We start from the raw sequence: 113,309 nt of genomic DNA, 5'->3' as shown, positions 1-113,309 counted from the left end.
GCACGTCGCCACTTGGTAAGGTCTCCTCAACCACAGCTGGCAAAATTGCGGTGCATTCCGCAACCTCGCCCGAATCAAACCCAAATTTTTCCCGATTCGCCCCAATCGCCGTCGCTTTTTGGACTGATTCAAACTGCGATTTACCGGTTCCAGTTTGCTGGGCGCTCCTGGACAACAACAAAAAAACTGAAACCGGTATGCCCCGCGTCGTGTCAGTCTTGGGGAGCATCACCATGGAGACGACGGCCTTCCGTGCGTCCAGGGAATCGAGGGCAGTCGATTCCGATCAAGCCGCATCACATCCGTCCACCGCATCCTATATCCGTGCGCGCGCCGCACGGCTCGATCTGTCGCCGGACGATCCAATACCACTGTTCCTGTCCGATCCGCTCGGTGCCCCGGACCCGGACGAATATACCCCGCTGGAATTGCGTCCCCGGGTCAGAATTGTCCCGCGTGTTCTTGCGGGCGTTCTGGCAGCCGTTCTCGTCGCATCCACCCTGGCAGTTCTGGCCGCGCTGTTTCAGTCCGACCTTCGCGGCATCTTCGATGCCGGTGGCTCGGTGGGTGCCGCGCTGGAGCAGGTGGTGGCCTCGGCCAACGCGCTGGCCGTACCGCAGAGCCCGCGCAAGGATCCGGCGCACGTGACCGACGCAAGGCTGGCGAGCGCTGACGCGCAGGATCTCCCTGCACCGTCAACGCCGAGCCGCGAAGCGATCGCGACCGCCTATCAGACCGCGCTGCAAGCCCAGACGCCTGCGCCTCTGCCCGCGCCCGTCGCGCCGCCGCCTGCGCCCTCTCAGCCCGCCAAGACGCTCGACGCCGACACCCTGGCCGGGCTGATGACGCGCGCGAAGAGCCTGTTGGGGGTTGGCGACATTTCTGCAGCCCGCCTGCTGCTCGAACGCGCGGCCAATGCACAGGATGCCACGGCGGCGTTCCTGCTGGCTCAAACCTATGACCCGGCCGTGCTGGGCACCAGCGACGCGCGGCGCATCGCCGCCGACGCGACCGCCGCGCGCGAGTGGTACCAGAAGGCCGCGGCACTCGGATCGACGGAGGCGCGGCAGCGCCTTGTCCAGCTTCAGAACTAGTAATTTAATTTTTAGAGGACATCATGCGTAACGCTTTGGGAATGGCGCTTGCCGCCATCATGACGATCTGTGCCTTTGCGGCACGCGCTGACCAGACCGAGTACGATCCGGCCAAGGTCTCGGACGGCCTGAAGGCCATCTTCCAGTTCGGCTCGAGCTCGACCAAGCAGGCGTTGAACGCCAACACGGTGACGCTGATCACCGGCACGATCGGCGGCACCTATGTGCAATTCGGCGCCGACCTCGCTTCCGTGCTCGACGACGGCAACAAGATCCGCGTGCTGCCGATCGTCGGCCGCGGCTCGGTGCAGAGCGTCGCCGACATCTTGTTCCTGCAAGGTGTCGATCTCGGCATCGTGCGCGCCGACACGCTCGACTATCTCGAGCGCAAGGGTTTTGCCAAGGACATCAAGAAGCAGTTCACCTATGTCACGAAGCTCTACAATGAGGAGATGCAGGTGATCGCGCCGAGATCGGTCGCGACACTCAAAGACCTCGAAGGCAAGACGGTGAGCGTGGACCTGCCGAACGGCGGTACCTTCGTCACGGCGCTCACCGTGTTCGAGCGGCTCGGCATCAAAGCGAAATTCGTCTATGTCGAGCAGCGCATCGCGATGGAGAAGCTGAAGGCCGGCGAGATCGACGCCGTCATCGTGGTCGGCGGCAAGCCGTACAAGTCGGTCTCGACCTTCGGCAATGACGGCCGCTTCCATCTCGCAAAGGTCGACTATGCAAAGCCGCTCCAGAGCGACTATCTGCCGGCAACGCTGACCGCCAAGGACTATCCGAACCTGATCAAGGAAGGCGAGAGCGTGGACACCATTGCAGTCCCTGCGGTGCTTGCGGCTTACAATTGGGCACCCAACACCGAGCGCTATCGCAAGCTTGCGTTGTTCGTGGACGCGTTCTTCACGAAATTTCCGTCGCTGCAGAACCCGCCGTTCCATCCCAAGTGGAAGGAGGTCTCGCTCGCGGCGCCGCTGTCGGGCTGGAACAGATTGCCGGTGGCGCAGCAATGGCTCGACAAGCACGGCGTCGAGCCGGTGACGCGCCAGCGCTTCGAAGCGTTCCTGAAGCAGAGCCCGGCGGCCGCGCAGGTATCCGATGCGGACAAGGAAGCGCTGTTCAAGCAATTCCAGGCTTGGGACGCAGCGAACGCGCGGGCGGGGGAAAAGAAGTAGTGGCGCCGTCACTCCTCTCGGTGTCGCCGGAGGATATGGCGGCGGCGCGCTGTCAACAACGCTTACTCCTCCGCCTCTTCCACACCGCGCTTCAGTGCGGCACGGGCAGCCTCGCGGTGCTCGTTCGTGATGTGGCCGGCGACCATGCGGATGGCGGTGGCGAGCACGGCGGCATCATCGGCGAAACCGAGGACCGGCATCACATCAGCGACGAAGTCGAATGGCAGGATGAAATAGGCGATCGCGCCGAGCAGCGAGGCCTGAACATGGCGCGGCGTCTGCCGGTCGAAGGCGCAGTAATAGGCGGCGAGCAGGTCTTCGGCGAACGGCAGTTGCGCGGCGACGCGCTTCAGCTTGCGCCAGAAGCGGCGGCGAACGCCCTCCCGGTCTTGCGCGAGCCGATCGGCGGGCTCAAAGCCGACGCTGTGTTCGGCAGCCATGCTCGAAAACTCCCCGTTCAGGCGGAGCGGCGGATCGCCGCGTTGCCTGCTGATCACAAGATGGGGATGAGCTCGCGGCCTGCAAGACGTCAGCCAAGTGTCAGTCAAGTGTCAGCCAGCTGTCAGCCGGCGATGGCGTTCATCGCCTTGGCCAGCTCGATGTCGCGCGCGGTGACGCCGCCGGCGTCATGGGTCGACAGCACCACCTCCACCGTCTTGTAGACGTTGCGCCATTCGGGATGGTGATCCATCTTCTCCGCGACCAGCGCCGCGCGGGTCATGAAGCCGAAGGCCTGGTTGAAATCCTTGAAGACAAAGGTCTTCCCGATGGCGTCGCGGCCGGAAATCTCGCCCCAGCCCGGTATGCCGCCCAGCGCCTGCTTGCGCGCCTCCGCCGATAGCCGCTCTGCCATGATCGCCTCCGTCATTCAGGGGAACTTTACCCTAACACCGTGCCGGCGGCTCGGTTCATGCGGGATTTCGTCCATCCGCTAACCATGACGGAGATGTAACCCCTCCGGACAAGAAATTTGCTACAATTGCCGGCGTAAATCGCCGGCCAAGATGAAACTGAGCCTCAAGCGCCTGTTTGGGAGATCGATGACCGGGGGATTGAACCTGGCCGAAACGCCCTCTCCGCCTTCGCCGCGATCCGCGGCGCGGAAGACCGCGCTCGTGTCTCTGGCGCTCGTGCTTGCGATCGTCGGTGCGCTCGCCGGCGGTTACTACTTCGCGATGCGGCCGGTGACGCTGAAGATCGCGGTTGGTCCCGCCAACAGCGATGACGTCAAGGTCGTGCAGGCGCTGACTCAGGCTTTCACCCAGAACAAGAGCCAGGTGCGGCTGCGCCCGATCCAGACCGACGGCGCCACCGCCAGCGCCAATGCCCTCGCGGAAGGCAAGGTCGATCTTGCCATCGTGCGCGGCGACCTCGATGTGCCGAAGAACGCACAGGCGGTCGCGACGCTGCGCAAGAACGTCGTGGTGCTGTGGTCCGTCCCGGGCAAGGGCAAGAAGAAGGGCGCCAAGATCACCAAGATCGCACAGCTCGCCGGCCATCGCATCGGCGTCATCGGCCGCACCCAGGCCAATGTCAATCTGCTCAAGGTGATTCTCCAGCAATACGGCGTCGATCCCGCCAAGGTCGAGATCGTGCAATTCCCGGCCAACGAGGTTGCCGAGGCGATCAAGGCGCAGAAAGCCGACATCTACCTCGCGGCCGGTCCCGTCAACAGCAAGATCACGGGGGACGCGATCGCGGCATCGGTCAGGGAGGGCGGCACGCCGACCTTCCTCGCCATCGATTCCGCCGACGCGATCGCGCAGAACCATCCGGTCTACGAATCCTCGGAGATTCCCGCAGGCACTTACGGCGGCTCACCCGATCGTCCGGACGAAGAGGTCAAGACGATCAGCTTCGCGCACCACATCGTGGCGCGCAAAGGTGTGTCCGAAACCACCATCGCGGCATTCACGCGCCAGCTTTTCGCCGTGCGCCAGCAACTGGTGGCGGAATTCCCGCTGGCAGCGAAGATCGAGACACCCGACACCGACAAGGATGCAGTGATCCCCGTGCATCCCGGCGCCGCCGCCTTCGTCGACGGCGAGGAAAAGACCTTTCTCGACAAATACAGCGATTACATCTGGTGGAGCCTGATGGCGCTCTCCGCCATGGGCTCGATCGGCGCCTGGTTTGCGGGCTATCTGAAGAAGGACGAGCGCGACAACAACAGCCATCTGCGCGACCGCGTGCTCGACATGATCGCAGCAGCACGCAAGAGCGAGACCACCGAGGAGCTCGATCAGATGCAAACCGAGGCCGACGAGATTTTGCGCGATACGCTGCGCTGCTTCGATCACGGCGCGGTCGAGGAAGCTGCGCTCACCGCCTTCAACATCGCACTCGACCAGTTCCACGCCGCCGTTGCCGACCGCAAGGCCGTGCTGTTCAGCTTGCCACAGAACCTGCAACGCGCGGGCGCGCAGTTCAGAGCCGCCGGCAACGCGTAGCGCCTGCACGTTATTGCTGCGTCACATTGTCTCAATATAGGTTCACATCATTCAGGGGCGCGCAACGCGCGAGCCCGGAATCCATCGCACCGCATCCGCGACGGGAAATGGATTCCGGACTCGCGCCTGATGGCGCGCTCCGGAATGACGAGTCTTCCCGTGACCCCAGTTCGAAATCATCCTCCATGAACATCAAATTCTCCCGCCGCCGTTTCCTCACCACCAGCGCCGGCGCGCTTGGCGCGGTCGCGATGCCTTACCTGTCGCGCGCGGCCGACCGACCTGCAGTCACCCACGGCGTGCAATCGGGCGACGTCACCGTCGACGGCGGCGTGGTCTGGGCGCGCACCGACCGGCCGGCGCAGATGCTGATCGAGGTGGCGACGACGGAATCGTTCAGGGATGCCCGCGCGCTGCCGCCGATCGCGGCGCTGCCCGAGAGCGACTTCACCGCAAAAATGCTGATCGAGAACCTGCCGGGCGGACAGGACATCTTTTATCGCGTCCGCTTCCGCGATCTCTCGCACAGCGCGGTCGAGGGCGAGCCGGTGACCGGCCGCTTCCGCACCGCGCCGGCCGACCGCCGCGACGTCAGCTTCGTCTGGGGTGGCGATGTCGCCGGCCAGGGCTGGGGCATCAACCCCGACGACGGCGGCATGTTCACCTTCGCCGCGATGCGCAAGCACCGCCCGGATTTCTTCCTGCACTCGGGCGATACGATCTACGCCGATAGTCCGATCCAATCCGAGGTGAAGCTCACCGACGGCAAGATCTGGAAGAACGTCACGATCCCAGAAAAGGCCAAGGTCGCCGAAACGCTGGACGAGTTCCGCGCCGCGCACAAATACAATCTGACCGACGACAATCTCCGTGCCTTCAATGCGGAAGTGCCGATCTTCGTGCAGTGGGACGACCACGAAGTGACCAACAACTGGTCGCTCTCGAAGGAGCTGCCGGCGACCTACAAGGAGCGCAACATCGCGCTGCTCGCCGCGCGCGCGGCTCGCGCCTTCCACGAAATGTATCCGATGCGCGAGAGCATCATTGAGCCGGGCCGGGTCTATCGCCAGATCGCTTACGGTCCGCATCTCGACGTGTTCGTGCTCGACGAGCGCAGCTATCGCGGCCCGAACGGCGCCAATCTCGATACCGCTTACGGACCGGCCAGCTACTTCCTCGGACCCGACCAGATCGCCTGGCTCAAGCGCAGTCTTTTGAATTCGCGTGCGACCTGGAAGGTGATCGCCTCCGACATGCCGATCAGCCTGATCGTATCGGACACACCGAAGGGTGGCTCGGAGGCAGTCGCGCAAGGCGACGGCCCGGTGCGCGGCCGCGAGCTCGAGATCGCGGACATCCTGCGCTTCATCAAGATGGCGCCGATCAGCAACACGGTATGGCTGACCGCGGACGTGCACTACGCCGCCGCGCATTATTACGATCCGAACAAGGCGCAATTCCAGGATTTCGAGCCGTTCTGGGAATTCGTCTCGGGTCCGCTGCATGCGGGCACGTTCGGTCCGAACGCGCTCGACAACACCTTTGGACCCGAGGTCCGCTTCGTCAAGGCACCGGGCAAGGACAACCAGAATCTGCCGCCGTCAGCCGGCATGCAGTTCTTCGGTCACGTTAAGATCGACGGCGCTTCCGGCCAGATGACGGTGACACTGCGCGACCGCGCCGACGTCGCGCTGTGGTCGACCACGCTCGATCCGAAACAGGCCTAATGGCTAGAGCAGGATGAATTTGGTGGAATCGATGTTCACCTCTCCCGTAAGGAGAGGACACAAGAATGCACGGCGCACTATTTTGAACGTGATCGTGCTATGCTCTCCCCTGCATGAGCGGGGCTTTCCTTCACACCGTCTTTGACATCGCGGCGTGGCTGGCGGCGGCAGCTGCCGTCTACTGGCTGTCGCGACGACGCCTGGAATTTCCCGCGCAATCTTTCGCGCTGCCCTATGTCGCCGCCCTGGTGTTCGGTGCGGGCCTCGGTGCTTATTTGTTCGGGTCGGTCAATCTGTGGCTGTCGGGCCAGAGCGGCATTGCGCGCTCGGTCGAGGGTGCGCTCGCCGGCGGCATCGTGGCGATCGAGCTCTACAAATGGTCCGCGGGCATCGCTGTACGAACCGGCGCCCGTTTTGCCTTGCCGCTGGCGCTCGGGATCGCGGTCGGGCGGCTCGGCTGCTACTTCGCAGGCCTCGACGATTTCACTTACGGCACGCCGACGGGGCTGCCCTTCGGGCATGATTTCGGCGATGGCATCCTTCGCCATCCGGTGCAGCTCTACGAGAGCGCCGCCATGGGCGTGTTCGCGCTTCTCTATGCGCTGGCGGTCTTGAACCGAAACGGGTTTGTGGTCACCAATGGTTTCTATCTTGTCCTCGTCTATTATGGAGCACAGCGCTTCCTGTGGGAATTCCTCAAGCCCTATGGCACGCTGATCGGCCCCTTCACGCTGTTTCACCTGCTGTCGCTGTCCATCCTGCTCTACGCCGCCTTCATGCTGGCGACGGCGCCCAAAGCGAGATCCCTGCATGAACGCGCCGTTGCGTAAGTCGCGTCCCTATATCTTCTGGGGCCAGACCCAGTCTCTCTGCGAGACCTGCCTGGAGCTGGTGCCGACCAAGATCCAGATTCTCGGCAACGAGGTCTGGTACGAAAAACGCTGCAAGCAACATGGCGTCCAATCGACGCTGGTGTCGACGGACGCTGCCTATTGGCGTCTGTGCAAGGATTTCATCAAGCCCGGCGATCGGCCGCTGCAATTCCAGCAGCGCACGGAATTCGGCTGCCCCTATGATTGCGGCCTGTGCGCCGACCACGAGCAGCATTCCTGCCTGGCGCTGATCGAGATCACAGAGCACTGCAATCTCACCTGCCCGGTCTGCTTCGCCGACTCCTCGCCCGCGCGGACGAAATTCACGCCGCTCGCAAAGGTCGAGAGGATGCTGGACGCGCTGGTCGCCAGCGAAGGCGAACCCGACCTGGTGCAGATCTCCGGCGGCGAGCCGACGCTGCACCCGGATTTCTTCGAGATCCTGGAGGCCGTCCGCGCCCGCCCGATCCGCCACGTCATGATCAACACCAACGGCCTGCGCATCGCCCGCGAGAAGGATTTCGTGGCGCGGCTCGCCGAGAGCAAGCGCGGGCTGGAGGTCTATCTCCAGTTCGATTCACTGCAGCGCGATGCGCTGATCAATCTGCGCGGCGCGGACCTGCGAAAAATCCGCCAACAGGCGCTGGAGAATCTCGAGCATTACGGCATCTCGACCACGCTGGTCGCGACCATCAAGCGTAGCGTCAACGATGCCGAGATCGGCGACATCGTTCGTCACGCGCTCACCTGGACATGCGTGCGCGGCGTCACGCTGCAACCGGTGCAGGACGCTGGCCGCAATGAGGATTTCGACAAGAATACCGATCGCATCATGCTGTCGGATATCCGCAAGCGCGTGATTGCGACCGGCGTGTTCGGCGACAAGGACATGATCCCACTGCCCTGCAACCCTGAGAGCATCTCGATCGGCTATGGCCTGCGCAACGGCGAGAAGGTGCTGCCGCTGACCTCGCTGTTACAGCAGGAGCAGCTCGTCGCCGTGATGCCGAACACGATCAGCCCGGAGAAATATCCGGTGCTGCGGGAGAAATTCGTCGATCTGTTCTCGCTGTCCTCGGGGCCGCTGAACACCAGCGAGCGGGTCTGCGAACTCTTGTGCTGCCTGCCGAGCTTCGAGGTGCCGCAAGGCCTCACCTACGAGAACGTCTTCCGCGTCACCATCGTGCAGTTTCTCGATCGCTTCAATTTCTGCGTCGGCAACGTCAAGCGCAGCTGCATCCATTTCGTGACGGAGCAGGGGGCGATCATTCCGTTCGACACCTACAATCTGTTCTACCGCAACGGCGCAATCGGTCGTATCCGCGCCGGGCTCGAAGGGCAGACTTATCGCGAGGCAAGGCAGGGCGAGGAGGCATCACGATGAGCGATACGCCACCACCGGTTCTGCCGCCCGTCCCGACGCCCGTTGAGCCACGCAGCGGCTGCCTCACCGCGTTCATGGTGATTTCAGGGGTGATCCTGCTGCTTCCGGGTCTCTGCGCCTTGCTCTTCGGCGGAGCTTCAGTGATCGACGGGGGCAAGATCGACTCGGACATCGCGCCGCTGGTCTTCCTGGGACTGGTCGTCGGCATCGGAGGCGTCGTCCTGATCTGGGCGGCCATCAGGGGGCGAAAGGCCCCCCCCCACCCCCGGGCCCAGCCCTAACCCCGGAGATTCCCGGACAAAATTCAGTCAACCAACGGCCAAAGAACACATTGTTTTTTGGCGTTTTTTGCATATATTGCGCCGCAACGCGTAGGGCGCCCGGTCTGATATGGCCGGGCTTCCTTTTTGGGCGGCGAGCGCCCGTTTCCAGTCTTCCAGCGTTGTTTCGAGAAGAGGTCCCGGTCCGACCGGCGAGATCGCGCTTAACCCATTGTTCGAACGCAAAGAAGCTCACTCATGAACCTCCGCAACGTCGCCATCATCGCCCACGTCGACCACGGCAAGACGACCCTGGTCGACCGCCTCCTGCAGCAGTCCGGCACGTTCCGCGAGAACCAGAAGGTGACCGAACGCGCCATGGACTCCAACGATCTGGAGCGCGAGCGCGGCATCACCATCCTGGCCAAGGCGGCCTCGGTGCAGTGGAAGGACACCCGCGTCAACATCGTCGACACCCCCGGCCACGCCGATTTCGGCGGTGAGGTCGAACGCATCCTGAACATGGTGGACGGCGCGCTGGTGCTGGTGGACGCCGCCGAAGGCCCGCTGCCGCAGACCAAGTTCGTGGTCTCCAAGGCGCTCAAGGTCGGCCTGAAGCCGATCGTCGTCATCAACAAGGTCGACCGTCCCGACGCGCGCCCGACCGAGGTCATCAACGAGGTGTTCGACCTGTTCGCGGCGCTCGATGCCAGCGAGGAGCAGCTCGACTTCCCGATCCTCTACGGCTCGGCCAAGCAGGGCTGGATGGCCGAGAGCCCCGAGGGTCCGAAGGACAAGGGCATGGAGCCGCTGTTCGACCTGATACTGCGCCACGTCGCGCCGCCGAAGGTCGAGGAAGGTCCGTTCAAGATGATCGGCACCATCCTGGAGGCCAACCCCTATCTCGGCCGCATCATCACCGGCCGCATTTCTTCCGGCGTGCTGAAGCCGAACCAGCAGGTCAAGGTGCTCAACGCCGACGGCAAGCTGGTCGAATCCGGGCGCATCACCAAGATCCTGGCGTTCCGCGGCCTGGAGCGCACGCCGCTCGATGAAGCCGAAGCCGGCGACATCGTCGCGATTGCGGGTCTGACCAAGGGCACCGTTGCCGACACCTTCTGCGATCCGACCGTGGAAGTGCCGCTGCCGGCGCAGCCGATCGATCCGCCGACCGTGTCGATGTCCTTCATCGTCAACAACTCTCCGCTCGCCGGCACCGAAGGCGACAAGGTGACGAGCCGCATGATCCGCGACCGTCTCTTGCGCGAAGCCGAGGGCAATGTCGCGCTGCGCGTCGTCGAATCCGCCGACAAGGACGCCATGGAAGTGTCGGGCCGCGGCGAATTGCAGCTTGCGATCCTGATCGAGACCATGCGCCGCGAGGGCTTTGAGCTCTCGGTGTCGCGCCCGCGCGTCGTGTTCCAGAAGGACGAAGCCACCGGCGCCACCATGGAGCCGATCGAGGAGGTCGTGATCGACGTCGATGAGGAGCATTCCGGCGTCGTCGTGCAGAAGATGAGCGAGCGCAAGGCCGAGCTGATCGAGATGAAGCCGTCCGGCGGCAACCGCCAGCGCCTGGTGTTCTACGCGCCGACCCGCGGCCTGATCGGCTATCAGGGTGAGCTGCTCACCGACACCCGCGGTACCGCGATCATGAACCGCCTGTTCCACGGCTATGCCCCGTACAAGGGCGAGATCCAGGGCCGCCGCAATGGTGTCCTGATCTCCAACGATCAGGGCGATGCCGTGGCCTACGCCATGTTCAAGCTGGAAGACCGCGGCCCGATGATGATCGAGCCGGGCTGGAAGGTCTATCGCGGCATGATCGTCGGCGAGCACACCCGCGACAACGATCTCGAGATCAACGTGCTCAAGGGCAAGCAGCTCACCAACATCCGCACGACATCCAAGGACGAAGCCGTGCGCCTGACCCCGCCGATCCGCATGACCCTGGAAAAGGCGCTCGCCTATATCGAGGACGACGAGCTCGTCGAGGTCACGCCGAAATCGATCCGCCTGCGCAAGAAGCACCTCGACCCGAACGAGCGCAAGCGCGCGGAGAAGGCCAAGGAAGCGGTGGCGTAAGGCCGCCGGTCTCCGCAGTGCCGTAGGGTGGGCAAAGCGAAGCGTGCCCACCACTTGAAATCGCGGTCGACAATGGTGGGCACGGCGCAAGAGCGCCTTTGCCCACCCTACGAAACTATCTCTAGAATGCTGAATCACCCGCTCCAGTACGCAATTGCGCAACAAGGCGGGTGATGACGGCCATGCTTGCGGCGGCTTCAGCACACCCGGCGAACGTGCTAGAGCCCGCGCATGACCTCCCTCTCCTCCTCCGTCGACGTCGCGATCATCGGCGCCGGTGCCGCCGGCCTCGGCGCCGCGCACGCACTGGCGGGCTCCGGCCTCTCCGTGATCGTGCTGGAGGCGCGTAACCGGCTCGGCGGCCGCGCCTGGACGGTGCAGGCCGCGCCCGAGGTCATCTTCGACGTCGGCTGCGGCTGGCTGCACTCGGCCGATAAGAACTCGTTCGCTCCAATCGCGAAACAGCTCGGTTTCGAGCTCAACACCGCCCTGCCGCCCTGGCGCGAGCGCGCCTTCGGCAACACCTTTCCGCAAACCGAGCGCGACGATTTCATGCGCGCGATGGAGGCGTTCTACGAGCGCCTCTGGCAGGCCGCGCAAAAGAGCAAGGACGAACCCGCGAGCCTGAGCCTCGAGCCGGGCAACCGTTGGAATCCGATGATCGACGCGGTCTCGACCTACGTCAATGGCTGCGAATTGGAGGACATGTCGACGCTGGACTGGGACGCCTATGAGGACAGTGACCTCAACTGGCGCGTCCGCCGCGGCTATGGCGCGCTGATCGCCGCCTATGGCGCGCCGGTCACGGTTGCCCTGAGCTGCAACGTTACATTGGTCGATCATTCCGGTCAGCGCATCCGGCTCGAAACATCGCGGGGCACGCTGACCGCGGACAAGGTGATCGTCACCGTCCCGACCAATCTGATCGCCGACGAGACGATCCGTTTTTCACCACCGTTGCCGGCCAAGATCGATGCAGCCGCCGGCCTGCCGCTCGGCGTCGACGACAAGGTGACGCTGGCGCTCGATGGCGCCGAAGCCTTCCCGACCGAAGGTAATCTGCGCGGCGCCACCATGCGCACCGAGATGGGCACCTACCACATCCGCCCGTTCGGCCAGCCTTGCATTGAAGGCTTTTTCGGCGGCAGCTTTGCGCGCGAGCTGGAAGACGCGGGCGAAGGCGCCATTGCCGCGCAGAGCATCGACGAGATCGCGGGCCTTCTCGGCAACGACATCAGGCGCAAGCTGAGGCCGCTGTATGAATCGCGCTGGGCGCGCGATCCCTTCGCCAGAGGCGCCTATTCGCATGCGCTGCCGGGGCACGCCGGGGATCGTGCTGTGCTGGCTGCGCCGGTGGAAGGGCGACTGTTCTTCGCGGGAGAAGCGACGTCGCCGAATTTCTTCACGACGGCGCATGGGGCGCGGGACAGCGGGGAACGTGCGGCTAACGAGGCGCTCGCGGCCCTTCGCAAGCCCTAGCTACGACCTCCGTCATTGCGAGCGCAGCGAAGCAATCCAGACTGCCGCCGCGGCAAAATCCTGGATTGCTTCGCTACGCTCGCAATGACGCGTCACTCGATCACCCGCGTCCGCAAATCGGCATCGGGCACGAAGCAGGTGTCATACTTGCCGAAGATGCGATAGCGGTTGCGTGCGACGAGGCTGTAGACGGGGTCTCTTAAGAGTCTCGGCACGGCGAACAACGCGCGCACCCAGCCCCAGCCGGGGAGCAACGACAACACGGTCAGCGCGGCGTCCGACTTCATGAACACCTCGCCGCCATGGACTAGGGCGTTGGTATCGGGATCATCGGGGTCGATACCAAACGTTCGCGCGAGCCGGGTCCCGTAGTCCGACTGGATCGGCGTGAAGCGAAACCGCTTCGCCGTATCGCGGGTCGCCACGAAGCGAACCCAGCGCGAGCAGAAGATGCAGACGCCGTCATACAGGATCACGTTGTCGTCGGGCCATTTGCTCATCAGCGATTATCCAGCGTCAAGAGAGCCACAAGCATCAGCACGATCGCCGGCCCGGTCTTCACCAGTGCGCCGAGCGGCTCTATCCAAAGATCGGGCGTGAGGATGGCTGCACCCACCATGTAGCCCAGCGAGGCGACGATGCCTGCAACGAGCCCGATCGCCGCGGTGCGGCGGAAGGCGATCAGCACGCCGATGCTCATATCCATCAGGCTGGTGCCGATGGTGATGGGATCGACCAGCGCAGGCGAGAAGTTATGCGCGGTCAGGATGCCGGCGGCGGCACGATAGGACACAAACAGTGCGATGAAGCCCGAGACGAGCCAGAATGCGACCAGGCTTGCGAAGATCAGCGCCTTGGCCAGGAACAGCCGCGCGAACCATTTGTCCTGGATACTTGCCGGATGGCGACCGATCGTCTCAGCCAATGTCTTCGGCGCGATGCCCGTGGCTGCGATCCACGCCGAGGGATCGCCGGTCACGCCATGGCGCAGCTCGGCGATGGCCGTGGAACGCAGCGGTGGCATCCAGCCAAGATGATTGGCAAAATCGCCGATTTTGGCGCCGAGATCGAGCAGGAAGGCCGGCATCACGAGACGCCGCCAGGTGGCCGTGCCGAACGCGTGGCGAAACTGCTTGATGACTCCGGCCATCGTGATCGGCTCGGCCTGCATCAGGTCCCAGCTCACGGCTTTCAAGGAGGCGTCGTCGATGTCCCGCGCGGCGAGCCAGGCGATGGTGGCGGCGATGTCCTCGACCGCGACGGGCTGGAAGAGCGTCGCCATTTCCTTGTCCGGCAGGTCGAGCGGAAAAGCGGCCAGCGCACGCAGCATGGCGCTGCCGCCATAGGCTGACGGCGCAACCACGAAGCCCGGCCGCAGGATGGCATGGGGAATGCCGGACGCCGCGATCAAACGTTCGGCGTCGCGTTTGGTCGTTGCGAAGGCGGTCCGATCCGCCTCCACCATCCCGGGGATCGAGATGTGCACCAGACGGATCGCACGGCCGCTATCGCCAATTGCCTGAAGCAGGCGCGCGACGAAATCACGATGCACGGCATTTGTGTCACTGCCGGGCCCGTCCTGGAGCACGCCGAGGCAGTTCACGACGACATCGACGGCATGCTCGCTGAGCACTCGCGCCAGTGCAGCCGCATCCAGGATGAGGATCGGCAGCTCGATGTCCAGCGCGCTCATCTGCTGCGCCGGCGACAGCCTACGTGCCACGCCGACAACGCGAAAGCCACGCGCACGCAGATCGTCGGTGACGAAGCGGCCGATCAGGCCGGAGGCGCTGAACAGCAAGATGGTTCGCTTACTCATTGCGCCCCTCAAAACGGTTTTGCGATCATCAGCCAGAGGATCAGCATCGTCGCGCCGAAGCCGGGGAAGCCGAATATGAACCAGCGGCGGAACAGAACGAAATAGCGCTCCGGAAGCGCGTTGCACTGTTCGGCCGCCTTGCGCGCGAGGTCGCGCATCTCGATCTGCATGAAGACGACGGGGACCCAGAACAGGCCTGCGACGGCATACAGCCCGAGCGAGGCCAGCAGCCAGCGCTCGGTGAGCGACGTCGCCGAGAGCATCATCAGCAGGCCACCCGTGACCGGCTGCAGGATCACGGCCGACAGCGTGAAGATCGCATCCGCGATCACGACCACAGCGGCAGTGCGCGCAATGAACTCCGCGTCGTTCGTGCGATGCGCCATCAGCATGAAGAAGGCGATGCCGGTTCCGGTGCCGAGGATGACGATCGCGCCGAGCACATGCAGGAATTTGACCAGGAAATACAGCGTCATGGCTTCTTGGTCGCCATTGGCTTGGGCTGGTTCAGCACACGCGCGAGATCACCGCTTGCGGCTTTGACGCCGGCCTCGGTTTCGATCATCCAATGACCCTCGCTGCCGACGGCCGGCAGGGTGTGGAAGTCGGCTTTGCCGCCAGCGCCGCGAAATGTCTCGACCAGCTTTTGCGAAAACGCCGGCGCGAAGTAACTGTCATTGGCCGCAACGAGCCATGTGACGGGAATGCGCGCGGCCTTGCCGAATTCGGCTGCGGCCGCAAGCAGCGCGTGCGGCGCGCAGATCCTGTTCGGCTCATCATTGGCATGGCCGCCGCGCCCCGGTGCGAAGGCAATGATGGCGGAGACCGCCTTCGGATCGGCGTTGGCGAGCGCCAGCGCGCCCCAGCCGCCGGCGGAATGGCCGAGCACGATCGCGGCGTCTTTGCGGATAAATTCCTGCTTTCGCAAATAGTCCAGCGCGACCGAGATTTGGTCGGCCGTTGCGCGGGCCGATCGCGCGTAGTCCGCCTCGTCGCAGCCGCCCTGGTCCTCGACATAGCGGCCACCGGTGGCGCCATGGCCGAGCCGTTCCGGCACCAGCACGGCAAAGCCGCGCGCGACGAGATACGCCGTGAGCGCGCGATATTCCGGCCGCGGCATTTGCGCGCGACGGAAGCCATTCTGCGTCGAGGCGTGGGCGATGACCGCGAGCCGGAACGGGCCGGCACCGAGGGGGCGAAACAGCAGCGCATGCGCGGCCATGCCGGTCTCCGGCGATGGCACGCGCCACTCTTGCCGGCGAAACGGTTCGCCCACCTCTCCCAATGGGCCAAACGTGACCTGAGCGCACAGAGGCGACGCAGCCAGCACGGCCAGCAAAGACAGCAAAGACAGAAGCGCGGGAGTGACGAGGAGCCGCATGAATTGTCAGGGGAGGCGGACACGAACAGCAATGGCCACACTAATAGGAACGAATCACTCCGGGCAGACTTTCTGCGCTGCCATTGCCATTCATTCGTTGCCGCAACGAGTTTTGCACCAACACATGGCAGGCCACTGCCATTCAGAACGCCGGCTTGTCCTCTTTCGGGACAACAAGGCCGAAATACTGATGCAGAAAGTCCACACGTTAACCGATAATTAACGATAGGTCTTGCCGCCGGCGCGGCGACTTGATTTGATCGCGTCCATGAGCACAACCCTGATCGAGGTCCGGCCGGCCAAAGCCGCAGATGCAACTGCGGTGGCGTCGACCCATGACGAAGCTTGGCGCTCGGCCTATCAGGGCATCATCCCCGGCGCGGAGCTGGAAAAGCTGATCAACCGCCGCGGTCCACAGTGGTGGGACAGTGCAATCCGCAAGGGCAGCCGCGTCAGCGTGCTCGTGTTCGGCGACAAGATCGCGGGCTACGCCAATTACGGCCGCAACCGCGCCCGCAGCCTGCATTTCGACGGCGAGATCTACGAGCTCTATCTGCGCCCGGAATTCCAGGGCCTCGGTTTCGGCCGCCGTCTGTTCGCCGCCGCCCGCCGCGACCTGATGCAGAGCGGCCTGAAGAGCATGCTGGTGTGGGCGCTCTCGGACAACGATCCGGCCACCGAGTTCTACCGTGCCCTGGGCGGCCGGATGGTGGCGCGCTCCTCGGAGCGGTTCGGGCCGAAGTCGCTCGACAAGGTTGCCTTCGCTTGGACCAATTGAGCTGCTGAAACCTGAATCGGCAGCGTTTTCCATCCGTCGATACCGCCCGCCTTTTGCGCCGGTGATCGCCGGATTCATTATTTCACAAAAACGCGATGGATCAGCGGGCCAAGCCCGCGTATGACAGCGCCAAAATCGCTGCCGGGCGCGATTTCACCTCGGCAAAAACGGAGCCTTGAATGCGTATCGATGCGGTCTCGATCGGGAAGAACGTACCCCACGACGTCAATGTCATCATCGAAGTCCCCGTGGGCGGCGAACCGATCAAATACGAGATGGATAAGGAGGCTGGCACGCTCGTCGTCGATCGCTTCCTCTACACGCCGATGCGTTACCCCGGGAACTACGGCTTCATCCCGCACACGCTGTCGGATGACGGCGACCCCTGCGACGTGCTGATCATCAACACCCGCGCCATCATTCCCGGTGCCGTCATGAGCGTGCGGCCGGTCGGCGTGCTGTTCATGGAAGACGAAGCCGGCGGCGACGAGAAGATTCTGGCGGTGCCGTCGTCAAAGCTGACGCAGCGCTACGACAAGGTGAAGAGCTATTCCGACCTGCCGGATATCACGCTCCAGCAGATCCAGCACTTCTTCGAGCACTACAAGGATCTCGAGAAGGGCAAGTGGGTGAAGATTTTGCGCTGGGGCGGCCCGGAGGAAGCGCACAAGCTGATCCTCGAAGGCATGGATCGCGAGAAGAAAAAGGCCTGAGCCTTCGGTATCCCGGACAAAAGGTGTGCTCCCTCGCCCCGTTCTTACGGGGAGAGGGTTGGGGTGAGGAGCTACCTCCACAAAGACGGCAGAGTTGGACTCGCGGAAAGTCCCGCTCACCCGGAATCCGCGCTTCGCGCGAATTCCGACCTCTCCCCGCAAACGGGGAGAGGTGAAGAAAAGCTACACCGCCGGCTTCGGCAGCCCTGCGATCGCGCAGGCGGCGCGCAGCGTGTTCACCAGCAGGCAGGCGACCGTCATCTGGCCGACGCCGCCCGGCACCGGCGTGACCGCACCGGCAACCCCAAGCGCCTCCTGATAGGCGACGTCGCCGACGAGGCGCGTCTTGCCGTCTGCTTTGGGGATGCGGTTGATGCCGACGTCGATCACGGTCGCGCCCGGCTTCAGCCAGTCGCCGCGCACCATCTCCGGCTTGCCGACCGCGGCGTAAACGAGGTCGGCGCGCTTCACGAGGCCGGGCAGGTCGCGCGAGCGCGAATGCGCGATCGTGACCGTGGCGTTCTCGTTCAGCAGCAATTGCACCAGCGGACGGCCGACCAGGTTGGAGCGGCCGATGACGATGGCGTTCATGCCTTCGAGCGAAGCGTGCACGCTTTTGGTCAGGATGATGCAGCCGAGCGGCGTGCAGGGCGACAGCGCCTCAAAACCACCGGCGAGCCGGCCGGCATTGCTCGGATGCAGGCCATCGACATCCTTGGCGGGATCGATGGCGTTGATGACGGCCTCGGTGTTCAGCCCCTTCGGCAGCGGCAGTTGCACCAGAATGCCGTGCACGGCCGGATCGCGGTTGAGCTTTGCGACGAGAGCCAGGAGTTCTGCTTGCGAGACGTCGGCCGGCAGCTTGTGCTCGAACGAGGCCATGCCGGCGCCTTGCGTCTGGGTGTGCTTGGAGCGGACATAGACCTCGCTGGCAGGGTCGTTGCCGACCAGCACCACCGCGAGACCGGGGACCAGGTTATGCTCGCGTTTGACGCGGGCGACCTCCTCGGCGACGCGGCCGCGAAGCTCCGCGGCAATGACTTTTCCATCGATGATTTTGGCGGTCATGTCAGTTCCTTCAGTCCTTCGATTTAGCCGACACGAGCTGGCGCAGGGCTTCTCCGAGCCGCGCCGGATCGCCGTCGACCGCGATCTGCTTCAGCCGCGAAGTAGCTCCCGATAGCAATTTTACGCTGGCCTTGGGCACGCCAAGCGATTTCGCCAGCAGGACCAAGACAGCCTTGTTGGCCTCGCCACCATCGGCAATCGCGCGTACCCGCACCTTGAGCACGCTGCGGCCGTCGGAGAGCTGCTCGATCCCGTCGATGTCGTCGCGGCCGCCGCGCGGCGTCACCCGCAGCGCGATGCTGACGCCTGCGGCAGAGATGCGCCAGGGATCTTTGGCAACCAAGGCGCTCCAGCCCGCTTAGATCACGTTCGGGTAGATGTAATACAGGATCACCCGCTCGATGAACATGATCAGCAGAATCAGGATAATCGGCGAGATGTCGAGGCCGCCGAGACTGGGCAGGAAATTGCGAATCGGTGCCAGCAGGGGCTCGGTGATCCGGTACAGGAACTCCGCCACCGCCGAGACGAACTGGTTGCGGGTATTCACCACGTTGAAGGCGATCAGCCAGGACAGGATCGCGGCGGCGATCAGCAGCCAGACGTACAGATCGAGCACGATGATGACGATGTCGAGAACGGCACGCATGGCTTTTGAAAACTCTGGCTTCGGTCGGGATTGACGGCTGTTGCTAGATATCGGTTCCCTCCGACCCAAACAAGGGAAGTCGGCGCCCGGATGGCCAAAACGGGGCTACACCTGTCCTTGACTTGACCTTGGCGGGGACTTAAATGGCGCCCGGTTGTCGGCCGCGTTCACCAGAGCGGCCTGCAAAGGGGCCATAGCTCAGCTGGGAGAGCGCGTCGTTCGCAATGACGAGGTCGGCGGTTCGATCCCGCCTGGCTCCACCAGCCTTCGCAGGCTGCGCCTGCTTCGGCTCGGCAAGCCCTCGCGTAGCGAAGGCTGTCCCGCCATAGCCCGAAGGGCGACGGCGGACCTCTTTCCAAAGTCCCCTACCTCCCCGTAAACCTCGGCGGCCGCTTCTCCATAAAACTCGCCACGCCCTCCCGGAAATCGCTGCCGTTCAGCGCCACCATCATCTCGCGGTTGGCCTCGATCGTCGCTTCCGCCAGGGTCTGGAACGGCACCTCGTAAAGCTGCCGCTTGATTACGGCCATCGCGCTCGGTGAGACGAAATCGGCGAGATCGCGCGCGTAAGCATAGGTCTCCTCGCGGAGTTTTTCCGGCGAGCAGAGCCGGTTCACCAGCCCGATCCGCAGCGCTTCGTCGCTCGACACGCGCCTCGCCGAGAGCAACAGATCCAGCGCATGGGCATGGCCGACGATGCGCGGCAACATCCAGCTGATGCCGTGCTCGGCGATGAGGCCGCGCCGCGCGAAGGCGGTCGTGAACACCGTATTGTCGGCGGCAAAGCGCAGGTCGCAATAGAGCGCGTGGACCAGGCCGATTCCGGCGGTCGCGCCGTTGAGCATGGCGATGACGGGCTTTGCGATCGACGGATAGAAGCCGTAGCGCGTCTGCCAGTCCGGGCGGCGGTTCATGTCGAACGGCGGCAGATTCGAGGCGCGCCCGACGTCGTTAGGATCGAGCCCTTTGAGCGCATCCATGTCGGCACCGGCGCAGAAGGCGCGGCCCGCGCCGGTGAGCACGATGACGCGGACATTGTCGTCGGCGCTTGAGGCTTCCATCGCGTGACGCACGTCGCGCTCCATCGTCGGCGTCCACGCATTCATGCGGTCCGGGCGATTGAGCGTGATGGTCGCGATCCTGTCGCTCACCTCATAGAGAATGTGTTCATAGGGCATGACGCTCTCCCTTTGCTTGCCGGCGCAATCTCGCGTGCGCGCGTTGCGAACGAGCCTAGCATATAAAGGGATGAGGCAAGGGCTTGCGCGGAGGCGCGATTCACTCGGCGGCTTGCGCCAGCACCGGCCGGCGCGCCAGCCAGCCATTGATGAAGTGATCGAGCCAGGCGCGCTCCGCGAGGTCGTAGACGGCACGATCCGCGAAATGGTGATGCCGCTGCCGCGCTCCGGGCGCGCTGAAGCCGTCATAGCCGCGCGTGGTCCAGCAATGCATCATGGCGTAGGTCACGTCTGGATGAAACTGCACACCGAAGGCGTTGCCGGCACGGAACGCCTGCACCGGAAAATCATCACCTTCCGCGAGCTGCTCGGCACCAACCGGCAGCTCAAATCCCTCGCGATGCCAATGATAGACCTGCGCAGGCCAATCCGGGCAGAGCGCGTGGCCCGCAGCGGTCGGCCTGATCGGGTAATAGCCGATCTGGGTCAGCGCATCCGCATGCGGCGCGACGCGGGCCCCTAGCTGCATCGCGAGCATCTGCGCGCCGAGGCAGATGCCAAGGAACGGACGCTGCTCACGGAGCGGAATTTCGATCCAGTCGATCTCGCGGCGGATGTAGTCGTCGGAATCATTGGCGCTCATCGGGCCGCCGAAGAACACGGCGCCGGCATGCTGATCGAGCGTCTCGGGCAGGGGATCGCCGAAGCGGGGACGGCGAATGTCGAGGCGATGGCCGAGCGCGCGCAGCGCATTGCCGACCCGGCCGGGCGTCGAGGATTCCTGGTGCAGGACGATCAGAACCGGTAACCTGGCTTCGGAAGCGGAGGCGGCCGCGCCCGGCGTCCTTCTGGGAAAGGGCACCACTTCCGCGCCACCAAATCTGTCCGTCCGGAACGACATGGCCTCTGCGAGTGCTATCGGTTCAGACCGCCAGCATAGCTAAGCGATGGTTAACATCGTGTGAGTTCGCGCACACATACCGATTGAAGCAAGCTCCGGGCCACTACGGGTGCTTCAAAGTTTTCTCTAGTGCCTGCGCCTCTGAAACCGGCTGGTAGCGGCCAGGATGAAGCCGCGCGGGAAGAAACGCAGCGCCAACGGCACAATCTTGATGCCCAGACCGGGCAGCACTGCCCGTTTGTTGGCCATCAGGCCACGATATGCATCGCGTGCAACTTCGGCGGCGGAGACGTTGAGAACGGCGGTATCATGTTGGGAGCCGACGCCGGCGCGCGCCTGGAATTCGGTGGGCACCGGACCCGGGCAAAGCACGGTGACGCGAACGCCGCGCGGCGCGAGCTCCGCCCGCAAGGCTTCGGTGAACGAAATCACATAGGCCTTGGAGGCGTAGTAGACGGCCATGCCGGGGCCAGGCAGGAAGCCGGCGACCGATCCGACATTGAGAAGTCCGCCCTTGTTCTTGATGAGCTGATCGGCAAAGCGCAGCGACAGATCCGTCAGGGCCCTGATGTTGACATCGACGATGCCGAGCTGCTCGACGCGATCGCGCTCAATCGCATCGCCGAACACGCCGAAGCCCGCATTGTTGATGAGATGATCGAGCTCGACGCCTTCGGCGGCAAGTGCTGCCGCGATGGTCTTGCCGGCATCCGCTTGCTCGAGATCGCAGGCGATCACGATCGGCTTCTTGCCGCCGTTGGCGGCGAGCTCGTTCGCGAGCGCCTCCAGCCGATCCGTCCGGCGCGCCGTCAACGCGAGGCGATGCCCGTTGGCAGCAAACACACGCGCCAGCTCCGTGCCGATGCCCGCCGAGGCACCAGTGATCAGCGTCACCCGCTCAGTCACGATCGAAGACTCTTGAATTCAAGTTTTTCGCCCCGCAATGGCGGAACGAGAGCACAGGCCGCGCGCGACATGCAAGCCGCGCCGCCAGCATGGCCGCTTGAGCAGAACGACAGGCCGCACTGAAAAACCGTTGATTTGCAGGCGGATTCAGCGCAGCCGGCGGATAAATTAAAGTTTCGTCATGTGTCCGGGCAGGCCGCGATCAGTCGTGTCTTAGAGCCGTCAGCCGCCGACAGCGCTGTCCTTGACTTGGCCGCCGACACGGTCCGCGACCGCGTGCTTCAGGTCGATCCGGTCACGCTGCGAAATCCCGAGCAGGTCGGAGGCGCGCCAGACGACGTTGTCCTCGAATTCGCTGACCTGACCGTCGGCATAGACCAACTCCCACATCATCTGCACGATGCGTTTGCGACCCTCTTCGTCGAGCGAGCGCATGATGACGCTGGTGAAATGATAGAGATCGACCGCCTCGCCCTCGACCTGGGTGGCGTCGGCGATCAACCGATCCGCGGTGCCGCGATCGAGCCCAAAATGGCTCTCGATCAGGCTGTGCAGCTTGCGCTGCTCGGCCGCGCTCGGCTGTCCGTCCAGCGAGACCACGTGAATCAGCAGCGCCGTGGCCGCCAGCCGATAGTCGCTGTCGCCAAATGCGCGGTCCTGATCATGGGGAGCAACAATGTCGGCAATGAATTGGCGCAGGCCGTCGAGCATAAAGTCCTACCGAGATCGATGACGCCGCGAGGGGTGCGGCCGTTACCAGCATTATATGAGCGGGAAACTCAACCGGCGCAACGTGCTTCAGTTCCGCGCGCTGCATTACGTTTCGGCAATCTGTTGTCGCCTCGGTGCCAGAGTGAGGCAGGCGGGCCACATCCTTCGACGTCGTCCTGGCGAAAGCCAGGACCCATTACCCCAAGACGTTGTTTCGCGAAGGCTAGCCGTCCGGTACTACGACCTATCGCACTCGATAGATTCCGCGGTATGGGTCCTGGCTTTCGCCAGGACGACGTTGGAGAGGCATAGTGCCACGCTCGCAACGACGGGGATTGCAGCAGCAGGACCGCATCCCTCACGGTATCTCATACACCACCATCTTGTCGGCGATGCCGCGCAGCGCGGCGTGCTTCTGGATCGGCTTGATCTCGCGCCGCTGAAGGATTTCAGCAACCGCGGGTGCATCGAGCACCGGGCCGGTGATGTGAATTTCCTGCGCGGTCGACAGGCTCTGCACGCGCGAGGCGATGTTGACTGTCTGGCCGAAATAATCCTGGCGCTCATTCAGCATCACCGCAAGACATGGACCTTCATGGATGCCGATCTTGAGAATGAGATCGTTGGCGCCGCGTTCCTTGTTCAATTCATCCATGGCTGCACGCATGCGCAGTCCCGCCGTAATCGCGTGCTCAGGTCTCACGAAGGTCGCCATGACAGCATCGCCGATCGTCTTTACAACCGCCCCCTTCTCGGCGGCAATGATCTCCAGCAGCGCACGGAAATGCGCGCGCACGAGATCGAAGGCGGCGAGATCGCCGACGCGCTCATAAAGCGCGGTCGATCCCTTCAGGTCGGTGAACAGGAACGTCAGCGAGGTGATCTGGAGCCGCTGGTCGAGACCGAGATTGTCCGCCTTGAAGACGTCGCGAAAAGTCTGGTTCGACAGCATCCGCTTGGCGGTGAGGAACGGCTTACGCTTGCCGATGAGATGATGAAGCGCCTCGGCCGCGATAAACACCGACGGCAGCACGCGCACACCGGCCTGGTTTTCCAGCGATAGCCGCAGCGGACCCGGCCGCATGGTCGTCGTCCCCGTCGGGGCCTGCACCTTGTTGTACATGATGGCGAGCTGCTGACGGTCCTTGGTCGGCTCGCCCTGGACATCGATGAAATGAGCGGCGTGCGTCACCGGCTCGAAGATGATGACGAAATCACTCGGCAATTGCAGCGACATCGTCGCCTTCTCGCCGGCCGGCAGCTCCATCGTATCCAGCGTCACCTCGTTGGCCAGCGTCGCAAACGATTCCTTGTTGAAGTCGACCCCGGAGCTCCAGAACACCTGCTTGAAATATTCCCACACCGGAAGCGTATCGGGATCGTGCGCCGCGATGCGCCGGACGCGCGGATTCACGGTGAAAGAGACCTCGACCTGGTCGTCGACGGACGCCTTGTACCCGCAGGCGCAGAGCGCGCAGTGATAGTCGTCCGGCTTGAGCGCCTTGAGCGTCGAGTGAGCGCCCAGCACGCCGCCGCAGCCCGGACACAGCACGTTCCAGCCGAGATCGAACAGACCGAGCCTGGCCGAATGCAGGAAAGCCGAGATGACGCGCTCTTCGTCGAGGCCGTGATGCCGGGAGAAATCGAGGACATTGACGCGGTTGAGCTCGTGGTCCTCGCCATCCTGGATGAGGCGCGCAATCGCATCGACCACCTTTGCATCGGCGGTCTGCTTCAGAACGGAAAACTGGGCCTGGATGTCGCTCATGGCGGGGCTCTGTCTAAGCTGGATCACGCCATCGGCCAGACGAGGGTCCGTTACCGACGGGTGATGCGGAACATGGGTGAGTGGTCCGGCTGGGTCGTGACGACGCCATGCGGGATCACGGGAACGGTATCGGCAAGCTCGACGCGGAACGCACCGATCAGTCGGGCCAGCGCCAGCACCGATTCGGCTTGCGCAAACGGCGCGCCGATGCAGACGCGTGGCCCCGCGCCGAACGGCAGATATGCGAAGCGATCGGGCTCCGCCGACATGAAGCGCTTTGGAATGAACGCGTTCGGCTGATCCCACAGTTTCTCGTGCCGGTGCAAAAGCCACGGCGCGATCATGATGATATCGCCCTTGCCGATCTCGATACCGGCCGCGTTGTCCCTATCGCGCGCGGCACGCGCGACCAGGAAGGCGGGCGGATAGAGTCGCATCGTCTCCTCGATCACGGCACGAGTGAACTTCTGGCGATCGATGTCGGCGATGCTGTCGAGATGTTCGCCGCGGGTCTCAGTGGCGACCTCCTCCTGCGTGTCAGGATCGAGCGACAGCAGATAGAGCGCCCAGAACAGCGCCGTCGCCGTGGTCTCGTGACCCGCGAGAATCATGGTCGCGACCTCGTCGACGAGCTGTTCGTCGGAAAAGCCCTTGCCCGTTTCAGGATCCCGCGCCTCGTCCATGAGATCGAACAGGTCGCGTGGCGGCGCGCCGTCCTTCTTGCCGGCCGCGCGGCGTTCGGCGATCAGCATGGCAACGAATTCGGTCCAGCGCTTGCGAAACCGCGCCCGTGCGAAATCCATCGGGCTCGGCCAGGACACGGGCAGCACCATGTCGAGGAAATAAGCCCGTCCCAGCCGTGCGGCATATTCCATGATGAAGTTGCGCAAGGTCGCGCCATGCCGGTCCATGCCGAACGAGAACATCGTGCGTCCGGCGATCTCGAGCGTCATGCGCTGCATGACCTCGCGCAGATCGACCGGCTCGCCGGTTCGCGTATCGAGCTTTGTGATGGTCTCGTCGAGCACCGCCGTCATATGCGGGACGAGATTTGCGGTGGCGCGCGGCGTGAAGGCCGGCGCGAGCGTGCGGCGCTGAAACGTCCAGGAATGACCTTCCGCAATCAGGAGGCCGTCGCCGAGCACGGGACGCAGCATGCGGATTCCCGCCGGCGTGCGCGTATAATTCTCGTAATTGCTGAGCAGGACGTGCCGGATCGCGTCCGGCTGGTTCAGGATGAAACTGTTGCGGAGAAAGAAGCGACCCGGGATGACGTCTTCCTCATAGGCACGCTGTCCCCAGGTCGCGATCATGTTCTGGCGGATCACCGCGAGCTTGCCAAAGAACGACATGTCATCCGGCGCACGCGGCGGCGTCGGAGGGATGAGGGGCCGACGCAGGCTGGCGATGTTCATGGCTCGCTCCCGCAGAAGTGACGCAGATCAATAGCTAGTAAGTCAGTTCGGCGATCGCAATCCTGTTTTCGGCGGCGGGCCAGGCGCGTGCCACAATCCGTTCTTCGCCAAATTGGGCCACGATGTTACGTCCGACCTCGCTGGCCGGAAGCCGCAGGGTTGCTGCCGCATCCGTGGGCACGCCCGGTTTGACGTCGGCGGGCTCCTTGCCGTCGAGCAGCACCACGTCCCGCGGCAGGCCGAAATAGCCGCGCGGCCGCGACATGATCACGACAGCTCCTGCGTCCTTGTCAGCCGGCCCGAGCGGGCGCGCGGGCCGCAGGTGCACGACGTCGGACGAGCGTGGGAATGGCGAGCGGTAGATGTGCGTCGTCGGCGCGTCGGGCGATGCCAGGACGAATTCGAGCGACCAGGCCGGATTGACCTGCGCCGGTCCCCAGCGGCCGTCGGCACCGGTCTTTGAGCTGTGCAGCGCCCCGCCCTTGCGCTCTCCGGTTTCAGGATCGACGCGGAAGACGTCGACGGTTGCGCCCGCCACCGGACGGTTGGTCGACACGCCGCCCGGCGTGCCCGTGACCAAACCGCTCAGCTTCACGCTTGGCTCCGGCACGATCGCGATGCGCGTGGGCTCGCGGCCGGCGATGAACTTGTAGATCTCGCGAAAAGCGCGCGGATGAAACGCCACTTCGCGATGATCGAGCGCACCAAGCACAAGGTTGGTGGCGCCCTTCAGCTCCGGACCTTCGGCGGTGACACCGGTCGGAACGCCGGGCTTTCCGATGAACCGGCCGTCGGCTTGGGCATATTTGTCCAGGCCGTCACTGCGCAGAGTGAGAAAAGCTGTGCCCGGCGTCACCTCGCTCTCGCCCTCGTTCAGGCCGCGCAGGAATGCGCCGCGGCCGTTGAACTCGTTGTTGGACTGGTCGTCGGTCGCAAACACGCCGTGATTGGGCGTGCCGCACAAGATGGCGTGACTGACATCGCCGGCACCGCCGTTCTTGATGACGTTGCGGATGGCATAGCCGCCGCGGGAGCTGCCAACCAGCGCCACGCGGGACGCGCCGGTACGGCGCTTCAGGTCCGCGATGGCCGCAGTGAGCTCGCTGCGCTGGTCCTCGGTCGAGGACCGGTTCGCCTGCTCGACCTTGTCGTCGCTCCGCGCCAGCGGATCGGTGAAATTGATCGCCGCCATGCGATCGCGCGCGATGCCGTTGGACTCCATCCGCCACAAGGTCGTCATCCAGAGCGCGTCGTAGTCGCCATTGCCGTGGACGAACAGGATCGGCGGCACCTCAGTGCTTGGCGTCACGGTAGATGCGGTTTGGGCCATCGCGCCGGCCCGCAAGCTCGCAACTGCGAAAGGCAAGCTGCCTACTGCTTGCAGGATCGTCCGTCGCGACAGCTTCATCTGTTCCTCCCCCGGCAAACGCCTCTTTGCACCGCTTATAGCGACCTAACCACTGGACAGCGAAGGACTTTCGCAGGCATCACTGAATTTGCCGGAATCGCCAAGACCACTTCTGACACCCGATATGGAAGGGGACATGACCGAGCAGACGAACCGCCAGAGAATTGCCGCCGAGGGCATCACCGCACCTCTGCGGTACACCGTGTTCCGGCGCATCTGGCTCGCTAGCCTGCTCTCCAATCTCGGCCTCCTGATCCAGGGCGTCGGTGCCGCCTGGGCGATGACACAGATGGCGGCCTCGGCCGACAAGGTGGCGCTGGTGCAGACCGCGCTGATGTTACCGATCATGCTGATTTCGATGCCGGCCGGCGCCATCGCCGATATGTATGACCGCCGCATCGTCACCCTGGTCTCGCTGTCGATCGCGCTGACCGGCGCTACCGCGCTCACCATCCTGGCCGGGCTCAAGCTGATCACGCCGGAAACGCTGCTGGCGTTCTGCTTCGTCGTCGGCAGCGGCAATGCATTGTTTGGACCTGCCTGGCAGTCCTCGGTCAGCGAGCAGGTGCCGCCCGATGCGCTGCCGTCCGCGGTGGCGCTGAACGGCATCAGCTACAACATCGCGCGCAGCTTCGGTCCTGCGATCGGCGGCGTCATCGTCGCCGCGGCCGGCGCAGTCGCCGCGTTTGCCTGCAACGCGGTCCTCTATCTGCCATTGCTGGTGGTGCTGCTGCTATGGCGACGCAGTACCGAGCCCTCGCGCCTGCCGCGGGAAAAGCTCAACCGCGCCATGGTCTCCGGCTTCCGCTACATCACCAACTCGCCGCCGATCAAGATCGTGCTGCTGCGCACGCTGGTGATGGGCCTGATCGGCGGCGCCGTGATGGCGCTGATGCCGCTGGTGGCGCGCGACCTCTTGCATGGCGGCGCGCAGACCTACGGCATCATGCTCGGCGCGTTCGGCATGGGCGCGGTGGTCGGCGCGCTCAACATCCATGAACTGCGCAAGCGCATGAGCGGCGAGGCGGCGATCCGCGCCTGCACCATCTCGATGGCGTTTGCGATGGCCGCGCTCGCCTTGAGCACGGAGCCGGTGCTGACGGCAACCGCGCTGGTGCTGGCCGGCGCGGTCTGGATGGCCGCGGTGGCGCTGTTCAACATCGGCGTGCAGCTCTCGGCGCCGCGCTGGGTCGCGGGTCGCTCGCTTGCGGCGTTCCAGGCCTCAATTTCGGGCGGCATCGCGATTGGCGCCTGGGGCTGGGGCCATCTCACCGACTATGCCGGGGTCGAGGTCGCGCTCCTGGTCGCGGCCGGACTGATGCTGATCTCGCCGCTGATCGGCATCTGGCTGGCGATGCCACGCGTCGGCGCGCGCAACGAGGATGCCGAGGTGCTGGCCGATCCCGAGGTGAAGCTGTCGCTGACCGGCCGCAGCGGGCCCTTGGTGGTCGAGATCGAATACCGGGTGAGCCAGGAGAATGCCCGCGCCTTCCACAATGTGATGCAGGACGTGCAGCTCTCCCGGCAGCGCAACGGCGCCTATGGCTGGTCGATCGCGCGCGACATCGCCGATCCGGAATTATGGACCGAGCGCTATCATTGTCCGACCTGGCTCGACTATCTACGCCAGCGCAACCGCTCGACCCAATCCGAACGCGCGCTGCATCAGCAAGCGATCGATTTCCACATCGGCCCCGAACCGGTACGGATCCGGCGCATGCTGGAACGTCCGTTCGGCTCGGTGCGCTGGAAGGAGGAGACGCCGGACCGCGCCAATAGCGAGGTGCTGCCGGTGGTCGCGACTGCGGCGGGGAGCAGCACGTAAGTCTGTCAACCTGTAGCCCGGATGGAGCGAAGCGCAATCCGGGACGGTCTCACCGCGGAAACAGAACCCCGGATTACGAAAACCACTACTGCCCGTGATCCGTCAGCACCTTGTCGCAGCCTTTGCTCAGCCGGGTGCGGTTCTGCTTCAGGCAGGCGAGCACGGCGCCATCGCCATTGTTCATCACGGCGCGGCAGAAGCGGCTGACATCACGCGCGCAGGCATCGTGGCCGGGCTGCTGCTGCGCGAACGCGCTCGATGCGCACAGGAGCAAAGGAATAATGAAAAGAAATCTGGCCATCGCGTAATGCCTCTTACCCGGAAGAAATGTGCGGGCGAAGCTAGTGCGCTGATCCCGTGGCCGCAACGGCTTTGTTGACTGGCTGCAACGTGCCGCCGCATGGCCCCGGCTTGACGCAGGAGCACATCGCGAGGGGAGCTAACCGACGCAACGATCATCGTGTTGCTTACTGCTTGTCCTGCGCGTCAGCGACCTTGCGCGAGGCGCCCTTGGCGAGGTCCTTGTCCATCACCGCGCGGCAGCCGGCGCTTAAGTCAGAACGATGCTTGATCATGCACGCCGTGATCTTCGGGATGTTGGGGATGTCCGCCGAGCAGAGGCGAAATGCATCGCCGGTGCACATCTGCTGCGCCTCCGCAGTGAAGGCGAAGCTCGAGGTCGCCGAGACGATCGACGCGATGGCGGCAAAGCCCAAGGCCAGGCTGGTATCGCGGATCTTGGTGGTCAGGGACTTGCCAGAAAGAGACTTGGCAGAAAAAGACTTGGCCATTTGAAGCTCCCATTGGGGGCCGTCGGAACGGCGCCCGTTGTTGATGGGAACTACGATGCTCCGGCAAAACGGTTTCCACTGTGATGACAGTCACGGCAGGCACAGCCTCTGTGACCTCCGTCACTTTGGCGCACCTCGCTGAAATTCCTCCGCATCCGCTGTCGCGTTGGTGTCACGTTAACTGTTCCTTCGCATTAATGGCTCGTCGCGCGGGAAATTCCGCCGGTTTGGTTGCGTAATTGGAAAGAATAGCGATGCGTAATGCGTTGGGCCTGATGCTGGCCAGTGTAGTTGCGGCGGTCGTGATTGCCGCCGGCGGTTGGTTTTATTATTCCGCGCGCGCCGATCAGGGCGCCCCCAAGACAGTTGCCGCCCGTGCCGCCGATCCATTGCCGGCACCGGCGAAGCTCGCCACCAAGGATGACGTCGAGACCACCGCGACGATCGCGGCCAAGCCAGCGGCACCTGCCCCGACGCCCGCCCCGGCCATGCCGGTGCAGCAGAAACAGGCCTGCGCCAATCCGAACGCGCTGGGCGTTGCCCGGGTGGTCGAGATCGACACCACAGGCGGTCCCGGCTTCGGCTTCGAGCACTTCAAGCAGTTCGACTTCCTCACCGAGAAGGAGGTCGTGCTGACCTTCGACGACGGTCCGTGGCCGGTCAACACGCCCGCCGTGCTGAAGGCGCTTGCGGATGAATGCACCAAGGGCCTGTTCTTCTCGGTCGGCAAGCACGCGACCTATCATCCGGAGATCCTGCGCCAGGTGCTGGCCCAGGGCCACACGGTCGGCACGCACACCTGGTCGCATGTCAACCTGAACAGCAAGAAGATGACCGAGCAACAGGTCAAGGACGAGGTCGAGAAGGGCTTCAGCGCAGTGAGATTCGCGCTCGGCACCAATCCGGCGCCGTTCTTCCGCTTCCCGCACCTTCAGCACAATCCGGCGATGGTGACCTATTTCGGCACCCGCAACGTCGCGATGTTCTCGACCGACATCGACTCCTTCGACTTCAGGAAGGGCGCCACGCCGGAGAAGATCGTCGAGACCGTGATGACCAGGCTGGACAAGCTCGGCAAGGGCATCATCCTGATGCACGACTTCCAGAAGCACACCGGCGAAGCCCTGCCGGCCCTGCTCGCGCGGCTCAAGGCCGGCGGTTACAAGGTGGTGCAGATGAAGGCCAAGACGACCTTCCAGACGCTGCCGGAATATGACGAGGCGTTGCTGAAGGACCTGAAGGTGCCGACCTCGAGCGCGCGTCCGATCGGAAGCGTGGTGCAGACGGTTTCGCAATAACCGCGATCACCGCTTCAATATGCGCATGGCCGGGCCTTCGCCCGGCCATTTGCTTTGGGCGAGCGGCTTACCAGTAGATACCGTGACGGTGCAGCTCGCTGATGATGCGGCGCTCGGTCCAGCTGCGCTTGTGCTTCGGCTTGTCCGCTCTTGCCGTGGTCTTGGTGGCAGGCTTGGTCGTCGTGACCGGCACGGAGCTCGTCGTGGGCGTCGTCACGGCCGGAGCGGTCGCCGCAACCGGCGCAGAAAGCGACACGGCCGGCGGACGATCGGAATATTTCGGAGCCTCCGTGGCTGGCGCGACTTCGCTCACCTGCGTCGTTGCGGCGGCGGTCGCCGACGTCGTGATTTGCGGCGCGGAGGTCTGCTCGCCCGCCGCGGCCAGCGACAGACTGCGGGACCCGCCTGCCTGGGCAGACGCGGAGGCCAGGAGCATGGCGGCAACCAGAATGATCTTGCGCATGTGAAATCTCCCCGTGTTGGCGTGGCTGGACGTTACGGGAAGCGCGCCTGAGGTTACGTGATCATGATCACGCAGGCTGCCGTGCCCTTGCACCGTGTGCTCAAGCAGGCTGGATGTGCTGGTCAAAACGCCGGGCTTGCGGAGATCGGATGAACCGTGAGCGGCCCGAGACATAGGTGACAGAACGTACCGGACACATGGGTTACACTTTCCGCTTTTGTTCTGCGGGAGGTGTGGATGCCGTGGAAAGTGAGTTCGGTAATGGAAGAGCGCCTGCGCTTTGTCGCCCGGCTTCTGGATGGGGAAGCCATGACCGAGGTCTGCCGCGAGTTCGGCATCTCCCGCAAGACCGGCTATAAGATTTTCGACCGCTACAAGGAGCAAGGGCTTGGGGCGTTGAGCGACCGCTCCAGGCGGCCCATACGCTACGCCAATCAGCTCCCGCAACAGGTCGAGACCCTGATTGTCCAGCTCAAGGCCGAGAAGCCGCACTGGGGCGCCCGCAAGATCCGAGAACTGCTGGTACGCCGGCTCGATGGCGACATCAGGGTTCCCGCCAAAAGCACCATTCATGCGGTGCTCGACCGCCACGGTCTGGTCAAGCGCAGCAGCGGGCCGCGCCACCATGCGCACGGCACGCCGCTGTCGCCGGGCACGCTCCCCAATGATCTGTGGTGCGCCGACTTCAAGGGCGAGTTCAAGCTCGGCAATGGCCGATACTGCTATCCACTGACCGTTACCGACCATGCCTCGCGCTTTCTGCTGCTCTGCGAAGCGCTGGACTCAACGCGCGAAGACGCTGCCCTCACAGCCTTTGAGCAGCTGTTCCGCGAGCGCGGCCTGCCGTTTGCCATCCGCTCCGACAATGGCGTCCCCTTTGCCAGTCCCAATGCTTTGTTCAATCTCTCGAAGCTGTCAGTGTGGTGGCTCCGGCTCGGCATTGCGATCGAGCGCATTAAGCCAGGCCATCCGCAGCAGAACGGCCGTCATGAGCGCATGCATCTCACGCTCAAAAGGGAAGCCACCAGACCGCCGGGGTTCAACAGCCTCCAGCAGCAGGATCGCTTTGATAGCTTCCGGCACGAGTTCAATGAGGAACGCCCTCACGAAGCTCTCGATATGAAGCGTCCCGCAGACCTCTACACAGCTTCAGCACGCCGCTACGATGGCCTGCCCGAACTGACCTATCCCTTCCACGATCGCGACGTCGTCATCACATCCTGTGGGCGCCTTTGCCTGCACCGCAAGAAAATCAATATCTCCGTCGTGCTGGCCGGCCAAAAGCTCGGCATCAAGGAGGTCGACGACGGCATTTGGCTCGTCAGCTTCATGCACTACGATCTGGGCTACTTCGACCTGGAGCAAAAGACCTTGCAGCCCCTCGACAACCCATTCGGCCCAAAGCCCGTCACCGATGTCTCCGGTACGACATCCTCGCTTTGACCGAGAGGCAGTCTTGCTCATTCTTGGCACGGCAGCCCTTGGCTCGGCCGCGCTGAGCGGTCAACCCCCGCAGCCCGCAGGGGCGCGCCTTTGGCGCGCGGGGTTGACGGCGAACGCGCGTGCCGAGCAACAATGCGGCTGTGCCATGAATGCTTGGAGTGAGTGACCCTGCAACCCCTCGACAACCCGTTCGGCACGAGGTTGTCACCCATGTCTTAGGTACGACCTGTTACCTATGTGTCCGGGCTGGACACCGAGGCGCTGGTGCCGCAAGAGGGATTCGAACCCCCGACCCCGTCATTACGAATGACGTGCTCTACCGACTGAGCTATTGCGGCGAACCCTGCCGGAGCCAGGACAATGCCGGCCCCGATACGCGCGCCCCTGATATCGGGCATGGCCCGAATTGGCAAGGACAAGCGGGGTGCGAAATGCGCCTCACGCGCCCCAGCGGGACCAGAATCCGCGCCAACCGCCGGCCTGGGCCTTGGGCGTGCCGATTTGTTCCGTAAATTCATCGCTCGGGCCCTCGTCGTCGATCCCGGGATCGTCAGGCGCGCGGACGATCGGGATCACGGCAGGGATGGGGGCCGATCCGGGTTTGCCGAGGTCGGCCCGGCTCCGGAACACCGGCGTTGCCGCGGGCGGCGATGATTCGACGGGCGCGGGGGCCGGATCAGCCGGCTCCGAATGCGTGATCGTCGGCTCTTCCTTGACAGCTTCCTTGACAGCTTCCTTGGCAGGTTCCTTGGCCGGAGGGGGCGAATTGTCCTGGGCGGCCGGCGCCGGCACTGGGGCCGCCACCGGCGGTTCCACCGGAGCTTCGCTGGCAGCCGCCGTCACCCGCTTCGGCGGTGGGGCCGCCAGCATGGCCTCCTCGAAGGCCGAGGATTCGATCGTGGCGCCCTTATCCGAAGGCAGGCTCGCGACCGGTGTCTGCCACTGGAACGCATCGAGACGGCCGGTGACCGGGGAGACCGGACGCCAGCGGTCGCTGACATAGCCGTCCGCAGTCCAGGCCGGATCGTGGCGGGCCCGCACCGCGCGCAAGGTCCAGGCGCGGGCACGGCCGCCGTCGCCATGCTCGGTGCGTTCGATCTCGGCCATCAGCAGCGCGACGCGTTGGGTCGGATCGTTGACGTAAGGCGCGAGCGCATCGCGCGCGCGGGCGAACTCGGAGGCATCGATCGCAGCGCGAGCGATCGCGAGCTGGCCCTCGATCTGACCTGCCTTGTCGGCAGGCATCTTGGCCGCGAGCGTCTCGACCCGCTGCAAGCGCTGCCGCGCGGAATCGCCGAGCTTCACATGGGCATAGGCGTCCGCGAGATCGGGATGCGGATTGGCGAGCCAGGCGGCCTCGACCAGCTTCATGGCGCGGCGCACCTGATGCGCCTCGCTCTCGAATTTCGCGGCGAGCACCGCGGCCGGCACCAGGGTCGGTGCGAGCTTGATCGCCTCCATCACGCTCTCGCGCGCGACGTCGCGGTCCATGGGCTCCAATTCCAGCGCGCGCGCGGTGAGCAGGACGCCGCGCTGCCGGCGATAGGTCTGTTTGTTGATCAGGCCAGCTGACAAATTCGAATCGAGGATCGCGAGCGCGGCGCTCCAGTCGCCGCGCGCGCAGCGGAAGCCGAGCACCGCCTGCGAGGCCCAGGTCGAGGACGGCGACAGCTTGATGGCTTCCTCCGCGATCATCACGGCGCCGACGGCATCGTCGGCGCGCTGCGCCTCGATGAACAGGCCGCGCAGGCCGAGCAGCCGCGTGTCCTCACGCTCGGCCATGGCGCGGAAGACGCGCCGCGCTTCGTCGCGATTGCCTTCGAGCTGCGCCGACTGCGCGTGCAAGAGCAGCGCAAGCGGATCGTTCGGCGCATGCCGCCGCGCCGCTTCTGCATGCCGACGGGCGAGCGCGGTGTCGCCATGGCCGATCGCGAGCAGGCCGTGGGTGATGGCGTGGCGGCCGCGGGCGTGGCGCTTCTCATGACGACGGCGGCGCAAACGCCCCGGCGTGCGCCAGATCATGGTCAGGATGCTCCAGACCAGCACGATTGCGGCTGCGAAGATGCCGAGCCCGAGCACGAACCCGGGAAACGTCGTCGTGGCACGGAGACCGCCCCAGGTCAGGACCAAATCGCCGGGCTGATCGGCAACCCAGGCTCCGCCGGCCGCCGCCAGTGCGATCAGAATGAGAAAGAGGACGATGCGAAGCATGGTGATCTCTATACGCGCTGATTGTTGCGCGAACCTTATTGAGCAGGCTTGACCGGATCAGATTTGGCGAGATCCGCCATGGCATCGTCGGCGAATTTGCGGGACGCGGCGAGGGCGGCGTCGCGGGCATCGGCCTTGTCGAGCCAGGCTTGCGCCGCGGTGCGATCGGCCTCCGGCAGCGACTTCAGCTCGCGACGTGCCTCCGCAAAATCGTTGCGTAGCGCCGCCGCGGTGACACGCGTCACGATCGCACCGCGATCATTGCCGACGCCGTCGGTGCGTTCGATGCGGACGAGCTTCGATGCGCCGGCCTGGAGGCGCTCGACGATACCGCTGCCGCCGGCCGGGGTTTCCGCCGGCGGCGACAATTTCGGCACGATGTTGAGAAGCTCGCGGCTCAGCGCGACCGGCGTCGGGATGCCGGAGGAAGCAAAGATGTCGAGCGGCTTCAGCATATCGGGCTTGGCCGCCAGTGACCGCGCCGCGGCCAGTTGCTGTTGATAGGGATCGCCATGACGAACGGCGACATCGAGCAGGGCCGCCGCAACCACATGACGCAGCGGCTTGTCGTCCATCGTCTTGGCGTCGGCGATCTTCTCGCCCTGCTGCGCGAGCTCGGCCCGTTCGGTCCTGCCGGCGCGTTCGAGCTGCGCGATGCGGTCGTTGAGAGCGCTAAGATCGGGCGCGGCAGCGCTTGGAGCGGACTTCACGTCGTTCAGTGCACTCACCACCTTGTCGGATTGTGCGCGCAGACTGGCGATGTCGCTGCGCAGGCTGCCGACGGACTTCTCCAGCGCGTCGATCCGCGCCGCCATCGCCGGGTCGGCGACGGGCTTGGCGGCCTTGGCTTCGACCGCGCTAACGCGGCCGCTGAGCGCATCGACCGTCGCGCTCGTGACTTGCGGTGCGGCAGGCGGCGCCTGCACCGCGGGCCAGCCCAGCATCCAGCCGACAGCGATCACGACTGCCGCTGCGACAGCGCCGGAGAGCGGCGCAATGACCCACGGCGAAATCGGCCGAGAGACGGGCGCGGAAGCAACGGCGGCCGGCGCCTCATCGCGCTCCGGCTCAGCATCCGCCGGCTCGGACTTGACCTGCTCGGATTGTGACGACTCGGTCTCGGCGCGCTCCGGCGCCGCCTGAGCCTCGGGCTCGCCCGCCGCCTGCTGCGGCTGGGTCGAGACTTCGGTCGCCTCGAGGTCGATGGTGGGCGGGGTGCGCTTGGCACGACCGCTGTCGGGGGCCAATCCTGCGTCTTCAGGCTTGTCATCGACCATCGTGACGGTTCCTCACATCCATACCTTGCACAGATCCTTCGGATCCGATTGCGTCGGATTCGGCCCGACCTCTTACGCCAAACGGGTGCGCAAAGCACGCTCCAAGGTGTCGAATAGGGCATTTTCGTCCGGCGTCGCCGCCACCAGAACCTGCGACGCGCCGGCCTCGCGCAGCACGCTAGCAACCGTCTCGGACAGGCAGCATTGCGGTATCGCCAGCGCCGAGATTTCGACACCTTCGTCCCGCGCCGCATCCAGAAACGCCCGCGCGCTGCGCCGGGAATAGTGCAGCACCGCCTCAATCCCATGGGCGGCAAAGCCGTCGCAAACCTCGCGCGGCAGCAACTTGACCGGAGCCATGCGATAGGTGGTCTGCGTGACCACATTGAATCCTTCGGCGCCGAGCTCGTTGCCGAGGTCACGCGACAGATCCGCACCCGCCAGGTAAAGCAGCGTGCTCCTTTTCTTCAGCACCTTGTCGCGTGCACTCTGCACCACCTTGTCGCGCAAGGCCGCCGCATCGCCACCGGCGACGATCACGTCGGTAAAGCCGGCGTCGCGTGCCGCAGTAGCCGTGTGATCGCCGACTGCAAACAGCGGCAGCTCCAACAAACCAAGGTCCCGCAATTGCGCTGTGACGCCACGGATTGCATTGGCCGATGTAACGATGACGCCGTTATAGTTCGTCTCGCTCTCGTCATGAAAGGCGACCGGCTCGAACTTGAGCACCGGCGCAAGCAGCACCACATGCCCCCGCGCGCGCAAACTCTCCGCCGTCGCCTCATTGTCGGGATGCGGTCGTGTGACAAGAATGGACATCGCTGGTGTTCCCGACCACGTGACGGTGGCGCATTCGCGAGGACGGCCGCGCGTGACGATTGCGCAAGCCAGCCCCGGAATGCTACCGGACGTACCAGAACTCTGCTTTACGGATGAGCGCAAGGGCGCAAATTGGATAACAATTCGCCAATGCTGGTATTGGGCATCGAAACCACCTGCGACGAAACCGCCGCGGCCGTGATCGAGCGTGCGCCTGACGGCAGCGGCAAGATCCTGTCCAACATCGTGCGGTCGCAGGTCGAGGAGCACGCCCGCTTCGGCGGCGTGGTGCCGGAGATCGCCGCCCGCGCCCATGTCGATCTGCTCGACGGCATCATCGACCGCGCCATGAGCGAGGCCGGCGTCGACTTCGCCCAGCTGGGCGGTGTTGCCGCGGCGGCGGGGCCGGGGCTGATCGGCGGCGTCATCGTCGGGCTCACCACCGCCAAGGCGATCGCGATGGTGCACGACACCCCACTGATCGCGGTGAACCATCTGGAGGCGCATGCGCTGACGCCGCGTCTCACCGACGGGATCGAATTCCCCTATTGCCTGTTCCTCGCCTCGGGTGGACATACCCAGATCGTCGCCGTCACCGGCGTCGGCCAGTATGTGCGGCTCGGCACCACGGTCGACGACGCCATTGGCGAGGCCTTCGACAAGGTCGCGAAGATGCTGGGCCTGCCCTATCCCGGCGGTCCGCAGGTCGAACGCGCTGCGGCCAGCGGCGATGCGATGCGCTTCGCCTTCCCGCGCCCGATGCAGGGGCGCCCCGATGCCAATTTCTCGTTGTCGGGCTTGAAGACGGCGGTCCGCAACGAAGCGAGCCGCATCGCCGAGCTCACGCCGCAGGACATCAGCGACCTCTGCGCGAGCTTTCAAGCCGCCGTGCTGGATTCGACGGCGGACCGGCTAAGCGTCGGCCTAAGACTTTTCCGCGAGCAGTTCGGCGCGCCACGCGCACTCGTGGCCGCCGGCGGCGTTGCCGCCAATCAGGCGATCCGCGGCGCCCTGCTCGATGTCGCGCAGCAAGCTGGGACCCAGCTGATCATGCCGCCGCCCGCGCTCTGCACCGACAACGGCGCGATGATCGCCTGGGCCGGCGCCGAACGCCTCGCGCTCGGCTTGACCGACACGATGGAAGCGCAGCCCCGCGCACGCTGGCTGCTCGACGCCAACGCGACGGCACCGGCGGGTTACGGCAACACGCGGGCGGGATTCTAGTAATGACCGCGTTCGACTCCGTCACCGTGATCGGGGCAGGCGCCTGGGGCACGGCGCTGGCAACCGTGGCGGCGCGGGCAGGACGGAACGTGACGCTGTGGGCGCGCAATGCCGAACATGCGACGCGGATTGCCGCGACGCGCGACAATCCGCGGCTGCCCGGCGTGCGGATCGCTCCTGAGATCGTTGTGACGAGCGATCTGGCGCTCGCCGCGCGTGCCGATATGCTGCTGATCGCAACGCCTGCGCAGCACTTGCGCGGCGCGGTCAACCTGCTGGCCTCGCGCATTGCAAAGCCGGTCCCCGTCGTCGCCTGCGCCAAGGGCATCGAGCACGGCACCCACAAATTCATGACTGAGGTGATCGCCGAAGCCGCACCGGGCGCGCAGCCGGCGATCCTGTCCGGCCCGAGCTTTGCCGACGATGTCGCGCGCCGCCTGCCGACCGCGGTAACGCTGGCCGCGAAGGAAGAAGCGCTGGCCAGCGGCCTGGTGCAGGCACTGGGCTCGGCGACATTCCGTCCCTATCATTCCACTGATATCCGAGGTGTCGAGATCGGCGGCGCGGCCAAGAACGTGCTGGCGATTGCGGTCGGCATCGCGGTCGGGCGCAAGCTCGGTGCCTCGGCCCAGGCCGCGCTGACGACGCGCGGCTTTGCCGAGCTGACACGCCTCGGTCGCGCGCTTGGTGCGCGCAGCGAGACGCTTACGGGCCTGTCCGGGCTCGGCGATCTCATTCTGACCTGTTCGAGCCCGCAATCACGTAATTTCGCGCTGGGCCTCGCGCTGGGCCGCGGCGAGAACCCGCCCGCGGGCAAGCTTGCCGAGGGCGAGTCCACCGCGCCGGTGCTGATCGAGCTTGCGGCTTCGCAAAACATCGAGATGCCGGTATCAGAAGCGGTCGCTTCGATCCTGAGCGGCCGGAGCACGATTGACGCCGCGATCTCGGGGCTGTTGACGCGCCCCTTCAAGGCAGAGGAATGAACATGGCGTACTGGCTGGTGAAATCCGAACCTTCGGTGTGGTCCTGGGACCAGCAGGTGGCGAAGGGCGCCAAGGGCGAGGCCTGGACCGGCGTGCGCAACTTCACCGCACGCCAGAACCTCGTTGCGATGAAGAAGGGCGACAAGGCGTTCTTCTATCATTCCAACGAGGGCAAGGAGATCGTCGGCATCGCGGAGATCATCAAGGAGGCCTATCCGGACCCGACCGACAAGACGGAGAAATTCGTCTGCGTCGACATCAAGGCCGACAAGCCCTTGAAGACGCCGGTGACGATGGCCGCGATCAAGGCCGAGAAGAAGCTCGCAGACATGGCGCTGGTGAAATATTCGCGCCTGTCGGTGCAGCCGGTGACGGCGGAGGAGTGGAAGCTCGTCTGCAAGATGGGTGGGATCTAGTTGGTGCGTAGCGCGGGTGAGCGAAAGCGACATCCGGGACCGGTCGATCCGCATATCGCTGCGCTGATGCGGCTACGATGTCCGAGCTTGCGTCTCCGGCAGCGCAAAAACCTCGCATGGCGCGGCAATGCCGCGCAGCGAATGCGATCCGAGCGCGATGAGGGGCGTATCCGTCTCTGCGGCGAGCGCGCCCGACACGAGCACGGTCCGCCCCAACGGCTTGCATAGCCCTTCGAGCCGACTGGCGAGATTGACGGCGGGACCGATCGCCGTGAAATCGAGCCGGTTGGCGGCGCCGATATTGCCCCAGAGCATCTCGCCGAGATGGAGGGCGGCACCGAACGCGAGCGGCGGCAAGCCCTGGCCGCGGCGCTCCGCGTTGAGATACACCATCCCGGCTTCGGCCGCGCCTGCCGCGCGCAGAGCGGCATCGCAGGCGCGGCGGGGCGACGCCTCGATCACGGGAAAGATCGCGAGCACGCCGTCGCCGATGAATTTCAGCACCTCGCCGCCGAAGGCGTGAACGGCGCCGGCGATGCGGTCGAACCATGCATCGAGCGCCGCGATGACATCGGCCGGCGGATTGGTCTCCGACAAGCTGGTGAAGTTGCGCAAGTCGGCATAGAGCAATGCGGCCTGAATGGTCTCGCCGAGATCGCGTCGCAGCGGCGCCGCCAGCACCCGCTCCGCACTGCGCTTGCCGAGATAGGCGTCCAGCGTCGCCCGCAGCGTGGCACGCGCGGCGAGCACGGCGAGCGGCGTCGCGGCAAAACGTGCGGCTTGGCGCAGCTGCTCGATTTCATCTGCGGTGAACGGGCGCGGCCCGATCCACCCGAGCTGCGGCCCATCGGGCCGTCCGACGATATCTTCATGCACCTCACCGCCCGCAATGTCGCGCAGCCAGCGGCGGCCGGCATCGTTGGGCGGGTCCGGTGCCAGCCCGCCCGGCGCAAAGCCGAGCGCTTCGATCACCCGACGGCTATCGGCGCGCCACAACCAGGTCCGCTTCGCGATCAGCGGGTGCGGCACCTCCAGCGTCAGGGCGCCCGCCGCAAGCGGCACGCCATCAGCAACCAGATGGGCGCCGAGTTCCGCAAGCAGGCGGTCCGCCCCAGGACTATCTGAGGCGGCGTCGACAAGCCAGGCGAGCGTCGGAGAGAGCTGCATGGCGCGATCATGACGAAGGCACGCCGTCTTTGTCACGGGCAATCCTTGACGGACCGCGCTGGCGCCGCCATGTCCGAGTGTCAGCCCAGGGATGATCGCCGATGACCGAACCGTTCATAGTGCGACGCGAGACCCAGATCGCCGCCCCGCGCGCGACTGTTTTCGCCTATCTGACCGACCCTGAGAAGATTTTGAGCTGGATGGGTTCCGACGCGACCACGGAGCCGCATCCCGGCGGGCTCTATCTGCTGAAGGGCGTCGGCCCGCGCGGCGGCGTCGCCCGAGGCGCCTTCCGCGAGGTCGTGCCGGTGCATCGTCTCGCCTACACGTTCGGCTGGGAGGGCGGACAGGAGGTGCCGCCCGGCTCGAGCCTGATCGAGATCGACCTGATTGAGCACAACGGCGGCACTTTGATGCGGATGACCCATAGCGGGCTGCCGACGGAAGAGCAGGCGGCCGCGCATGCAAAGGGCTGGGCGCATTATCTGGTACGGCTCACCACGGCAGCCGCGGGCGGCGATCCCGGTCCGGACAAGGGCGTGTCCGAGAAGTCGTAGGGACTGTAGGTGGGCAAAGGCGCACTTGCGCCGTGCCCACCATCTATCCCAACACCGCAGCAGAAATGGTGGGCACGCTCCACTTTGTTTGCCCACCCTACGGAAGCGCGACGCTAAACCGCCGCGGTCGCCACCACCTGGGCCAGAAGCTGCTCGCGCCTCGCCTGCGAGCGCTGACCCTTCATGGTCGCGGCGAAGCGTTCGAGAATGCCGTCCTCGAAGGCGGTGACGATGGTGTCGTGGACGTAGCTCTTGCGGCAGATCGCCGGCGTGTTGGAGAGCTGGTCGGCGGCGGCGCGGATCGCGTCCAGCACCTGCTTCTTGCGGCCGCGCTGGCTGGTCGCCGGCGTGATCCGCGACAGCGATTCCACGACGACGGCAGACGCCATCAGCGTGCGAAAATCCTTCAGCGAGATCTTGATGCCGGCGATCTCGCGCAGAAACGCATTCACCTGCGTGGTATTGACCGCGCGCACGATGCCGTAGGCGTCGCGATACTGGAACATGCGCTTACCCGGGACGCCCCGCAAAATGCCGATGGCGCGCACCAGCTTGGCCGCGTCGCATTCCTTCCGCACCGCCTTGCCGCCCTTCGCCTTGAAGGTCAGCACGAAGCAATCGTCTTCCAGCGTCACGTTGGACTTGAGCAGCGTGGTGGCGCCGCGGGTGCCGTTGAGACGGGCATAGGATTCGTTGCCGGGGCGGATCGCGGTGCGGGCGATCAGCTCGATGACGGCCGAGAGCGCGAATTCACGCGTCGGCTCGTCGCCCGACAGGAACGCCGAGACCTTGCGACGGATCTTTGGCAGCGCGCCGACAAGCTTCTCCAGACGATGCGCCTTGCGGTGCTCGCGGACCTTCTCCCAGTCGGCGTGATAGCGGTATTGCAGCCGGCCTGCGGCATCGCGTCCCACGGCCTGGAGATGCGAGCTCGGATCGGCGGAGTAGCGCACCTCGCGATAGGCCGGCGGCACCGCCATGGCGTGCAGCCGGCGGATGGTGCGGGCGTCGCGAATATGCGCACCGTTCGGGCGGACGAAGGAATAGCCCTTGCCGCGCTTGATGCGCCGGATGGTCAGCTCGTTCTGGTCGCCGAGCCGCAGGCCCAGCCCCTTGGCGAGCGCCTCGACCGTCGCCGCCGGTGTCGTGTCGAAGGTCTTTTTGGGGCTGAGACGCCTGAAACCGGCCGGTTTCGGCCATTGTCCGAGGGCTTTGGCGAGGGCAATGGCCGCAGGATCGGCGGAAGCGGGCTGCATCGCCCCGAGATTCTGCTGATCCATCATAGTCTTACGCCTTAGCCTTGCCTGTTATCGATCAATGCGATTGTTCTGATTTTTGTTCCAGGAGCCTCGTTGGGATCCCGGGTTGGCCATTTAGGGTGTTCCGAACCGTAATGCGAGTCCCGAATCAGTGAGGAAAGGTTCCCAAATACCTCCGTCGGCTGCGTGGCGCCCTGCGCGGGCCTGTTCCGGAGAGTTGGGTAAAGGCCCGAAGCCGGTCCCCCGGCCTGTTTCAGATCTGCGACAGTCGCCCAAGTGGGCTTGATCCTCCGCATGGCCGGCGGCCCGCCGAAGGTCCAGCTTGTGCTCCTTGTCGGGTCCGGTTAGCCCGACGCATAATCATTCAATGATCAAGTCGGCTCGCCAGGCGCCAGCGTTCGGCCTGCCGTATGTGGAGGGAAAGCATGTCCGAGAAGATCTACGACGTACCGGCAGAGTGGGCGAAGCGCGCCTGGGTCGACCAGGCCAAGTACAAGGACATGTACGCGCGCTCGATCTCGGACCCGAACGGTTTCTGGGCGGAGCAAGCCAAGCGCATCGACTGGATGAAGACGCCGACGAAAATCGAGAACGTCTCGTTCGCGCCCGGCAACATCTCGATCAAATGGTTCGAGGACGGCGTCCTCAACGTCGCCCACAATTGCATCGACCGGCATTTGGCCAAGCGCGCCAATCAGACCGCGATCATCTGGGAAGGCGACGATCCCTCGCAGTCAAAGCACATCACCTACAAGGAGCTGCACGACGAGGTCTGCCGGATGGCCAACATCCTGCGCACCCGCAACGTCAAGAAGGGCGACCGCGTCACCATCTACCTGCCGATGATCCCTGAGGCCGCCTACGCGATGCTGGCCTGCGCGCGGATCGGCGCGATCCATTCCGTGGTGTTCGCCGGCTTCTCCCCCGACAGCCTCGCCCAGCGCATCAACGACTGCCAATCCAAGGTGATCATCACTGCGGACGAAGGCCTGCGCGGCGGCAAGAAGGTGCCGCTGAAGGCCAATGTCGACGCGGCGCTCGCCAAGACCGACGGCGTCGACTGGGTCGTCGTGGTCAAGCGCACCGGCGGCAAGGTCGACATGAACCCGACGCGCGACCTCTGGTATCACGACGCCGCCAAGATGGTGACGACGGAGTGCCCGGCCGAGCACATGCACGCCGAGGATCCGCTATTCATCCTCTACACCTCGGGCTCGACCGGCCAGCCCAAGGGCGTGCTGCACACCTCCGCCGGCTATCTCGTCTATGCCGCGATGACGCATCAATACGTCTTCGACTATCACGACGGCGACGTCTACTGGTGCACCGCCGACGTCGGCTGGGTCACCGGCCACAGCTACATTCTCTACGGACCGCTCTGTAACGGCGCGACCACGCTGATGTTCGAAGGCGTGCCGAATTATCCCGATAATTCCAGATTCTGGAACGTCATCGACAAGCACAAGGTCAACACCTTCTACACCGCGCCGACCGCGATCCGCGCGCTGATGCAGGGCGGCGACGAACCGGTGAAGAAAACCTCGCGCGCCTCGCTGCGCCTGCTCGGCTCTGTCGGCGAGCCGATCAATCCGGAAGCCTGGGAGTGGTATCACCGCGTCGTCGGCGACGACCGCTGCCCGATCGTCGACACCTGGTGGCAGACCGAGACTGGCGGCATCCTGATCACGCCGCTGCCGGGCGCGATCAAGCTCAAGCCGGGTTCGGCGACGCTGCCGTTCTTCGGCGTGGTGCCGGAGATCGTCGATGCCGATGGCAAGACGCTCGAAGGCGAGACGACGGGCAACCTCTGTCTCACGCGGTCATGGCCGGGCATGATGCGCACGGTCTATGGCGACCACGCCCGGTTCGAGCAGACTTACTTCTCGACCTACAAGGGCAAATACTTCACCGGCGATGGCTGCCGGCGCGACGCCGACGGCTATTACTGGATCACCGGCCGCGTCGACGATGTCATCAACGTTTCCGGCCATCGCATGGGCACCGCTGAAGTCGAGAGCGCGCTGGTCGCGCACGAGAAGGTGTCGGAGGCTGCCGTGGTCGGCTTCCCGCACGACATCAAGGGCCAGGGCATCTACGCCTATGTCACCCTGATGGCCGGCGTCCAGCCGACCGAGGATCTGCGCAAGGAGCTTGTCACCTGGGTACGCAAGGAGATCGGCCCGATCGCCTCGCCGGACCAGATCCAGTTCGCCCCTAGCCTGCCCAAAACCCGCTCCGGCAAAATCATGCGCCGCATCCTGCGCAAGATCGCCGAGGACGAGCCGGGCAGCCTGGGCGACACCTCGACGCTGGCCGATCCGGCCGTGGTCGACGACCTCGTCAAGAACCGGCAGAACCGGAAGTCGGCGTAGGAAGCGGCTCCGTGCCCCAGACGCAGCGCAGCGTGCTCTTCAGCGGTGCGCTGCAGAGCCGGGGCCCATCCTATCCGCACTAGAACTGGGTCCCGGCTCAGCGTCGCGGCGCTGCGCACCGCGCCTTGTCCGGGACACGAGACCTAGCTGCGCTCGGGTTCGCTAACGCCTCCTGAAATAACAGCCGTTCACATCCTCACGCATTCGTCAGGGTGCGCCCCAGGACCTGCGCGGCTTTCCCGCCGAGTGTTGTTTTCAGGTCATTTACTTTATTTCGAACATTTCCTTTGTTCCCGTGCCGGCTGGCCCTTGGCGGCCGCGCGTGGAAACCATCCGGTTAACGAGCGCGGTTAAGAATATGTGGGCAAGCCGCGATTGCCGGGTTCTGCGTAAATTTCTGGACGACCCGTTTGGGGTAAGGGGAAGCATCGATGTCGATGAGGATTGCGGTGGCGCTGGCCGCCACCATCGGGGCTGGGGTTTTGATGTCGACCGCGGCCGAGGCGCGGCCGGAAATGGTCGGGACGCACCTCGCCGACTATTCGCCGGGCACCATCGTGGTCAAAACCAGCGAGCGCCGGCTCTATCTCATCCTCGATAACGGCCACGCCGTGCGCTATCCGGTTGGTGTCGGCAAGGCCGGCAAGCAATGGGCCGGCACGACGAAGATCGACGGCAAGTATCTCAATCCAGCCTGGGCACCGCCTGCCGAGGTGAAGCGCGACAAGCCGAACATTCCCGACGTCATTCCGGGCGGCTCGCCGCGCAACCCGATGGGCGTTGCGGCGATGACCTTGGCCGGCGGCGAATATGCGATCCACGGCACCAACGTGCCGGGCTCGATCGGCGGCTTCGTCTCCTATGGCTGCATCCGCATGCTCAACGACGACATCACCGATCTCTACGGCCGCGTCTCCGTGGGCACGACGGTGGTCGTGACGCGCTGATCGAAGAGATCGGGAGAGGATTGCGAAAGCCGCGTCTAAAGCGCGACGAGATCAGGATGAATCGTCATCGTGCTTTAGGCTCTTGTTGGAGCATGATCTTTTCGGAAAACCGCTACACACTTTGCGCGAACGCGGCCCTTCGGGTCCGGATCATGCTCTAGCGACGCGGCTTTTTTATTACCAGAAACGCCAGCTGCGCGCACACCAGCCGTCGCGATGGCCGCCATTGTAACTGCGCACGTAACCGCCCGCGAGCAGCGTGGCCGAGACGTTGGCGGTGCGCCGGGTCGCGACATCAGCAAGAATGCGTCCGTATTTGTCGGGCCCGAGATTGGAGATCGTCACATCCCCCTGGCCGAGCAGATTGCGCAGCGCGTCGGTGGCGGCTTCAGCCTTGTTCAGCTCATCCTGGCAGGATGCCTTCAGTTCAGGTGCATCGATGCCGCGCAGGCGAACCCGCACGACGAGATGACCGCCATTGCGCTGATGCACGCGCGCAAGAAAAGTGTCGCCATCGACAGTGCGGATGACCTCGACCGGTTGGGGAGCGCCGGCAGCTCCGGCCTGCTGGAGGACGATGTCGGTCGCCTGCGACTGGCCCTCGGCCCCATGCGGGACGGGCCAGTTCGTGCCGTGCCGGAAGGCAAGCACGACAGCCGACACGACGCCGACCACGAACATCCAGGGCAACAGTCCCGAGAATCGGCGATGGAACGGAGAGCCGCTGAACGATGACCGATACGGATTGAGACGATCGCGGGAACGCATTGTCTGACGCTAGAGCTGAGTCGGCAGAACCGGCAAGCCGCGTTCCAAACGCTTTCTAGCGGTTACTGCCTGTAGTTGCACGGAGAGCGATCTTCACATTCCGTTTAGCGCCTGCGTAGTCGCATTGAGTCCCGGCTCGGACCTGTTTCCGTGCGCCGTGGTCCTCGCACGATCATAGCGCGGTCTGCATCCCGAGATACCGCCACTTCATGGTTCTGCGGGGCGGGCGCCTGCGGCGCATCGGCCGTACTTCTACGGCCATCGGTGAATATTACCCAAATCTCAATCTTTGGTTGCGAATACCTGATGCGGGACGGAATTGAGGAGAGAGCGGTGGGATTATTCAAGCTTCGCATTGGAACAAAGCTCGGCATCGTCACGGGCATCAACGTTCTGCTGGTCGGCGGTATCCTGACCAACCAGATGCTCGGCAACCAGTCGATCGCGGAGTCCAACCGGCTGGTCATCATCAATTACCTCAACAAAGGCAATGCGCAGGCGGCACAGACGGCGATGGCGCGCGCGCAGCTCGCCGCCCTCGAGCTCGGTTCCGCGCCGTCGGTCGGCGAGGTCGACAAGCTCCTCGAAACTCTCCGCAACCATGCAACCGAGGCCGGTACGGAAATCGACGCCGCAAGGGAGCGGGCGACGCGGAAGGTCACGCAGGATGCCTATCGCGAGGCGAGGAAGTTCGTGGATACTTATCTTGCCAGTGCCGTCGAGCTGGCGGCGGCGCAGAAGGCCGTCATCAATGCTCCCGCCGGCGGCGCCAAGTCCATAGCCGAGACAGCAAAGGCGGGCATTCTCGCAGAACAGATGCGCCCGGCAGCCAAGGAGGTCGGCAAACGCGTCGACGATCTGGTGGGCGTCGCCAACGAATTCGCAGCGCGACGCAAAGGCGAATTGCTGGTCGAACTGGAGCGCGTCGCCAACTTCGCGATCATCGTCGGCGTGTTCGTGATGCTGATGCTGATCGGCTCCGCGGTCTTTTCGGTGTCGAGCATCGCCCGACCGATCCGGCGCATCGGCGATGTGCTCCTGCAACTCGCCGGCGGCAACAAGGCCGTCGAGATCCCCTATACGGCGCGCGGCGACGAAGTGGGCGACAACGCGCGCGCGGCGCAGACCTTCAAGGACAACCTGATCCGCATCGAGCAGATGGAAGCCGAGCAGAAGCAGCAGGAAGCCGCTGCGGCCGCGCAGCGCAAGGAAGAGATGATCCGGCTCGCCGGCGCATTCGAAGCAGCGGTCGGCGGCATCATCAATTCGGTGTCCGCCGCTTCCCAGCAGCTCGAATCCGCCGCCGGCACATTGTCGGGCACCGCGGAAGAGACCCAGCAGCTCTCCGGAATGGTGGCAGCGGCCTCCGAGGAGGCATCCACCAATGTCGGCGCCGTGGCGTCGGCCGCCGAAGAAATGAGCACGTCGGTGGTCGAGATCAGCCGTCAGGTCCACGATTCCAGCCGTATCGCCGGCGAAGCGGTGAAGCAGGCCGAGCGCACCGACATCCGCATCAATGAACTGCTCAAGGCCGCGGGCCGGATCGGCGACGTCGTCAAGCTAATCACTGCGATTGCCGAACAGACCAACCTCCTGGCGCTGAACGCCACGATCGAAGCGGCCCGCGCCGGTGAATCCGGCCGCGGATTTGCCGTGGTGGCGAGCGAGGTCAAGGCGCTCGCCGCCCAGACCGCGCGAGCGACCGAGGAAATCGGCACGCAGATCGCCGGCATGCAGGCAGCGACGGAAGATTCCGTGGGCGCGATCAAGGAGATCGGCGCGACCATCGCCAGGATCTCGGACATCTCGACCACCATCGCCGCGACCATCGAGGAGCAGGGGGCCGCGACATCGGAGATCGCGCGCAACGTCAGCGAAGCGGCCAAGGGCACGGTCGAGGTCGCCGACAAGATCGCGCAGGTCAGTCACGGTGCAAGCGCCACCGGCGCGGCATCCGGACAGGTGCTCGCATCGGCGCGCTCGCTGTCCACCGAAAGCGGTCTGTTGAAGGCCGAGGTCGAGAAATTCCTCAATACTGTGCGCGCCGCCTAGATCGGCAACGAAGCGGCGAGCACAGTTTCTGTGCTCGCCGGACATTCATGACACCCCCGGGATTTCCCGGATTTGACCGACATCGTGAGCAACGATAGGTTGAATATAAGACCGTAAGCAACTCGCTTGCGGAGCCTGTTCAGCGAGTCCCCCAACATGAACATCGACGTGACTTCACACGATTCGCTCGAACGAATCGCCGATCTGGTGCGCCAGCAACACAATTCCCTCGACACCACGCGGCTTTCGCCGGTGGATGGATTCCAGACCCGGACAGTCACGCTCGAAACGCTGATGCGCGAAGTGACGGAATGTCTTGCCGAGAGCTTTCGGTATCGCCCGGCGCAGGATTTTCCCATGCTTTATTTTGCATGCGGCAAGGCGCGGGTCGGATCGACGGCCCTGAGCAATTTGTTCGGCATGACCGGGATGCCCTCGTATTATCAACCGCTGAAGGCCATGCTGCGCGATGCGCTCGTCGGCAAGGCGCTGACACCGTGGATCGTGCCGTCGGCGGCCGATGAGCCGAATATCTTCAGCAAGGAGACGATCGGGCCCTACGTGCTCGCCGAGAGCCTGTTCAATCCGCTCAAGCTGCTGATCGAGGCAGGCTATCCGCGGCACCGGCTGCACCTCATCGCGCTCGACCGCGAGCCGGCCAGCGCGCTGGCATCCTGGCTCGAGAAGCTGATCTCGCGCGCTCCCGAAAGTACGCTGCTGGCGCACTATGTCGTCGCCGCACTCAGCGCAGTCTGGGTCGCTGGCTACGCCAGGCAACAGGGCGTTCCGGTCACGCATTACGTCTACGAGGTGAGCAAGGAGGCGGTATCGTCGGTTCGAGTCCTGTTCGACCGCCTCGGCATTTCGGGCAGCTTTACCGAAAATGCCGTGACCTCATGGCGGGAGCCGGGTCAGGAGCAGGCGAACAACGCGCGCGTCATCTTCCCGAGCGAAGCGGCGATCTACAAGGTGCCCAATCTGCACACCTCGGATAGCGCCTATCGCTACCAGCGCCGCGTAACGACCTCGCTGAGCCAGGCCCAGCTGGACGTCTTGGAGCGCTGCGGCGTCAACGATGCCTATCGCGCCTCGGTTGCGGCATGCGTTCGCGATCTCGACCTGAATGCAGCGACGTCGGCGCACCTGTTCGGCGAATGGCTCGTTACGGCCGCGTGATCACCATGCTCGACGTTCCCGCGACCGCCGAGCCAGCCTTTCCTGGAACGGTTGACGACAAGCCGAGCCGCGCGACTGCCAGCCACCTGCGGCGCCTGGAGGCGGAAAGCATCCACATCCTGCGGGAGACGGCGGCCGAGTTCCGCAAGCCGGTCATGCTGTATTCGATCGGGAAAGACTCTTCGGTGCTGTTGCATCTGGCGATGAAGGCGTTTCACCCCGGCAAGCCGCCGTTTCCCATGCTGCATGTCGACACGACGTGGAAGTTCCGGGAGATGATCGCATTTCGCGACATGCGCGCGCGCGAGCTTGGCCTCGATCTGATCGTCCACACCAACAATGACGGATTGAGCCAGGGCATTGACCCCTTCACCTACGGCTCGGCCCGTTACACCGACGTCATGAAGACGCAGGCGCTCCGACAGGCGCTGGACCTCCACGGCTTCGACGCCGCGATTGGAGGAGCGCGGCGCGACGAGGAGAAGTCGCGCGCCAAGGAGCGCATCTTCTCGCATCGCAGTGCGGCGCATCGCTGGGACCCGAAGAACCAGCGGCCAGAGCTGTGGAGCCTGTACAACACGATGCTCGCGCCGGGCGAGAGCATGCGGGTGTTTCCGCTGTCGAACTGGACCGAGCTCGACGTCTGGGACTACATCCTGCTGGAGGACATCCCGATCGTTCCGCTCTATCTGGCGGCGCCGCGTCCGGTGGTCGAGCGCGACGGTGCGCTGATCATGGTGGATGACGAACGGATGCCGCTGCGTCCGTACGAGGAGCCGCGCTGGCGCTCCGTCAGGTTTCGCACGCTCGGCTGCTATCCCCTCACCGGCGCGACGACGTCGACGGCGGCGACCCTGCCGGAGATCGTTCGGGAGATGATGGCCTCGCGCACCTCCGAGCGGCAGGGTCGCATGATCGACCGGGACAGCCCCGCATCGATGGAGCGCAAGAAAGCGGAAGGCTACTTCTGATGTCCTATCACGAGGCCCCCGCGATCGCCGCCTCCGATGCGCCGCGGCTGGATCAGGACGACCGCCCGACGCTGCGCTTCGTCACCTGCGGCAGCGTCGATGACGGCAAGAGCACGCTGGTCGGCCGCCTGCTCTACGATTCCAAGACGCTGCTCGACGACCAGCTCGACGCGCTCACCTCCGAGAGCCGGACCGTTGGCACGACCGGCGGCGATCTCGATTTCGCGCTGCTGGTCGACGGCTTGCAGGCCGAGCGCGAGCAGGGCATCACGATCGACGTCGCCTACCGGTTCTTCGCCACGCCGTTGCGCCGCTTCATCGTCGCCGACACGCCGGGACATGCGCAATATACCCGCAACATGGCGACCGGAGCCTCCAACGCCGATCTCGCCGTGGTTCTGGTCGACGCGCGCAAGGGCGTGATCTCGCAGACGCGGCGTCATAGCCACATCCTGTCGCTGCTCGGCGTCCGCCACGTCGTCCTCGCCGTGAACAAGATGGATCTGATCGGATTCGACGGCGGTCGCTTCGCGGCCATCACCGCCGAATATCTGACGCTGGCCGGGCAGCTCGGCATTTCCCAGGTCCAATGCATCCCGGTGGTGGCGCCCGACGGCGACAACATCGTCGCCGCGAGCACGCGGATGCCCTGGTACACCGGGCCAACCGTCACGGCCTATCTGGAATCGGCGGACGTGTCCGGCGACGTCTCGCAGCGGCCGTTCCGGCTGCCGGTGCAATGGGTCAACCGGCCGCATGCGGATTTTCGCGGCTTCTGCGGCCGAATCGCCAGCGGAACGATCCGGGCCGGCGACGCCGTTGCCGTGCAGCCCTCGGGCCGTCAAACCCAGGTCGCGCGCATTCTCACGCCCGGCGGCGAGCGAGATCGGGCTGCGGCGGGCGAATCGGTGACGCTCACATTGGCGGACGAGATCGACGTCAGTCGCGGTGACGTGCTGACGGCGGGGTCCACACCACAGATCTCGGACCAACTGGCGGCCCATCTCGTCTGGTTTGATGACCAGGCCATGGTCGCGGGCCGGCGCTACGTTCTCAAATGCGGCACGGCTTCGATCGGCGCGGTGATCACGTCACTCGAGCACCGCATCTCAATCGACACCATGGCGCAGGAAAGCGGCACGACGCTCGATGCCAACCAGATCGGCCAGGTCCATCTCCGCCTCGACCGCCCGCTGGTATTCGAGGCCTATCGCGACGACCGCGACATGGGCAGCTTCATCCTCATCGATCCGATCAGCCATCGCACGGCTGCCGCCGGGATGATCGATCTCTCGCTGAGCCGCGCAACCAACATTCACCGCTATCGACTCGCAGTCGACAAGTCGGTGCGTGCGCGGCTCAAGCAGCAGCGGCCCTGCGTACTCTGGTTCACGGGCTTCAGTGGAGCCGGCAAATCGACGATCGCAGATCTCGTCGACCGGCGCCTTGCCGAGCTCGGACGCCACGCCGCGCTGCTCGACGGCGACAATCTCCGCCACGGCATCAATCGCGATCTCGGCTTTTCCAGCGCGGAGAGAATGGAAAACGTCCGGCGTGTCGCGGAGATCGCGGCGCTGTTCGTCGATGCCGGCATGATCGCGCTGGTCGCGCTGATTTCGCCGTTCCGTAGCGAGCGCGCACTGGCGCGGCAGCGGGTCGAGACGAGCGAGTTCATCGAGATCCATGTCGCGACCCCGCTTGCCGAATGCGAGCGTCGCGACCCCAAGGGCCTCTATCGCAAAGCGCGCGCGGGCGAGCTGACAGGCTTCACCGGGATCGATGATCCCTACGAGGCACCGCAAGCGCCGGAGATCAGCATCGACACCTCGGAACTGTCCAGCGAGGCGGCCTGCGAACGCATCATCCGCTATCTCAGAGACAATCACTATCTATAGCGGCGTGCACCAGCGCGGAGCTTCGCAGGCATCAGAAGTCGGAGGCGATGCCCTTGCTTTCCCAATCGCCATAGCGGGTGGGCTCCGGTCCCTTCGGTCCCTGAAGCTCCTTCGGCCGCGCCTTGGCTTCGGCCGCCGCGGCTTGCCGCCGCACCTCGGCTTCAGCCAGCGCACGCTGGGCTGCGGGCGGCAGCGGCTTACGATCGGGAACGGGAGGCTGGTCACTCATGGTCCGGCTTATTAGCGCAGGACGGCCCGCGGCGCGACGTCCAATAACGCATTCCTGAAATCGGGCCCAAAGGGCTGAAAAAGCCGGAAGCGATTCTTACATTTGGCATATTCGCGTGCCAAAGATGAGCTGGTTAAGGCATGCGCCCATCGCGGCGGAACTGCCGCTCGCTCAGAACCTTGCTTCCGCATGCCATCTCAACGTTTCGTTCCTCCGTCCGAAGTGCCCGGTCTTGCGGCGCGGCGGATTGCCGCCGACATCGTCGACGGCGTCCTGCACAAGCACCGCACGCTTGACGACCAACTCGACGGCGGCGGCGCCCATCCCGGACTGAAGACGCTGGCCGACCGCGACCGCGCGCTGATGCGGCGCCTGGTCGCCACCGTGCTGCGCCGGCTCGGCACGCTCGGTCATGTGCTGTCCCGGCTGCTCGACAAGGGCATTCCCTCCGATGCACCGCGTGCGCAGAGCGCGCTGTTGATCGGCGCCGCGCAGATCCTCTGGATGGACGTGCCCGATCACGCCGCCGTCGATCTCTCCGTTCGCCTCGTGCAATCCGACCGGCGCGCTGCGCGCTATGCCGGCCTCGTCAATGCCGTGCTGCGCCGCTGCGCGCGCGAGGGCAAGGCCCTGGTCGAGGAAGTTGCCACGCAATCGCTGGATCTGCCGCCTTGGCTGCTGGCGCGCTGGAGCGCACATTATGGTGAGGCGACCGCAAGAGACATGGCGCTCGCGCTCGGCCACGAACCGTCGCTCGATCTGACCGTGAAGTCGGATGCCGCGCAATGGGCAAGCCGCCTGCATGGCGAGACGCTGCCGACCGGGACGGTGCGGATGCTGCTGCATGGCTCGGTGACCATGCTGCCAGGCTTTGCCGAGGGACAATGGTGGGTGCAGGACGCCGCCGCTGCGCTGCCGGCCCGGCTGTTCGGCGACATCAAGGGCAAGTCCATCGCCGATCTCTGCGCCGCCCCGGGCGGCAAGACCGCGCAGCTGGCACTTGCCGGCGCCCATGTCACGGCCATCGACCGCTCGCCCGCCCGCGTGGCGCGGCTGCGCGAAAACCTCGGGCGGTTGTCGCTGCAGGCCGAGACTGTCGTCGCTGACGCCGTGGAATGGGCCGGCCCCACCGAGGCCTTCGACGGCATCTTGATCGATGCGCCCTGCACCTCGACTGGCACGATCCGCCGTCATCCCGATGTGGCATGGCTCCGGCAGGAATCCGACATCGCCGCCCTGACCGCGCTCCAGCAGCGGCTGCTGCGCAAATCGCTGTCGCTGCTCAAATCCGGCGGGACGCTGATCTACTGCACCTGTTCGTTGGAACCCGAAGAGGGCGAGCAGGCCATCGCCGCGCTGCTGGCCGCAGAGCCCGCGCTTCGCCGTGTCCCGATCGAGGCGTCGGAGGTCGCAGGTCTCGACGAAATCCTCACCGCGGAAGGCGATCTCCGCACCCTACCGAGCCATCTGCCGAATGCCGATCCCAAGCTTGGTGGGCTCGACGGATTTTACGCGGCCCGGCTTGTTAAATCCTGATTTTGCACTGGATTTTGCAACCTCGATGCTGATTCGCGCCGTTCAAGGTGGTGTCAGCCGTCCGATTTTGGGATTAATAAGGATTCGTCGGAATCCTCCTCTCCCCTCCAAGGCAAGGCGTGTCGGTCGCTCAACGCAGACGTATCTCGACGCTGGTGATGAACCGCTTCGCGCGGAACATGCTCGCGCGCGCGAGCGGCGGGCCGGTGGCGGTGTCGCGGGTCTGGCCCAGCCGGACCGACCGGCTCATCATCGCGCCGCATGACCTGCGCACCGCGGATGCGACCCGCGCCGCCGAGATCTATGCCGGCCGCTTCGTCTTCGCTGGCAAGATCGTCAATTGCCACGGACGCTCGATCTTCGATCTCGAACCGCCGTCCGAGGATTGGGAGGTCGCGCTGCTTGGCTTCGGCTGGCTGCGGCACTTACGTGCCGCCGACACCGCGCTGACGCGGGCGAATGCGCGCGCGCTGGTCGAGGACTGGATCTCGAATCCAGCCAACAAGCGCCGCCAGGTCGCGCGGCGCGCCGACGTGCTGGCACGGCGCGTGATCTCCCTGTTGTCGCAGGCGCCGCTGGTGCTCAATGACACCGACAACAAGTTCTACCGCCGCTACCTGCGCGCCCTCGCACGCGAGATCCGCTTGCTGCGCTACACCATGCTCGACATTCCCGACGGGGTGCCGAAGCTCCAGGTGCTGATCGCACTATGCTATGCGGCGCTGTGCCTCGCCAACCAGGCGCGCCACATCCGCAGCACCTCGAAAAAGCTCTCCGACGAATTGCAGCGGCAGATCCTGCCCGATGGTGGACACATCTCCCGCAACCCGGGCGCCCTGATCGACCTCCTGATCGACCTGTTGCCGCTGCGGCAGACCTTCGCGGCGCGCAACATCGCGCCGCCGCCGGCGCTGCTCAACGCGATCGACCGTATGATGCCGATGCTGCGCTTCTTCCGTCACGGTGACGGCAATTTTGCGCTGTTCAACGGCATGAGCGCGACGCCATCCGACCTACTTGCGACGCTGCTCGCCTATGACGACACCCATGGCGCACCGATGGCGAACATGCCGCATACCGGCTTCCAGCGTCTCGATGCCGGCCAGACCACGCTGATCATCGACACCGGCCCGCCGCCGCCGGCCGGCGTCAGCCACGACGCCCATGCCGGCTGCCTGTCGTTCGAACTGTCCTCCGGCATCAGCCGCATCGTCACCAATTGCGGCATGCCGACCACGGGCCGCGACAATTGGCGGCCGTTCGCCCGCGGCACCGTGGCACATTCGACACTGGCCTATCACGACACCTCCTCATGCCAGTTCGTGGAGATGTCGGCGATGAAGCGGCTGTTGCACGGCGCGCCCGTGACCAGCGGCCCGGTGGAGGTCGAGAGCTATCGCGAAATCGTGCCGAACGGCACGCTGCTGACGACCTCGCATGACGGCTATCTCTCTAAATTCGGCGCGATCCACCGCCGTGTGCTGATGATCGCCAATGACGGCGCTCGCATCGACGGCGAGGATACGTTGTCGCCGCCGCAGGGCGGGCGCTTCAAGGGCGCAGATGCCGATTTCGCGCTGCGCTTCCATCTGCATCCGGCGGTGAAGGCGAGCCGCCTGTCGGATGCCCGCGGCGTCATGCTGGTGCTGCCGAACCGCGACGTCTGGACCTTTGAAGCATTGGACGACAAGGTCGATCTCGAAGACAGCGTGTTCCTGGCCGGCAATGACGGGCCGCGCCGCACCGCGCAGATCGTGATCCGACAGGATGCGCGGCAGGCCCCGTCGATCCGCTGGAGTTTTGTCCGTTCCACTGCCTCGCCGGCGGTGACCAATGCCCGAAGAAATGCGCGGCGGGAGCCGGAACTGCCGCTATAGACGCCCGTATTTCAGCCCTATCTGGTCGTTGTGAAGGGCGCCGAAAACTGCTAACCAGCACGCGCTCGCGCGACTGGCGACCTTGGATGGAGCACCATCGGGAAGCGCGAGATACACCTGCCGCGCGCCTGGGCATAGACACTCCTTAAGACAGAGGATCTTGCTCATGACTGACCATCCCCGCCGCGTCACCCGCGCCCTGCTCTCCGTTTCCGACAAGACCGGCCTGATCGAGTTCGCAAAGGCGCTTGCCACGCACGATGTCGAGCTGGTCTCGACCGGCGGCACCGCCAAGGCGATCGCCGCCGCCGGCCTCAAGGTGAAGGACGTCTCCGACCTCACCGGCTTCCCCGAGATGATGGATGGCCGGGTCAAGACGCTGCATCCGAAAGTGCATGGCGGCCTGCTCGCGATCCGCGACAACGCCGAGCACGCGTCTGCGATGAAGACCCACGGCATCGTGCCGATCGATCTCCTCGTCGTCAATCTCTATCCGTTCGAAGCGACGGTCGACAAGGGTGCCGGCTTCGAGGATTGCATCGAGAACATCGACATCGGCGGCCCCGCGATGATCCGCGCCGCCGCCAAGAACCATGACGACGTCGCCGTCGTGGTCGAGGCCGACGACTACAAGGCCGTGCTCGACGAGCTCGCCGCCAACAACGGCTCAACCACGCTGAAGCTGCGCCGGCGCCTTGCGGCAAAGGCCTATGCCCGCACTGCGGCCTATGACGCTGCGATCTCGAACTGGTTCAACCGGCAGCTCGAGATCGACGCGCCGGATTTCCGCGCCTTCGGGGGCAGACTGATCCAGTCGCTGCGCTATGGCGAGAACCCGCACCAGACCGCTGCGTTCTACGCGACGCCCGACAAGCGCCCGGGCGTCTCAACCGCACGGCAGCTGCAGGGCAAGGAGCTCTCCTACAACAACATCAACGACACCGATGCGGCCTATGAGTGCATCGGCGAGTTCGACGCCAAGCGCACCGCGGCCTGCGTCATCGTCAAGCACGCCAATCCCTGCGGCGTCGCGGAGGGCGCGAACCTCGTCGAGGCCTATCGCAGGGCGCTGGCCTGCGATTCGACCTCGGCGTTCGGCGGCATCATCGCGATGAACCGTCCGCTCGACGCCGACACCGCGCGCGAGATCACAAAAATCTTCACCGAGGTGATCATCGCTCCCGACGCCAGCGAAGAGGCAATCTCCATCATCGGCGGCAAGAAGAACCTCCGCCTGCTGCTGGCCGGCAGCCTGCCCGACCCGCGCGCGCCGGGCCTCACCGCCAAGACCGTGGCCGGCGGTCTGCTCGTACAGAGCCGCGACAATGCCGTGGTCGACGACATGACCTTCAAGGTCGTGACCAAGCGTGCGCCGACCGAGGCCGAAATGCGCGACCTGAAATTCGCGTTCCGGGTGGCAAAACACGTCAAGTCCAACACCATCATCTACGCCAAGGATCTCGCCACCGTCGGCATCGGCGCGGGCCAGATGAGCCGGGTGGACTCGGCCCGGATCGCGGCGCGCAAGGCGCAGGATGCCGCCAATGAGCTGAAGCTTGCCGAGCCGCTCACCAAGGGCTCGGTGGTGGCGTCGGATGCGTTCTTCCCGTTCGCCGACGGCATGCTCGCCTGCATCGAAGCCGGCGCCACCGCGGTGGTGCAGCCCGGCGGCTCGATGCGAGACGACGAGGTCATCAAGGCCGCCGACGAGCACGGCATCGCCATGGTGTTCACGGGAACGCGGCACTTCAGGCACTGAGGTCGCCGTCATTCCGGGGCGCGCCACTTGGCGCGAGCCGGAATCCATTTCTCCGCATGACACGCTGCACGATGGATTCCGGGCTCGCGCTCCGCGCGCCCCGGAATGACGGCGAGCTGCGGCTACTTCCGCACCCGCATCAACAGCGCTAGTCCCGCGACGAAAAACACCACCAACACCGCCATGCCGGCTTTCTGGCTTGCCGTCGCGGCGGTGATCATGCCGATCAATAGCGGGCCGATGAAGGACGTCACCTTCCCGGTCAATGCGAACAGGCCGAAGTACTGCGCGATGCGATCCTTCGGCGCGAGGCGGATCAGCAGCGTGCGCGAAGCGGCTTGCAGCGGGCCGCCAGCGGCGCCGATGAGACAGCCCAGCACCAGATAGGCGCGCTCCGCGGCGCTCGAGAACAGGGCCGCACCCGGCTCGGGCGGCGCGACCTTGACGAACAACACACTGTCCTTGTCGACCAGCAGGATCGCCGCCACCGACAGCAGCAGGATCAGCAGGCTGCCGGCGATCACGCGCTTCGGCCCGAGATGATCGTCGAGCTTGCCGCCAAACCATGCGCCGAACGCACCGGCGATCGCGAGCATGATGCCGAACGTGCCGATCTGAATCGTGTGCCAGCCGAAGGTGCCGGCGGCATAGATGCCGCCGAACGCAAACAGCGACACCAGACCATCGGTATAGATCATGTTGGCGAGCAGGAACGCCGCAAGCGATTTCTGGTGCGGCAGACTCTTGATCGACTGCTTCAGTTCCGACAATCCTTCGCGCAGCGCCTCGCGCACCGGAAGCTTCGCGGGATAGTCCGGCGTGAACAGGAACATTGGCGTCACGAAGATGATGAACCAAAGCCCTGTCAACGGCCCGGCAGCACGGTCGCCCTGATGAGTGACGGGATCGAGCCCGAATAGCGGCGTGAAGCCGAGCAGCGTGCGGCCGGTCTCGGGATTGGCGGCGAGCAGGCCGAGCACGATGATCAGGCTGACGATGCCGCCAATGTAACCTGTTGCCCAGCCGGTGCCGGACAGCCGCCCGATGTGCTCTGGCGGCACCAGGGTCGGCATCATCGCGTTGTTGAAGACAGTGGCGAATTCCGCACCGACGCTGGCGAGCGCGACGGCGGTGAGCAGCGGCGGAATGATGGCGTATTCACCGGGCTTGCCGATCCACAGCGTGCAGGACGCCAACACCAGCACTGTGCCGAAACCTGCGATCCATGGTTTCCTGCGGCCCGAAGCATCCGCGATCGCCCCGAGCACAGGCGACAACAACGCGATCGCAAGACCCGCGGCCGCCATCGCAAAGCCCCACAGCGATTGGCCGGTAGCCGGATTTGGCGCGATGGCGGTCGCGAAATAGGGCGCGAATACGAAGGTCGTGATCAACGTGAAATAGGGTTGCGCGGCCCAATCGAAGAAGATCCAGCTGACGACGGCGGCACGCGGCGGATAGGTCCGCGGCACACCGGCCATGCGCACATCCGGGGCGATCGTCGTCATCACGCGGTCCTCATCACGAACAGTTTTGCCTCTCTCGGGGCAAACCGTATAGCATTGCCGTGACGCGTGTGAACTGGCCCGGGGGCGCAACGGGAATTTTGATGATGTCGTCATATTCGACGCGGCGGACATTTTTCGCCGTCATAGCCGCTTTGGCGCTCGGTCTCGCCCCCGCGACGGCTCAGGATGCGCGGCGGGGCTATGTCCCGCCCGCGCGCGATACAATGCGTGCCGTCGCTGCCGAGCACGGCATGGTGGTGGCGCAGGAGAGGATATCCGCGCAGGTCGGCGCCGACATCCTGCGACGTGGCGGCAATGCCGTCGATGCCGCGGTCGCCACCGGCTTTGCGATGGCCGTGACCTATCCGCGCGCCGGCAATGTCGGCGGCGGCGGCTTCATGGTGATCCATTCCGCCGACCGCAATGAAGACATCACGATCGACTATCGCGAGACCGCCCCGGCCGCGACCACGCCGCAGATCTTTCTCGGACCGGATGGCAAGCCTGACGCGACCAAGTCACGCGATTCCGCGCTCGGCATCGGCGTGCCCGGCACCGTCGCAGGTCTCACGCTCGCATTGGAAAAATACGGCTCCGGCCAGTTCACGCTGGCGCAACTGCTCGAGCCGGCGATCGCACTCGCCCGCGACGGCTTTGCCGTCAGCGACGATATCGCCGATACGCTGCCGAGTTGGCACCGGCGGCTGGCGCGCTGGCCTTCCTCGGCCAAAATCTTCTCGCGTCCCGACGGCGCGCCGCTTGGCGAGGGCGACAGGCTGGTGCAAGCCGATCTCGCCGCAACGCTGTCGGCCGTCGCCGCACAGGGGCCGCGCGGCTTCTATGAAGGGCTAGTTGCGGAAAATCTCGCCAAGGCCGTGACTGAAGCCGGCGGCATCATGACGCCAGCCGACCTGAAAGCCTATCAGGCGGTGATCCGTGCGCCAGTGCGCGGCAGCTATCGCGGCTACGATATCGTCTCGATGCCGCTGCCCTCGTCCGGCGGCGTGGTGCTGGTGGAGACGCTCAACATCCTCGAAGGCTTTCAGCTCGCCGATCTGAAGCAGGGATCGCCGGCATCGCTGCATCTCTTGATCGAGGCCATGAAGCGCGCCTATGCGGACCGTGCGCGCTATCTCGGCGATCCCGCCTTCGTCAACGCACCGATCGAAACGCTGACCGCGAAGGACTACGCCACCAAGCTGCGCGCAGGCATCTCCGCCGATCGCGCCACGCCTTCGAAAGAGCTCGTTTCCGCTGCTGCCGCGCCGCGCGAAGGCAGCAACACCACGCACTTTTCCGTCGTCGACGGCCGCGGCAACGCCGTCAGCAACACCTATACGCTGAACTTCAGCTATGGCGTCGGTCTCGTTGCCGACGGCACCGGCGTGCTGCTCAACAACGAGCTCGACGACTTCACCGCGGCGGTGGGCGCGTCCAATGCCTATGGCCTCGTCGGCTTCGAGGCCAATCTGCCTGGGCCTGGAAAACGCCCGCTGTCCTCGATGTCGCCGACCATCGTGCTGCGAGGCGGCAAGCCGGTGCTGGTGACGGGCTCGCCTGGTGGCAGCCGCATCATCTCGACCGTGCTCCAGGTCATCGTGAACGTTCTCGACTACAAGATGGATGTGGCTGCTGCCGTTGCTACACCGCGGCTGCATCACCAATGGCTACCGGACGAGGTGCGCGTCGAGAGCGGCTTTCCCGGCGATGTCCTGTCCGAGCTGAAGGCGATGGGCCATCTCATCGTCGAGCCCATGGGACAGACATCGGCCAATTCAATTCTCGTGACTCGGAACGGGCCACTCGGCGCGCCAGACCCACGCACGCGAGGCGCAGAAGCAGCGGGCCAGTAACCACGTCGTTTGCGTGGCACGGCAGCGCGGGCTGGGCGGCTCGCAGAGCCGAACCCGGGATCTCGCTGAAAGTACCTTACCGCCCGACCTGATACGGCCCGCCCTTTTCGAGCGCGCGCGCATACGCTGGCCGCGCGTGGATGCGCTCCAGGAACGCCATCGCCTTGGGGTGGCCCTGCTCCAGCCCGCCGCGCGCTTGGGCTGCTTCCAGCGGAAAGCTCATCTGGATGTCGGCGGCGGTGAATTCGCTGCCCGCGAACCACTCGCTCTTGCCGAGCTCGCCTTCCCAGTAGTCCATGTGCTGCTTGAGCTGCGGATTGACCAGCGCGGTCAGCGCCTGGTTGCAGACCTTGCGGACCAGCGGGCGGAGCAGCGCCGGCGCGCGCTTCGGCATCAGCGTGAACAGCAGCTTCAAGAGCAGCGGCTGCATCGCCGACCCTTCCGCATAGTGCAGCCAATAGGTGTAGCGCAGACGTTCCGGCGTGTTCGGCGGCGGGATCAGCCGACCATTGCCGTAGGTGGCGATGAGATACTCGATGATCGCGCCAGACTCGGCGATGGTGTTGCCGTTGTCGGTGATGACCGGCGACTTGCCGAGCGGATGGATGGCGCGCAGCTCCTTCGGCGCGCGCATATCCGGCTGGCGCTGATAGCGCACGATCTCGTAGGGCACGCCCAACTCCTCGAGCAGCCACAGCACGCGCTGCGAGCGGGAATTGTTGAGGTGGTGAACGGTCAGCATCGCGCAGGTCCCCAGCTTGGCTTGGTCGGTTGCGCCGTTGGTGCCAGCCCGGGGACGCAATGTCGAGCCATCGGCGCGGATATTTTCACCCGGGTATATTGACGCCAGGAATTTACCCGGGTATTAAACTGCCAACGCGATCAATCTGGCAATGATTCCAATGCAAACGACCTTCACAGCCTTCATCGGCCAGCGCCGGCTGGCCTCGGGAGCGGCGGGCGACGTCGCACTCGCGGTCAAGCGGGCTGGGTCGCAGCCGGACCAGCCGATCATCATTTTCGACGACGGGACGGGGCGGTCGATTGATTTCGACCTGCGCGGCGAGGATCACGAGGTACTGGCGCGGCTGGCCAAGCTCATGCCGCCGCCACCGACCGAAGTCACCGGACCGCCGGGCGAGCCGCGCGGTCGAGGCCGGCCGAAGCTCGGCGTGGTCGCGCGCGAGGTGACTTTGCTGCCGCGGCACTGGGAGTGGCTCAACGCGCAAGCCGGCGGCGCCTCGGTCGCGCTGCGCAAGCTGGTCGACGAGGCCAGACGCGCCAGCGGCGACAAGGACCGCGAGCGGAAGGCGCGCGATGCAGCTTATCACTTCATGTCGACCATGGCCGGCAACCTGCCGCAGTTCGAGGAAGCCTCGCGCGCGCTGTTCGCGGATGACCGGCGGCGCTTCACCGGGCTGATCGCCGACTGGCCGACTGACATCCGCGATCACATCGTCAAGCTCGCCTACAGCGACCGCGCTTAAGGCGCGCGCAGCATTCACTCCATCAACGGCCGAGCCGCGCATCGCGCGGCAACGGCTTCGCACGCCCTGATGAAAGGCAAATCCATGTCCGCACCCGCACCGCTCTGGACCGTGTTCCTCCGCTTCCTCGCACCCTTGATGCTGAGCAATGCGCTGCAATCGCTGTTCGGAACCGTCAGCAACGTCTATCTCGGCCAGATGATCGGCATCGACGCGCTCGCCGCGGTCTCGGCCTTCTTTCCGGTGATGTTCTTCCTGTTCGCCTTCGTCATGGGCCTCAGCACCGGGGCCACCGTGCTGATCGGCCAGGCCTTTGGCGCGGGCGAGCACGGCCGGATCAAGCTCGTCGTCGGCACGACGCTCGCGATCGGTCTAATGCTCTCGGCAACGGTTGCACTCACTGGCGGGATCTTCAGCCGGCAATTGATGGTCATGCTTGCGACGCCCGCTGATATACTCGACCAGGCCAGCGCCTATGCCCGCATCATGCTGCTGACCATGCCGCTCGGCTTCGTCTTCCTGTTGATGACGGCGATGATCCGCGGTGTCGGCGACACCGTGACGCCGCTCCTCGCGCTGGCGCTGTCGACCGCGATCGGCCTGATCCTGACGCCGCTGCTGATCCGCGGCGCCTTCGGATTGCCGGCGGTGGGCATCACCAGTCCGGCATGGTCAGCTGCGATTGCCAACGCGCTGACGCTGAACGTGCTGGCCGTCTATCTGCTCCGGAAAAAGCACGCGCTGGCACCGGACGCGGCACTGCTGCGTCATCTGCGGCTCAACGGCGCCGTGCTCGGAAAAATCCTCGGCATTGGACTGCCGAGCGCGATTGGCATGGTGGTGATGGCGATTGCCGAGCTGGTGCTGCTTGGGCTCGTCAACGGCTTCGGCTCAAACGCCACGGCCGCGTATGGCGCGGTCAATCAGGTGATGGGCTACACACAGTTCACGGCGATGTCGATTTCGATCGCGGTCTCGATCCTCGGTGCGCAGGCGATCGGCGGCGGCGACAGGGCGCGGCTCGACGGCATCGTGAGCACCGGCCTTGCGTTCAACCTCGTGCTGACCGGCGGGCTGGTGGCGCTGATTTACCTGGTGCCGCGCGCCGTGCTCGGCATCTTCATCACCGACGGCGCCGTGCTCGATCTGGCGAAGGAACTGCTTTACATCGCCTTGTGGAGCTCGGTGCCGTTTGGCCTCGCCACGGTGTTTTCGGGCGCCATGCGCGCCGCCGGTGTCGCCTTGACGCCGATGCTGCTGGCGATCTTCGCCATCGTCGCGATTGAGCTGCCGTCTGCAGTGATCCTGAGCCGCACGATCGGCCTTAAGGGCGTATGGACCGCCTATCCGATCGTGTTCTGCGCCATGTTCGTTTTGCAGATGGGCTATTACCTTCTGGTGTGGCGCAAGCAGACGATCCGGCGTCTGATCTGACGGGAGCCATCAAGGTATTATGACCATCATTAAACGGTGGACCTGCGGCGCGGCCTACGCCAAAATGGATGAAAAGCGCCGCCAGGGAGATCGAATTTGACCCGCACAGCCCCGCAATTCCTGTTCGATTTCGGCAGCCCGAACGCCTATCTCAGCCATCTGGCGATCCCGGCGATCGAGCAACGCATCGGCGTCAAGTTCGAATATGTGCCGATCCTGCTCGGCGGCATCTTTAAGGCGACCAACAACAAGTCGCCGGCCGAGACGCTCGCCGGCATCAAGAACAAGCGTGAATTCCACGCGATCGAGACCGAGCGCTTCATCAAGCGCTTTAAGGTGCAGCCCTACGTCATGAATCCGTTCTTCCCCGTCAACACGCTGAACCTGATGCGCGCGGCGATCGCGGCGCAGCTCGAGGGCGTGTTCGAGGCCTATGTCGAAGCGGCCTTCCACCACATGTGGCGCGAGCCGAAGAAGATGGACGATCCCGAGATCGCCGCGAAGGCGCTGGCGTCATCCGGCCTCGATGCGCAAAAGCTGTTCGCCCGCGCGCAGGAACCCGAGGTGAAAGGCAGACTGATCAAAAACACCGAAGAGGCGGTGGCGCGCGGCGCGTTCGGCTCGCCGACCTTCTTCGTCGGCAATGAGATGTTCTTCGGCAAGGAGCAGCTGCGCGAGGTCGAGGAGATGGTGCTGGGGAAGTGATTTCCGTATTGCTTTGAAAGCTGGCAAGCTCCTCGCGTCGTCCTGGCGTTCGCCAGGACGACGGCAAAGAAGAAACAACAAGGACAATCCTCATGCGTATCCTCGTGGTCGGCGCCGGCGCCATCGGCGGCTATTTTGGTGGCAGGCTGTTGCAGGCCGGCCGCGACGTCACCTTCCTGGTCCGGCCGCGCCGCGCCAGCGAGCTCGCGAGCGCCGGCCTCGTCATCAAGAGCCCGAATGGCGATGTGACGCTGAAGAATCCGAAGACGGTGCAAGCGGACAAGCTCGCGGAAAAATTCGACGTCGTGCTGCTCAGCTGCAAGGCGTTCGACCTCGACGACGCCATCAAGTCGTTCGCGGCCGCCGTCGGGCCGAACACCACGATCATCCCCATGCTCAACGGCATGAAGCATCTCGACGTCCTCGACCAGAAATTCGGCGCCGGGCGGGTGCTGGGCGGGCTCTGCGCCATCGCCGCGACGCTGAACGAGAAGCGCGAGGTGGTGCAGCTGCAGCCGATGCAATCGATCAGTTACGGCGAGCGCGACGGCAAACTGTCGGACCGCGTCAAGGCGATCGACGAGGCTTTCAAGAGCGGCATCAATGGCGCCTCCGCCAGCCAGAACATCATGCAGGACATGTGGGAGAAGTGGGTGTTCCTCTCGACGCTCGCGGCGTCCACCAGCCTGATGCGCACCTCCGTCGGCAACATTCTCGCCGCCCCCGGCGGCAGGGATTTTCTGCTCGGCATGTTGGACGAGACCAGCGCGATCGCCGCTGCGTCGGGCTACGCACCTGGCGGACCATTCTTCGAGCGGGTGAAGGGCAATCTGACCACCGAGGGCTCGCCGATGACGGCATCCATGTTCCGCGACATCAAGGCGGGCCTGCCGGTCGAAGCCGATCACGTCATCGGCGATCTCATCGCGCGCGGAGATGCTGCCAAGGTGCCGGTGCCGAAGCTGCGCATCGCCTATACGCATCTGAAGGCGTATGAGAAGCAGCGAGCGGGGTAGGGCAGCTACACTCTCAGCTATCGTCCCGGACAAGCGAGCGATAGCGAGCGCTGATCCGGGACCGATAACCACAGCAAGTGGTTATTGCGCGAGACGGAAGCTACGAGTCTTCGCAAGACGCGATCCTGTGGCTATGGGTCTCGGATCGGCGCGCGCTTGAGGCGCGCTTGTCCGGGACGACGGCAGAGTTTGCCGCAACAGCCCCAGCTATTTCAGATGCGCAAGATAGTGCGAGACGGCGGTGATTTCCTCATCGCTCATGTGATAGGCGACATCGGCCATCGCGGCGACTCCGCCGCCGACGCGCTGGCCCGCTTTATAGTCGTGCAGCGCCTTGACCAGATATTCCTCGCGTTGACCCGCGAGCCGCGCCACCGCCTTGGTGCCGGCATAGCTGTCCGTGTGGCATGAGGCGCAGCGGCGGCCGGCAGCCACCTGCGCCCCCTTTTTCGACAGGTCCGGATTCCCGTCCTCCGGTCCCTTCGGCGGCATTAGCTGCGAAAAATAGGCGCCGAAATTGCGGATGTCCTCGTTGTTGATCTCCTCGACGATCGGCTGCATCTGCTCGTTCTTGCGCGAGCCGGCACGGAAGAACACCAGCTGCCATTGCAGGAATTGATCAGGCTGGCCGGCGAGCGAGGGAATGTTCTCGGTCTGCGAGATGCCGTTATCGCCGTGACAGCCGGCGCAGGCCGCCGCCTTCTCCTTGATCGCGGAATTATCGGCGGCGCCTACTGGAAGGGCGCCGGGCGTCAGGAGCGCAACCGCGCTGATTGCGTGCGAGATGAACTTCCGGCGCATGATGGGAATTCCGTTCTGTCGACTTCGTCATTCGGGGGCACGAGCCCGGAATCCATAACCCCCGCTCGTGGGTATGGGTTCCGGACTTGCGCGCAAGTCGCGCACAATCCGGAACGACGCATGAGACTTTGAGAATGAAAGAGGCTGCGACCGTCGCCCGGTCGCAGCCTTCCGTTACGTCGCGCTACTTCTTGCTGTAGCTGATGCGATAGATCGCGCCGGCCCAGTCATCGGCGACGAGGATCGAGCCGTCCTTGGCGAGAACGATGTCGGCGGGACGGCCGAGATAGCCCTGGTCACCCTCGAGCCAGCCGGAGGCGAAGATCTCCTGCTTGGGGTTCTTGCCGTCGGGCCCGACGATCACGCGTACGATGCGCGCGCCCTGATACTTGTGGCGATTCCAGGAGCCGTGTTCGGCGATCAGGATGTTGTTCTTGTACTCGGCGGGGAATTGGTCGCCGGTATAGAACTTCATGCCGAGCGGAGCGACATGCGCGCCGAGATTCAGCACCGGCGGCGTGAACTCGGAGCACTTGTGGCCCATCGCGAACTTGTCGTCGGGCAAATTACCCTGGTGGCAATAGGGATAGCCGAAATGCTCGCCGATCTTGCTGATCATGTTCAGCTTGTCTGAGGGCAGATCATCGCTGATCCAGTCGCGGGCATTCTCGGTGAACCAATATTTGCCGGTGCGCGGATCGACGTCGCCGCCGACGGAGTTGCGGACGCCGAGCGCCCAGATCTCGGCATTGCCGGTCTTGGGATCGACGCGCCGGATCTGCGCGACGCTGGTCGGCGGCATGCCGATATTGAAGGGCGGCCCGAACGGCAGGAAGAACCAGCCATCCTTGTCGACCGAGATGTATTTCCAGCCATGCGCGGCATAGGACGGCATGTCGTCGTAGACGACCTTGCCGTCGCCGAGCTTGTCGAGATTGGCTTCGGCGTCGTCGTAGCGGATCAGCTTGTCGACGGCGATGACGTAGAGCGCGCCGTCCTTGAAGGCGAGGCCGGTGGGCATGTTCAGCCCCTTGAGGACGGTCTTGACCTCCTTCTTTCCGTTGTTGTCCTTGATGGCATAGACGTTGCCGAGGCCGAACGAGCCGACGAACAGCGTGCCCTTGTCACCCCATGCCATTTGCCGCGCGGCCAGCACGCCGGGGGCGTAAACCTCGATCTTGAAGCCCGGCGGCAGCTTGATCTTCTTCATCATCGCCGCGAGCTCGGCCTCCGACGCACCGGTCGGCGGACCCGAAGGCGGTGCCAGGCCCTTCTGTGCCTCGGTCTCGTCGCCGAGGAACCAGTCGTCCGGCGGATGGGTCCAGAACTCCTTGGTGCCAGATTCGTATCTCTTCAGCGCCCTGTTCTTGTCCTGCTGTTGCGCATTGCCAGCGCTGGTCCCCGCGAGAAGGGCAACCGCTGCAAGCGCCACGACGGATCGAAAGACGGATTGATGGAATTTCATCGCGTCACTCCCCTAAGGCAGCCGTCAGGGCTGCACGTTATTTTATCTTGCTAGTCGAGAGGCGAAGTTTTGGGTCCGTCAGGACGACAGACGCAAAAAGGTTAGCACATCTGCGAACGGTGAGAAGCGCGCCGCGTGCACGCGATTGCGCTCCGAGAAAATTGAGACGGAACGTCAATGCGCAGCGAACGGAGCGACGACAACGCTCTCGCTGCAGCGCGGAATAAAGTTGGCGCGCGGATCGTTTGCAGGCGGCTCGCGGGGCGGATCATACAAAAAATGCGCAAACAACCCCATGCACAGTAGAACGGCTCAGGCCGGGTTGTTCTCGGTGACACCGGACAGACATTTGAAGCGTCGAGCAAAATAGCAATCGCGGCGCTCACGAAACGACGGGATAGGGCCCATCGTCGAACACCGTGTCATGATAGCCTTTCGACCCGATCTCGCGCGCCAGCGCGCTACGAAAATCGCGGTCACCATGCAAGCTGCGCAGCACATGCGCGAAGTCGAATTCGGGCCGCCAGCCCAGCTCGCGCCGCGCGCGTTCGTTGACATAGACGCGGTCGATCGCAGGGAAGAGGCGCCAGCCGCGCGCCGCATAGAGCTGCGCACAATCCGGATAGAGCTCGCGCACGACATTGGCGGCATCGCGCGCGAGCGCCGCGAGATGGCGTTGCTCAAACGGGCTCGTGGCCGAGACGATGTAGCGGGCAAACCCGATTCTGGGCGCGCGCTCGGCGGCGAGCAGGTGGGCGCTCACCGCATCCGCGATATCCAGCCGGCGATAGAGCAGCTCGTTGGCCTGCGCGTTCTCGGTTGTGTAAGCCGACCGCATCTCGGGATCGTCATCGGCTTCCGGAAAGAAGCGCGAGGTCCGCAGGATGACGACCGGCAGGGCACGCTCGCGAAAGAACAGCTCGCAGAGGTTTTCGGCCATCAGCTTGGTCGTGCCGTAGATGTTCTTTGGCACCGGCGGCAGGTCCTCGCTGACCCAGACGACAGCCTGTCCCGCCTCCGGCCTGAGCTGCGAGCCGAACGCGCTGGTGGTGCTGGTGAAGACGAAGCTCCTCACACCGGCGGCCGCGGCCGCCTCGAGCAGATTGAGCGTGCCGGTGACGTTGGTGTCGACGAAATCCTGCTTGCCGTGAGTCGCCACATGCGGCTTGTGCAGCGTCGCGGTGTGGATCACGGCAGTGACGCCGTCCATCTGGCGCCGGACGAAGGCTGGGTCGACGATGGAGCCGACGGCATCGGTGAAGGGCGATGGCTTCAGATCGATCCCGCGCGCGGACGAGCCGCGCGCCCGGAGTGTCCGCAAGATGGCCTCCCCGAGATGACCGGCGCTGCCCGTGACCAGAATTGTCATGCAAAACCCAATACAGCCGCCAGCGGCGCGGAAAACCACGGCCCGACCCGGTTTGGCTGGATGCTCTGGGAACAATTGGAGCGGGCGAAGGGGCTCGAACCCTCGACCCCGACCTTGGCAAGGTCGTGCTCTACCACTGAGCTACACCCGCATCCTGTGTCGGTCGCGTGACGCGCCGGCAACGGCTGTCGTATGCCAAAAGCGGGAGGGGAATGCAACAGCTACCGGCGGCATAGATTCGCAATCGGAGGCCCGATATGGACCCTGAATGCGACCAAATCGCCCGAAACTGCTCCGGAACCGGCGAATCGGCCGCAATGGATTGAAATTCGGCCGTCCCGGCCCAATTTAGGAGCCGACGACGCGCATCTACATCGACGACGTGCTAAACAGCCGCCATTCCAGACATGACGAGGGGATCCCGTGACGATCATCGACCAGGGTAACGGAGCGGCGGGCCCGGCCGCCGCCGATCTGATCAAGGACACCACCACCCAGACCTTCGTGAAGGACGTCATCGAGGAATCGAAGCGCCAGCCGGTGCTGATCGATTTCTGGGCGGAGTGGTGCGGCCCCTGCAAGCAGCTCACCCCGGTCCTGGAAAAGGCGGTCAAGGCGGCCAAGGGTAAGGTCAAGCTGGTCAAGATGAACATCGACCAGCACCCGGCGATTCCGGGCCAGATGGGCATCCAGTCGATCCCGGCCGTGATCGCCTTCGTCAACGGCCAGCCGGCCGACGGCTTCATGGGCGCGGTGCCCGAAAGCCAGCTCAACGCCTTCATCGAAAAGCTGACCAAGGGCGTGACCGCGCCGGGCGAGGTCAACGTCGCTGAGATCGTGCAGGAGGCCGAGGCCGTGCTCGCCGAGGGCGACACGGCTGCGGCCGCGCAGATCTATGCCGAGGCGCTCCAGCATGATTCGACCAACATCGCGGCGCTTGCGGGCCTTGCGAAGTGCTACGCGGTGTCCGGCGCGATGGAGCAGGCCAAGCAGACGCTGGCCATGGTGCCGGAATCCAAGCGCAACGATCCCGCTGTGAAAGCGGTGCAGACCACGATCGACCTCGCCGAGCAGGCGGAAGCGCTGGGACCGGTGGCCGAGCTGGAACAGAAAGTCGCCGCAAACCCGCTCGATCATCAGGCACGATTCGATCTCGCCACCGCGCTCAATGCGCAAGGCAACCGCGCGGCCGCCACCGAGCAGTTGCTCGAGATCATCAAGCGCGACCGCAAGTGGAACGACGACGGCGCCCGCAAGCAGCTGGTGCAGTTCTTCGAGGCCTGGGGCGGCACGGATGATGCAACCGTTGAGGGACGCAAGCGTTTGTCGACGATCCTATTTTCGTAGGGCGTGCTGGCAACGCCAGGGGGACCGGGCAGATGCCGATCAACATCGAATATCGCGGGCCCGCCGACCTTCCGGAGATCATTCCGGTATTTCCGCTGCCCGGCGCGCTGCTGCTGCCCCGCGGCCAGATGCCGCTGAACATCTTCGAGCCGCGCTACCTTTCGATGGTCGACGATGCCTTCCGTGACGGCCATCGCCTGATCGGCATGATCCAGCCCGATGTGGCGCACTCGCCGAAGGATTCCGACAAGCCGGCGCTGTTCCGCGTCGGCTGCGTCGGCCGCATCACCCAGCTCGCAGAGTCCGGCGATGGCCGCTACATCCTCGAGCTCACGGGCGTCTCGCGCTTCAAGGTGGTCGAGGAGCTCGACGTGCTGACCGCCTACCGGCAGTGCAAGGTGGATTTCTTCGCCTTCGTCGACGATTTCACCGCGCGCATGGGCGAGGACCAGGTCGATCGCGAAGCGCTGCTGGCGGTGCTGGCGGACTTCCTGAAGGCCAACAACCTCAAGGTCGATTGGGAGGGCGTCGAGAGCGCTCCCAACGAGGCACTGGTCAACGCGTTGGCAATGATGTCGCCCTATGGACCCGCGGAGAAGCAGGCCATGCTGGAGGCACCCGACTTGAAGACCCGCGCCGAGATCCTGATCGCTGTCACCGAGATGGACCTCGCCAAGAAGCGCACCAGCGGCGATCCACCGCTGCAGTGACGGCCTGAATCCTCACGCAGCGCGGATGGCCGCTCCGGAATCTTCCCGCAGCATTGTGGCGATGTCGGATGAAGGCATCGGCCGGCTGAAATAGTAGCCTTGCGTTTCGGCGCACCCCTCTTCGCGGAGGATATCCAGCTGCTCCTTCGTTTCGACGCCTTCGGCGGTCGTCGTCTTGCCGAGGCTGACGGCGAAACGAACCACTGCTCGCGCGAGATGGTGCGCCTCTGCCCTCGCGCTGGATAGTTCGCCCACGAAACTGCGGTCGATCTTGACCTTGTCGAACGGGAATCTTTGCAGAAAGCTCAACGATGAATAGCCCGTGCCGAAATCGTCCAGGGCGATTCGCACGCCGAGCTCGCGCAGCTGAGCGAGGACCGCAAAAACAGCGTCGCTGTCATGCATGATTACGGTCTCGGTGACCTCGAGCTCGAGCCTGTGCGGCGCAATTCCTGAACTCGCCAGCGCGCCGACAACGACCGGAACAAGCTCCGTGCTCCTGAATTGAGCGGGAGACAGGTTGATTGCGATCCTGACATAGGCAGGCCATTTGGCAGCTTCCGCGCAGGCGGTCCGCAAGACCCATTCTCCCAGCGGCACGATCAAGCCGGTTTCCTCCGCAAGCGGAATGAATTCGCTCGGCAGGACCAGGCCTCGCTGCGGGTGATGCCAGCGTAGCAAGGCCTCGAAGCCGATGGTCTTGCCGGTAGCAGCGCCGACGAACGGCTGGTAGTGAAGCTCGAATTGACGGCCGGCAAGCGCATCCCGCATGTCGCGCTCCAGATTGCGTCGCGCATGCATGAGCTCGTCGAGTTCCGGCTCGAAGAAGCGAAATGCTCCGCGTCCGCCACTCTTGGCCGAGTAGAGCGCGAGATCCGCGCTCTTCATGATCACGTCGGAATCGTTGCCATCGCGCGGCGCGATGGCGATGCCGATGCTGGTGCCCACCGTGACCCGGTGATCGCCGAGATCGAAGGGTTCGCAAAGTGCCTTTCTGATGTTCTCGGCGAGGGCGGCGGCCTCCACGGCCGGGTTGGTCACGTAATCGATCACCGCGAACTCGTCGCCACCCAGTCGAGCAATCAACGCCGTTTCCGTGGTGCATTCGCGCAGACGCTCAGCGACGGCGCGCAGCAGGGAATCGCCCGCCGGATGTCCAAGCGTGTCGTTGACTTCCTTGAAGCGATCGAGGTCGAGCATGAGCACGGCCAGATCGAGGCCGCCGTTGCGCGTAACGGCAATGGCATGCTCCATACGTTCCCTGAGCAGCACGCGATTTGGCAGATCGGTCAGCGCGTCGTGTTGCGCCATATGAGTGATCTTGGCCTCGGACCGGCGTTGCTCGGTCACATCGAGATGAGTGGCCACCCATCCGCCACCGGTCATCGGCTGTCGCGTCACGCGGATCAGCCGACCATCCGCAAACTCGTCGATCCTGCTCGAGACTGCATCGAACGGCAGGGCCGCCAATTTCGAGATGAATTGCTCGGCAGCACCCTCGCTGGAATCGCCCTTGAGGATTCCCTTCACAATACGATGCCTGATGATCTCGGTGTGCGATGTCCCCGTCCGCAGCAGTTCCGGCGGCAGCCGATACAGTCGGGCATAACGCTCGTTGCAGACGACAAGCCGCTTTTCGGCATCGAACATGCAAAGGCCCTCGACCATGTGGTTGATCGCAGTGTCCAGCCTGACCGTCTGGTCCTGCAGTTCCTGCTGGGAGTCTTCAAGCTGCTGCCGGGCGTCCGAAAGCTGGCTGATGATCTCCTCGAATTTGGCGGTTCTGCTTGCCAGGCGACGATCGGCCAGCACGCCGATCAGGCTCATGCCCAGCACAGATAGCGCCACACCGGCGATAGCAAGCGCGAGCACGGCCGGAGACAGCGACAGGGCGCCCGTCGCACGCGTTGGATCCGGCGTGATCTGCACGGCGCCCATGGCCGTGAAGTGGTGCGATACGATGGCGAGTGTCAGCAGGACCGCCGCGGCGAGCGTGCCCCGGTAATTCTGATACCTGATCGCGACGGCCAGAGCGGCATAGCCGAGGCACATGGCCAGAATGATCGAGACGAATACGAGGTCCAGTGACCAGCTAACCCGACCCGGCACTTCAAGTGCCCACATTCCGAGATAGTGCATGCTGGCGATGCCGCCGCCGATGATGACGCCGCCGGCCGCCGCGCGCCACCGGCCGGAATCGCCGACCGTAACGCCGAAGCCCCCCGAGGTCAGAAGCATTGCCGTCGCAAGCGAAAGTGCCGTCAGCACGATTCCGTAGCCGGTGGTAACGCCGGGCTCGTAGGCAAGCATGGCGACGAAATGCGTCGCCCAAATTCCGTATCCGATGGCAGCGCCGGCAATCGCGACCCAGATCAGCCGCGTTCTTGCATGCGCCGCGATCGCACGATGGAAGATACTGACTGCAACAATACTCGCGACGAAGCAGACCAGGCCGGCGAGCACGACGAGCCGGAAATCATGCTCGACGGTAAGGCAGGACAAAACGCGGAACATCCAATATCGCTCCATCGCCAATAGTGTCGATGGTGGACGGGCTAAACGTCGTTCGCGTTAATTTCGTGCAACGTCTGATTGCATGCTTACCGCCACGTTAATGCTCCCCGCGCAATTCGATTTTGCCGAGCATCGCGAATGTCTTACCGCAGTCGCGCCCAAGCTGAGGGAACAACACGTGCGACGATGGCAAGGTAATCCTAGAGGCGATTGCGAATGTGCTTGCGCCCGGTGAACATCGCGCGGATCAGGTTCTCGCGCTGGAGAATCCCCATCAGCAGCACGCCGAGCACGTGCAGCACGACCAGGACGATGACCGCGTCCGATGAGTAATGGTGGGTATCCTCGACCCACCAGACGCCGAAAAAGGTGACGGTCACCGACATCGCGCCCGTGATCGTCGACACCGCCAGCGAAACCAGCAGCGCCACCAGCATCAAGGTACCGGCGGGGTTGAGCCCGATATAGCGGCCGGTGATGCCGCGGCGCAGATTCCAGAGATAGTGTGGTGCGGCGCGCAGCCTGACGCCGACCATCCGGAAGCGCGAATAGCGGCTTCCCATCAAGCCCCAGATCAGGCGGAAGGCGAGGAGGCCGATGACCGCATAGCCAACGATGCGGTGAAGGCCGTCATAGACGGTCGGCGTGAACCACGCCATCAGAACTGAGATCGCAAGAAGCCAATGCCAGAGGCGCAGCGGGAGGTCCCAGACCGCGACCGTCCGCGAAACGATTCGATTCGCGGGGGTCCTGTCGGACGCCCCGCGCGTTTGTCGCGCCGCTTCTTCCATCAAGCCCGTTTCGCTTTGGGGCTCACTTGCCGCAGGTTACTTGCGCAGCTTACTTGGCAATCGTGTGCTTCAAGCTGAGGTCTTCGGGGCTGTAGAACAGCTCATAGAGCTTGCCTTCCTTGACGCCATAGACCTCATAGCACGAGCCTTCGATCTTGGAGCGCCGCACCTCGTAGCCCAGCGCCTTGGCCTTGGCTTCGGCTTCGCTGGCCGGCTTCCACGACGCCTTGTCGAGCTTGGTGCAGTCCTTGAAACCGTCGGCCATGGCCGCCGATCCCATACCAATCCCGATCGTCAGCGCAATGGCAACAACACGAATGACCTTCACGAACATCTCCTTCTCTGTGCGCTGTGTGCTCAGCGCGAAGCGCAGCCGAAGGAAGCAAAGGTGAAGGTGAAGTCAATCCGGTTCGGGGGTGACCAATCTTAGATTCATTCTAACGGTCGTCAAAAGATCAGCGCTCTCCGTATGCAGCGCGCATTTGAAGCGCCGCTGCGGCCTTACGCCTCACGGGCCAAGACGCGGGTGTCGCTAGTAGCCGGCAACCGCAAGCGCCACGACAGCACCCATGCCGACCCAGCCAAAGTGGCGGCCGCGCGTCGCCAAGGCATTGGCGAGTGCCGCGAAGCCGAACACGACGGCGAGCGTGACGATGATCCAGTGCCGGGCGAGGTTGGATTGCATCCAGGGTGCCGCGAGCAGCAGTACGCCGCCGCCGATCCACGCCACCGTGCCGGCCTGCCACACCAAGCGGATCAGCGTACGAAGGCGCGGCGGTTCGATCGTGGCCCGCGCGAATACCTTGGTCTCGCCGAGCATGCCGTGGATCAGCGCCAGCACGATCGCGGCGGCGCCGGAGCATTGCAACAGGAGGTCGCGCATGACGGAAACTCCCGATCCATCCAGTTGTCCATACAGTCGTGTATGGTATGGACCCACGCGCGGTGATCTGTCAATACACTCGTGTATGGTCCTGATCATCGGGAACCCGCCATGACCGAACAGCTCTCCGCCGACGACTGGATCAAGGAGGGGCTCAAGGCGCTCGCCAGAAGCGGTTTTACGGCGCTGAAAGCCGATCCGCTCGCCAAGGCCATGGGCGTGTCGCGCGGCAGCTTCTACTGGCATTTTGCCGATCTCGGCGCCTTCCACGCCGCCTTGCTGAAGCGCTGGCGCGAGATCGCGGCCGAGCAGATCATCGCCGACGTCGAGGCCGGCAGTGACGAGCCGCTGAATGCCCTGTTGCGAAGATCCTTCGGCGCGCGGCTCGACCTCGAGCGCGCCGTGCGCAACTGGGCGGCGTTCGATGCGGCCGCGCAAGGCGCAGTCCGCGCGATCGACCGCCGCAGGCTCGACTATATCGAGGCGCTGCTGAAGCAGCGGGGGCTCGACCCGGCGATGGCGCAGGCGCGCTCGCAGATCCTGTACTGGACGTTTCTCGGCTTCGCCTTGTCGGGCGCGCCGGTGCCGCCGACGCGGCTCCAGGCCCTGCTCGACGAGCTCTTGCGGATGGTCTCCGCTTAGATTCTTATTTTGACGCGTTTTCTTTCCGCGAACCGGTACCCATTTCGCTGGAAAACGCTTTGGCAGCCGCGATGGGCGGATGCGAATTTCTGTGCTAGAGGCAGCCGACTGCCGGAGACCATCCATGAACGCGCCCACCGAACGCCCCGAAGCCAGCGTCGATCCGAAACTGCTGGAGATTCTGGTCTGCCCGCTGACCAAGGGCCCGCTGGAGTTCGACGCCGCACGGCAGGAGCTGATCTCGCGCAGCGCCAAGCTCGCTTATCCGATCCGCGACGGCATCCCGATCATGCTACCGGAAGAGGCGCGCAAGATCGATTGAGATAAGCGAGAGTTGCACGCGATGGCCGCGCAGCACTCTCGGGGTCGTCCTGGCGAAAGCCAGGACCCATAACCACGGAATTGCATGGTTGCGTGAGCTGGCAACTCCGAGTCTTCGCAAAACGATTGCTGCGGCGTATGGATCCCGGATCTGCGCGCGCTTGAGAGCGCGCTTGTCCGGGATGACGGCGGAGAGTTAAGGCAGCAGCGAGACCTATAGCGCCTCGCCCTTCAACAAGCGCGGCACTTCACCAGTCAAACCAGCCGCCTGGCGGATGAAGAGATTCTTCAGCGGCGGGGCGCGGTCGACGAGGCCGAGGCCGATGTCGCGCACCGTGCGCAGCAGCGTCGACTGGTTGGAGAACAGGAAGTTCAGCGAGTTGGTGGCAACGCCCATCGCCATGGTGTCGAACCGGCGCCAGCGCTGGTAACGGTCCAGCACGTCGGCGCCGCCGAGATCCATGCCGAGCCGCGCGGCATCGACGACCACCTCGGCCAGCGCGGCGACATCCTTCAGCCCCATGTTGAGGCCCTGGCCCGCGATCGGATGGATGACATGGGCGGCATCGCCGACCAGCGCCAGGCGCTCGGCGATGAAGGAGCGCGCGACGAAATAGGACAGTGGGAATGCGCGCGGCTTGTCAAGCGCCTTGACCTCGCCGAGATGCAGGCCAAAGCGCTGCTCGAGTTCAGCGTGGAACTCCTCGTCACTGAGCGCGATGATGCGCGCGGCCTCGCTGCGGCGCTCGGTCCACACCAGCGATGACCGCCTGCCGGATAGCGGCAGGATCGCGAACGGGCCGGCGGGCAGAAAGTGCTCTTCGGCGCGGCCCTCGTGATCGCGCTCGTGGCCGACGGTAACGACGATGCCGGACTGATCGTACTCCCAGCCGTGGGTGGCGATCCCGGCGCGCTCACGCAGCTTGGATCCGGCGCCATCGGCGGCGACCAGCAGGCTCGCCGCGATCACGCTGCCATCGCCGAGCGTCACGTCGATGCCCTCGGAACGCGCGTCGTAGGACGCGACAGTGGTGGCGCGCAGATCGATGCCCTCGGCCTCGGCGCGCGCCACCAGCGCATCGATCAGGCGGCGGTTCTCGACCATATGGGCGAAGGGCTCGCCCGGCGCGACATCGCCGGCGAAATTCAGGAACACCGGGCGCGTAGCGTCCTCCAGCTTGGAATCGGTGACGACCATGTCGAGGATCGGCTGCGCCTCGCCCCGGACATCGTCCCAGGCGCCGATCGCCTCAAACAGGCGGCGGCAGGCGGCCACGATCGCGGTGGCGCGCGGGTCGCGGCTCGGACGCATGCTGAGCGCGGGATCGGCGACGATGACGGGAATCTCGGGTCCGAGCCCCTGGCGCAGCGCCAGCGCCAGCGCCAGCCCTGCAAACGCGCCGCCGCCAATGACAATGCTACCCTGTACCGACATACCCGACTTTCCCGGCCAATTCCTGGTCTTGCTAGCAGACTTGAGGTGGGCGAAACAGTGCGGTGAAACAAGGGCGGAACGGCCCGTATGTCATTTCGGAGCTTCAATCCGGAAATGACGGCAAGAAAGCTCACGCATGTCCAAAAGCCTGATCGACCTCATTTCGATCCTCGACCTCGAACAGCTCGAGGTGAACCTGTTCCGCGGCAACAGCCCGAAGACGAGCTGGCAGCGGGTGTTCGGCGGCCAGGTGATCGGGCAGGCGATGGTGGCGGCCTGCCGCACCGTCGAGGGCCGGCTGCCGCATTCGCTGCATTGCTATTTCATCCTGCCGGGCGACCCGCAGATCCCGATCATCTACCAGGTCGAGCGCCTGCGCGACGGCAAGAGCTATTCGACGCGCCGCGTCACCGCGATCCAGCACGGCAACGCGATCTTCTCGATCATGGTGTCGTTCCATGCCGAGGAGGAGAGCGCGTTCGACCACCAGGACAAGATGCCCGACGTGCCGCCGCCGGAAAAGCTCACGGCGGAGGAGGTGGCGAAGCAGCCGATGTTCAAGGAGATGCCGGAGTTCATCCGCCGCTACTACGAATCCGATCGTCCGATCGAGCTGCGTCCGGTCGAGCTCGGCCGCTATTTCGGCCAGAAGATCGAGGACGGCCGCATTCACGTCTGGATCAGGACCGCTGCGAAACTGCCGGACGATCCGGCGCTGCACATGTGCGCGCTCGCCTATGCCTCGGACTTCTCACTGCTGGACGCGATCATGGCGCGCTATGGCCGCACGCTGTTCGACAAGCGCATGATGCCGGCGAGCCTCGACCATGCGATGTGGTTTCACCGCCCGTTCCGCGCCGACGAATGGCTGCTCTACGCCCAGGATTCGCCGAGCGCACAATCGGGCCGCGGACTGACCCGCGGCTCGATCTTCAAGCCCGACGGCACGCTGGTCGCCTCCGTCGCGCAGGAAGGCTCCGTGCGCGAGCGGAGGGCGTGATCGCTTAGAGCGAGCCGCGCGGAGCGAGTTCGGTCTGCGACGCAAACCAGTTCATGATCCAGCGATACACCCACGGGATCGGGATGATGAAGCTGCACAGGATCGCGGCCACGATTCCGCGCCACAAGATCTCAAGTCCGCTGCCTTTGAACACGATTTCGCGCCGTGTGCCTTCGACGCTGCGGCAGAACCAGCGCATCTGCGCCGCGGCGACCCAGGCCCAGCCGATGATGGTGATGATCGAGATCGCGAACAGCAGGCTCCAGCCGATATAGGCCCAGATCGAGCCGGTGAAGCTCAGGCCCAGCGGCTGGCCGTTGGAGGCGAGGTTCGCGACCATCCATTTGATCAGCAGCCAGTAGAGGACGATCTGCACGATGAACAGCAGGTTGCTGAGCAGCTGGCTTCCGATGAAGGAGATGGCGATCGCCAGGACGATGAAGCCGAAATACCAGGGCACCAACGTCATCGCATTGCCGGTGAAGCTGAGATTCGGACGCCCCGGGACCCTCACGCAGGACACGATCCATTGCGTGTACCAGACGAACACCCACGGCGCCGGCAGGACGAAGATCATTCCGATCAGCAAGACGATGCTGCGCCAGGTGAACTCGAGGATGCCAAAATCGACCGCCAGCGATCCTCCACCTGCGCCACCATAGCCGCCGGCGCTGGCATACCCACCGGCGCCCATCATCGGAGGGCCGCCGGCCGGCATCATCGGCGGCGCGCCGCCGCCTCCGATCAAGCCGGGGATTTCGGCGGCCTTCTGCCAGCCGGCCATGCCTTCGGTCCAGACCAGCGTATCCGGGCGCACGACGCCTTGGGCGATGAGATCGCGGAACTGCCCTTCCGCAAAGGGCCCCTGCTGCTTGCCCTCGGATGCGTAGAACCAACTCGCCATGATGCGTCCCCCAAAATACTTATGTACCGCCCGGGGCCGGCAGGTTCACCCGATCCATGCCGAAAATGCATTGTGAAGGATGGACGGCTGCCCTGTACAGAGGCGGCCGTTCACATGGCCAAACGTTTTTCCGCTTCAATCTGCAACTTTTTTGTGCCATTTGCCCGGAAAGATGCCAGATTGACGCAGCGCCGGGGACATACGGCGCGGCGCATCCCGGGGAATAGGCCTGCCATGAAACTCGTCGTCGCGATCATCAAACCCTTCAAGCTCGATGAGGTCCGCCAGGCCCTGACGGCGATCGGCGTCCACGGCATGACTGTGACCGAGGTGAAGGGCTATGGCCGCCAGAAGGGCCACACCGAGATTTATCGCGGCGCCGAATATGTCGTGAACTTCCTGCCGAAGCTGCGTATCGAGATCGCGGTCGCGTCCGACGTTGCCGACAAGGCGGTCAGCGTGATCACTGCGACCGCGCGCACCGGCCAGATCGGTGACGGCAAGATCTTCGTCACGCCGATCGACCACGCGCTGCGTATCCGCACCGGCGAAACCGACAGCGACGCGCTCTGATCTAATCTAATACATCTTCTTCGATCGCACCGGGCAACGACGCCACAGCGTGCGACGCCAGTTAATGCCGGGGGAACGACATGGCGGGATATTTGCGCCGCGCAGCTGCTATGGCTGCGCCGATCGGATTTGCGTCTGCCATTGCCTCGCCGGCGCACGCCGCAGGCTCCGAGATCAACACTGCCGACACCGCCTGGATGATCGTCGCCACCGCGCTGGTGCTGATGATGACGATCCCCGGACTTGCGCTGTTCTACTCCGGCATGGTGCGCAAGAAGAACGTGCTTGCCACCATGGCGCAGAGCCTCGCCGCAGTGACGCTGATTTCGATTCTCTGGGTTGCGTTCGGTTATTCGCTGTGCTTCGTCGGCGACGGCCCGTGGATCGGCACGCTCGACCGCTGGTTCCTTGCGGGCATGACCATGGACAGCGTCAACCCCGCGGCCAAGACGATCCCGGAATCGCTGTTCATGCTGTACCAGATGACGTTTGCGATCATCACGGTGGCGCTGGTCGCGGGCTCGGTCGCCGATCGCATGCGGTTCTCCGCCTACCTCCTGTTCTCCGTCGCCTGGTTCATCTTCGTCTATATTCCGCTGGCGCATTGGGTGTGGGGTGGCGGCTTCCTCGCCAGTACGGGCGTTTTGGATTTCGCCGGCGGCCTCGTGGTGCATTTGTCCGCCGGCACCGGCGGCCTCGTCGCCGCGAAGGTGATGGGGCGCCGTCACGGCTACGGCACCGAGAATCTTTCGCCGTTCGATCTCTCGCTGGCGGTGATGGGCACCGGCCTGTTGTGGGTCGGCTGGTTCGGCTTCAATGGCGGCTCGGCCGGCGCGGCCAATTCGCGCGCGGTGATGGCGATCATTGCAACGCATCTCGCCGCTTGCGCCGGCGCCCTGACATGGGGCGCGATCGAATGGTCGACGCGGCGCAAGCCCTCGGTGCTCGGCATGATCTCCGGCGCGGTCGCAGGCCTCGGCACCATCACACCGGCCTCCGGATTCGTGGCGCCCTGGCACGGCATCGTCATCGGCATCATTGCCGGTGCGGTTTGCTACTGGGCCTGCACCTGGCTGAAGCACCGCTTCAACTATGACGATTCGCTCGACGTGTTCGGCGTCCACGGCGTCGGCGGCCTGACCGGCACCCTGCTCGGCGGCGTGTTCGCAACCAGCGCCATTGGCGGCACCGCCGGCCTGATCGAGGGCCACCCGCAGCAAGTGTTGATCCAGCTCTATGGCGTCGCCGTCACCTTCGTATGGTCGGCAGGGGTGAGCTTCGTCCTGCTCAAGCTGGTCGGCCTGTTCGTGCCCTTGCGCGTATCCCGTGAGCACGAGCTCGAGGGGCTGGATATTTCGCAGCACGGCGAGGCGCTTCAGTAACAGGGGCTTGCGCGACACATAAGTACGTGCTTATGTGTTGTCATGATCGAAGCCGACATCTTCAAGGCGCTGGCCGACCCGACGCGCCGCAAGGTCTTTGAAAAGCTCGCTGGCGGAAGCCTGAATGCCAGCGCCTTGCGCGACGGATTGGAGATCAGCCAACCCGCGATGTCGCAGCATCTTTCGGTGCTGCGCGCGGCAGGCCTCGTGCGCGAACAGCGGCAGGGCCGCTTTGTGAATTACGAAGTCGACCCGGACGGAATTGTCGCCATCGGGGCATGGCTTGCGCGCTACCGCGCCTATTGGCCGAAGCGCATGGAAGCACTCGCTGACCTCCTGAAGGACATGGATCAATGAGCGACACCGTGAAGCCTGATCGTCCCGACGAAGCCCTCGTGCTCGAATATGATTTCGATGCACCGCCGGCAAAAGTCTGGCGCGCCGTGACCATTCCTGCATTGCGCGAGCGCTGGCTGCCGGATTGCGACCTTGCCGGCGCCGAGCCGGAATCAACGATCGCAGGTGAAGAGGTGCGCTACCGGCTTCGCGATTCCAAACCGCCATTTCGCGAGAGCCACGTCATCTTCCGGATCGAGCCGAACGAAGGCGGCGGCACCCGCTTTCGCATCATCCAGCAAGCCTGCGACGAGCGAACAAGGCTGCCGCAGCCGGCCAATAGCAATTGCTGCCTGATGCGCGCGGCGGCCTAGCAACAACACAACTTCATCACCTGCAGACATGGAGGTCGTCGATGCGCGACATGCTTCAGCTCGTCCCTATGGTCGTCGAACAATCCGCCCGCGGCGAACGATCCTTCGACATCTACTCGCGGCTGCTGCGCGAACGCATCATCTTCCTCAACGGCGAGGTCAATGATGCGATGTCCGGGCTGGTTTGCGCGCAGCTGCTATTCCTGGAGGCGGAGAATCCGAGCCGGCCGATCAATCTCTACATCAATTCCTATGGCGGCGTGGTTACCAGCGGGCTCGCGATGTACGACACCATGCAGTTCATCAAGGCGCCGGTTCATACGCTGTGCATGGGCACCGCGCGCTCCATGGGCTCGTTCCTGCTGATGGCCGGCGAACCCGGTCACCGCGCCGCGCTGCCCAATGCGAGCCTTCACGTGCATCAGCCGCTCGGCGGCTTCCAGGGCCAGGCGTCAGACATCCTGATCCACGCCAACGAAATGCAGGAAACCAAGCGGCGCATCACCAGGCTCTATGCGCGGCATTGCGGACGGACTGAAGAGGAGGTGGAACGGACCCTGGACCGCGACCACTTCATGACCGCGCAGCAGGGAGTCGAATGGGGATTGGTCGACCGGGTTTTTGCAGAGCGCGACGCCGCCTGATGGTGCGACAGCGGCCCTCAGCGGGATACCCTCGGCGAGGTTCGTCGGCTCGACCCGCGGCCGCCGCGATGAGCGTATCCCGTAAGCAGCGGGCGCAGTGGTCTCGATATTTCTCAAGTTTCTCCCGTATCGAAATACCTTTTGACTGCCCGACACATGAGCAACATTGTGTCGGCAGCCTGTCCTGCCTGCGTTTTGAGCAGACGTGACCACGTTTTGAGCGCGACGTAATATCGCACCGCACGGCAATGCGCGTTAGGCGCGAAAACACGCGTTTTCATAATCCGTTAGGCAACGCGCCTGATCTGGCACGGCATTTGATTCTACGGGTCCCGGCTGAGCCCGCGTAGTGAACTTCTCCCTCGTGGCGAACCAGTCGAGAACGCCCGGCCATGTCCGGACCGGGCCAAGCGGGGATAGGACCCATGAAAATCGTTATGGCGATTATCAAGCCATTCAAGCTGGAAGAAGTCCGTGACGCCCTGACCGCCATTGGCGTTCACGGTCTCACGGTGACGGAAGTCAAGGGATATGGCCGCCAGAAGGGCCATACGGAAATCTACCGCGGCGCCGAATATGCCGTGAGCTTCCTGCCCAAGATCAAGATCGAGGTCGCTGTCGCCTCCGACCAGGTCGACAAGACCATCGACGCCATCACGTCCGCCGCGAAAACCGGCCAGATCGGCGACGGCAAGATCTTCGTCATCAACCTCGACCATGCGGTGCGCATCCGCACCGGCGAGGCCGACGCCGCGGCCCTTTGATTTCGCGCTCAACCTTTATCCAATCAGGAGTGAATACAATGACGTTTAAGCGTCCCTATGGCGCGGGACTGGCGGCTCTCGCAGTCGGCCTGTTCGCTGCGACCGCAGCCTATGCCGAGCCAACGGTCAACAAGGGAGACAACGCCTGGATGCTGACATCGACAGTGCTGGTGCTGTTGATGACGATCCCCGGCCTCGCACTGTTCTACGGCGGTCTCGTCCGTTCCAAGAACATGCTCTCGGTCCTGATGCAGGTGTTCTACACCGTCTGCGTCGTCACCGTGATCTGGGCCGTGTACGGCTACAGCCTCGCCTTCACCGGCGGTTCCGACTTCATCGGCGGCTTCTCCAAGGCCTTCATGATGGGCGTCACCACCGACTCGAAGGCGGCCACCTTCTCGGTCGACGCCAACATCTCGGAGCTCATCTACGTGTGCTTCCAGATGACCTTCGCGGCGATCACGCCCGCCCTCATCGTCGGCGCCTTCGCAGAGCGCATGAAGTTCTCGGCGATCGCTCTGTTCATCCCGCTCTGGGTCACGCTGATCTACTTCCCGATCGCGCACATGGTCTGGTACTGGCCCGGCCCGGACATGATCCAGGATGCGGCCAAGGCGCTCGCTGCGGCGGGTGATGCGGCAGCCAAGACCGCGGCGCAGGCCAAGCTCGACGAGATCAACGCCGACGCCGGCTGGATCTTCAAGAAGGGCGCGATCGACTTCGCTGGCGGCACCGTGGTGCATATCAACGCCGGCATCGCAGGTCTCGTCGGCGCTCTCCTGATCGGCAAAAGGGTCGGCTACGGCAAGGAGCTGATGGCTCCGCATTCGCTGACCATGTCGATGATCGGCGCCTCGCTGCTCTGGGTCGGCTGGTTCGGCTTCAACGCCGGCTCCAACCTGGAAGCCAACGGCGGCGCTGCGCTCGCCATGACCAACTCCTTCGTCGCCACCGCCGCCGCCGCGCTGTCGTGGATGTTCGCGGAGTGGATCGTGAAGGGTCATCCGTCGGTGCTCGGCGTGATCTCCGGCGCTGTCGCGGGTCTCGTGGCCGTGACGCCCGCTGCCGGCTTCGCCGGCGCGATGGGTGCGATCGTCCTCGGCCTCGTGGTCGGCGTGGTCTGCCTGTTCTTCTGCACCGTCGTGAAGAACGCGCTCGGCTACGACGACTCCCTCGACGTGTTCGGCGTGCACTGCATCGGCGGCATCGTCGGCGCCCTCGGCACCGGCATTCTCGTCAACCCGGCGCTCGGTGGTGCCGGCATCATGGACTACACCGCGATCCCGCCCAAGGTTGCCGATTACGACTTCGCCACGCAGATGATCGCCCAGCTCTGGGGCGTCTGCACCACGCTGGTGTGGTCGGGCATCGGTTCGGCGATCCTCTACAAGGTCGTCGATGTGATCGTTGGCCTTCGCACCAATGTCGAGAGCGAGCGTGAAGGCCTCGACATCACCGAGCACACCGAGCGCGCCTACAACATGTAACTCTCCTCCCGGCCGCGATCTCCTCGGGGATCGCGACCAGACCTACGGTTTGGGCACATACCCGGCAATGCCCCGACCGTTGAGGGGCTCCAGCGCAAGTTGGAGCCCCTTTCTTTTGGTCGGAGCGCCGAAGAAAAACATTGCCATTGCGCACCGCCGGCGCAGAAATATCGACCTCAAGAACAACAATCGGGAGGTCGTCATGCGTTTGGAAGGCGGATGCTATTGCGGCGCAGTGCGCTACAAGGCCGAAGGTGATCCGATGATGCAGGCCCAGTGTCATTGTCGCGAATGCCAGTACATCACCGGCGGCGCGCCCAACACCTTCATCGCAATGCCGGCGGCCGGCTTCAGCTACATCACCGGACAGCCCAAGCAGTTCACGCGCAAAGACCTCGAACGCGCCGTCACGCGCGAATTCTGCGCCGAATGCGGCACCCATCTGGTGACCAAGGTTCCAGGCCTGCCGGCCGCGGTCGTGAAGGTCGGCACGCTGGACGAGCCCGGCCAGTTCCATCCGCAAATGGCGATCTACACCTGCGACAAGCAGGAGTTCCACGCGATCCCCGCGGGCATGAAGACATTCGAGAAGCTGCCGGGGCATTGAAGCTCGAATCGAGCCAGGGAGACGCTGCGCTCCCTCTCCCGCTTGCGCGGGAGGGCTGGGGTGGGGGTGCCTCCGCGGGGGACCCCAAGAGGAGAGAACCCTCACCCGACGCTTCGCGTCGACCTCTCCCGCGAGCGGGAGAGGTGACGAACCCGGCCATGCATCCCGTTATTATCCGGCCCCATTATTCCCGCTCTGGACGGGGGCGGCGGCCGATGGTTAATCGCGTCTTAACCTCGCCCTATCTATGGTGAACTGAACCGCTTCCCGCCGGCGCCTTGGTGCGACCGGCTGTTCCAAGAGTGCTGGCGCCCAGAATGGTCATGACCGCTTCATCCCGTGCGCCGCAGGCCAGTGGAAGCTCCGACAGCGAACGCTCGCCCTTCGTCCGGCTGAACGAGCTCTTGGGCCCGCATCAGCCGGGTAAGCCCTTGATTACGCTTGCAGTCGGCGAGCCACAGCATCCCGTGCCTGACTTCGTCGGCCCGGTGCTGGCCAAGCACATCGCCGAGTTCGGCCGTTACCCGGCGAACAAGGGCACCGACCCCTTCCGCAACGCGGCGGGTGCCTGGCTGTCATCGCGCTTCAAGCTGCCGCGGCCGCTCGACCCCGAGAACGAGATTCTCGTCCTCAATGGCAGCCGCGAGGGGCTGTTCCTCGCCGCGCTCGCGGCGGCGCGCTATGTCGGCCCGCGCCCCGGCAAGCCTGCCATCCTGATGCCGAACCCATTCTATCCGGTCTATGGCGCCGGCGCTCGCGCCGCGGCCTGCGAGCCGGTCTACCTGCCGACAACGGTCGAAAACGGCTTCCTGCCCGATCTCGACGCCATCGACGAAGCGACGCTGGCGCGCACCGTGGCGTTCTATCTGGCCTCGCCCGCCAATCCGCAAGGCTCGGTCGCCAAGCCCGATTATTTCAAGCGGTTGAAGCAGCTCGCCGACCGCTACGGCTTCGTGATCCTCAGCGACGAGTGCTATTCCGAGATCTACACCCGCGAGGCACCGGGCAGCGCGCTCGAATGCGCCGGCCCCGATTTCACCCGCGTGGTTGCGTTCCAGTCGCTGTCGAAGCGCTCCAACCTGCCCGGCCTGCGCGTCGGCTTCGCCGCCGGCGACAAGAGGTTCATCGGCATCTTCCTCGAGCTGCGCAACATCGCCGCGCCGCAGGTGCCGGTACCGCTCCAGCATGTCGCGACCGTTGCTTACGGCGACGAAGCGCATGTCGAGGAGAACCGCAGGCTCTACCGGATCAAGTTCGATCTCGCCGACCAGATCATCGGCAATCGTTACGGCTATCGCCGGCCCGATGCCGGCTTCTGCGTCTGGCTCAACACATCCGCGTTCGGCGACGACGTGTCGGTGACGCTGAGACTGTTCACGGAAGCAGGCGTGCGCGTGGTGCCCGGCAGCTATCTGGCGCGGCTCCAGCCTGACGGCTTCAATCCCGGCGCGGGCTATATTCGCCTCGCGCTGGTGCAGGATGGCGAGACCACGGCGCAAGCGCTGCACCGCCTGGTCGAGACTCTGGGTTAGGCGGGGCCCATGAGCATGTCGGCAATCGAACGTGTCATTCCACTGGTCGGCCATCTGCCGCCCTCGATCCGAGAGGGGCTGGCGCGACGTCTGCGCGAGCTCACCGGCCTCGGCCTGATCGCGCTGGCGGGCGTCGCATCGGCGGCGCTGATGACCTGGTCGGTGCAGGATCCCAGCCTCAGCCACGCCACCTCACGGCCGATCCGCAACATCCTCGGCTATGCCGGTGCGATCGGTGCCGACCTCTCGATGCAGATCCTCGGCCTTGGCGCGATCATGCTGGTCCTGACCGTCGCGGTCTGGGGCTGGCGCATGATGACGCATCGCCCGTTCGACCGCGAAGCGCTGCGGCTCGGCTCCTGGATTCTCTGCACGGTGATCGCCGCGGGCTTTGTCAGCTGCTGGCCACATGGCGGCGCCTGGCCGCTGCCGACCGGCCTCGGCGGTGTCGTCGGCGATGCCCTGGTGCGCGCGCCCGCCGTGATCTTCGGACCTGCAGGAACAATCTATCGCATCGTGCTGGGCACGATCCTGTTCGCCGCGATGACGGCGACCTTCCTGATCGCCTGCGGTCTCGGCGCACGCGAGCATGACGACGAGCTCGCAGAGATCGAGGATGACGACAAACCGCTCGACGAAGACGAGGAGAGCGATCGCGGCTCGGTGTCGCTGGGCTGGCTGTTCCACGCCTTGATGAGCACCAAGGCGCGACTGATCTGGCTCTTCGGTGCCGCTTACCGCTCGCTGGTCTCGAGCGGGCCGAAGACCAAGGCCGCTCAGTTCAGCCGTCAGGAGCCCAATCTCGGCGGCGGCCGCGCCGCGCCCTCGATCTCACCGCAGTCCGAAGACGAGGACTACGAGGACGAGTACGAAGAAGAGGAAGAGGAGGAGGAAGAGGAGGAGCCCGCCGCGCGCGCACCGCGCAAGAAGGCCGCGCCGAAAACCTCTGCCAAGAAATCCTCCGACAAGTTCGATCTTCCGTCCGTCTCCATGCTGGCCGCACCAAAGGCCGGTGACCGCCAGCCGCTCAGCAAGGCGGAGCTGGAGACCAATTCCCGCTCGCTCGAAGGCGTGCTCCAGGATTTCGGCGTGCGCGGCGAGATCGTGAAGGCCAATCCGGGTCCCGTGGTCACGCTGTACGAGCTGGAGCCGGCGCCCGGCATCAAGTCGTCGCGCGTGATCGGGCTTGCTGACGACATCGCGCGCTCGATGAGCGCGCTGTCGGCACGCGTCGCCGTCGTGCCCGGCCGCAACGCGATCGGCATCGAATTGCCGAACGCGCATCGCGAAAAAGTTTACCTGCGCGAACTGCTGGTGGCGAAGGAGGCGACCGACACGGTGGCAAAGCTGCCGCTCTGCCTCGGCAAGACCATCGGCGGCGACCCCGTGATCATCGACCTCGCACGGACGCCGCACATGCTGATCGCCGGTACCACCGGCTCCGGCAAATCGGTCGCCATCAACACCATGATCCTCAGCTTGGTCTACAGGTTGCGCCCCGACCAGTGCCGGCTGATCATGGTCGATCCCAAGATGCTCGAACTCTCCGTCTATGACGGCATCCCCCATCTGCTCACGCCTGTTGTGACCGATCCGAAGAAGGCGGTGGTCGCGCTGAAATGGGCCGTGCGCGAGATGGAAGAGCGCTACAAGAATATGGCCAAGCTCGGTGTGCGCAACATCGACGGCTACAACACGCGCCTGCTCGAATTGAAGGCCAAGGGCGAGGAGCCGACGCGCACGGTGCATACCGGCTTCGACAAGGAGACCGGCAAAGCGATCTACGAGGAAGAGAAGCTCTCGCTCGACCCGCTGCCTTACATCGTGATCATCGTCGACGAAATGGCCGACCTGATGATGGTCGCCGGCAAGGACATCGAAGGCGCGGTGCAGCGTCTGGCGCAGATGGCGCGCGCCGCCGGCCTGCACGTGATCCTCGCCACGCAGCGTCCGTCGGTCGACGTCATCACCGGCACCATCAAGGCGAACTTCCCGACCCGCATCGCCTTCCAGGTCACCTCCAAGATCGACAGTCGCACCATTCTCGGCGAGATGGGCGCCGAGCAGCTGCTCGGCCAAGGCGACATGCTCTACATGGCCGGCGGCGGCCGCATCAGCCGCGTGCACGGACCTTTTGCCTCCGACGAGGAGGTCGAGAAGGTGGTGCGTCACCTCAAGACTCAGGGCCAGCCCGAATATCTCGAAGCGGTCACGGCCGAAGAGCCCACCGAGGACGAGGACGGCGCAGTGTTCGACGCGACGGGCATGGGTGCCGATGGCGGCGGCGATTTGTTCGCGCAGGCCGTTGCCATCGTCAAACGCGACCGCAAGGCTTCGACCAGCTACATCCAGCGCCGCCTGCAAATCGGCTATAATCGCGCTGCATCGCTGATGGAGCGCATGGAACTGGAAGGCATCGTCGGGCCCGCCAACCATGCCGGCAAGCGCGAGATTCTGGTCGAGGAAGAAGACAGCCATATGTGAGGCGAGGAGCCTCAACACATCATTTCACGCAAAATCGATATCTGCTTTTGCCCGAAATCACGCTAAAAGGCGCCCAGCCACGTTAGGACGACGCGTTGATCAGACATCCGGACATTCGATTCGCTGCCACCATCGCTGCGCGAAGCGCGCGCGTGGCCGGCGTGCTTCTCGTCACCGCCGCGATGGTGACCGCTACGTCGCTCGCGCAGACCGTGCCCGTGCCGAAGCCAGCGCCGAAGGGCCGCGATGGCGGTGCGGCGGGGGGAGGGCCCGCCGTCACCGGTGCGACGCAGGCGCCGCCGAATCCGGTCATTCCGGATCCGCGCCGCAACGTGCCGAGCAGCATCTTCCAGACCTTCGATGCCAACCAAAAGGCGCAGGCCGCCAAGATCAGCGCCTATCTCTCCTCGCTCCAGACACTGGTCGGGAATTTCGTCCAGGTCGGCCCCGACGGCAGCAAGACGCAGGGCGATTTCTACATCCAGAAGCCGGGCAAGGTCCGCTTCGAATATGACGCGCCGAGCCCGATCGACATCGTCGCCGACGGATCATCGCTGGTGGTGCGTGATCGCAAGCTTGCGACCCAGGACATTTATCCGCTGTCGCAGACGCCGCTGCGTTTCCTGCTGTCCGATCGCATCGACCTGATGAAGGACACCAACGTCGTCAACGTCTCGGCCGACGACGTCTTCACCAGTGTCACTATCGAGGAGAAGCAGGCGCTGGTCGGCACCAGCCGCCTCCTCTTGATGTTCGGCGCCAAGGACGGCCAGTTGAAGCAGTGGACCGTCACCGACCCGCAGGGCTACGACACCACGATCGCGGTTTACAATCTGGATTCGAGCAAGAAACTCGATCCGGGCATGTTCAAGATCGATTTCACCAATTACGGCCCATCGCCGGGTTAAGCGCTCCGCTGCCGTAGGGTGGGCAAAGGCGCGTTTGCGTCGTGCCCACCATCTTTTTCCTCCTCTCGATCGGCACGTCGGCACGCTTCGCTTTGCCCACCCTACAAAAGCACGCCCAGATCCTCACATCTCGCACCCGAAAAGACGGTGGGCACGGCGCTTTGCGCCTTTGCCCACCCTACGAGAGCTTGCTAAGACGCATCCCTCATGCGTCTCTCCCTGGCAACCTGGAACATCAATTCGGTGCGGCTGCGCATCGATCTGGTCGCGAAATTCCTCAAGAGCGCGCGGCCGGACGTGCTGTGCTTGCAGGAGACTAAATGCATCGACGACGCCTTTCCGCTGAAGCGCTTCAAGCGGCTCGGCTATGAGCACGTCGCGCTGAACGGACAGAAGGGCTATCACGGTGTCGCCATCGTCTCGAAGATCCCGTTCGAATCGAAGGACATCCGCACCTTCTGCGACAAGATCGATTCGCGGCACATCTCGGTGTCGTTCGGCGAGAAGGCCAACATCGCAAAGCCACTGGTGCTGCATAATTTCTACGTGCCCGCCGGCGGCGACATTCCCGATCCCACGCTGAACGAGAAGTTCGACCACAAACTTCGCTTCCTCGACGAGATGAAGGCCTGCGAGCCGCTGCATCCGCGCGGCGAGGACCGTCACATCCTGGTCGGCGATCTCAACGTCGCCCCGCACGAGAACGACGTATGGTCGCACAAGCAGCTCCTGAAGGTGGTGTCACACACGCCTGTCGAAACCGAGAAGCTGAAGGCGGCGCTGGCGGCCGGCGAATGGATCGATGTCGCGCGCGAGCGCATTCCGATGTCGGAGAAGGTCTATACCTGGTGGAGCTACCGCTCCGCCGACTGGACCGTCGGCGATCGCGGTCGCAGGCTCGACCATATCTGGGTCTCGCGCGCGCTGAAGCATGCCGTCAGTGATTTCAAGATTCTTCGCGATGCCCGGAGCTGGGAGCGGCCGTCGGACCATGTCCCCGTCACGGTGACGCTGGATCTATGATTGTCGCCCTGGCGAAAGGCAGGGCCCATTACCACCAGTCTTCGTTGTTGCGCGAGGACGTCGGCAGTCGCACCAAGCCACAAACATTTGGGGTAATGGGTCCTGGCCTGCGCCAGGACGACTTCAGCTCGTCAGCTTCGCGCCCGCCATCAGGATATCGCTGGCGATCTGGCTGGATCGGACCGCGAATTCGTCGCGGAGGCGAACCGCGGCGGCGGGGTCGCTTTCGAGCACGCGCTGGAACAGGCTGCGCGCGATGCGGATGACGGAGGCGTGCTCCAGCGCAACCGCGCTCGACGGCCGCTTCATCGGCACTACCAGCGCGAGCTCGCCGATCAGGGCGCCGGGACTGGCGATCATTTCGGCGCCGGCGCCGTCCTCGACCCGGAAGGCGCCGCGCTGGACCACGAAGCCGGCATCGGCCTCATCGCCGAGATTGAACAGGACGTCGCCGCGGACGAAGTTCCGCTGCTCGGAGCCGATCGCCAGCATGCGCAACGATGCGTCTCCCAACAGGCGCAGTGTCGGGACTCGCTCGAGAAGCGCTACATCGTCGTCGATTGACATTCAGGTCCGAGGCTCAAAGGCACGCGATCTCAAACGATTCGCAGGCCCCTCAAGCGTATCACGGCACCAGCTTGTAGCCACCGGCTTCCGTGACCAGGATTTCCGGGTTGGCGGCGTCCTTCTCGATCTTCTGGCGAAGGCGGTAGATGTGGGTTTCCAGTGTGTGGGTGGTGACGCCGGAATTATAGCCCCAGACCTCCTGGAGCAGGGTCTCACGCGAGACCGGCATCTGGCCGGCCCGGTAAAGGAAACGGAGGATGGCGGTCTCCTTCTCGGTGAGGCGCACCTTGCGCGCGTTCGCCGCGGTCAGCATCTTCGAACCCGGGCGGAAGGAGTAGGGGCCGACCGAGAACACCGCGTCCTCGCTGGCCTCGTGCTGGCGGAGCTGAGCGCGGATGCGGGCGAGCAGCACGGCGAAGCGGAAGGGCTTTGCCACATAGTCGTTGGCGCCGGATTCCAGCCCCAAAATCGTGTCGGAATCGGTGTCGTGGCCGGTCAGCATGATGATCGGGGCCTTGAAGCCGCCCTTGCGCAGGGAGCGGACCACCTCGCGGCCGTCGGTGTCGGGCAGGCCGACATCCATCAGAACGAGATCGGGAGCATTGGCCTTTGCGGCGCTCGCGCCCTTGGCGCCGGTATCGACGGCGGACGCTTCGAATTCTTCGTGCAGCGATAATTGCTCCACCAACGTATCGCGCAGATCGGTATCGTCATCCACGATCAGGATCTTGCGGGCATTGGCCATGGGGGGTCATCCTTTTGGATCCGGCTCGGCGCGCATCGATGCCGCACCCAGCCGCGAGGGAAAGTTAGGGTCGCCGTTGTTATTGTTGTTCGTGTTGAAGTAGTGGGCTGTTACCGATTCACAAGCCAGAACCACTCTAACCCAGAATAGCAGGGCGTTTTGATGAATGTCCTGTAATGAATTCGACATCGCACGTTCACATGAAAAACAAAGCTGCGTCAGCTAGTTACACCCAGAATCGAAGGGCCAGGCCGCTGTCCGCGATCCGCGTTAAGCCAGCTGCCGGTAATCCGCGCCGGGGCTGGCTGACGGCCGGAGCACTGACGATACCGGTGGCGTTGGGGCGAGGCGGCATTCTCGCCAACAAGCGCGAGGGCGACGGCGGTACCCCGCGCGGCAGCTTCCGTCCCAGGCGATTGTGGTGGCGGGGCGACCGGCACAGCCGCCCCCAGACGTTCTTGCCGGCCCGGATCATCACCGGCGAAGACGCCTGGTGCGAGGATCCCAAAGACCGTCATTACAACCAGGGTATCCGGCTCGGCGAGGGGCAGGGCGGCGACCGGCTCAAGCGCGCCGACCACCTCTACGATTTCATCATCGAGATCGACCACAACACCAGGCCGCGGATCGCCGGCCGCGGCAGCGCGGTGTTCTTGCACCTCGCCCGCGACAATTTCGGCCCGACTGCAGGCTGCATCTCCATGACGAAATCTGCGATGCTGCAATTGCTGCGACGGCTGGGGCCAAGAACAAAAATCATCATCGGGTGAGGACGGATGCTCGACAAGGATCAGATCGCCGCCGCATCGCAGGTTCTGGTGAAGCATTGGCGCGACGGCACCAAGCTTGACGCGCTGGATGCCCGGTTGCGGCCGCAGAGCCGCGCTGATGGCTATGCCATCCAGGCCGCGCTCGAAACGCAATCGAGCGGAAAATTATTCGGCTGGAAGATCGCGGCAACGAGCGAGTCCGGACAGAAGCACATCAACGTCACGGGACCGCTGGCCGGCCGCATCATGAGCGACACCGTAATCGCCGATGGCGGCACCGCGTCGATGCTGGGCAACGAGATGCGCGTCGGCGAACCGGAATTCGCCTTCCGCATGGGGCGCGATCTATCGCCGCGCGCGGTGCCGTACACTGTCGACGAGGTCCTCGCCGCCGTAGGCACCTTCCATCCCGCAATCGAAATTCCCGATTCGCGCTTTACCGATTTCGCCAGCGCCGGCGAGGCGCAGCTCATCGCCGACAATGCCTGTGCGCATCTGTTCGTGCTGGGCGCGCCGACGACTGCGGATTGGCGCGCGCTGGATCTCGTCGAGGAGCAGCCACAAATCACGCTACGCGGCCAGCGCTATATCGGCCACGGCAAGAACGTGCTCGGCGATCCCCGCGCAGCCCTCGCCTGGCTCGCCAACGAGCTCCGCGGCCTCGGCATCACCTTGCGGGCAGGGGAGGTGGTGACCACAGGCACATGCCATCCACCGCTGCCGATTAAGGCCGGCGATCATTTTGCGGCGGATTTCGGCGTGTTGGGGAAGGTGTCGGTGGGGTTTGTGTAGGCGCACACGCTCCGCTGTCATTGCGAGGCGCCCTTGCGACGAAGCAATCCAGAATCCCTCCGCGGAAAGATTCTGGATTGCTTCGCTTCGCTCGCAGTGACGAAATCGATGACGGTTGCTGGGTGCGTTCCTCGCTAACGGCTCTCACCTGTGTCCGAAGATCGCGCTCCCCACGCGCACATGGGTGGCGCCGAGCATGATCGCGGTCGCAAAATCCGCGCTCATGCCCATAGACAGGTTCTTCAATCCATTGCGCTCCGCGATCTTGGCAGTGAGAGCAAAGTGCGCCGCCGGCGGTTCGTCGACCGGCGGAATGCACATCAGGCCGGAAATCGTCAGCCCATAGGTGTCGCGGCAGCTCGCAAGGAAGGCATCGGCCTCGCCGGGCGCGACGCCGGCCTTCTGCGGCTCCTCGCCGGTGTTGATCTGGACGAAGAGCTGCGGATGCTTGTTCTGGGATTCGATTTCCTTGGCTAACGCTTGGCAAATGCTCGGACGGTCGACCGAATGGATGGCATCGAACAGCGCGACCGCCTCTTTTGCCTTGTTGGATTGCAGCGGGCCGATCAGATGCAGCGCGATGTCGGAGTAAACAGACGTTAACGCAGGCCACTTGGCTTTGGCCTCCTGCACCCGATTCTCGCCGAATACGCGCTGTCCGGCGGCGATGACCGGGGTAACCGCATCCGCGGCGAAAGTCTTGGACACTGCGATCAGCGTCACGGAGGCGCGATCACGCTGCGCATCCTTGCAGGCGCGTGCAATTTCGGCTTCGACTGCGGCGAGCGCGTTTGGTGAATGGCCGGTTACCGGCGCGGCATTGGCTTCTGTCATGACGTCGATTGGCTGTGGTCGTAACCGAGGTAAGTCCAATTTTACCTAGTTCAAGAAAGAGTTTTTGAACCCTTCGCTTTACCTTGGCCCATGGGGTGGGTAGCGAAGATGGCAAGCGTCAGTCTCAACCGCAAACGAGCGAAACTCAAGCAGGTTCTCGGTATCCGAGCGCGGCTGGCGTTGCTCGCGGTGATTCTGGTGGCCCCCTTGATGCTCGAGCGCATCCGTTCGCTCGAAGACACGCGCGCGCGCCAGATCGCGCAGGCCGCGGCCGAATTCACCACCGTCGCAAGGCACAGCGCCGACGCGCAGCGCGAGGTGATCTCGTCGGTCGAGACCATCCTGAAATCGGAGGCTTTCATTCGGGCGTCCGCCGGCGGCATCAGCAAGAGCTGCGACGTGCTGCGCGCGAGCCTGCCGTCCAGCCTGCCCTGGATCCGCACACTTCTGATCGCCGGCCAGGACGGACGCATCCAATGTGCCACCAACAACATGTATGTCGGCCTCGACCTCAGTGACCGGCCTTACTTCCTGCGGGCACAGCAAACCGGCCGCTTCGTGTTGAGCGACTTCATCATGTCCCGGCCCGCGCCGACGCCGACTGTCATGGCGGTTTATCCGGTGTCCGCGTTCAGCGGCGTCCCGGACGCCGTCGTGCTCGCCACCGTCAATCTCGACTGGATGTCGAAGGTCATGAGCAATCTCGGCGGCCGCGCCGGCATTTCTGCAGTGCTGATCGACAGCGCCGGCACCGTGCTCGCCGCGCCCGCCGACCAGCACAGCGCGGTCGGCCGTCCCCTCGACAACATGCCGCTGATGTCGGCGATCGCCGACAGGGCACTGCGGTCGGACCAGGACGAAGGCTCGCTGTCCTTTCTTGCTGCCGACGGCTCCCGCCGCGCGGTCAGCTATATCCGCATCGCCGGCACCAATGCCCGCCTGATCGCCAGCATCGACGAGGACAAGGTATCTGCGGCCGTGAGCCGCGACATCCGCACCGCCTATCTCCAGTTCGCCTTCGTCGTCGTGTTCGTCCTGCTCGGCGCGCTGATCGCCGCCGAGAAACTGGTGATCAAGCCGATCGAGATGCTGGCCGACATGGCCAAGCGTCTCGGCGAAGGCGATCTGTCGGCGCGGGCGGCGCGCAGTCGCCTGCCCGCCGAGTTCGTGCCGCTGGCCCGCGCGTTCAACGCAATGGCCGCGCAATTGAGCCAGCGCGAGCGCGAGCTGATCGCCAGCAACGACCGCCTGACGGTGATGGCCTCGATCGACATGCTGTCCGGCCTCGCCAACCGCCGCGGCTTCCAGAGCCGGCTCGATTTCGAATGGATGCGCGCGCAGCAATATGGCAGCGAGCTCGCGCTTCTGATGATCGACGTCGACCACTTCAAGCTCTTCAACGACACCTATGGCCATCTCGAAGGCGATTCCTGCCTGACCCGGCTCGGCGAATCACTGTCCGGCATTGCCGCCGACACGATGGGCTTTGCGGCACGCTATGGCGGCGAGGAATTCTGCCTGCTGCTGCCGAACACCGACGTGCCCCGCGCTGTCGAAATCGGCGAATTGGTGCGCGCGGCCGTGCTGAAACTCTGCCTGCCGCACATCACCTCCGCGCATATGATCGTCACCGTCTCGATCGGCGTTGCTGCGACGAAGCCAAACGAGACACTGCGCCCCGGTGATCTCATCGAAGCCGCCGACGCCGCGCTCTATGCCGCCAAGCATCGCGGCCGCAACAACGTCGTCGAGCACGGCGTGCAGGCGATCGAGACCGGCACGACTGACATGATGATGGCGGCCAACGGCTAGAGCGTTTTCGAGCGAAGAGGACACCGGTTCGCGTGAAGAAAACGCGTCAAAACAAGAATCTAGAGCTTCGGTTCTGATTCAATCGGAACCGATAATGCTCTAGCCCGCCGCTCCGGCGCGCTCGAGCTCGATCTCGGTCACCACGCGATTGCGGCCACCGCCCTTGGCGAGATAGAGCGCGCGGTCACAGCGCTCGATGAAATCGGTGATCGCTTCGCCGGTCCGGTATTGCGCGACACCGATCGACACACTGATATTGGGCAGGATCTCACCTGTCGAACGACGCGTGATCCTGCATTCGGCGATCGCGCGCCTGATGCGCTCGGCGGTCTCGGCAGAGGCGGCAAGGTCGGCATCCGGCAGCACCGCGATCAGCTCCTCGCCGCCATAGCGGGCCGGCAGATCCTGCTCGCGGACCTTCTCGCGCAACACCTTGGCGATCAGGCGCAATACCTGGTCGCCGATGCCATGGCCGAAATTGTCGTTGAAGGTCTTGAAGTGGTCGATGTCGAGCAAGAGCACGCTGAGCGGCTCGCCCCATTCCGCGGTCGCCTGCGCCTTGCGCAGGAATTCGTCGAGCGCCCGCCGATTCGCCAGCCCCGTCAGCGTATCGGTCCGGGCGCGCTGCTCGGACCTCGACAGCGAATCACGGATCACGTCGAGCTCGCGGGTCTTTTCCGCAAAGCCTGCCTCGAGCCGTGTCGCGCGGGTGGCGGCGCGGGCCAGCTCGTTCATGAGCTGGGCGACCAGTGCCTTCGGATCGACGCCGGCCTTGCCCTGGTCCGCGACCTCGCTGATCGCCTGCATCTGCGAATGGTTGTCGGCGATGGCCGTCGTCAGAAACTCCTTTGCCGCACCCATGAGGGCATGCAGCCGCTCGGAGGTGCGGACGACGATGGCACTGACCTGCGGCGCGATGTAGGTCTCGAACAGATCCTGATTGGTTCTGCTGTCGAAAGGACGGTTGTGGTCGATCAGGAGATCGATCGCGTCGCGCAGATCGTCTTGGCTGCCGGCGAGATATTGGAACCAGACGGCAAAATTGGCCGGGGTCGGCGCAATCCGCTGCTCGGCCATGCTCCGCAGCGCCCGTCCGGCAATGGACGCGGCATAGTCGTAATCGGGATCGTCGAAGCTGGAATCCATCGCAAGTATCGGGGGTCCTTGGCGGCCGCAACTTCGCATCGACCCCTTAATCACACCCCAACGACGGCCTCGGTATTTTTGCGGAGCAGTTCGGAAGGTTCCCCAGATTGCGGCAACCCATTGACCCCTTGCGGACTTCTATGGCCTAGTCCGCCGTCTTTAAGCCGGCCGAACCACGAAAAGCCAACGATTCCATGACCTCCGAACGCTACAACGCCCGCGACGCCGAACCGCGCTGGCAACGCCTCTGGGACGAACAGGCGATCTTCGTCTCCCGAAACGACGATTCGCGGCCGAAATACTACGTCCTCGAGATGTTCCCCTACCCGTCCGGGCGCATCCATATCGGCCATGTCCGCAATTACACGCTCGGCGACGTGCTGGCCCGCTTCAAGCGCGCCAAGGGGTTCAACGTGCTGCATCCGATGGGCTGGGACGCCTTCGGCCTGCCGGCCGAGAACGCGGCGATCGAACGCAAGGTCGCGCCGAAAGCCTGGACCTACGACAACATCGCCGCGATGAAGAAGCAGCTCCGCTCGATCGGGCTGTCGCTGGACTGGTCCAGAGAGATCGCGACCTGCGATCCCTCCTACTACAAGCACCAGCAGAAGATGTTCCTGGACTTCCTGCGCGCAGGCCTCGCCGAGCGCGAGAAGCGCAAGGTGAACTGGGACCCCGTCGACATGACCGTGCTCGCCAACGAGCAGGTGATCGACGGCCGCGGCTGGCGTTCCGGCGCTGTCGTCGAGCAGCGCGAGATGAATCAGTGGGTCTTCAAGATCACGAAATACTCGCAGGAGCTGCTGTCCGCGCTGGATGGGCTCGACCGCTGGCCCGATAAGGTGCGGCTGATGCAGCGCAACTGGATCGGCCGCTCCGAAGGCCTGTTGATCCGCTTCGCGCTGGATGCGGCGACGACGCCGGCCGGCGAGAACGAGCTGAAGATTTTCACGACGCGCCCGGACACGCTGTTCGGCGCGAAGTTCATGGCGATCTCGGCGGATCATCCCTTGGCGCAGGCGGCCGCCGCCAAGAACCCTGAGCTTGCGCAGTTCATCACCGAGATCAAGAAGATCGGCACCGCGCAGGAGGTCATCGACACCGCGGAGAAGCAGGGCTTTGACACCGGCATCCGCGCGGTGCACCCGTTCGATCCCTCCTGGAAGCTGCCGGTCTATGTCGCAAATTTCGTGCTGATGGAATATGGCACCGGCGCGATCTTCGGCTGCCCGGCGCACGACCAGCGCGACCTCGACTTCGTCAACAAGTACAATCTCGGCAACACGCCGGTGGTGTGCCCCGAGGGCCAGGATCCGAAGACATTCGTCATCACCGACACCGCCTATGACGGTGACGGCCGCATCATCAATTCGCGCTTCCTTGACGGCATGACGATTGATCAAGCCAAGGAAGAGGTGGCGAAGCGGCTGGAAGGCGAGCTGCGCGGCAATGCGGCGGTCGGCGAGCGGCAGGTCAATTTCCGCCTGCGCGACTGGGGCATTTCGCGCCAGCGCTATTGGGGCTGCCCGATTCCCGTCATCCATTGCCCGAAATGCGATGTGGTGCCGGTGCCGGATGCCGATTTGCCGGTGACGCTGCCGGAGGATGCGACCTTCGACAAGCCCGGCAACGCGCTCGATCATCACCCGACCTGGAAGCACGTCACCTGCCCGAAATGCGGCGGCAAGGCGCAGCGTGAGACCGACACCATGGACACCTTCGTGGATTCGTCCTGGTACTTTGCGCGCTTCACCGATCCCTGGAACGAGAAGGCGCCGACCACGCGGTCGGTGGTCGATCGGCTGATGCCGGTCGATTGGTATATTGGCGGTGTCGAGCATGCGATCCTGCATTTGCTCTACGCGCGCTTCTTCACCCGCGCGATGAAGGCGACCGGGCACATTGCGCTGGACGAGCCGTTCGCCGGTCAGTTCACCCAGGGCATGGTGGTGCACGAGACCTACCAGAAGGCCGACGGCACCTATGTGCAGCCGGCCGAGGTCAAGGTCGAGGTCGGCGGCAATGGTCGCCGCGCCACGCTGCTCGCGACCGGCGAAGACATCCAGATCGGCCCGATCGAGAAGATGTCGAAGTCGAAGAAGAACACGGTCGATCCCGACGACATCATCGAGACCTACGGCGCCGACGTCGCGCGCTGGTTCATGCTGTCGGACTCCCCGCCCGACCGCGACGTGATCTGGAGCGACGAGCGCGTCCAGGGCGCATCGCGCTTCGTGCAGCGGCTATGGCGGCTGGTGAACGATGCGAAGGAACTCGGCAAGGACGCGCCGGCGGCCCGGCCAGCTTCGTTCGGGACGGATGCGACCGCCTTGCGCAAGGCCGCCCATGGCGCCCTGGACAAGGTCACGACCGGCATCGAGCGGCTGCACTTCAACGTCTGCCTCGCCCATATCCGCGAATTTGCCAATGCCCTGTCCGAGATGCTCCAGCGCCCCGGCCAGCCTGCCGCGGACCTGGCCTGGGCGATCCGGGAGGCCGGCCAGATCCTGGTCCAGCTGTTCTCCCCGATGATGCCGCATCTGGCCGAAGAGTGCTGGCAGGCTTTGGGCCAGAGCGGGCTGGTTTCGGAGGCCAATTGGCCCCAAATCGAACGCGATTTGCTGGTTGAAGACAGCGTGACCCTGGTGGTCCAGGTCAATGGCAAGAAGCGGGGTGAGGTCACGGTTGCAACAGTGGCCCAGAATCCGGAAATCGAGGCTGCCGTTTTGGCCCTCGATGCGGTAAAGCTGGCCCTGGACGGCAAGCCCGTTCGCAAGGTGATCATCGTCCCCAAGAGGATCGTGAATGTTGTCGGCTAGGATCCGCATCGCAGCCCGCTTGCTGGCGGTCGCCGCCCTGGCGGCGCTGACGGCCGGCTGCTTCCAGCCGATGTATGCCGAGCGTAACGACGGCACTCCCGGCCTGCGCGAGAAGCTGATGGGGGTCGAGCTGCCGCCGATCGCCAAGCCGAACGCGTCGCGCGAGGCGCGCGTTGGCGTCGAGGTCCGCAATGCCCTGGCCTTCAAGCTCTACGGCACGGCGACAGGCATGCCACCGACGCACCGCCTGGAGATCCGCTTCACATCTACCCGCTCCTCGCTGATCGTCAGCGCCGCGACCGGACTGCCGACCAGCGAGAATTACGGCATCGACGCCCAGTACAATCTGATCGAGGTCGTCAGCGGCAAATCGGTGATGACCGGCACCACCTTCTCGCGTGTGTCTTACGACATGCCCGGCTCGTACCAGCGCTTTGCCCGTAACCGGGCCTATCGCGACGCCGAGGATCGTGCCGCCAACGAGATCGCCGAGAACATCACGACCCGGCTCGCCTCGTTCTTCACCGCGGGCACCTGATTCATTCCAGTCATTCCGGGGCTCGCGAAGCGAGAATCCGGAATCCAGAGATTGTGGATCGAGATTCTCAGGCGCGCAATTGCGCGCCGTAGTTCGCCCTTCGGGCCCCCCGGAATGACGAGTTTTGAGGCGGCATGGTCGCGCTGCGCGGAAAAGAGATCGATGCCTTCCTCGCCCGCCCCGATGCGGGCCGTCCGATCATCCTGCTCTACGGTCCTGACGCGGGCCTCGTGCGCGAGCGCGCCGATGCGCTGATCGCATCCGCCGTCGACGATCCCAACGATCCATTCTCACTGGTCAAGCTCGATGGCGACGAGCTCTCCGCCGAGCCGTCGCGCCTCGTTGACGAGGCCATGACCGTGCCGCTGTTCGGCGGCCGCCGCGCCATCCGCGTCCGCGCCGGCTCGCGCAGCTTTGCCAGCGGCATCGACACCCTGGCCGAGATGAGCGTGAAAGATTGCCGCATCGTGATCGAGGCCGGCGAGCTGCGCCCGGAATCGCCGCTGCGCAAAGCCTGTGAGCGCGCCAAGACGGCGGTCGCGATCGGCTGCTACCCCGACACCGAGCGCGACCTCGCCAAGCTGATGGAGGACGAGCTCCGCACCGCCAATTTGCGCATCGCGCAGGATGCCCGCGCGGCGCTGATGTCGTTCCTCGGCGGCGACCGCCAGGCCTCGCGCAACGAGCTGCGCAAGCTCACGCTCTATGCCCATGGCAAAGGCGAGATCACGCTGGACGACGTGATGTCCGTGGTCGCTGATGCCTCCGAGCTGAAGCTCGATCCCATCGTCGACGGCGCCTTCGCCGGCCGACCCGACATCGTCGAGACCGAATTCGCCAAGGCCATGATCGCCGGCACCTATCCCGGCGTGATCATCTCCGCCGCGCAGCGTCAGGCCGCGTGGCTGCACAAATCGGCGCTCGCGATTGCCGACGGCACGCCGGCCTCTGCCGTGCTCGACGGCGGCTTTCCACGGCTGCACTTCTCGCGAAAGCCCGCAGTCGAAACGGCGCTGCGCAATTTCAGCCCGGTCCGGCTTGCCGCCATCATCGAGCAGCTCGCGACAGCCGCGCTCGAGACCCGCAAGCAATCCACCCTCGCCGCCGCCATCGCCCAGCGCACGCTGATGGCGATCGCCGCGAATGCGAAGCGGCGGGGGTAAGCGCGGCGCTCACCACGTCATTGCGAGCGCAGCTCTCTCAGCACCGTCATTGCGAGGAGCACTTGCGACGAAGCAATCCAGAATCCTTCCGCGGAAAGATTCTGGATTGCTTCGCTTCGCTCGCAATGACGTGATTGATGTAGACGCGCGCCACACACGCAACTGTCGTCCTGGCGAAAGCCAGGACTCAATGCTGCAGCGAGACGTTTGGCGAAGATGTGATCCGGTACTGCGACCTTCCACGATCGATAGATCACGCGGTATGGGTCCTGGCTTTCGCTAGGACGACCCGAGGGTACAGCCAATTGCCCGGCTCACAATGCCGGAGCAGGTCGCGGCCGCGATCAAATCCCGCCCTTCGCCAGCCGCTTCATCACCTCGTCGAGCTGATCGAGGTTGCGATAGTTGATCTGCACGGAGCCGCCGGGATCACGGTGATTGACGGTGACCTTGAGCCCGAGCGCGTCGCTGACGCGCTTTTCGAGATCGATCGTATCGGGGTCCTTTTCCTTCGCGCCAGCGCGCGCCTTCTGCGGCTTGCGCTCCGGCACGCCCTCTTCATGCGCCAACGCCTCGGCCTGACGAACATTGAGGCCCTCCTCGACGATGCGCTTGGCGGCTGCGAGCGGATCGGGCACGCCGATCAGCGCGCGGGCATGGCCGGCCGTCAGCTCGCCGGTCGCGATGAAGGCCTGCACCTCGGCCGGGAGCTTCGTCAGCCGCATCATGTTGGCGACGTGGCTGCGGCTCTTGCCGACGACTCTTGCGATGTCATCCTGGCTGCGTTTGAACTCGTTGGCGAGCGCGTGATAGCCCTGCGCCTCTTCCATCGGGTTGAGGTCTTCGCGCTGCACGTTCTCGACGATCGCGAACTCCAGCGCATCGCTATCGCTGATGTCGACCGGCACGATCGGCACTTCGTGCAGGCCGGCCATTTGCGAAGCGCGCCAGCGCCGTTCGCCGGCGATGATCTCGTAGCGGTCCTGTGTGCCCTTCACCGGTCGCACCACGATCGGCTGGATCACGCCGTGCTGCTTGATGGAGTCGGAGAGCTCCTTGAGCTCGGCCTCCGAAAAGGTACGGCGCGGATTGCGCGGATTGGCCTTGATGAATTCGATCGGCACCTTGCGCTGCGCGCGCGGACGATCGACATGCTGAGCCTCGCCGCCGACATCACCGATCAGACTCGCAAGACCTCGGCCCAGTCGCGAACGCGCTTCGTCGGCCATCGCCAGCTCCCTTGGATTCACGGTGCAGCACTCCAGAACTGAATTCTCGTAGGGCGGGCAAAGCGAAGCATGCCCACGCGGTGTGTACGGAAGGTGGTGGGCACGGCGAAGACGCCTTTGCCCACCCTACGGCAGCGTCAATGCGTCATGCGCAGCTCGCGCTCGCGCTGGATCACTTCGGTGGCGAGCCGCAAATACGCTTCGCTGCCGACGCATTTGAGATCGTAGACCAGCACCGGCTTGCCGTAGGACGGCGCTTCCGAGATGCGCACGTTGCGCGGGATCATGGTCTTGTAGACTTTCTCGCCCATGAACTGGCGGACGTCGGCAACGACCTGGTTCGAGAGGTTGTTGCGCGAGTCGAACATGGTCAGCACGATGCCGTGGATCGACAGGTTGGGGTTGAGCGTCGAGCGCACCTGCTCGACCGTCTGCAGCAATTGCGACAGACCTTCGAGCGCGAAGAACTCGCATTGCAACGGCACCAGGATCGCATCGGACGCCGCCATCGCGTTCACCGTGAGCAGGTTGAGCGAGGGCGGGCAGTCGATCAGCACATAGGTGTAGTCGGCGTCCGGCGAGACATTGTTGTTGAGCGCGCCGATGGCGTCGCGCAGCTTGAAGGCGCGGCCGGGCGTGGTGCCGAGCTCGAGCTCGAGGCCGGAGAGGTCCATGGTCGAGGGCGCGATGTGCAGCCGCGGCACGGCGGTCGAGACCACCGCCTCGCGCAAGGCGGCTTCGCCGACCAGCACGTCATACGTGGAGCACGAACGGCTGCGGCGATCGATGCCGAGGCCGGTCGAGGCGTTGCCCTGGGGGTCGAGATCGACGATCAGGACGCGTTCGCCGATCGCGGCGAGCGCCGTGCCGAGATTGATCGCTGTGGTTGTTTTTCCCACGCCGCCCTTCTGATTCGCCAGCGCCAGGATGCGGGGGTGGCCAGGCGGCACCTCATTGGTCACCTCATTGGTCTCTTGGGCGCTCTGTTCTTGCTGCGGCTCGTCAATCACGCTCATCGCAAATTCCCCCACTCAGGCCCCTGAACCGCCTCACCCGCGCCGTTCGACGGACGTCAGTTCCACGATCCACCCGTCACCGGTGCGGCTTGGATGGAGCTGAGGCTGAATATTCCAATATTTAGCGGCTTCGGTCAATTCAGCCTCTACATCTTGACCCTTGAGAAACAACGCTTTTGCGCCCTGGCGCATCAGCGGCTCCGCAAAGCCGATAAGTTGATGTAGCGGAGCCAACGCGCGCGCGGTGACGCAATCGACGGGGCCGGTGATTCTATCCACATTATCCCCGATCTCAGCGAGATGTACGAGCCCTGGAGATGTGGTGACGCGAATCGCCTCGCGCAGGAATGCGGCCTTCTTGGCGATTCGCTCGACGAGATGGACGCGGGCATCCGGCGTCCCGGCCATGGCGCAGGCGAGCACGACGCCCGGGAAGCCACCGCCGCTGCCGAGATCGGCCCAGCGTTTTGCCGCCGGTGCGAGATCCACAAGCTGAAGCGAGTCGGCGATGTGCCGGGTCCAAACGTGCGGCAGCGTCGAGGGCGCGATGAGGTTGGTCTTGGCCTGCCACTCCCGGAGCAAGGCGATGTAGCGATCGAGCCGGTCTTCCGCTTCATGTGAAACGGGCGCGAGCTTGAGCGCCGCGATCTTGTCGGCAGCGATGACCGCGTCCAGTGATTGATCGGTGGCGCTGGCCTTGTCGATCTTCGGTCTGGTCGGCCTCGGCTCGGGTCGACCGCCGGCGCCCTCACCCGCCGCGGATTTTCTTGATGACGATCTGCCGCCTCCCGGCCCGCGATGTTTCACGTGAAACGCCTATGCGATCGCCTTTGAGATCTTCCGGGCCTCGCGCCGCAGATAGGCAGCGAGAATGCCGAGCGCCGCCGGCGTCATCCCATCGATCCGGCCGGCCTGGCCGACCGTGAACGGCCGGGCCTTTTCCAGCTTGGCCCGCACCTCATTGGAGAGACCAGGCACCCGCTGGTAGTCGACCTCAGCCAGCACCATCCCCTCGTCGCGTCGGAAGGCTTCGACATCGGCGCTCTGGCGCTCCAGGTAGACGTCGTATTTGGCGTCGATCTCAAGATGGGTGGCGATGACGGGGTCGATCGCCGACAGCTCCGGCCAGATCGCGCGGACCTGACTCCAGCCAATATCTGGATACGCCATCAGCTCGAAGGCGGACCGGCGCTGGCCATCGCGGTTCAGGGACAGGCCGTGCTTGATCGCCTCGTTCGGGGTGATCGCGAGAGACTTCGAGAGCGTCCGAGCTGCGTTCAGGGCATCCATCTTGGCGCGATGGTGCTGCGCGCGGGCACTGCCGACACACCCCAAGGCGATGCCCTTCTCGGTCAGACGCTGATCCGCGTTGTCGGCCCGCAGCGTCAGCCGGTATTCGGCCCGGGAGGTGAACATCCGATAGGGCTCGCTGATCCCGCGGGTGACGAGGTCATCGATCATCACACCGAGATAGCCATCCGCCCGGTCGAACACGGTCAGCGCGGCGCCGCTGGCGGAGAGCGCAGCGTTGAGGCCGGCCACGATGCCCTGCCCGGCAGCCTCCTCGTATCCGGTGGTGCCATTGATCTGCCCGGCCAGGAACAGACCGCGCAGACGCTTGGTCTGGAGGGTTGGATCGAGTTCACGGGGATCGATGTGGTCGTATTCGATGGCATAGCCCGGACGGACCATCTTCACCCGTTCCAGGCCCGGAATGCTGGCGAGGATCGCGAGCTGGACCTCTTCGGGAAGCGAGGTCGAGATGCCGTTGGGATAGACGGTCGTGTCGTCGAGCCCTTCCGGCTCCAGGAAGATCTGATGGCCATCGCGGTCGCCGAAGCGGACGATCTTGTCCTCGATCGACGGACAATAGCGCGGACCGGAGCTCTTGATCTGACCGGAATACATCGGGGAGCGATGGACATTGGCGCGGATCACCTCATGGGTCGCCGAGGTGGTCCGGGTGATCCCGCATTGGATCTGCGGGGTTGTAATCCGCTCCGTCATCACCGAGAACGGCTCCGGTGGTTCGTCTCCGGGCTGCATTTCGACCGCCGACCAATCGATCGTGGTGCCGTCCAGACGGGGCGGAGTCCCCGTCTTCAGCCGCCCGAGGGTAAAGCCGGCGCGCTCAAAGGAGCTGGACAGCCCCATCGCCGGCGCCTCCCCCACACGACCGGCGGGCCAATTCTTCTCACCGAGATGGATCAGGCCGCGCAGAAAGGTGCCGGTGGTGACGACAATCGCCCCTGCCCGAAGCTCCCGGCCATCAGCTAGGCGCAGACCGGTGACCCGGTCTTCCACCACGATCAGTTCGTCAGCCTCACCCTCGATGAAGGAAAGACCCTCGGTTTCCCTGATCGCGGCCTGCATCGCGGCCGCATAGAGCTTCCGGTCGGCCTGAGCGCGAGGACCACGAACAGCGGGACCCTTGCGGCGATTGAGGACGCGAAATTGAATGCCGCCGGCGTCGCCGACGCGGCCCATCAGACCATCGAGAGCATCGACTTCGCGGACCAGATGGCCTTTGCCGAGACCGCCAATGGCGGGGTTGCAGGACATGGCGCCGACAGTGGAGAAACGGTGCGTCACCAGGGCGGTCGCTGCACCCATCCGCGCAGCAGCAGCCGCGGCTTCACAGCCGGCGTGACCACCACCGATGACGATGACGTCGAAACTCTCTCGCTCTGTTCGCATGAGCGGACTTCTAGCTCAGAGGCGGAAAAGCCGGAAGCGGAAAACTGGGTGAGGGCGTGGACGTTTCACGTGAAACGATACCAGGGCGAAAAGCGATTTCGTAAAAAACAACCCCATGCACAGTAGAAAGAGCGTTGAAAGAGGGGTTGAAACGGGACGGTTGTTTCACGTGAAACAACAACCGTTCGATGGGAGGTAGAACAGCGAAGCCCGCCATGTTTCGATGCCCAGGTATTTCAGCATTGAGCGAGATCGACGCCCCCGCCCGTCATTGCGAGCGCAGCGAAGCAATCCGGCATCTTCTCTCGGGAGGCAGACTGGATTGCTTCGTCGCAAAGGCTCCTCGCAATGACGAGATTGAGCGCCAGGTTTCGATTCCGACCGTCGCTGTTTTCTGTTTCACGTGAAACAAACCGGAACTCGTAAGCCTATCCACCTGACCCCTTCCCGGCGCAAGAAATGGAACAAGCGCTAATCCTACAATGAAGAACTAGCGCTACTTTCCGATGCAGAATTTTTGGAAGATGGCCCCAAGGACGTCTTCGACATCCACCCGGCCCAGCAGCCGACCCAGGGCATAGGCGGCGGCACGTAGTTCCTCCGCGGCAAGTTCTTCGCCCTCTTCTACAAGCTCCAAGCTCCGGCGCAAGCTGTCTACCGCTTGGCGCAACAGGTCGCGTTGGCGCGCCCGGGTCACCAATGCGCCCTCGCTGGTTCCGAAGAATTCAGAGGCAAATGTCACCATCGCGTCGACCAGCTGAGGAATGCCATCGCCCCGGCTCGCCGAGATATCGAACTCGCTGCGCCGCCCGGCTTCCCCCACCCCACCGAGATCGATCTTGTTGCGCACGATCCAGATCGAGCCACCGGTCCGATCGCCTTCGCCGGCCTTCCACAGCGACCGCGTCGCGTCGGGATCGATGGCCTGCGATCCCTCCACCAACCACAGCACGAGATCTGCGTCTTCGGCCCTGGCCTGCGCCCGGCGCACGCCCTCCTGCTCCACTGGATCATCGGTTTCGCGAATACCGGCGGTGTCGATCACCGTCACCGGGTAGCCATCGAGATCGAGCTGTACCTCGATCACATCGCGTGTGGTGCCGGCATGCGGCGAGACGATCGCGACCTCGCGGCGGGCGAGCTGATTCATCAGCGTCGACTTGCCGACATTCGGCTCGCCTGCGATCGCAACCACCAGGCCATCGCGCAGACGTTCAGCTTGTCCCTGTGCCGCAAGGACTTCTGCAATTTCACCATGCAGCGCTCGGATCGCCTTGATGGCCGGCGCCAGGAGCTCGGCAGGCACATCGCCCTCGTCCGAGAAATCGATGCCGGCTTCGATCAGGGCAGAAGCCTCGATGATGCGCTCACGCCAATCGCGCGCGCGATGGCCGAGCAGGCCTTGCAACTGGCGCAGCGCCTGACGCCGCTGGCGGTCGGTGTCGGCGTGGATGAGATCGTCGAGGCCCTCGGCCTCGGTGAGGTCGAGCTTGCCGTTCTCGAACGCGCGCCGCGTGAACTCACCAGGCTCGGCCGCCCGCGTATTCGGTATATCAGAAATAGATGCGAGAAGCGCCGAGAGCACCGCACGTCCGCCATGGACGTGGAATTCGGCGACGTCCTCGCCGGTCGCGCTTGCCGGTCCCGGAAACCAGAGCACGACTGCGTCGTCGATCGGTTGGCCCATACCGTCACGGAGCAATCGGCGGCTGGCCTGCCGCGGCGCAGGCAGCGTACCCGTCAGCGTCGTCAACACCACGCCGGCCTGCGGCCCGGAGACGCGCACCATCGCAATCGCGCTCGGCGGACGGCCGGACGACAGCGCAAAGATGGTCTGGTCTTGCGGATGCATGGCCTATTTGTCCGGCTGCGGGAGAAAAGGCAAATCCACCATTTTCGAACGCCAGGTGGCCTAGTTTTGCTGCGCCAAGTCCCGCAACAAAGGCTGATATTGCAATGCAATAAAGCTGCGGCAATTTTGCTGCAGGATCCAGCCGCTCAAGCCCAGCAGGCTCAAACAAATTCAATCTTACTGTATTTCTGTCAAAGGCTTAACCGAAAATCGGGGTCGAGCGAGAGGCCGCCAATCTGCTGCAATTCGCCGCAGGAAAGCTGCACAATGAAAAAGGGCGCCCGAAGGCGCCCTCCAACTTTTCGCTGCACTGCACTCAGGTGTTCATCGAGTCGAAGAACTCCGAATTGCTCTTGGTCGAGCGCAGCTTGTCGAGCAGGAAGTCGATCGCATCCATGGTGCCCATCGGGTTGAGGATACGGCGGAGCACGTACATTTTCTTGAGCACCTGCGGATCGGTGATGAGCTCCTCCTTGCGGGTGCCGGAGCGCGAGATGTCGATTGCCGGGAAGGTGCGCTTGTCCGAGACCTTGCGGTCCAGGATCAACTCCGAGTTACCGGTGCCCTTGAACTCTTCGAAGATGACTTCGTCCATGCGGCTGCCGGTATCGACCAGCGCGGTCGCGATAATGGTCAGCGAGCCGCCCTCCTCGATGTTACGGGCGGCACCGAAGAAGCGCTTCGGACGCTGCAGCGCGTTGGCATCGACACCGCCGGTCAGCACCTTGCCGGATGACGGCACCACGGTGTTGTAGGCGCGCCCCAGGCGGGTGATCGAATCGAGCAGGATCACGACGTCGCGGCCATGCTCGACCAGGCGCTTGGCCTTCTCGATCACCATCTCTGCGACCTGAACGTGGCGCACCGCCGGCTCGTCGAAGGTGGAGGACACCACCTCGCCCTTCACCGAACGCTGCATGTCCGTGACTTCTTCCGGACGCTCGTCGATCAAGAGCACGATCAGATAGCAGTCCGGGTGATTCGCGGTGATCGAGTGCGCGATATTCTGCATCAGCACGGTTTTACCGGTGCGCGGCGGCGCGACGATCAGCGCGCGCTGGCCCTTGCCGATGGGAGCGACGATGTCGATCACGCGTGCAGAGAGATCCTTGCGCGTAGGATCGTCGATCTCCATGCGGAAGCGCTGATTCGGAAACAGCGGCGTGAGGTTGTCGAAATTGACCTTGTGCTTGGCCTTTTCCGGGTCCTCGAAATTGAGCGTGTTGACCTTCAGCAGCGCGAAATAGCGCTCGCCCTCTTTCGGGCTGCGAATATGGCCCTCGATGGTGTCGCCGGTGCGCAGGCCGAACCGGCGGATCTGCGAGGGCGACACGTAGATGTCGTCCGGGCCGGGCAGATAATTCGCATCAGGCGAGCGCAGAAAACCGAAGCCGTCGGAGAGCACCTCGACGACGCCCTCGCCGACGATGTCGGTCTCGGCCAGCGAGAGCTGCTTGAGGATGGCGAACAGCAGCTCCTGCTTGCGCATGGTGCTGGCATTCTCGACCCCGTTCTCTTCCGCGAACGAGACCAGCTCGGCCGGGGTCTTCGACTTGAGGTCCTGGAGTTTAATTTCCCGCATTGGGGTGGTCCTGTGGGGTAACCTTGGAAGGGGGGTGCGAGGTGGCTCTGAAATGCGGACGCGAGCAGTGCAGGTAAGGTCCGCAGGTCTGGCAAGGAGAGTGCCGATGAGGCTTCAAACCTGATGCGGTGTCCGGCCTCTGGAAAGCTCGGACACAACCACATCCGCCTGCGTTGGGTGGGATATCGATAATATAGAAAATCGCTTCCTGCTCCGCAAGCCGAAGCGCTGAGCGATTCGTCGCGCGCCTTGCCTAGAACGGCTTCACGATCACCATGATCACGATGAAAATCATCAGGACGGTCGGCACCTCATTGATAATTCGATAGAATTTCTGGGTCCGCGGGCGCCGATCGGCGGCGAAATCCTTCAGCCAGCGGGAAAAAAAGCCGTGGACCGCGGACATTGCCAGGACCAGTGCCAGTTTTACGTGCAGCCAGCCGGAGCTGAACCAATGGCCGGACCAGGCCAGATAGAGCCCGGCGAGCCAGGTGACCATCATGGCGGGATTGATGATCGCCTTGAGCAGCCGGCGTTCCATGACCTTGAACGTTTCGGACTGCTTCGAGCCGATTTCGGCTTCGGAGTGATAGACGAACAGCCGCGGCAGATAGAGCATGCCCGCCATCCAGGAGATGACGGCGATCACGTGCAGCGCCTTGATCCACTCATACATGCCGGCAGCCTTCCATTCTTGTTTTCGACCCGCTTTGCCGACGCGAACCGGGATCCATTCTGCTCGAAACCGCTTTCTGCTCACCGAACAGTGGATGGAAGGTGTCCGGTAAGAATTCATTCATAGATTTGGGCGCACACACATATCCGCGTGCTCGGCTCTTCTAAACCTAAAAATTTTAGAATCTTAAGGTTTGAGTCTTTGTGACCGTGGATTGGACTCACGCAATT

General features: G+C 64.4%; 103 protein-coding genes, 3 tRNA genes and 1 riboswitch. Of the genes, 56 read left to right on the top strand and 50 right to left on the bottom strand.

Translation table 11 applies throughout. The features are described 5' to 3' along the window. Positions 1-233: 233 nt before the first annotated feature. Positions 234-1,094: a hypothetical protein gene (locus LRP30_RS00530; RefSeq protein ID WP_249759013.1), complete on the top strand. Its 861-nt coding sequence runs from the start codon at positions 234-236 to the stop codon at positions 1,092-1,094. Positions 1,095-1,117: 23 nt separating this feature from the next. After that, on the top strand, positions 1,118-2,275 hold the full coding sequence (locus tag LRP30_RS00525; RefSeq protein ID WP_128942167.1) for a TAXI family TRAP transporter solute-binding subunit: 1,158 nt from the start codon (positions 1,118-1,120) through the stop codon (positions 2,273-2,275). 62 nt (positions 2,276-2,337) lie between these two features. Here LRP30_RS00525 and LRP30_RS00520 read toward each other — a convergent pair whose 3' ends face one another. Both LRP30_RS00520 and LRP30_RS00515 read right to left on the bottom strand, forming a co-directional pair. Further along, on the bottom strand, positions 2,338-2,715 hold the full coding sequence (locus tag LRP30_RS00520; RefSeq protein WP_164940047.1) for a YkvA family protein: 378 nt from the start codon (positions 2,713-2,715) through the stop codon (positions 2,338-2,340). A gap of 122 nt (positions 2,716-2,837) precedes the next feature. After that, entirely contained in the window at positions 2,838-3,128 is a 291-nt protein-coding gene (locus LRP30_RS00515) for a 4a-hydroxytetrahydrobiopterin dehydratase (RefSeq protein ID WP_128930588.1), read from the bottom strand. Positions 3,129-3,279: 151 nt separating this feature from the next. Between LRP30_RS00515 and LRP30_RS00510 the strand changes: the two genes are divergently transcribed. The 7 genes from LRP30_RS00510 (at position 3,280) to LRP30_RS00480 (ending at position 12,532) form a co-directional block, all read left to right on the top strand. Next, positions 3,280-4,725: a TAXI family TRAP transporter solute-binding subunit gene (locus LRP30_RS00510; RefSeq protein WP_249759012.1), complete on the top strand. Its 1,446-nt coding sequence runs from the start codon at positions 3,280-3,282 to the stop codon at positions 4,723-4,725. A gap of 185 nt (positions 4,726-4,910) precedes the next feature. After that, positions 4,911-6,452, top strand: coding sequence for an alkaline phosphatase D family protein (locus tag LRP30_RS00505; RefSeq protein WP_249759011.1), 1,542 nt, complete (start codon positions 4,911-4,913; stop codon positions 6,450-6,452). Positions 6,453-6,565: 113 nt separating this feature from the next. Continuing rightward, complete coding sequence (locus LRP30_RS00500) at positions 6,566-7,282, top strand: prolipoprotein diacylglyceryl transferase family protein (protein WP_128944621.1); 717 nt, start codon at positions 6,566-6,568, stop codon at positions 7,280-7,282. Continuing rightward, positions 7,263-8,708 (top strand): radical SAM protein, encoded by a 1,446-nt coding sequence (locus LRP30_RS00495; RefSeq protein ID WP_249759010.1) that lies wholly within the window; start codon positions 7,263-7,265, stop codon positions 8,706-8,708. Before LRP30_RS00500 ends, LRP30_RS00495 begins: the two co-directional genes overlap by 20 nt. After that, positions 8,705-8,989: a hypothetical protein gene (locus LRP30_RS00490; RefSeq protein WP_249759009.1), complete on the top strand. Its 285-nt coding sequence runs from the start codon at positions 8,705-8,707 to the stop codon at positions 8,987-8,989. Before LRP30_RS00495 ends, LRP30_RS00490 begins: the two co-directional genes overlap by 4 nt. Before the next feature lie 237 nt (positions 8,990-9,226). After that, positions 9,227-11,053 (top strand): translational GTPase TypA, encoded by a 1,827-nt coding sequence (typA, locus tag LRP30_RS00485; RefSeq protein WP_128930582.1) that lies wholly within the window; start codon positions 9,227-9,229, stop codon positions 11,051-11,053. A gap of 231 nt (positions 11,054-11,284) precedes the next feature. After that, on the top strand, positions 11,285-12,532 hold the full coding sequence (locus LRP30_RS00480) for an NAD(P)/FAD-dependent oxidoreductase (protein WP_249759008.1): 1,248 nt from the start codon (positions 11,285-11,287) through the stop codon (positions 12,530-12,532). Positions 12,533-12,624: 92 nt separating this feature from the next. Here the strand turns inward: LRP30_RS00480 and LRP30_RS00475 are convergent, their stop codons facing one another. The 4 genes from LRP30_RS00475 to LRP30_RS00460 are packed head-to-tail and all read right to left on the bottom strand — an operon-like array spanning position 12,625 to position 15,732. After that, positions 12,625-13,032: a thiol-disulfide oxidoreductase DCC family protein gene (locus LRP30_RS00475; RefSeq protein ID WP_249759007.1), complete on the bottom strand. Its 408-nt coding sequence runs from the start codon at positions 13,030-13,032 to the stop codon at positions 12,625-12,627. Beyond that, positions 13,032-14,351 carry an SDR family oxidoreductase gene (locus tag LRP30_RS00470; protein WP_249759006.1) on the bottom strand — a complete coding sequence of 440 codons (1,320 nt, stop codon included), beginning with the start codon at positions 14,349-14,351 and terminating at the stop codon, positions 13,032-13,034. The genes LRP30_RS00475 and LRP30_RS00470 overlap by 1 nt, the downstream gene beginning before the upstream one ends. Positions 14,352-14,359: 8 nt before the next feature. After that, entirely contained in the window at positions 14,360-14,827 is a 468-nt protein-coding gene (locus LRP30_RS00465) for a DUF2269 domain-containing protein (RefSeq protein WP_249759005.1), read from the bottom strand. Further along, on the bottom strand, positions 14,824-15,732 hold the full coding sequence (locus LRP30_RS00460) for an alpha/beta fold hydrolase (protein WP_249759004.1): 909 nt from the start codon (positions 15,730-15,732) through the stop codon (positions 14,824-14,826). Before LRP30_RS00460 ends, LRP30_RS00465 begins: the two co-directional genes overlap by 4 nt. 268 nt (positions 15,733-16,000) lie before the next feature. Here LRP30_RS00460 and LRP30_RS00455 point away from each other — a divergent pair, with 268 nt between their 5' ends. After that, entirely contained in the window at positions 16,001-16,510 is a 510-nt protein-coding gene (locus tag LRP30_RS00455; protein ID WP_249759003.1) for a GNAT family N-acetyltransferase, read from the top strand. Between the two features lie 179 nt (positions 16,511-16,689). Then, on the top strand, positions 16,690-17,223 hold the full coding sequence (gene ppa / locus LRP30_RS00450) for an inorganic diphosphatase (RefSeq protein WP_249759002.1): 534 nt from the start codon (positions 16,690-16,692) through the stop codon (positions 17,221-17,223). A 183-nt stretch (positions 17,224-17,406) separates the two neighbouring features. Here ppa and folD read toward each other — a convergent pair whose 3' ends face one another. From folD to LRP30_RS00435, 3 genes are read right to left on the bottom strand one after another with little or no spacing between them, the layout of a single operon-like run. Next, entirely contained in the window at positions 17,407-18,291 is an 885-nt protein-coding gene (gene folD, locus LRP30_RS00445; protein WP_249759001.1) for a bifunctional methylenetetrahydrofolate dehydrogenase/methenyltetrahydrofolate cyclohydrolase FolD, read from the bottom strand. A gap of 10 nt (positions 18,292-18,301) precedes the next feature. Further along, positions 18,302-18,634 carry a DUF167 domain-containing protein gene (locus LRP30_RS00440; RefSeq protein ID WP_249759000.1) on the bottom strand — a complete coding sequence of 111 codons (333 nt, stop codon included), beginning with the start codon at positions 18,632-18,634 and terminating at the stop codon, positions 18,302-18,304. Positions 18,635-18,649: 15 nt separating this feature from the next. After that, positions 18,650-18,940 carry a YggT family protein gene (locus LRP30_RS00435; RefSeq protein ID WP_091882830.1) on the bottom strand — a complete coding sequence of 97 codons (291 nt, stop codon included), beginning with the start codon at positions 18,938-18,940 and terminating at the stop codon, positions 18,650-18,652. Between the two features lie 187 nt (positions 18,941-19,127). On the opposite strand from LRP30_RS00435, the gene LRP30_RS00430 reads away from it, so the two are divergent. Further along, positions 19,128-19,203 (top strand) — tRNA-Ala (locus LRP30_RS00430). Positions 19,204-19,305: 102 nt separating this feature from the next. Here LRP30_RS00430 and LRP30_RS00425 read toward each other — a convergent pair. From LRP30_RS00425 to LRP30_RS00395, 7 genes are all read right to left on the bottom strand, one after another. Next, positions 19,306-20,118 (bottom strand): enoyl-CoA hydratase, encoded by an 813-nt coding sequence (locus LRP30_RS00425; RefSeq protein WP_249758999.1) that lies wholly within the window; start codon positions 20,116-20,118, stop codon positions 19,306-19,308. A gap of 100 nt (positions 20,119-20,218) precedes the next feature. Continuing rightward, a complete protein-coding gene (locus LRP30_RS00420) occupies positions 20,219-21,019 on the bottom strand; it encodes a glutamine amidotransferase (RefSeq protein ID WP_249758998.1) in 801 nt (266 codons plus the stop codon). Between the two features lie 126 nt (positions 21,020-21,145). Continuing rightward, entirely contained in the window at positions 21,146-21,925 is a 780-nt protein-coding gene (locus tag LRP30_RS00415; protein WP_128930571.1) for an SDR family oxidoreductase, read from the bottom strand. 222 nt (positions 21,926-22,147) lie between these two features. After that, on the bottom strand, positions 22,148-22,636 hold the full coding sequence (locus tag LRP30_RS00410) for a TerB family tellurite resistance protein (RefSeq protein WP_091882818.1): 489 nt from the start codon (positions 22,634-22,636) through the stop codon (positions 22,148-22,150). A gap of 358 nt (positions 22,637-22,994) precedes the next feature. Next, a complete protein-coding gene (locus tag LRP30_RS00405; protein WP_249758997.1) occupies positions 22,995-24,404 on the bottom strand; it encodes an adenylate/guanylate cyclase domain-containing protein in 1,410 nt (469 codons plus the stop codon). Between the two features lie 50 nt (positions 24,405-24,454). Then, positions 24,455-25,819, bottom strand: coding sequence for a cytochrome P450 (locus LRP30_RS00400; protein ID WP_128930568.1), 1,365 nt, complete (start codon positions 25,817-25,819; stop codon positions 24,455-24,457). Between the two features lie 34 nt (positions 25,820-25,853). After that, entirely contained in the window at positions 25,854-27,227 is a 1,374-nt protein-coding gene (locus LRP30_RS00395; protein ID WP_249758996.1) for a hydrolase, read from the bottom strand. Between the two features lie 136 nt (positions 27,228-27,363). On the opposite strand from LRP30_RS00395, the gene LRP30_RS00390 reads away from it, so the two are divergent. After that, entirely contained in the window at positions 27,364-29,052 is a 1,689-nt protein-coding gene (locus LRP30_RS00390) for an MFS transporter (RefSeq protein WP_249758995.1), read from the top strand. Between the two features lie 85 nt (positions 29,053-29,137). Here LRP30_RS00390 and LRP30_RS00385 read toward each other — a convergent pair whose 3' ends face one another. Then, on the bottom strand, positions 29,138-29,353 hold the full coding sequence (locus LRP30_RS00385) for a cysteine rich repeat-containing protein (RefSeq protein ID WP_128942146.1): 216 nt from the start codon (positions 29,351-29,353) through the stop codon (positions 29,138-29,140). A gap of 166 nt (positions 29,354-29,519) precedes the next feature. Further along, complete coding sequence (locus LRP30_RS00380) at positions 29,520-29,843, bottom strand: hypothetical protein (RefSeq protein ID WP_249758994.1); 324 nt, start codon at positions 29,841-29,843, stop codon at positions 29,520-29,522. A 254-nt stretch (positions 29,844-30,097) separates the two neighbouring features. Here LRP30_RS00380 and LRP30_RS00375 point away from each other — a divergent pair, with 254 nt between their 5' ends. Then, positions 30,098-31,141, top strand: a complete 1,044-nt coding sequence (locus tag LRP30_RS00375; protein ID WP_249758993.1) for a polysaccharide deacetylase family protein — start codon at positions 30,098-30,100, stop codon at positions 31,139-31,141. Positions 31,142-31,208: 67 nt separating this feature from the next. On the opposite strand, the gene LRP30_RS00370 is transcribed toward LRP30_RS00375, so the two are convergent. Beyond that, on the bottom strand, positions 31,209-31,604 hold the full coding sequence (locus tag LRP30_RS00370) for a hypothetical protein (RefSeq protein WP_249758992.1): 396 nt from the start codon (positions 31,602-31,604) through the stop codon (positions 31,209-31,211). A 237-nt stretch (positions 31,605-31,841) separates the two neighbouring features. Here LRP30_RS00370 and LRP30_RS00365 point away from each other — a divergent pair, with 237 nt between their 5' ends. Next, positions 31,842-33,047 (top strand): integrase core domain-containing protein, encoded by a 1,206-nt coding sequence (locus LRP30_RS00365; RefSeq protein ID WP_249756508.1) that lies wholly within the window; start codon positions 31,842-31,844, stop codon positions 33,045-33,047. A gap of 262 nt (positions 33,048-33,309) precedes the next feature. Here the strand turns inward: LRP30_RS00365 and LRP30_RS00360 are convergent. From LRP30_RS00360 to LRP30_RS00345, 4 genes are all read right to left on the bottom strand, one after another. Next, positions 33,310-33,385 (bottom strand) — tRNA-Thr (locus LRP30_RS00360). Between the two features lie 100 nt (positions 33,386-33,485). Next, on the bottom strand, positions 33,486-35,258 hold the full coding sequence (locus tag LRP30_RS00355) for a heme biosynthesis HemY N-terminal domain-containing protein (protein ID WP_249758991.1): 1,773 nt from the start codon (positions 35,256-35,258) through the stop codon (positions 33,486-33,488). Positions 35,259-35,293: 35 nt separating this feature from the next. Next, positions 35,294-36,535, bottom strand: coding sequence for a hypothetical protein (locus LRP30_RS00350; protein WP_249758990.1), 1,242 nt, complete (start codon positions 36,533-36,535; stop codon positions 35,294-35,296). Positions 36,536-36,607: 72 nt separating this feature from the next. Next, positions 36,608-37,354 (bottom strand): uroporphyrinogen-III synthase, encoded by a 747-nt coding sequence (locus LRP30_RS00345; protein ID WP_249758989.1) that lies wholly within the window; start codon positions 37,352-37,354, stop codon positions 36,608-36,610. 150 nt (positions 37,355-37,504) lie between these two features. Between LRP30_RS00345 and tsaD the strand changes: the two genes are divergently transcribed. The 3 genes from tsaD to LRP30_RS00330 are packed head-to-tail and all read left to right on the top strand — an operon-like array spanning position 37,505 to position 39,977. After that, complete coding sequence (gene tsaD, locus LRP30_RS00340; RefSeq protein ID WP_249758988.1) at positions 37,505-38,578, top strand: tRNA (adenosine(37)-N6)-threonylcarbamoyltransferase complex transferase subunit TsaD; 1,074 nt, start codon at positions 37,505-37,507, stop codon at positions 38,576-38,578. Positions 38,579-38,580: 2 nt separating this feature from the next. Continuing rightward, the gene (locus LRP30_RS00335; protein WP_249758987.1) at positions 38,581-39,561 is read left to right on the top strand and encodes an NAD(P)H-dependent glycerol-3-phosphate dehydrogenase; all 981 of its coding nucleotides are present in this window, start codon (positions 38,581-38,583) and stop codon (positions 39,559-39,561) included. A gap of 2 nt (positions 39,562-39,563) precedes the next feature. Continuing rightward, on the top strand, positions 39,564-39,977 hold the full coding sequence (locus LRP30_RS00330; RefSeq protein ID WP_091882779.1) for an EVE domain-containing protein: 414 nt from the start codon (positions 39,564-39,566) through the stop codon (positions 39,975-39,977). Between the two features lie 72 nt (positions 39,978-40,049). On the opposite strand, the gene LRP30_RS00325 is transcribed toward LRP30_RS00330, so the two are convergent. Next, positions 40,050-41,144 carry an adenylate/guanylate cyclase domain-containing protein gene (locus tag LRP30_RS00325; RefSeq protein ID WP_164939324.1) on the bottom strand — a complete coding sequence of 365 codons (1,095 nt, stop codon included), beginning with the start codon at positions 41,142-41,144 and terminating at the stop codon, positions 40,050-40,052. A 101-nt stretch (positions 41,145-41,245) separates the two neighbouring features. Between LRP30_RS00325 and LRP30_RS00320 the strand changes: the two genes are divergently transcribed. Then, positions 41,246-41,701, top strand: a complete 456-nt coding sequence (locus LRP30_RS00320) for an SRPBCC family protein (RefSeq protein ID WP_128942137.1) — start codon at positions 41,246-41,248, stop codon at positions 41,699-41,701. 113 nt (positions 41,702-41,814) lie between these two features. Here the strand turns inward: LRP30_RS00320 and LRP30_RS00315 are convergent, their stop codons facing one another. Then, positions 41,815-42,984 carry a DNA topoisomerase IB gene (locus LRP30_RS00315; RefSeq protein WP_128942136.1) on the bottom strand — a complete coding sequence of 390 codons (1,170 nt, stop codon included), beginning with the start codon at positions 42,982-42,984 and terminating at the stop codon, positions 41,815-41,817. A gap of 401 nt (positions 42,985-43,385) precedes the next feature. Between LRP30_RS00315 and acs the strand changes: the two genes are divergently transcribed. Then, complete coding sequence (acs, locus tag LRP30_RS00310; RefSeq protein ID WP_249758986.1) at positions 43,386-45,332, top strand: acetate--CoA ligase; 1,947 nt, start codon at positions 43,386-43,388, stop codon at positions 45,330-45,332. Positions 45,333-45,763: 431 nt separating this feature from the next. After that, positions 45,764-46,279, top strand: a complete 516-nt coding sequence (locus LRP30_RS00305; protein ID WP_128930552.1) for a L,D-transpeptidase — start codon at positions 45,764-45,766, stop codon at positions 46,277-46,279. Between the two features lie 177 nt (positions 46,280-46,456). Here LRP30_RS00305 and LRP30_RS00300 read toward each other — a convergent pair whose 3' ends face one another. Continuing rightward, a complete protein-coding gene (locus LRP30_RS00300) occupies positions 46,457-47,047 on the bottom strand; it encodes a thermonuclease family protein (protein ID WP_249758985.1) in 591 nt (196 codons plus the stop codon). Between the two features lie 306 nt (positions 47,048-47,353). Between LRP30_RS00300 and LRP30_RS00295 the strand changes: the two genes are divergently transcribed. The 4 genes from LRP30_RS00295 (at position 47,354) to cysN (ending at position 53,141) form a co-directional block, all read left to right on the top strand. Then, positions 47,354-49,099 carry a methyl-accepting chemotaxis protein gene (locus LRP30_RS00295; protein ID WP_249758984.1) on the top strand — a complete coding sequence of 582 codons (1,746 nt, stop codon included), beginning with the start codon at positions 47,354-47,356 and terminating at the stop codon, positions 49,097-49,099. A 156-nt stretch (positions 49,100-49,255) separates the two neighbouring features. Then, entirely contained in the window at positions 49,256-50,275 is a 1,020-nt protein-coding gene (locus tag LRP30_RS00290; RefSeq protein ID WP_249758983.1) for a sulfotransferase family protein, read from the top strand. Next, complete coding sequence (gene cysD / locus LRP30_RS00285; protein WP_249758982.1) at positions 50,254-51,246, top strand: sulfate adenylyltransferase subunit CysD; 993 nt, start codon at positions 50,254-50,256, stop codon at positions 51,244-51,246. Before LRP30_RS00290 ends, cysD begins: the two co-directional genes overlap by 22 nt. Further along, on the top strand, positions 51,246-53,141 hold the full coding sequence (gene cysN, locus LRP30_RS00280; RefSeq protein WP_249758981.1) for a sulfate adenylyltransferase subunit CysN: 1,896 nt from the start codon (positions 51,246-51,248) through the stop codon (positions 53,139-53,141). Before cysD ends, cysN begins: the two co-directional genes overlap by 1 nt. Before the next feature lie 31 nt (positions 53,142-53,172). On the opposite strand, the gene LRP30_RS00275 is transcribed toward cysN, so the two are convergent. Beyond that, positions 53,173-53,370, bottom strand: coding sequence for a DUF1674 domain-containing protein (locus tag LRP30_RS00275; RefSeq protein WP_128930546.1), 198 nt, complete (start codon positions 53,368-53,370; stop codon positions 53,173-53,175). A 189-nt stretch (positions 53,371-53,559) separates the two neighbouring features. Between LRP30_RS00275 and LRP30_RS00270 the strand changes: the two genes are divergently transcribed. The 3 genes from LRP30_RS00270 to purH all read left to right on the top strand — a co-directional run bounded on the left by LRP30_RS00270 (position 53,560) and on the right by purH (position 58,542). Further along, positions 53,560-54,906: a transcription antitermination factor NusB gene (locus LRP30_RS00270; RefSeq protein WP_249758980.1), complete on the top strand. Its 1,347-nt coding sequence runs from the start codon at positions 53,560-53,562 to the stop codon at positions 54,904-54,906. A 158-nt stretch (positions 54,907-55,064) separates the two neighbouring features. Next, the gene (locus LRP30_RS00265; protein ID WP_164935122.1) at positions 55,065-56,783 is read left to right on the top strand and encodes a heparinase II/III family protein; all 1,719 of its coding nucleotides are present in this window, start codon (positions 55,065-55,067) and stop codon (positions 56,781-56,783) included. A 59-nt stretch (positions 56,784-56,842) separates the two neighbouring features. Further along, positions 56,843-56,924: riboswitch (ZMP/ZTP riboswitch) on the top strand. Between the two features lie 25 nt (positions 56,925-56,949). Next, positions 56,950-58,542 (top strand): bifunctional phosphoribosylaminoimidazolecarboxamide formyltransferase/IMP cyclohydrolase, encoded by a 1,593-nt coding sequence (purH, locus tag LRP30_RS00260; RefSeq protein ID WP_249758979.1) that lies wholly within the window; start codon positions 56,950-56,952, stop codon positions 58,540-58,542. 122 nt (positions 58,543-58,664) lie between these two features. On the opposite strand, the gene LRP30_RS00255 is transcribed toward purH, so the two are convergent. Next, positions 58,665-60,050, bottom strand: a complete 1,386-nt coding sequence (locus LRP30_RS00255; RefSeq protein WP_249758978.1) for an MFS transporter — start codon at positions 60,048-60,050, stop codon at positions 58,665-58,667. Positions 60,051-60,151: 101 nt separating this feature from the next. Here LRP30_RS00255 and ggt point away from each other — a divergent pair, with 101 nt between their 5' ends. Beyond that, positions 60,152-61,903, top strand: coding sequence for a gamma-glutamyltransferase (gene ggt, locus LRP30_RS00250; protein WP_249758977.1), 1,752 nt, complete (start codon positions 60,152-60,154; stop codon positions 61,901-61,903). Between the two features lie 76 nt (positions 61,904-61,979). Here ggt and LRP30_RS00245 read toward each other — a convergent pair whose 3' ends face one another. Next, positions 61,980-62,645, bottom strand: a complete 666-nt coding sequence (locus tag LRP30_RS00245; protein WP_036038860.1) for a glutathione S-transferase — start codon at positions 62,643-62,645, stop codon at positions 61,980-61,982. 160 nt (positions 62,646-62,805) lie between these two features. Here LRP30_RS00245 and LRP30_RS00240 point away from each other — a divergent pair, with 160 nt between their 5' ends. From LRP30_RS00240 to panE, 4 genes are all read left to right on the top strand, one after another. After that, entirely contained in the window at positions 62,806-63,390 is a 585-nt protein-coding gene (locus LRP30_RS00240) for a DUF2239 family protein (protein ID WP_249758976.1), read from the top strand. Between the two features lie 84 nt (positions 63,391-63,474). Further along, positions 63,475-64,824, top strand: coding sequence for an MATE family efflux transporter (locus LRP30_RS00235; protein ID WP_249758975.1), 1,350 nt, complete (start codon positions 63,475-63,477; stop codon positions 64,822-64,824). 96 nt (positions 64,825-64,920) lie between these two features. Further along, on the top strand, positions 64,921-65,529 hold the full coding sequence (locus LRP30_RS00230; protein ID WP_091883062.1) for a 2-hydroxychromene-2-carboxylate isomerase: 609 nt from the start codon (positions 64,921-64,923) through the stop codon (positions 65,527-65,529). A 92-nt stretch (positions 65,530-65,621) separates the two neighbouring features. Further along, complete coding sequence (panE, locus tag LRP30_RS00225; RefSeq protein ID WP_249758974.1) at positions 65,622-66,545, top strand: 2-dehydropantoate 2-reductase; 924 nt, start codon at positions 65,622-65,624, stop codon at positions 66,543-66,545. A gap of 207 nt (positions 66,546-66,752) precedes the next feature. Here panE and LRP30_RS00220 read toward each other — a convergent pair whose 3' ends face one another. The 4 genes from LRP30_RS00220 to LRP30_RS00205 form a co-directional block, all read right to left on the bottom strand. After that, positions 66,753-67,346: a c-type cytochrome gene (locus tag LRP30_RS00220; RefSeq protein ID WP_249758973.1), complete on the bottom strand. Its 594-nt coding sequence runs from the start codon at positions 67,344-67,346 to the stop codon at positions 66,753-66,755. Positions 67,347-67,530: 184 nt separating this feature from the next. After that, complete coding sequence (locus LRP30_RS00215; RefSeq protein ID WP_249758972.1) at positions 67,531-68,811, bottom strand: PQQ-dependent sugar dehydrogenase; 1,281 nt, start codon at positions 68,809-68,811, stop codon at positions 67,531-67,533. Positions 68,812-69,193: 382 nt separating this feature from the next. After that, positions 69,194-70,180: an NAD(P)-dependent oxidoreductase gene (locus LRP30_RS00210; protein WP_164940045.1), complete on the bottom strand. Its 987-nt coding sequence runs from the start codon at positions 70,178-70,180 to the stop codon at positions 69,194-69,196. 76 nt (positions 70,181-70,256) lie between these two features. Next, a tRNA-Gly gene (locus tag LRP30_RS00205) sits at positions 70,257-70,331 on the bottom strand. Positions 70,332-70,603: 272 nt separating this feature from the next. Here LRP30_RS00205 and trxA point away from each other — a divergent pair. Together trxA and LRP30_RS00195 are read left to right on the top strand one after the other, a co-directional pair. Continuing rightward, positions 70,604-71,527 (top strand): thioredoxin, encoded by a 924-nt coding sequence (gene trxA / locus LRP30_RS00200; RefSeq protein WP_128944581.1) that lies wholly within the window; start codon positions 70,604-70,606, stop codon positions 71,525-71,527. Between the two features lie 32 nt (positions 71,528-71,559). Beyond that, positions 71,560-72,237, top strand: a complete 678-nt coding sequence (locus tag LRP30_RS00195) for an LON peptidase substrate-binding domain-containing protein (protein WP_091882705.1) — start codon at positions 71,560-71,562, stop codon at positions 72,235-72,237. A gap of 12 nt (positions 72,238-72,249) precedes the next feature. Here the strand turns inward: LRP30_RS00195 and LRP30_RS00190 are convergent, their stop codons facing one another. From LRP30_RS00190 to LRP30_RS00175, 4 genes are all read right to left on the bottom strand, one after another. After that, a complete protein-coding gene (locus LRP30_RS00190) occupies positions 72,250-74,751 on the bottom strand; it encodes an EAL domain-containing protein (RefSeq protein WP_249758971.1) in 2,502 nt (833 codons plus the stop codon). A 200-nt stretch (positions 74,752-74,951) separates the two neighbouring features. After that, positions 74,952-75,542, bottom strand: a complete 591-nt coding sequence (locus tag LRP30_RS00185; protein ID WP_128942204.1) for a cytochrome b/b6 domain-containing protein — start codon at positions 75,540-75,542, stop codon at positions 74,952-74,954. Between the two features lie 49 nt (positions 75,543-75,591). Further along, positions 75,592-75,870, bottom strand: a complete 279-nt coding sequence (locus LRP30_RS00180; protein WP_091882699.1) for a PepSY domain-containing protein — start codon at positions 75,868-75,870, stop codon at positions 75,592-75,594. Positions 75,871-76,074: 204 nt separating this feature from the next. After that, positions 76,075-76,425, bottom strand: a complete 351-nt coding sequence (locus LRP30_RS00175) for a hypothetical protein (RefSeq protein WP_249758970.1) — start codon at positions 76,423-76,425, stop codon at positions 76,075-76,077. A gap of 111 nt (positions 76,426-76,536) precedes the next feature. Here LRP30_RS00175 and LRP30_RS00170 point away from each other — a divergent pair, with 111 nt between their 5' ends. After that, positions 76,537-77,067 (top strand): TetR/AcrR family transcriptional regulator, encoded by a 531-nt coding sequence (locus LRP30_RS00170; protein WP_249758969.1) that lies wholly within the window; start codon positions 76,537-76,539, stop codon positions 77,065-77,067. A 124-nt stretch (positions 77,068-77,191) separates the two neighbouring features. After that, positions 77,192-77,389, top strand: coding sequence for a Trm112 family protein (locus tag LRP30_RS00165; RefSeq protein ID WP_028133418.1), 198 nt, complete (start codon positions 77,192-77,194; stop codon positions 77,387-77,389). A gap of 213 nt (positions 77,390-77,602) precedes the next feature. Here the strand turns inward: LRP30_RS00165 and LRP30_RS00160 are convergent, their stop codons facing one another. Continuing rightward, entirely contained in the window at positions 77,603-78,823 is a 1,221-nt protein-coding gene (locus LRP30_RS00160; protein ID WP_249758968.1) for a ubiquinone biosynthesis hydroxylase, read from the bottom strand. Between the two features lie 136 nt (positions 78,824-78,959). Between LRP30_RS00160 and tesB the strand changes: the two genes are divergently transcribed. After that, complete coding sequence (gene tesB / locus LRP30_RS00155; RefSeq protein WP_128930528.1) at positions 78,960-79,823, top strand: acyl-CoA thioesterase II; 864 nt, start codon at positions 78,960-78,962, stop codon at positions 79,821-79,823. Between the two features lie 4 nt (positions 79,824-79,827). Here tesB and LRP30_RS00150 read toward each other — a convergent pair whose 3' ends face one another. After that, a complete protein-coding gene (locus LRP30_RS00150; protein WP_249758967.1) occupies positions 79,828-80,727 on the bottom strand; it encodes a DUF4339 domain-containing protein in 900 nt (299 codons plus the stop codon). Positions 80,728-80,961: 234 nt separating this feature from the next. Between LRP30_RS00150 and LRP30_RS00145 the strand changes: the two genes are divergently transcribed. From LRP30_RS00145 to xth, 12 genes are all read left to right on the top strand, one after another. Beyond that, on the top strand, positions 80,962-81,300 hold the full coding sequence (locus LRP30_RS00145) for a P-II family nitrogen regulator (protein ID WP_028176997.1): 339 nt from the start codon (positions 80,962-80,964) through the stop codon (positions 81,298-81,300). 80 nt (positions 81,301-81,380) lie between these two features. After that, complete coding sequence (locus tag LRP30_RS00140; RefSeq protein ID WP_249758966.1) at positions 81,381-82,682, top strand: ammonium transporter; 1,302 nt, start codon at positions 81,381-81,383, stop codon at positions 82,680-82,682. A gap of 42 nt (positions 82,683-82,724) precedes the next feature. Next, complete coding sequence (locus LRP30_RS00135; RefSeq protein ID WP_018646000.1) at positions 82,725-83,039, top strand: metalloregulator ArsR/SmtB family transcription factor; 315 nt, start codon at positions 82,725-82,727, stop codon at positions 83,037-83,039. Further along, on the top strand, positions 83,036-83,392 hold the full coding sequence (locus LRP30_RS00130; RefSeq protein WP_249758965.1) for a hypothetical protein: 357 nt from the start codon (positions 83,036-83,038) through the stop codon (positions 83,390-83,392). Before LRP30_RS00135 ends, LRP30_RS00130 begins: the two co-directional genes overlap by 4 nt. Positions 83,393-83,433: 41 nt before the next feature. Further along, positions 83,434-84,036, top strand: a complete 603-nt coding sequence (locus LRP30_RS00125) for an ATP-dependent Clp protease proteolytic subunit (RefSeq protein ID WP_249758964.1) — start codon at positions 83,434-83,436, stop codon at positions 84,034-84,036. 425 nt (positions 84,037-84,461) lie between these two features. Further along, positions 84,462-84,800, top strand: a complete 339-nt coding sequence (locus LRP30_RS00120) for a P-II family nitrogen regulator (RefSeq protein WP_008142813.1) — start codon at positions 84,462-84,464, stop codon at positions 84,798-84,800. Positions 84,801-84,838: 38 nt separating this feature from the next. Then, entirely contained in the window at positions 84,839-86,287 is a 1,449-nt protein-coding gene (locus tag LRP30_RS00115) for an ammonium transporter (RefSeq protein WP_128930523.1), read from the top strand. A gap of 202 nt (positions 86,288-86,489) precedes the next feature. Beyond that, positions 86,490-86,894 (top strand): GFA family protein, encoded by a 405-nt coding sequence (locus tag LRP30_RS00110; protein ID WP_128930522.1) that lies wholly within the window; start codon positions 86,490-86,492, stop codon positions 86,892-86,894. 317 nt (positions 86,895-87,211) lie between these two features. After that, positions 87,212-88,426, top strand: coding sequence for an aminotransferase class I/II-fold pyridoxal phosphate-dependent enzyme (locus tag LRP30_RS00105; RefSeq protein ID WP_249758963.1), 1,215 nt, complete (start codon positions 87,212-87,214; stop codon positions 88,424-88,426). A 9-nt stretch (positions 88,427-88,435) separates the two neighbouring features. Further along, the gene (locus LRP30_RS00100) at positions 88,436-90,910 is read left to right on the top strand and encodes a DNA translocase FtsK (protein WP_249758962.1); all 2,475 of its coding nucleotides are present in this window, start codon (positions 88,436-88,438) and stop codon (positions 90,908-90,910) included. 152 nt (positions 90,911-91,062) lie between these two features. Beyond that, positions 91,063-91,818, top strand: a complete 756-nt coding sequence (locus LRP30_RS00095) for an outer membrane lipoprotein carrier protein LolA (RefSeq protein WP_128937064.1) — start codon at positions 91,063-91,065, stop codon at positions 91,816-91,818. A gap of 207 nt (positions 91,819-92,025) precedes the next feature. Continuing rightward, the gene (gene xth / locus LRP30_RS00090) at positions 92,026-92,841 is read left to right on the top strand and encodes an exodeoxyribonuclease III (RefSeq protein ID WP_249758961.1); all 816 of its coding nucleotides are present in this window, start codon (positions 92,026-92,028) and stop codon (positions 92,839-92,841) included. A 123-nt stretch (positions 92,842-92,964) separates the two neighbouring features. Here xth and LRP30_RS00085 read toward each other — a convergent pair whose 3' ends face one another. Next, on the bottom strand, positions 92,965-93,408 hold the full coding sequence (locus LRP30_RS00085; protein ID WP_091882654.1) for a cyclic nucleotide-binding domain-containing protein: 444 nt from the start codon (positions 93,406-93,408) through the stop codon (positions 92,965-92,967). A 58-nt stretch (positions 93,409-93,466) separates the two neighbouring features. Continuing rightward, on the bottom strand, positions 93,467-94,153 hold the full coding sequence (locus LRP30_RS00080) for a response regulator transcription factor (protein WP_007598630.1): 687 nt from the start codon (positions 94,151-94,153) through the stop codon (positions 93,467-93,469). A 200-nt stretch (positions 94,154-94,353) separates the two neighbouring features. Here LRP30_RS00080 and LRP30_RS00075 point away from each other — a divergent pair, with 200 nt between their 5' ends. Further along, positions 94,354-94,923, top strand: coding sequence for a L,D-transpeptidase family protein (locus tag LRP30_RS00075; RefSeq protein WP_249758960.1), 570 nt, complete (start codon positions 94,354-94,356; stop codon positions 94,921-94,923). A 6-nt stretch (positions 94,924-94,929) separates the two neighbouring features. Next, entirely contained in the window at positions 94,930-95,715 is a 786-nt protein-coding gene (locus LRP30_RS00070; RefSeq protein ID WP_249758959.1) for a fumarylacetoacetate hydrolase family protein, read from the top strand. 144 nt (positions 95,716-95,859) lie between these two features. Here the strand turns inward: LRP30_RS00070 and LRP30_RS00065 are convergent, their stop codons facing one another. Beyond that, on the bottom strand, positions 95,860-96,549 hold the full coding sequence (locus LRP30_RS00065) for a YggS family pyridoxal phosphate-dependent enzyme (protein WP_249758958.1): 690 nt from the start codon (positions 96,547-96,549) through the stop codon (positions 95,860-95,862). A gap of 108 nt (positions 96,550-96,657) precedes the next feature. Between LRP30_RS00065 and LRP30_RS00060 the strand changes: the two genes are divergently transcribed. Then, entirely contained in the window at positions 96,658-98,361 is a 1,704-nt protein-coding gene (locus LRP30_RS00060; RefSeq protein ID WP_249758957.1) for a diguanylate cyclase, read from the top strand. Between the two features lie 99 nt (positions 98,362-98,460). Here the strand turns inward: LRP30_RS00060 and LRP30_RS00055 are convergent, their stop codons facing one another. After that, positions 98,461-99,507 (bottom strand): GGDEF domain-containing protein, encoded by a 1,047-nt coding sequence (locus LRP30_RS00055; protein ID WP_206734804.1) that lies wholly within the window; start codon positions 99,505-99,507, stop codon positions 98,461-98,463. 194 nt (positions 99,508-99,701) lie between these two features. On the opposite strand from LRP30_RS00055, the gene leuS reads away from it, so the two are divergent. The 3 genes from leuS (at position 99,702) to holA (ending at position 104,027) form a co-directional block, all read left to right on the top strand. Next, positions 99,702-102,326, top strand: coding sequence for a leucine--tRNA ligase (leuS, locus tag LRP30_RS00050; RefSeq protein WP_249758956.1), 2,625 nt, complete (start codon positions 99,702-99,704; stop codon positions 102,324-102,326). After that, positions 102,313-102,864 carry an LPS assembly lipoprotein LptE gene (gene lptE / locus LRP30_RS00045; protein ID WP_128930512.1) on the top strand — a complete coding sequence of 184 codons (552 nt, stop codon included), beginning with the start codon at positions 102,313-102,315 and terminating at the stop codon, positions 102,862-102,864. The genes leuS and lptE overlap by 14 nt, the downstream gene beginning before the upstream one ends. A 134-nt stretch (positions 102,865-102,998) precedes the next feature. Next, positions 102,999-104,027, top strand: a complete 1,029-nt coding sequence (gene holA, locus LRP30_RS00040) for a DNA polymerase III subunit delta (RefSeq protein ID WP_128930511.1) — start codon at positions 102,999-103,001, stop codon at positions 104,025-104,027. A gap of 344 nt (positions 104,028-104,371) precedes the next feature. On the opposite strand, the gene LRP30_RS00035 is transcribed toward holA, so the two are convergent. The 7 genes from LRP30_RS00035 to hemJ all read right to left on the bottom strand — a co-directional run bounded on the left by LRP30_RS00035 (position 104,372) and on the right by hemJ (position 113,079). After that, the gene (locus LRP30_RS00035; RefSeq protein WP_164934844.1) at positions 104,372-105,256 is read right to left on the bottom strand and encodes a ParB/RepB/Spo0J family partition protein; all 885 of its coding nucleotides are present in this window, start codon (positions 105,254-105,256) and stop codon (positions 104,372-104,374) included. Between the two features lie 137 nt (positions 105,257-105,393). After that, positions 105,394-106,272, bottom strand: coding sequence for a ParA family protein (locus LRP30_RS00030; protein ID WP_128944563.1), 879 nt, complete (start codon positions 106,270-106,272; stop codon positions 105,394-105,396). Positions 106,273-106,305: 33 nt separating this feature from the next. Continuing rightward, on the bottom strand, positions 106,306-107,079 hold the full coding sequence (gene rsmG, locus LRP30_RS00025) for a 16S rRNA (guanine(527)-N(7))-methyltransferase RsmG (protein WP_249758955.1): 774 nt from the start codon (positions 107,077-107,079) through the stop codon (positions 106,306-106,308). A gap of 9 nt (positions 107,080-107,088) precedes the next feature. Continuing rightward, positions 107,089-108,969 (bottom strand): tRNA uridine-5-carboxymethylaminomethyl(34) synthesis enzyme MnmG, encoded by a 1,881-nt coding sequence (mnmG, locus tag LRP30_RS00020; RefSeq protein WP_249758954.1) that lies wholly within the window; start codon positions 108,967-108,969, stop codon positions 107,089-107,091. A 496-nt stretch (positions 108,970-109,465) separates the two neighbouring features. Further along, on the bottom strand, positions 109,466-110,821 hold the full coding sequence (gene mnmE, locus LRP30_RS00015) for a tRNA uridine-5-carboxymethylaminomethyl(34) synthesis GTPase MnmE (RefSeq protein WP_249758953.1): 1,356 nt from the start codon (positions 110,819-110,821) through the stop codon (positions 109,466-109,468). 316 nt (positions 110,822-111,137) lie between these two features. Beyond that, a complete protein-coding gene (rho, locus tag LRP30_RS00010; RefSeq protein ID WP_128930505.1) occupies positions 111,138-112,403 on the bottom strand; it encodes a transcription termination factor Rho in 1,266 nt (421 codons plus the stop codon). A 253-nt stretch (positions 112,404-112,656) separates the two neighbouring features. Next, positions 112,657-113,079 (bottom strand): protoporphyrinogen oxidase HemJ, encoded by a 423-nt coding sequence (hemJ, locus tag LRP30_RS00005; protein WP_091882604.1) that lies wholly within the window; start codon positions 113,077-113,079, stop codon positions 112,657-112,659. Between the last annotated feature and the right edge of the window lie 230 nt (positions 113,080-113,309).

This window comes from Bradyrhizobium sp. C-145 (assembly GCF_023375135.1).
Classification (GTDB): Bacteria; Pseudomonadota; Alphaproteobacteria; order Rhizobiales; family Xanthobacteraceae; genus Bradyrhizobium; species Bradyrhizobium zhanjiangense.
Note: the sequence above shows the minus strand (reverse complement) of the source record. Positions and strands in the feature narration are given on the sequence as shown.

Excerpts from the sequence above, each read along its gene's own strand:
- LRP30_RS00530 (WP_249759013.1), top strand. The coding sequence starts at position 234 with ATGGAGACGACGGCCTTCCGTGCGTCCAGGGAATCGAGGGCAGTCGAT.
- LRP30_RS00525 (WP_128942167.1), top strand. The coding sequence starts at position 1,118 with ATGCGTAACGCTTTGGGAATGGCGCTTGCCGCCATCATGACGATCTGT.
- LRP30_RS00520 (WP_164940047.1), bottom strand. The coding sequence starts at position 2,715 with ATGGCTGCCGAACACAGCGTCGGCTTTGAGCCCGCCGATCGGCTCGCG.
- LRP30_RS00515 (WP_128930588.1), bottom strand. The coding sequence starts at position 3,128 with ATGGCAGAGCGGCTATCGGCGGAGGCGCGCAAGCAGGCGCTGGGCGGC.
- LRP30_RS00510 (WP_249759012.1), top strand. The coding sequence starts at position 3,280 with ATGAAACTGAGCCTCAAGCGCCTGTTTGGGAGATCGATGACCGGGGGA.
- LRP30_RS00505 (WP_249759011.1), top strand. The coding sequence starts at position 4,911 with ATGAACATCAAATTCTCCCGCCGCCGTTTCCTCACCACCAGCGCCGGC.
- LRP30_RS00500 (WP_128944621.1), top strand. The coding sequence starts at position 6,566 with ATGAGCGGGGCTTTCCTTCACACCGTCTTTGACATCGCGGCGTGGCTG.
- LRP30_RS00495 (WP_249759010.1), top strand. The coding sequence starts at position 7,263 with ATGAACGCGCCGTTGCGTAAGTCGCGTCCCTATATCTTCTGGGGCCAG.
- LRP30_RS00490 (WP_249759009.1), top strand. The coding sequence starts at position 8,705 with ATGAGCGATACGCCACCACCGGTTCTGCCGCCCGTCCCGACGCCCGTT.
- typA (WP_128930582.1), top strand. The coding sequence starts at position 9,227 with ATGAACCTCCGCAACGTCGCCATCATCGCCCACGTCGACCACGGCAAG.
- LRP30_RS00480 (WP_249759008.1), top strand. The coding sequence starts at position 11,285 with ATGACCTCCCTCTCCTCCTCCGTCGACGTCGCGATCATCGGCGCCGGT.
- LRP30_RS00475 (WP_249759007.1), bottom strand. The coding sequence starts at position 13,032 with ATGAGCAAATGGCCCGACGACAACGTGATCCTGTATGACGGCGTCTGC.
- LRP30_RS00470 (WP_249759006.1), bottom strand. The coding sequence starts at position 14,351 with ATGAGTAAGCGAACCATCTTGCTGTTCAGCGCCTCCGGCCTGATCGGC.
- LRP30_RS00465 (WP_249759005.1), bottom strand. The coding sequence starts at position 14,827 with ATGACGCTGTATTTCCTGGTCAAATTCCTGCATGTGCTCGGCGCGATC.
- LRP30_RS00460 (WP_249759004.1), bottom strand. The coding sequence starts at position 15,732 with ATGCGGCTCCTCGTCACTCCCGCGCTTCTGTCTTTGCTGTCTTTGCTG.
- LRP30_RS00455 (WP_249759003.1), top strand. The coding sequence starts at position 16,001 with ATGAGCACAACCCTGATCGAGGTCCGGCCGGCCAAAGCCGCAGATGCA.
- ppa (WP_249759002.1), top strand. The coding sequence starts at position 16,690 with ATGCGTATCGATGCGGTCTCGATCGGGAAGAACGTACCCCACGACGTC.
- folD (WP_249759001.1), bottom strand. The coding sequence starts at position 18,291 with ATGACCGCCAAAATCATCGATGGAAAAGTCATTGCCGCGGAGCTTCGC.
- LRP30_RS00435 (WP_091882830.1), bottom strand. The coding sequence starts at position 18,940 with ATGCGTGCCGTTCTCGACATCGTCATCATCGTGCTCGATCTGTACGTC.
- LRP30_RS00425 (WP_249758999.1), bottom strand. The coding sequence starts at position 20,118 with ATGCCCTATGAACACATTCTCTATGAGGTGAGCGACAGGATCGCGACC.
- LRP30_RS00420 (WP_249758998.1), bottom strand. The coding sequence starts at position 21,019 with ATGTCGTTCCGGACGGACAGATTTGGTGGCGCGGAAGTGGTGCCCTTT.
- LRP30_RS00410 (WP_091882818.1), bottom strand. The coding sequence starts at position 22,636 with ATGCTCGACGGCCTGCGCCAATTCATTGCCGACATTGTTGCTCCCCAT.
- LRP30_RS00405 (WP_249758997.1), bottom strand. The coding sequence starts at position 24,404 with ATGAGCGACATCCAGGCCCAGTTTTCCGTTCTGAAGCAGACCGCCGAT.
- LRP30_RS00400 (WP_128930568.1), bottom strand. The coding sequence starts at position 25,819 with ATGAACATCGCCAGCCTGCGTCGGCCCCTCATCCCTCCGACGCCGCCG.
- LRP30_RS00395 (WP_249758996.1), bottom strand. The coding sequence starts at position 27,227 with ATGAAGCTGTCGCGACGGACGATCCTGCAAGCAGTAGGCAGCTTGCCT.
- LRP30_RS00390 (WP_249758995.1), top strand. The coding sequence starts at position 27,364 with ATGACCGAGCAGACGAACCGCCAGAGAATTGCCGCCGAGGGCATCACC.
- LRP30_RS00385 (WP_128942146.1), bottom strand. The coding sequence starts at position 29,353 with ATGGCCAGATTTCTTTTCATTATTCCTTTGCTCCTGTGCGCATCGAGC.
- LRP30_RS00380 (WP_249758994.1), bottom strand. The coding sequence starts at position 29,843 with ATGGCCAAGTCTTTTTCTGCCAAGTCTCTTTCTGGCAAGTCCCTGACC.
- LRP30_RS00375 (WP_249758993.1), top strand. The coding sequence starts at position 30,098 with ATGCGTAATGCGTTGGGCCTGATGCTGGCCAGTGTAGTTGCGGCGGTC.
- LRP30_RS00370 (WP_249758992.1), bottom strand. The coding sequence starts at position 31,604 with ATGCGCAAGATCATTCTGGTTGCCGCCATGCTCCTGGCCTCCGCGTCT.
- LRP30_RS00365 (WP_249756508.1), top strand. The coding sequence starts at position 31,842 with ATGCCGTGGAAAGTGAGTTCGGTAATGGAAGAGCGCCTGCGCTTTGTC.
- LRP30_RS00355 (WP_249758991.1), bottom strand. The coding sequence starts at position 35,258 with ATGCTTCGCATCGTCCTCTTTCTCATTCTGATCGCACTGGCGGCGGCC.
- LRP30_RS00350 (WP_249758990.1), bottom strand. The coding sequence starts at position 36,535 with ATGGTCGATGACAAGCCTGAAGACGCAGGATTGGCCCCCGACAGCGGT.
- LRP30_RS00345 (WP_249758989.1), bottom strand. The coding sequence starts at position 37,354 with ATGTCCATTCTTGTCACACGACCGCATCCCGACAATGAGGCGACGGCG.
- tsaD (WP_249758988.1), top strand. The coding sequence starts at position 37,505 with ATGCTGGTATTGGGCATCGAAACCACCTGCGACGAAACCGCCGCGGCC.
- LRP30_RS00335 (WP_249758987.1), top strand. The coding sequence starts at position 38,581 with ATGACCGCGTTCGACTCCGTCACCGTGATCGGGGCAGGCGCCTGGGGC.
- LRP30_RS00330 (WP_091882779.1), top strand. The coding sequence starts at position 39,564 with ATGGCGTACTGGCTGGTGAAATCCGAACCTTCGGTGTGGTCCTGGGAC.
- LRP30_RS00325 (WP_164939324.1), bottom strand. The coding sequence starts at position 41,144 with ATGCAGCTCTCTCCGACGCTCGCCTGGCTTGTCGACGCCGCCTCAGAT.
- LRP30_RS00320 (WP_128942137.1), top strand. The coding sequence starts at position 41,246 with ATGACCGAACCGTTCATAGTGCGACGCGAGACCCAGATCGCCGCCCCG.
- LRP30_RS00315 (WP_128942136.1), bottom strand. The coding sequence starts at position 42,984 with ATGATGGATCAGCAGAATCTCGGGGCGATGCAGCCCGCTTCCGCCGAT.
- acs (WP_249758986.1), top strand. The coding sequence starts at position 43,386 with ATGTCCGAGAAGATCTACGACGTACCGGCAGAGTGGGCGAAGCGCGCC.
- LRP30_RS00305 (WP_128930552.1), top strand. The coding sequence starts at position 45,764 with ATGTCGATGAGGATTGCGGTGGCGCTGGCCGCCACCATCGGGGCTGGG.
- LRP30_RS00300 (WP_249758985.1), bottom strand. The coding sequence starts at position 47,047 with ATGCGTTCCCGCGATCGTCTCAATCCGTATCGGTCATCGTTCAGCGGC.
- LRP30_RS00295 (WP_249758984.1), top strand. The coding sequence starts at position 47,354 with ATGCGGGACGGAATTGAGGAGAGAGCGGTGGGATTATTCAAGCTTCGC.
- LRP30_RS00290 (WP_249758983.1), top strand. The coding sequence starts at position 49,256 with ATGAACATCGACGTGACTTCACACGATTCGCTCGAACGAATCGCCGAT.
- cysD (WP_249758982.1), top strand. The coding sequence starts at position 50,254 with ATGGCTCGTTACGGCCGCGTGATCACCATGCTCGACGTTCCCGCGACC.
- cysN (WP_249758981.1), top strand. The coding sequence starts at position 51,246 with ATGTCCTATCACGAGGCCCCCGCGATCGCCGCCTCCGATGCGCCGCGG.
- LRP30_RS00275 (WP_128930546.1), bottom strand. The coding sequence starts at position 53,370 with ATGAGTGACCAGCCTCCCGTTCCCGATCGTAAGCCGCTGCCGCCCGCA.
- LRP30_RS00270 (WP_249758980.1), top strand. The coding sequence starts at position 53,560 with ATGCCATCTCAACGTTTCGTTCCTCCGTCCGAAGTGCCCGGTCTTGCG.
- LRP30_RS00265 (WP_164935122.1), top strand. The coding sequence starts at position 55,065 with ATGAACCGCTTCGCGCGGAACATGCTCGCGCGCGCGAGCGGCGGGCCG.
- purH (WP_249758979.1), top strand. The coding sequence starts at position 56,950 with ATGACTGACCATCCCCGCCGCGTCACCCGCGCCCTGCTCTCCGTTTCC.
- LRP30_RS00255 (WP_249758978.1), bottom strand. The coding sequence starts at position 60,050 with ATGACGACGATCGCCCCGGATGTGCGCATGGCCGGTGTGCCGCGGACC.
- ggt (WP_249758977.1), top strand. The coding sequence starts at position 60,152 with ATGATGTCGTCATATTCGACGCGGCGGACATTTTTCGCCGTCATAGCC.
- LRP30_RS00245 (WP_036038860.1), bottom strand. The coding sequence starts at position 62,645 with ATGCTGACCGTTCACCACCTCAACAATTCCCGCTCGCAGCGCGTGCTG.
- LRP30_RS00240 (WP_249758976.1), top strand. The coding sequence starts at position 62,806 with ATGCAAACGACCTTCACAGCCTTCATCGGCCAGCGCCGGCTGGCCTCG.
- LRP30_RS00235 (WP_249758975.1), top strand. The coding sequence starts at position 63,475 with ATGTCCGCACCCGCACCGCTCTGGACCGTGTTCCTCCGCTTCCTCGCA.
- panE (WP_249758974.1), top strand. The coding sequence starts at position 65,622 with ATGCGTATCCTCGTGGTCGGCGCCGGCGCCATCGGCGGCTATTTTGGT.
- LRP30_RS00220 (WP_249758973.1), bottom strand. The coding sequence starts at position 67,346 with ATGCGCCGGAAGTTCATCTCGCACGCAATCAGCGCGGTTGCGCTCCTG.
- LRP30_RS00215 (WP_249758972.1), bottom strand. The coding sequence starts at position 68,811 with ATGAAATTCCATCAATCCGTCTTTCGATCCGTCGTGGCGCTTGCAGCG.
- LRP30_RS00210 (WP_164940045.1), bottom strand. The coding sequence starts at position 70,180 with ATGACAATTCTGGTCACGGGCAGCGCCGGTCATCTCGGGGAGGCCATC.
- LRP30_RS00195 (WP_091882705.1), top strand. The coding sequence starts at position 71,560 with ATGCCGATCAACATCGAATATCGCGGGCCCGCCGACCTTCCGGAGATC.
- LRP30_RS00190 (WP_249758971.1), bottom strand. The coding sequence starts at position 74,751 with ATGTTCCGCGTTTTGTCCTGCCTTACCGTCGAGCATGATTTCCGGCTC.
- LRP30_RS00185 (WP_128942204.1), bottom strand. The coding sequence starts at position 75,542 with ATGGAAGAAGCGGCGCGACAAACGCGCGGGGCGTCCGACAGGACCCCC.
- LRP30_RS00175 (WP_249758970.1), bottom strand. The coding sequence starts at position 76,425 with ATGCGCGACCTCCTGTTGCAATGCTCCGGCGCCGCCGCGATCGTGCTG.
- LRP30_RS00170 (WP_249758969.1), top strand. The coding sequence starts at position 76,537 with ATGACCGAACAGCTCTCCGCCGACGACTGGATCAAGGAGGGGCTCAAG.
- LRP30_RS00165 (WP_028133418.1), top strand. The coding sequence starts at position 77,192 with ATGAACGCGCCCACCGAACGCCCCGAAGCCAGCGTCGATCCGAAACTG.
- LRP30_RS00160 (WP_249758968.1), bottom strand. The coding sequence starts at position 78,823 with ATGTCGGTACAGGGTAGCATTGTCATTGGCGGCGGCGCGTTTGCAGGG.
- tesB (WP_128930528.1), top strand. The coding sequence starts at position 78,960 with ATGTCCAAAAGCCTGATCGACCTCATTTCGATCCTCGACCTCGAACAG.
- LRP30_RS00150 (WP_249758967.1), bottom strand. The coding sequence starts at position 80,727 with ATGGCGAGTTGGTTCTACGCATCCGAGGGCAAGCAGCAGGGGCCCTTT.
- LRP30_RS00145 (WP_028176997.1), top strand. The coding sequence starts at position 80,962 with ATGAAACTCGTCGTCGCGATCATCAAACCCTTCAAGCTCGATGAGGTC.
- LRP30_RS00140 (WP_249758966.1), top strand. The coding sequence starts at position 81,381 with ATGGCGGGATATTTGCGCCGCGCAGCTGCTATGGCTGCGCCGATCGGA.
- LRP30_RS00135 (WP_018646000.1), top strand. The coding sequence starts at position 82,725 with ATGATCGAAGCCGACATCTTCAAGGCGCTGGCCGACCCGACGCGCCGC.
- LRP30_RS00130 (WP_249758965.1), top strand. The coding sequence starts at position 83,036 with ATGAGCGACACCGTGAAGCCTGATCGTCCCGACGAAGCCCTCGTGCTC.
- LRP30_RS00125 (WP_249758964.1), top strand. The coding sequence starts at position 83,434 with ATGCGCGACATGCTTCAGCTCGTCCCTATGGTCGTCGAACAATCCGCC.
- LRP30_RS00120 (WP_008142813.1), top strand. The coding sequence starts at position 84,462 with ATGAAAATCGTTATGGCGATTATCAAGCCATTCAAGCTGGAAGAAGTC.
- LRP30_RS00115 (WP_128930523.1), top strand. The coding sequence starts at position 84,839 with ATGACGTTTAAGCGTCCCTATGGCGCGGGACTGGCGGCTCTCGCAGTC.
- LRP30_RS00110 (WP_128930522.1), top strand. The coding sequence starts at position 86,490 with ATGCGTTTGGAAGGCGGATGCTATTGCGGCGCAGTGCGCTACAAGGCC.
- LRP30_RS00105 (WP_249758963.1), top strand. The coding sequence starts at position 87,212 with ATGGTCATGACCGCTTCATCCCGTGCGCCGCAGGCCAGTGGAAGCTCC.
- LRP30_RS00100 (WP_249758962.1), top strand. The coding sequence starts at position 88,436 with ATGAGCATGTCGGCAATCGAACGTGTCATTCCACTGGTCGGCCATCTG.
- xth (WP_249758961.1), top strand. The coding sequence starts at position 92,026 with ATGCGTCTCTCCCTGGCAACCTGGAACATCAATTCGGTGCGGCTGCGC.
- LRP30_RS00085 (WP_091882654.1), bottom strand. The coding sequence starts at position 93,408 with ATGTCAATCGACGACGATGTAGCGCTTCTCGAGCGAGTCCCGACACTG.
- LRP30_RS00080 (WP_007598630.1), bottom strand. The coding sequence starts at position 94,153 with ATGGCCAATGCCCGCAAGATCCTGATCGTGGATGACGATACCGATCTG.
- LRP30_RS00075 (WP_249758960.1), top strand. The coding sequence starts at position 94,354 with ATGAAAAACAAAGCTGCGTCAGCTAGTTACACCCAGAATCGAAGGGCC.
- LRP30_RS00070 (WP_249758959.1), top strand. The coding sequence starts at position 94,930 with ATGCTCGACAAGGATCAGATCGCCGCCGCATCGCAGGTTCTGGTGAAG.
- LRP30_RS00065 (WP_249758958.1), bottom strand. The coding sequence starts at position 96,549 with ATGACAGAAGCCAATGCCGCGCCGGTAACCGGCCATTCACCAAACGCG.
- LRP30_RS00060 (WP_249758957.1), top strand. The coding sequence starts at position 96,658 with ATGGCAAGCGTCAGTCTCAACCGCAAACGAGCGAAACTCAAGCAGGTT.
- LRP30_RS00055 (WP_206734804.1), bottom strand. The coding sequence starts at position 99,507 with ATGGATTCCAGCTTCGACGATCCCGATTACGACTATGCCGCGTCCATT.
- leuS (WP_249758956.1), top strand. The coding sequence starts at position 99,702 with ATGACCTCCGAACGCTACAACGCCCGCGACGCCGAACCGCGCTGGCAA.
- lptE (WP_128930512.1), top strand. The coding sequence starts at position 102,313 with ATGTTGTCGGCTAGGATCCGCATCGCAGCCCGCTTGCTGGCGGTCGCC.
- holA (WP_128930511.1), top strand. The coding sequence starts at position 102,999 with ATGGTCGCGCTGCGCGGAAAAGAGATCGATGCCTTCCTCGCCCGCCCC.
- LRP30_RS00035 (WP_164934844.1), bottom strand. The coding sequence starts at position 105,256 with ATGGCCGACGAAGCGCGTTCGCGACTGGGCCGAGGTCTTGCGAGTCTG.
- LRP30_RS00030 (WP_128944563.1), bottom strand. The coding sequence starts at position 106,272 with ATGAGCGTGATTGACGAGCCGCAGCAAGAACAGAGCGCCCAAGAGACC.
- mnmG (WP_249758954.1), bottom strand. The coding sequence starts at position 108,969 with ATGCGAACAGAGCGAGAGAGTTTCGACGTCATCGTCATCGGTGGTGGT.
- mnmE (WP_249758953.1), bottom strand. The coding sequence starts at position 110,821 with ATGCATCCGCAAGACCAGACCATCTTTGCGCTGTCGTCCGGCCGTCCG.
- rho (WP_128930505.1), bottom strand. The coding sequence starts at position 112,403 with ATGCGGGAAATTAAACTCCAGGACCTCAAGTCGAAGACCCCGGCCGAG.
- hemJ (WP_091882604.1), bottom strand. The coding sequence starts at position 113,079 with ATGTATGAGTGGATCAAGGCGCTGCACGTGATCGCCGTCATCTCCTGG.